Raw genomic sequence first — 115343 nt, forward strand, 5'->3', positions numbered from 1 at the left:
GAGAAGCTCGGCGTCGTCAACCTGGTCGACCTTGTTCAGGAACACAACGATTGCCGGAACGCCGACCTGGCGAGCCAGCAGGATGTGTTCGCGCGTCTGCGGCATCGGGCCGTCAGCGGCCGAGCACACCAGGATCGCGCCGTCCATCTGGGCAGCACCGGTGATCATGTTCTTGACGTAGTCGGCGTGGCCGGGGCAGTCGACGTGGGCGTAGTGGCGGGCCGGCGTCTCGTATTCAACGTGAGCCGTCGAAATCGTGATGCCACGCGCCTTTTCTTCCGGAGCCGCGTCGATCTGGTCGTACGCCTTGTACTCACCGAAGTACTTCGTGATCGCTGCCGTCAGAGACGTCTTGCCGTGGTCAACGTGGCCAATCGTGCCAATGTTGACGTGCGGCTTGTTGCGCTCAAACTTACTCTTTCCCATTTTCGGGTCTCCGTTTTGCTAGTCCCCGAAGGGATCTAATTCTTGTTATCGGTCAATTGGTATTCCGGTCACTTCTGACCGGAATACTTTGCCTGGATTTCAGTTGCGACGTTCGACGGGACCGGCGAATAGTGATCGAAGGTCATCGTGTACTGGGCGCGGCCCTGGGACATGGAGCGCAGGTTGTCGACGTATTTGAACATGTTCGCGAGCGGGACGTTCGCGTTGATGACGACGGCGATACCACGGCTTTCCTGGCCCTGGATCTGACCGCGACGGGAGTTCAGGTCGCCGATAACGTCGCCGACGTAATCTTCCGGGGTGACGACTTCGACCTTCATCATCGGCTCGAGCAGCTGAGCGCCGGCCTTCCTGGCTGCTTCACGGAAGCAGGCACGCGATGCGATTTCGAAGGCAAGAACCGAGGAGTCGACGTCGTGGAAGGCGCCGTCGATGAGGGTCGCCTTGACGCCGAGCATCGGGAAGCCTGCGAGCGGACCCGAAGACAGAACGCTTTCGATGCCCTTCTGGACGCCGGGGATATATTCCTTCGGAACGGAACCGCCGACGATCTTCGATTCGAACTTGAATTCGTCGCCGTCCGGGTTCGGTTCGAAGACGATCTTGACGCGCGCGAACTGGCCGGTACCACCGGACTGCTTCTTGTGCGTGTAGTCTTCTTCATGCGTCCGGGTGATGGTTTCGCGGTAGGCAACCTGCGGCGCGCCGACAGTTGCTTCGACCTTGAATTCACGACGCATGCGGTCGACGATGATGTCGAGATGCAGTTCGCCCATGCCGGCGATGATGGTCTGGCCTGATTCCTGGTCGGTCTTGACGCGGAAGGACGGATCTTCAGCAGCCAGGCGGTTGAGCGCGAGGCCCATCTTTTCCTGGTCGCCCTTGGTCTTCGGCTCGATGGCGATCTGGATGACCGGCTCCGGGAATTCCATGCGCTCGAGGATAACCGGCTTCAGCGGATCGCAGAGCGTGTCGCCCGTCGTGGTTTCCTTGAGGCCAGCGAGAGCAACGATGTCGCCTGCGAAGGCTTCTTCGATGTCTTCACGCGAGTTGGAGTGCATCTGCAGCATACGGCCGACGCGCTCGCGCTTGTCCTTGACCGTGTTGATGACCGACGTGCCCTTCTCGAGCTTGCCGGAGTAGATGCGGGCGAAGGTCAGCGAACCGACGAAGGGGTCGTTCATGATCTTGAAGGCGAGCATGGAAAGCGGCTCGCTGTCATCGGCATGACGCTCGATTTCGGCTTCCGTCTTGAAATCGATGCCCTTGATCGCCGGGATGTCCATCGGCGACGGCAGGTAGTCGACGACGGCGTCGAGCAGCGGCTGCACGCCCTTGTTCTTGAAGGCGGTGCCGCAGAACATCGGATGGAACTTGACGTCGATCGTGCCGCGGCGAACCAGCGCACGGATCTGATCGTTGTCGGGCAGAATGCCTTCGAGGTAAGCTTCGGTGGCGGCTTCGTCGATGTCGACGACCGTCTCGATCAGCTTTTCGCGATATTCTTCAGCCTTGGCCTTCATGTCCTCGGGGATCTCGACGACATCCCACTGGGCGCCGAGCGACTCGTCGCGCCAGATGAGTGCGTTCATCTCGACCAGGTCGATGACGCCCTTGAATTCGGTTTCTGCACCGATCGGCAGCTGCATGACGACAGCCGTTGCACCGAGACGGGTCTTGATCATCTCGACGGAGCGGTAGAAGTCCGCACCGGTCTTGTCCATCTTGTTGCAGAAGATCATCCGCGGGACATTGTACTTTTCAGCCTGACGCCAGACGGTTTCCGTCTGCGGCTCAACACCGGCGTTAGCGTCGAGCAGCGCGATGGCGCCGTCGAGAACGCGCAGCGAACGCTCGACTTCAATGGTGAAGTCGACGTGGCCGGGAGTGTCGATGATGTTGAAGCGGCGCGTTTTGCCGTCACGGCCCTTCCAGTAGGTCGTGGTGGCAGCAGAGGTGATCGTGATGCCACGCTCCTGCTCCTGCTCCATCCAGTCCATGGTGGCTGCGCCGTCGTGGACTTCGCCGATCTTGTGCGACTTGCCGGTGTAATAAAGAATACGCTCGGTGGTCGTGGTCTTGCCGGCGTCGATATGCGCCATGATACCGAAATTACGGTAGTCTTCGATCTTATATTCGCGAGCCATTGTGGACTGCCTTTCGATACCGTTCGGAATTACCAGCGATAGTGCGAGAACGCGCGGTTGGCGTCAGCCATCTTGTGCGTGTCTTCGCGCTTCTTGACGGCGGAGCCGCGGTTGTTGGACGCATCGAGCAGTTCGCCGGAAAGGCGGTCAACCATAGTCGTTTCATTGCGCTTGCGGGCAGCAGCGATCAGCCAGCGAATAGCAAGAGCCTGGCGGCGCTCCGGACGAACATCGACGGGGACCTGATAGGTCGCACCACCGACACGACGCGAGCGAACTTCAACGTGCGGGGCAATGTTCTCAAGCGCAGAGTGGAAAACCGTGAGCGGCTCCTGCTTGGCCTTGCCCTGGACTACGTCGAACGCACCGTAGACGATGTTTTCAGCAACGGACTTCTTGCCGTCGAGCATGATGGCATTCATGAACTTGGTGACGACGAGATCGCCGAACTTCGGGTCCGGATTGATCTCGCGCTTTTCTGCTTTATGACGTCTGGACATATTTTGTCTCTTCAACCGTTAAGGCGCTTCATGACGCGGAGGACCTCGCGCAGCGCCGGATTATTCAAAAACCGAATTACTTCGGACGCTTCGCGCCGTACTTGGAGCGGCGCTGCTTGCGGTTCTTGACACCCTGGGTATCGAGAACGCCGCGGATGATGTGATAACGGACACCCGGAAGGTCCTTGACGCGGCCGCCACGGATCATGACGACGGAGTGTTCCTGAAGGTTGTGACCTTCGCCGGGGATGTATCCAATGACTTCGAAGCCGTTGGTCAGGCGGATCTTTGCGACCTTACGCAGAGCCGAGTTCGGCTTCTTCGGCGTCGTCGTGTAGACGCGCGTGCAAACGCCGCGCTTCTGCGGGTTCTCCTGGAGTGCGGGAACCTTGTTACGCTTTACGTTCGCCTGGCGAGGCTTGCGGATCAGCTGGTTTACGGTAGGCATTCAACCATCCCTTACGTTTTATCTCAGTACCCTTGCGGGCTTGAACTCGCGCCGTCTCCGGCAGTGACGCGCGCTTTCCGTCAATGCGCAAAATATGGCCCGATCCGCTTCCGCAGATGGACCACAAGGAGCAGAGGACGCATAGAATATGCGTCGTGCGTGCAGCATCATGACTTCAACGTGCGTTTAGAACCTTGTTTGAGGTGAACTTCAGGGCGAGTCGCCCCGAACAGCCAAGCCTCACATGGGATCTGATGGCCGGGGTACTACTGGTTTCCACCCGTCTCGTCAAGGCCGGTTAAGAAATAAACTCGCCGTATCGCCTTGATATGCCGGCCGAACGCCCTGTTTCATCCTTCTAGACGAATTCACGGCTGTGCCCCAAGATAAAAACTTGGGCATTGCAGCAAAAGCAGTTAAGGAATCAGCAATTGCGGCGTTCGGCCCTCCCAGCAGGATTCGAGCGACCGAATCGTCAAAGAGCCGAAGGACAGGCGATGATCACGACACCTGATAACGACAATAATTTCGACGGCCCGATGATCTTCATCATCATCGGCAAGGGCTACGAGTCCGACGCCAGCGAAGGCATCGACCTGCACATCATGCTGAAGGCGCCTGACGACGACACTGCCGTACGCGAGGCCTTGAACGCCCTAGCCGAGGAAGGCTTCATCGAGGCAGATCTCGACCAGATCGGCATGCTGACCGAGGTCCCGGCCGAAGAGCCGCACGCATCTGCCTACCAGGGCGCCGTCGAAGGCGAAGTCGCGATCATCCGGTTCAACTGAAGGGAGCCGCTGGTCACGCTGTCAAGGCGGCATAAGCGGAAGCAGCCTCCCTCCCCGCCAAATAATCAGAGCAGATAAAACAAAAACCGCCCGGATCGCTCCGGGCGGTTTTTCAATTTATCGACTTCAGCCGCGGGTTATTCCGCAGCCGGAGCCTTTTCGGCCATGTCCTGCAGCATCGGCGTGGCAACGGCAGCACCCGTGCCCTTGCGGCGCTCTTCGAGGATCATCTCGTCGCGCGACGTGGCGATGCGGCGGATCTGGGTCATGGTGCCGCCGGTACCGGCCGGGATGAGGCGGCCGACGATGACGTTTTCCTTCAGACCCTGCAGACCGTCGGTCTTGCCGGCGATTGCAGCTTCCGTCAGCACCTTGGTCGTTTCCTGGAAGGACGCGGCCGAGATGAAGGACGGGGTCTGCAGCGATGCCTTGGTGATGCCGAGAAGAACCGGATCGCCGTAGGCTGGCTTCTTGCCCTGCTCGATCAGGTGATCGTTGACGTCTTCGAGCTCGATCCGGTCGACATTGTCGCCGACGATATAGGTCGAGTCGCCTGCATCGGTGATTTCCACCTTCTGCAGCATCTGACGGACAATCACCTCGATGTGCTTGTCGTTGATGACGACGCCCTGCAGGCGGTAGACTTCCTGGATCTCGTTGACGAGGTAGGAGGCCAGAGCCTCCACGCCCTTGATCGCCAGGATGTCGTGCGGAGCCGGGTTACCGTCGAGGATGTAGTCACCCTTTTCGATATAGTCGCCTTCCTGAAGGTGGAAGGGCTTGCCCTTCGGGATCAGGTATTCGACAGGCTCGACACCGTCTTCCGCCGGCTCGATGATGACGCGACGCTTGTTCTTGTAGTCGCGGCCGAGACGGATCGTACCATCGATCTCTGCGATGATGGCGTGGTCCTTCGGACGGCGGGCTTCGAACAGCTCGGCAACACGCGGCAGACCGCCGGTGATGTCCTTGGTCTTGGCGCTTTCGAGCGGCGAACGGGCGAGAACGTCACCCTGGGAGACCTTCGTGCCCGGCTCGACCGACAGGATCGCATCGACCGAGAGGAAGAAGCGGGCGTCACCACCACGGGAAAGCTTGGCGATATTGCCGCTGGCATCCTTGATGACGATCGCCGGCTTGAGGTCCGAGCCGCGCGGGGTCGAACGCCAGTCGATGACCTGACGCTTGGTGATGCCGGTCGATTCGTCGGTCGCTTCCAGAACGGAGAGACCGTCGACCAGATCTTCAAACTGAACGGTACCGGCCACTTCCGTCATCATCGGACGGGTGTAGGGGTCCCACTCCGCCAGGCGCTGGCCGCGCTTGACCTTGTCGCCTTCGTCGACATGCAGCTTCGAACCGTAGGCCACACGCTGCGACGACCGCTCGACACCACGTTCGTCCAAGATCTGGACGGTCATGTTGCGGCCCATGGCAACGAGGTTGCCATCGGAGTTGCGCAGGATGTTGCGATTCTTGATCTGCACCGTACCTTCGTACGAGGCTTCGAGGAACGACTGGTCGACCACGGTTGCCGTACCGCCAAGGTGGAAGGTACGCATGGTGAGCTGGGTGCCCGGCTCGCCGATCGACTGAGCAGCGATGACGCCGACGGCTTCGCCCATATTGACCGGCGTACCACGCGCGAGGTCGCGGCCGTAGCAGACCGAGCAGACGCCCGTCTGGATTTCGCAGGTCAGTGCCGAGCGGATGCGGATCGACTGGATGCCAGCCTTCTCGATTTCGACGACGTCGGGCTCGAGGATCATCCTGCCGGCATCGACGATGCGCTCACCCGTGACCGGATGATCGATGTCGTCGAGCGCCGTGCGGCCGAGGATACGGGCGCCGATCGAGGCAACCACCTGGCCGGCATCGACGATGGCGGTCATGGTGAGGCCTGTCTGCGTTCCGCAATCGACGTGCGTGACGATGCAATCCTGCGCGACGTCGACGAGACGGCGGGTCAGGTAGCCGGAGTTGGCGGTCTTCAGGGCGGTGTCTGCCAGACCCTTACGGGCGCCGTGGGTCGAGTTGAAGTACTCGTTGACGGTCAGGCCTTCCTTGAAGTTCGAGATGATTGGGGTCTCGATGATTTCGCCAGACGGCTTGGCCATGAGGCCACGCATGCCGCCCAGCTGGCGCATCTGGTTCGGAGAACCGCGGGCACCGGAGTGGCTCATCATGTAGATCGAGTTCATCGGCTTCTGGCGACCGGTCTTCTCGTCGAATTCGACCGCCTTGATGCGCGCCATCATCTCTTCGGCGACCTTTTCGGTCGCCTTGCCCCAGGCGTCGACAACCTTGTTGTACTTCTCGCCCTGGGTGATGAGGCCGTCATTGTACTGCTGCTCGTATTCCTTCACCAGGTTTTCGGTGTCGGCAACGATCTTGGCCTTGGCATCCGGAATGACCATGTCGTCCTTGCCGAACGAAATGCCGGCGCGGCAGGCGTGGGCGAAGCCGAGCTGCATGATGCGGTCGCAGAAAATGACCGTGTCCTTCTGGCCGCAATGGCGATAGACCGTGTCGATCATCTTCGAGATGTTCTTCTTGGTCATTTCCTGGTTGCAGATATCGAAGGGCACCTTGCCGTTCTTCGGCAACAGTTCGCCGATGAGCAGACGGCCAGGCGTCGTCTCATAGATCTTCGAGTAAGGCTTGCCATCCTCGTCGACCGACTTGAAGCGGCCGCGGATCTTGGTGTGCAGCGTCACGACCTTGCTTTCGAGGGCGTGATGCAGCTCGCCGAGATCGGAGAAGGCCATGCCTTCGCCCGGCTCGTTCTGGTTGAGGATCGACAGATAGTAGAGGCCGAGAACCATGTCCTGCGAGGGAACGATGATCGGCGCGCCGTTGGCCGGATGCAAGATGTTATTGGTCGACATCATCAGCACGCGGGCTTCGAGCTGGGCTTCGAGCGACAGCGGCACGTGAACGGCCATCTGGTCGCCGTCGAAGTCGGCGTTGAAGGCCGTGCAGACGAGCGGATGCAGCTGGATCGCCTTGCCTTCGACCAGGATAGGTTCGAAGGCCTGGATGCCCAGGCGGTGCAGCGTCGGTGCGCGGTTCAAGAGAACCGGATGCTCGCGGATGACCTCGTCGAGGATATCCCAGACCTCAGGCTTTTCCTTTTCGACCAGCTTCTTGGCCTGCTTGACGGTCGAGGAGTAACCCTTGGCGTCGAGGCGGGCATAGATGAACGGCTTGAAGAGCTCGAGCGCCATCTTCTTCGGCAGGCCGCACTGGTGCAGCTTCAGTTCCGGACCGGTGACGATGACCGAACGGCCGGAATAGTCGACGCGCTTGCCGAGCAGGTTCTGGCGGAAGCGGCCCTGCTTGCCCTTCAGCATGTCGGAGAGCGACTTCAGCGGACGCTTGTTGGCGCCGGTGATGACACGGCCGCGACGGCCGTTGTCGAACAGCGCGTCAACGGATTCCTGCAGCATGCGCTTTTCGTTGCGGATGATGATGCCAGGCGCACGAAGCTCGATCAGGCGCTTCAGACGGTTGTTACGGTTGATGACGCGGCGGTAGAGATCGTTCAGATCCGACGTCGCGAAACGGCCGCCGTCGAGCGGAACCAGCGGACGCAGATCCGGCGGGATGACCGGAACGACCTTCATGATCATCCATTCCGGACGGTTGCCCGACTCCATGAAGTTCTCGACGATCTTCAAGCGCTTCATCAGCTTCTTCTGCTTGAGATCCGACGTGGTGTCGGCAAGCTCGGCACGCAGGTCGCCAGCGATCTTTTCGAGGTTCATCGAGGCCAGCATCTCGTAGATCGCCTCGGCGCCGATCATCGCGGTGAACTGGTCTTCGCCGTATTCGTCGACAGCGAGCATGTACTCTTCTTCCGAGAGGAGCTGGTGCTCCTTCAGGGCGGTCAGGCCCGGCTCGGTGACGATGTAGTTTTCGAAGTAGAGGACGCGCTCGACATCCTTCAGCGTCATGTCGAGCAGCGTCGAAATGCGTGATGGCAGCGACTTCAGGAACCAGATGTGGGCAACGGGAGCGGCGAGCTCGATATGGCCCATGCGCTCACGGCGAACGCGCGACAGCGTGACTTCGACGCCGCACTTTTCGCAGATGATGCCCTTGTACTTCATGCGCTTGTACTTGCCGCACAGGCATTCGTAGTCCTTGATCGGCCCGAAGATGCGCGCGCAGAACAGACCGTCGCGTTCCGGCTTGAACGTACGGTAGTTGATGGTTTCCGGCTTCTTGATCTCACCGTAAGACCAGGAGAGGATCTTCTCCGGAGACGCGATCGAAATCCGAATGGAATCGAAATTCTGTGCAGGCACCTGCGGATTGAAAAGATTCATGACCTCTTGGTTCATGCCTGTCTCCTTCATGGGCTAAAGCGCCCTCAAAATGCGATGGTCGGCGGCAAATTCCCGGGAGCCGCCTCCCTCGCTTAAACGAGAATAACCGCTGGATGCGGCGAAACTTCCCTTCCGGGCCGACACGGATACGGCGCCCGGTGGGACCGGCGTGCGCCGCGTTGGCAGCGCACGCCCTATCAAGTGCTTACTCGGCCGCGTCGGGCAGCTGAGCTGCCTGCGCCTCGTCAAGCTTGGTGTTCTCGAGCTCGACGCTGAGGCCCAGCGAGCGCATTTCCTTGACGAGAACGTTGAAGCTTTCCGGAATACCGGCTTCGAACGTGTCGTCTCCGCGGACGATGGCTTCGTAGACCTTGGTGCGGCCGGCGACGTCGTCCGACTTCACCGTCAGCATTTCCTGCAGCGTGTAGGCCGCGCCGTATGCTTCGAGCGCCCAGACTTCCATTTCGCCGAAGCGCTGGCCGCCGAACTGCGCCTTGCCGCCCAGCGGCTGCTGGGTCACGAGCGAGTAAGGACCGATCGAACGAGCGTGGATCTTGTCGTCGACCAAGTGGTTGAGCTTCAGCATGTAGATGTAGCCCACGGTCACCTGACGGTCGAACTGCTCACCGGTACGGCCATCATAGAGCGTCGACTGACCGCTATCCTTGAGACCTGCCAGACGCAGCATGTCGTTGACGTCGGCTTCGTTCGCGCCGTCGAAAACAGGCGTCGCAATCGAAACGCCGCGCTTCCACTGGTCGGCGAGACGCAGAACCGAGTCGTCGTCGAACTCATGAACCTGCTCGGCCTTCGGGCCGTCTCCGACGACATCGCCGATGGTCTTGCGCAGCGGCTCAATGTTGCCATTGGCCTTGTATGCGTCGATCAGTTCGCCGATCTGGCGACCCATGCCGGCGCAAGCCCAACCCAGATGCGTTTCCAGGATCTGGCCGACGTTCATGCGCGAAGGCACGCCGAGCGGGTTCAGAACGACGTCGACGTGCGTACCGTCTTCGAGGAAAGGCATGTCCTCCACCGGCACAATGCGCGAAACGACGCCCTTGTTCCCGTGACGGCCGGCCATCTTGTCGCCCGGCTGGATCTTGCGCTTTACGGCGACGAAGACCTTGACCATCTTCATGACGCCAGGAGGCATTTCATCGCCGCGCTGGACCTTTTCGACCTTGTCCATGAAGCGCTGTTCAAGGCGCGACTTGGATTCGTCGTACTGACCGCGGAGCGCTTCGAGTTCGCTCTGGACCTTTTCGTCTTCGACCGCAAACATCCACCACTGCGAGCGGGGATATTCGGAGACGACGGCGTTCGAAAGCTCGGCTCCCTTCTTGAAGCCCTTCGGGCCGGCGATGGAGGCCTGGCCACGCAGCATCTCGATCAGACGGCCGTAGACGTTACGGTCGAGGATCGCCTGCTCGTCGTCGCGGTCCTTTGCCAGACGCTCGATTTCTTCGCGCTCGATCGCCATCGCGCGCTCGTCCTTTTCAACGCCGTGGCGGTTGAAGACGCGGACTTCGACGATGGTGCCGTAGGTGCCGGGCGGCATGCGCATGGAGGTGTCGCGCACGTCGGAGGCCTTTTCGCCGAAGATGGCGCGCAGAAGCTTTTCTTCCGGCGTCATCGGGCTTTCGCCCTTCGGTGTGATCTTGCCGACGAGGATATCGCCCGGCTGAACTTCGGCGCCGATATAGACGATGCCGGCTTCGTCGAGGTTCTTCAGCGCTTCTTCCGAAACGTTCGGAATATCGCGGGTGATTTCCTCAGGACCAAGCTTGGTGTCGCGCGCCATCACTTCGAATTCCTCGATGTGAATGGAGGTGAACACGTCGTCGGCGACGATACGCTCGGAGAGCAGGATCGAGTCTTCGTAGTTGTAGCCGTTCCAGGGCATGAACGCGACGAGCGCGTTGCGGCCGAGTGCCAGGTCGCCGAGATCGGTCGACGGGCCGTCGGCGAGGATGTCGCCGCGGTTGACCTCGTCACCGACGGTGACCAGCGGACGCTGGTTGACGCAGGTGTTCTGGTTCGAACGCTGGAACTTCTGCAGGCGGTAGATATCGACGCCGGACTTGCCGGCTTCGAGGTCTTCCGTGGCGCGGATAACGATACGCGTCGCGTCGACCTGGTCGACCACGCCGCCGCGGCGGGCGCCGATGGCAGCACCCGAGTCACGGGCGACGACCGGCTCCATGCCGGTACCGACGAACGGAGCTTCGGCACGCAGCAGCGGCACTGCCTGACGCTGCATGTTCGAGCCCATGAGCGCGCGGTTGGCGTCGTCGTTTTCCAGGAACGGGATAAGCGCGGCTGCGACCGAAACGACCTGCTTCGGCGAGACGTCCATCAGGTTCATGCTATCGCGCGGGGCGAGCATGACTTCGCCGGCATGACGGCAGACGACGAATTCGTCGACGAAGGAACCGTCAGCGTTCATCTCGGCGTTGGCCTGGGCGACGTAGTACTTCGCCTCTTCCATGGCGGAGAGGTAGAGCACGTCGCTCGTCACCTTGCCGTCGACGATGCGGCGGTACGGGCTTTCGATGAAGCCGTACTTGTTGACGCGGGCAAAGGTAGCAAGCGAGTTGATGAGACCGATGTTCGGGCCTTCCGGCGTTTCGATCGGGCAGATGCGGCCATAGTGGGTCGGATGCACGTCGCGGACTTCGAAGCCGGCGCGCTCACGGGTCAGACCGCCCGGGCCAAGAGCCGAAAGACGGCGCTTGTGGGTGATTTCCGAGAGCGGGTTGACCTGGTCCATGAACTGCGAAAGCTGCGAGGAACCGAAGAATTCACGCACGGCAGCAGCTGCCGGCTTGGCATTGATCAGATCCTGCGGCATGACCGTGTCGATCTCGATCGAGGACATGCGTTCCTTGATCGCGCGCTCCATGCGAAGCAGGCCGAGACGGTACTGGTTTTCCATCAGCTCGCCGACCGAACGGACGCGGCGGTTGCCGAGGTTGTCGATGTCGTCGATCTCGCCCTTGCCGTCGCGCAGTTCGACCAGCATCCTGACCACGGCCAGGATGTCGTCCTTGCGCAGGATGCGGACGGTGTCTTCGACGGTCAGGTCGAGGCGCATGTTCATCTTGACGCGGCCAACGGCGGAGAGGTCGTAACGCTCCGCATCGAAGAACAGCGAGTTGAACATGGCTTCGGCCGATTCCATGGTCGGCGGCTCACCCGGACGCATGACGCGGTAGATGTCGAACAGAGCGTCCTGACGGTTCTCGTTCTTGTCAGCTGTCAGCGTGTTGCGGATATAGGCGCCGACATTGATGTGATCGATGCCGAGAACCGGGATCTCGTCGAAGCCGTTCGCCAGGATGATACCAAGCGTCTTCTCGTCGATTTCGTCGCCGGCCTCGAGGTAGATTTCACCCGTCGAGTAGTTGACGATATCGCCGGCAAGGTAGTTGCCATACAGATCGTCGTCGGCGGCCTTGAGGGCCTTCAGACCCTTGTCGGACAGTGTGCGCAGCAGGCGCGGGGTCAGCTTCTTGCCGGCTTCGACGACGACTTCGCCGGTATCGGCGTCGACCATCTCGGTGATCGCCTTGGCACCCTTCAGCGTTTCCGGCTTGAAGGGAATGCGCCAGCCTTCGCCGTCGCGCTTGTAGAGCGACTTCGTGTAGAAGGTGTCGAGGATTTCCTCGCCGTCCATGCCGAGCGCCATCAGCAGCGACGTGACAGGGATCTTACGGCGGCGGTCGATACGAGCATAGACGATGTCCTTGGCGTCGAATTCGATATCGAGCCAGGAACCGCGATAGGGGATGACGCGCGCAGCAAAGAGCAGCTTGCCGGACGAATGGCTCTTGCCCTTGTCGTGGTCGAAGAAGACGCCCGGCGAACGGTGCATCTGGGAGACGATGACGCGCTCGGTGCCGTTGACGATGAACGTGCCGTTGTTGGTCATGAGCGGCATGTCGCCCATGTAAACGGACTGTTCCTTGATGTCCTTGATCGACTTCGCGCCGGTATCCTCGTCGATATCGAACACGATGAGGCGCAGCGTCACCTTCAGCGGCGCTGCATAGGTCAGGTCGCGCTGACGGCATTCGTCAACGTCAAACTTCGGCGGTTCGAACTCGTAGGACACGAATTCCAGCATGGATGCGCCGGAGAAATCGGTGATCGGGAAAACCGACTTGAAAACGGCCTGAAGACCCTCGTCGGGTCGGCCGCCCTTCGGCTCTTCAACCATCAGAAACTGGTCGTAGGACGCCTTCTGAACCTCGATGAGGTTCGGCATTTCTGCGACTTCGGGGATCTTACCAAAAAACTTGCGTACGCGCCTACGACCGTTGAACGAAAGGGTCTGAGCCATCGTCGCTCCTTCAAAATCTTGCACCCGGGCCTGCAACGGACGGGAACCGATGGCCAGTCGATCCCGTCAATCAATGAGTAGTTCAATCTCGTCCGACCCCAGAAAACGCTCAGCTCGGATTGCTGTGCTGCCCTCGGTGCGAGACCATCCTTTTGAAGAACCCATTACCCAAAAGCCGTTTCGACGCGGCTTTTGGGTAATTCGTTCAGAAAAACGGCAAATGGGAGGCAGTAGAGAACTGCCTCCCAAAAGCAGTTCAAGATTACTTGACGTCGGCCTTGGCGCCAGCGTCTTCAAGCTTCTTCTTGATGTCAGCGGCTTCAGCCTTGTTGACGCCTTCCTTGACAGCCTTCGGAGCGGCTTCAACGAGATCCTTGGCTTCCTTGAGGCCGAGACCAGTGATGGCGCGGACTTCCTTGATGACGTTGATCTTGTTGGCACCAGCTTCGACGAGGATGACGTCGAATTCGGTCTTTTCTTCTTCAACGACAGCAGCAGCAGCACCGCCGGCAGCGGCAGCAACAGCTACCGGAGCAGCAGCGGAAACGCCCCACTTTTCTTCGAGAAGCTTCGACAGTTCTGCAGCTTCCAGAACGGTCAGCGAGGAGAGGTCGTCAACGATCTTTGCGAGATCAGCCATTTTACTAGTTCCTTTTGTTCGGTTCGAACCGGTTGATTATAAACAGCGAAAAACCGCCTTACGCGGCTTCGTCCTTCTTGGCGTAGGCCGCAAACACGCGGGCAAGCTGGCTTGCCGGTGCTGCAACAACCCCAGCGATGCGGGTAGCCGGTGTCTGGATCATGCCCAGCAGCTTCGCACGCAGCTCATCGAGCGAAGGCAGGGTCGCAAGCGACTTGACTGCATCGGCGTTGAGCGTGGTTGTTCCCATGGCGCCGCCCAGAACAATGATCTTGTCATTGGTCTTGGCGAAATCCATGACGACCTTCGGAGCGGTGATCGGATCGGTGCTGTATGCAATCAGCGTCTGACCCTTGAAGAGATTGGACATCCCTTCCGCTTCCGTACCCTGAAGGGCAATCTTGGCCAGGCGGTTCTTCGCGACTTTGACGGTACCGCCAGCTGCGCGCATCTTCGAACGAAAATCGTTCATCTGCGCGACTGTGGCACCAGCATAGTGGGCCACGACAACTGAGCCCGAAGCCTTGAAGACTTCGTTCAGTTCCGTGACGAATTCGCGTTTTTCCGCTCTTTCCACTGCCTATCTCCAGTTGGCGGGACCGAAAATGGGCCCGCCGGTTGCCTTTTGCCTCCTGGGATCATGAGAGATCCCAAGCGACGCTTGAGGATCCTGTCCCCCCGCGCTCTCGCGCCAATCAAGGCTAAAGAGGCACAAGGCATCCAAGGCTCGAACCGAGTTCCTAGAAGCGAACTTCTTGCAATTCGGGTCTTACCCGTCTCATGCAGGCACAGTGATTAAGGGAAAACCACCTGCAATCTCGGACAGGATTCCGGATTTCTCCGGAATATTCCGGCCCCTTGCGAGGCCGGAAATTCAGTCGCCGGACTTAAAGCCCGGTCATAAACTTACGCAGCCGGAGCACCGGTGACCGAGCCGGGCTCGATCTTGACGCCCGGGCCCATGGTCGAGGAAATCGCCACGCGCTTGACGTAGTTGCCCTTGGCGCCAGCCGGCTTCGCCTTGATGACAGCGTCAGCAAAGGCGCGGATGTTTTCTTCCAGAGCCTTGGCGTCGAAAGAGGCCTTGCCGATACCGGCATGGACGATGCCGGCCTTCTCGACGCGGAACTCGACAGCGCCGCCCTTGGAAGCCTTGACGGCTCCGGCGACATCCATGGTGACGGTGCCGACCTTCGGGTTCGGCATCATGCCGCGGGGGCCAAGAACCTTACCGAGACGGCCGACGAGCGGCATCATGTCGGGGGTGGCGATGCAGCGATCGAATTCGATCTTGCCGCCCTGGACGATTTCGACGAGGTCTTCGGCGCCGACGATATCGGCACCGGCGGCCTTGGCTTCGTCAGCCTTGGCGCCACGAGCGAAGACGGCGACGCGAACCGTACGGCCCGTGCCGTTCGGCAGGTTGACGACGCCGCGAACCATCTGGTCCGCATGGCGCGGGTCGACGCCGAGGTTCATCGAGACTTCGATGGTTTCGTCGAACTTGGCGACAGCCCGTTCCTTGACCATGCCGATGGCCAGGGTCAGAGCGTAGAGCTTGGTGGGATCAACACCTTCGTTGATCTTCTGTGTGCGCTTACCAGCCATGATCTTAACCCACCACTTCCAGGCCCATGGCGCGGGCAGAGCCCTCGATCATCGCCATTGCACCTTCGATATCCGCTGCGTTCAGATCCTTCATCTTGGCTTCTGCGATCGACTTGATCTGAGCCTTGGTGAGGGAGCCGGCCTTGGCGCCCTTGCCGGGCGTCTTGGAACCGGACGTGATCTTCGCTTCCTTCTTCAGCCAGTAGCTGACCGGCGGCTGCTTCATCGCGAAGGTGAAGGACTTGTCCTGGTAATAGGTGATGACGACCGGAATCGGCATGCCCTTTTCCATTTCCTGCGTGGCGGCATTGAACGCCTTGCAGAATTCCATGATGTTAATGCCACGCTGACCAAGCGCCGGACCAATCGGCGGGGACGGGTTTGCCGATCCTGCCTTGACCTGAAGCTTGAGCTGGCCTGCAACTTTCTTAGCCATATCTCTCTGCCTTTCATGAACGGCCGGTCGCCCGGCCCGTGATGCCGGATCTCTCCGGCGGCTGCGGTTGCGTGGTGCGGATCCTTAGGGTCCGGCTAAGACCCCTCACCTTCCACGCGGGTGCGGACAAGGTCCGCAGGAAACAGGCCGCAAGGGCCAGCTTCCAGTTTCTGCAATCAGACCTTCTCGACCTGAGCGTATTCCAGCTCGACCGGCGTTGCGCGGCCGAAGATCGACACTTCCACTTTCAGGCGCGAACGTTCTTCGTCCACATCCTGAACCGTGCCGTTGAACGACGCGAACGGACCGTCGGAAACGCGGACCTGCTCGCCGATCTCGAAGGTAATGGAGGCCTTCGGCCGCTCGACACCTTCCTGGACCTGACCGAGAATGCGCTCGGCTTCATAATCCGGAATCGGAACGGGCTTATTGTCGGAGCCGAGGAAACCTGTGACCTTCGGCGTATTCTTGATCAGGTGGTAGGCTTCGTCCGTCAGATTGGCACGAACCATGACATAGCCCGGGAAAAACTTGCGCTCGGAATCGACCTTGCGGCCGCGACGCACTTCCACCACCTTTTCAGTCGGCACGAGGATCTTCTCGAACAGGTGCTCAAGCCCCTTCTGGCGAGCCTTGTTCTCGATGTCTTCAGCCACCTTCTTTTCAAAATTTGAATATGCGTGGACGATGTACCAACGTGCCGCCATTTTCATTTCCACCCGTATCAGTTGCCGGTATTCAGCACGAAGCTCAGAGCCCAGCCGATCAGCTGGTCAGCGGCAAAGAAAAACAGCGCGGCGAAAACCACCATCACCAGCACCATGACCGTCGAGATCATGGTCTCGCGGCGCGACGGCCATGTAACTTTGGACGTCTCGGAGCGAACCTGCTGCAGAAACGCAAACGGATTGGATTTGGATGCCATCGACTGCCCACGCAATTACGGCGCGTAAAGCTGAAACTATCAGCCCCACGCACCGCGTGTCTGTTGAACCCTAAATAAACACCGATTTCCGAATACACAAGGGGGAAACCGAAGTTTAACGAAATTACTTGCCACCAATCAATCCCCGAGCGGAAATGCCGCGAGCATGTCCGCGCTGTCCCGCATCCAGGAAAATGGCAGGGGCAGTAGGGCTCGAACCTACGACCTGCGGTTTTGGAGACCGCCGCTCTACCAACTGAGCTATACCCCTTCATACCGATCATTCAGCGCCTGAGCCAAGGCCCGCAAATCGCTGCTGAAAAGCATGGCGCTCCCTTTAAGACGACGGCACGGGATTGGCAAGCACGATTTTCGATTTTCAAAGCCATTCTCCTGATATGGGAGCGATCGGCCTTTCAATCGCGGAACCGCGGTCCGTTCAGACCTTCACATATTTCCGCCAATCGTGTTCTTCCTTAAAACCCAGCACCTCGCGGATCTTCCGGTTGGAGAGCAGACCCTCATATTCGCCGATCTCGCGGGTGAAGGGCACGTTCGGAAAGAATCGCTTCGCAAGCTCTTTCGATGGCGTATTGGCAGAGACGGTGTCGTTGGCAGCGTTGAAAACCTGGTAGCCGAGACCGTCCTTCTCGATGCAGAGATGGCAGATCTGCCCGAGATCGCGGGCGTCGATGTAGCTCCAGGCGATTCGCTTGCGCATCTCGGAATTGGCGAAAAAGGTCGGAAACTTCTCGTATTCGTCAGGCTCGATGACATTGCCGATGCGCAGCGCATAGATGTCGAAGCCCGAACGTTCGGCAAAGGCGCGCGCCGTCTTTTCGTTGACCACCTTGGAAAGGCCGTAGGAGTCCATCGGATTGACGTCATAATCCTCCTCCAGCGGGAACTGGTGGAAATCGCGATGGCCTTCGGCAAAGCAGACGCCGTAAGTCGTCTCGCTCGATGCGACGATGATCTTGCGGATGCCGAGCTTCACCGCCGCCTCGATGACATTATAGGTGCCCATCGTGTTGATGCGGAAGGTTTCGTTGTCGGGCTTGATCAGGATGCGCGGGATGGCGGCGAAATGCACGACGGCGTCGAAGGGCTGCACGCCCCTGCCCGCGTCGAGATCGGGAAAATCGCGATGCATCGAGAGCGCGTTGAAGACCTGACCGCTATCGGTGATGTCGGCGATGAGATTGGTGACGCCGGGGCTATCCAGCGGCACGAGATCGAGGTTGTGAACCTCGTAACCGGCATTGACGAGCCACGGCACCGCATGGCGACCTGCCTTGCCCGAACCGCCGGTGAATAGAATACGTCTCTTCATGGAATATCCTCCGCGTCATGAAATCGGAGGCATAGATAGACGCTTCCGCGCGAAGAGCAAGCGAGCGTCCTGCAAGGGTTCACCCCCGCGTCGCCAGAAGCCCTATCCGGGAGCACCTGGCCGATCATTTCCGATCACCGCAGAACCCTGCGATGCTCGGCAAAGGTCATCACTTGACGACACTTACCTCACCAATCTGCACGACGGCAGACTGAACAACTTCTTGCGGAATTGCAGCGATGAAAAACATCGTGAAAACATACATCGCGAATATCGTCGCAGCGAATGTGGCCTTTGGAATCATCCGGGCTCTCCTCTTTGCAAGGAGGAGTCTGGACTACAATGGTCCAATCACAAACCGGTTTCTGAACGTGAGATGAACAAAATACTGTGACAGGCCAACTTAACGATATTTTTACAACACCTGTTAAACCTACAGGAAGCCATGAAAATGAAAACCCCGCTGTTTCCAGCGGGGTCTTCATAATTGCGGATAACTCGAAAGTTACTCGACGATCGACGCGACGATACCGGCGCCGACGGTGCGGCCGCCTTCGCGGATCGCGAAGCGCAGCTTTTCTTCCATCGCGATCGGAACGATCAGCTCGACCGATACCGTGACGTTGTCGCCCGGCATGACCATCTCCGTGCCTTCCGGCAGCGTTACGATGCCGGTCACGTCGGTCGTGCGGAAGTAGAACTGCGGACGGTAGTTGGTGAAGAACGGCGTATGACGGCCGCCCTCTTCCTTCGTCAGGATGTAGGCTTCAGCCATGAACTTCTTGTGCGGCTTGACCGAACCCGGCTTGCACAGAATCTGGCCACGCTCAACGCCGTCACGGGTAACGCCGCGGATCAGCGCGCCGATGTTGTCGCCAGCCTGGCCCTGATCGAGCAGCTTGCGGAACATTTCAACGCCGGTCACCGTCGTCTTCGTCGTCGGGCGGATGCCGACGATCTCGACTTCTTCGCCAACCTTGACAATGCCACGCTCGACGCGGCCGGTCACAACCGTACCGCGGCCAGAGATCGAGAACACGTCTTCGATCGGCAGCAAGAACGGCAGGTTGATCGGACGCTCAGGCGTCGGGATGTAGGCGTCGACAGCAGCCATCAGTTCGCGGATCGCGTCTTCGCCGATCTTCTTGTCCGAATCTTCGAGAGCAGCAAGCGCCGAACCCTTGACGATCGGGATATCGTCGCCCGGGAAGTCGTAGGACGACAGCAGTTCACGAACTTCGAGCTCGACCAGTTCGAGAAGCTCGGCGTCGTCAACCTGGTCGACCTTGTTCAGGAACACAACGATTGCCGGAACGCCGACCTGGCGAGCCAGCAGGATGTGTTCGCGCGTCTGCGGCATCGGGCCGTCAGCGGCCGAGCACACCAGGATCGCGCCGTCCATCTGGGCAGCACCGGTGATCATGTTCTTGACGTAGTCGGCGTGGCCGGGGCAGTCGACGTGGGCGTAGTGGCGGGCCGGCGTCTCGTATTCAACGTGAGCCGTCGAAATCGTGATGCCACGCGCCTTTTCTTCCGGAGCCGCGTCGATCTGGTCGTACGCCTTGTACTCACCGAAGTACTTCGTGATCGCTGCCGTCAGAGACGTCTTGCCGTGGTCAACGTGGCCAATCGTGCCAATGTTGACGTGCGGCTTGTTGCGCTCAAACTTACTCTTTCCCATTTGAATGCTTCCTGTGAACGAAAATGGTGGCCCCGGCGAACCGGTTTAGTGCCGCCGTTTAAGGCTTTCAGCGACATTGCGCAAGACTTAATTGCAGACGCCAAACTTGGCCTGACAGCGCATATGGGAGACAATTCGCCGCCTGCAAGGCGATTCGCCAAAGCCCCCTCGAAAATCGCTGAAATCTTAGAGAAAATCGCATTGACCGCCGGAGACGCGCTATAGACGTTCGGCGTAGAGCGCCCTTCCCCACCAGTCGATAATCGCAATCGTCAGCTTCTTCGCCAGCGCCGGAGATATCTCGGGGACTATCACAGCAGCGGTCGAATAAAGTAGCGTAACGGAAACTGGAGCGGGTAGCGGGAATCGAACCCGCGTATTCAGCTTGGAAGGCTGCTGCTCTACCATTGAGCTATACCCGCGGGGTGGTCCGATCCGATGACGAATGGTGGAGAGAGTTGGATTTGAACCAACGTAGGCTGAGCCAACGGATTTACAGTCCGTCCCCTTTAACCACTCGGGCATCTCTCCAGTTTTCGTCCGGATCGCAAGACCAAGTTCGTCAGACTTCGAAGCGTTGCTGCCCGTCGTCTGCGCCGCGTATATGACCGGAGCATTTCAGTCTGTCAACACGATGACAACGGAAAAAACACGAAAAATTTCATTCACCACCGAAAGCCGGCATATGAAAGAAAGCCTATGCGGCAGCGAGCGCCATGGCTATAAAGCTGCATGAGCAAAGACAACAAATCCGGCGGCAAGACCGCGACAGACCCATCTGCCAAGGATACGCATTACGCCACTCTGCGGCGCGCCCACCGCGACGCCAAGCGCGAACGCGGGGAGATTCCGACACCTCAGCCGCAGAAGCGAAAGCGCGGCGGCGAAGACTGGAAGCCGCCGGCGCTTGCGCCCGACCAGGTGCATCTCTATGGCCTGCATACGGTGCGCGCAGCGCTCGACAATCCCGAGCGCAAGAAGATCAAGCTGTTCGTGACTCAGAATGCGCTGGCGCGCCTCGAAGTCGACGTCGAGGCGCTCGGCATTCCCTTCGAGATCGTTTCGCCGCAGGAGATCGACAAGGTGCTCGGCCCCGAGGCGATCCATCAGGGCGTCATGCTGGAAACACGGCCGCTTCCGGTACGCCGGCTCGAAGCACTGAAGGAAAGTCCTCTCCTGCTCGTCCTCGATCAGGTGACCGATCCGCACAATGTCGGCGCGATCATGCGCTCGGCCGTCGCCTTCAATGCCGGCGCGGTAATCACCACGCAGCGATACAGCCCGACCGAATCGGGCGTGCTCGCCAAGTCCGCCTCCGGCGCGCTGGAACTGATACCTTATATACAGGTCACCAATCTCGCCGATGCACTCGGTGAATTGCACAAGCTCGGTTTCTCCACCATCGGCCTTGATTCGGAAGGGCCGGCGCCACTCGAAGGCACCTTCTCGGGCCAGAAGGTGGCGCTCGTGCTCGGCTCCGAGGGCAAGGGACTTCGGCAGAAGACGCGGGAAACCGTCAACGCACTTGCCCGTCTCGACATGCCGGGCTCGATCAAATCGCTCAACGTCTCGAATGCGGCAGCAATCGCGCTTTATGCGGCGCGGCTTCACCTGAAGGCATAGGCTGGCCCGCAGCAAGGGCAGCCGGTCGATCCGTCCATCGGCCTGCGCGCCGTATCGCCTGCATAGGCCACTTCGACGGGATAGACGATCATCCGTGACGTACAGCGCCGCGCGTCTTTTCAGACGCGCTATCGATTCGGATTTAAGGAATTATGCAGGAGTTCGATGCGGCGCGACAAATGGAAAAGGACACGGACAACGCTCGTGCAACGCCCGACCGATGCCGGAAAAATCCACTTTTGCCTTGGAATGACGCCCTGGAGCACTATGATCGGGCGACGACCGGTTGTTGCGACCGGCTCACAAGCAAGAAGGAACGATCCCTATCATGGCCATTCGACCGCTGATTTTCGGTATCCTCTTCATCGCGGTCTTCGTCGTGATTATCATCAGCATCATTTGGGTGGACACGTCGCACCCCATCCACCAGCCCGATCCTCTCTCGCCGACGGCGCCTGGCCCCGCGACGCCGGGCCAGGTGCAATAATACTTGCAGGAACGCGGACGGAGATCATGCGTTAATCCCGGAATCGAACGAGGATTGAACGCTTATGCGCATAATGATCGCCGTCGTCGCCTTCATGATCGCCTCCGTACTCAGCATCGCGATGATGTCGCCCTCCGGCGCCGGACAGACCGGCAATGGCGACAGGATCGAGGCGAGCGTCAACGAACCCCTCACTCATTAGAACAGGATGACTTTAGGCCGGCTCGGCCTAAAATCTGAATCCTGTTCTAAAAATAAATAGTGGGAGCATGATGTCGTCCGAAAACCGATCACACTTTTCGGCATCATGCTCTAAAATAACGGCCCGGATGATCCGGGCCGTTATCGTCAGCTGCGGTAGAGCCAGAACGGCATGCCGCGATCGCGATGGCGCCAGTCGCGGCGTTCCTGCCAACGCTCGGCACGCCACCGCCGCCCGTGACGGCGATCATCGCGCCAGTCGGACCGGCGCCAATCGCGCCCATCGCGCCAGCCACGATCATCCCGGTCGCGATCACGTCGCCAGCCACGGTCGTCGTGGTCGCGATCACCTCGCCAGCCATCACGAATTTGAACGATGTCGCCCTGCGCCGTCACCGCCGGCCGCTCGGCCGGCATGGCGGCCGCCGGTGCGACGGACGCGAAAGCCGCGCCGACGGAAATGGTTGCGGCGAGAAAGAGATGTGCGAGCTTCATGGCTATTTCCTCATTGATGATGAGGCGAAGATAAGCGGGCGCGGCTGAATTGGCGGTGAAGCAGCCCTTCACGCGCGGTTCATCGAGCGATATGAACCTTCTGAAAAGTCTGCTGGTGCGATTGAGCGCAACAGCGTCGAACCCAGACTATGGACTAGCAAACGGTATCGCGCGGAAAAGAATGGTGCCCCCGGCAAGGTTCGAACTCGCGACCCCCTGATTACAAATCAGGTGGTAATCCTTATATCACAGCGCTTCTGCGGCTTCATGCGCCATTTGTGCGCCATCGACGAAAATGGACGTCGAAATCTGATCCATGATGTTACGGTGAGTATCGCTTGGAAACATGTGCCCATACCGGCTCATGGTGACGGCGAGTGAGGAATGACCGGCAAAGGTTTGAACCGTCTTGGGTTGCATACCAGCTTCGATCCATGTGCTGATCGCGAAGTGGCGGAGCGCATGCCAATTGAACGGTTTGAACTTCCTGCCTTCATCTGTAGCCTTCTTGGCGGCAGCGACAAGCAGCGGCCGGAACTCGCGTTTCAGGATATTCTTATGATCGAGGAAACCGCCCTTGGCATTTGGGAAAATCAGATCTTCTGCTTCCGAGCTCTTGGCTGCTTCTTTCCATGCTCGCAACTCGGCCAACATAGCTGAGGAGAGTGGCACGCGCCGGATGCCTGCTGTTGACTTGGTGGTGTCCTCATTTTTGTAAGCGTCGACACGACCGTCGACGGTGAGCTCGCCAGCGTTGAATGCCGCATGTTTCCAGCGAAGTGCATAGAGTTCCGAAGCGCGGACGCCGGATGAAGCCGAGAGCCGCATACGAACCCTCAAGCTTCCTGCTGCTTCGGCCAACGCTGCCGCAAGATCCGCCTTTGATGGCGGTACAACCTTCTTAGACCCCTCGCCTCGCTTGCCGGTGACGCGGATGCTTGCCGCCGGATTGATCGCCATCAGGTCATTGCCAACAGCATTTTGGAGCGCGCGCGAGAGACTCCCAAGAATGCGCCGGGTCGTCACCACGCCGACGCCGGCCGCCCGCAACCGATCGCGGAAATCGCCAATCACCTTCGCAGACGCTTGGGAAAGCTTCACAGCACCGATTCCACCGTCGAAAATAATTCTGGTCTTCTCCGCCTGCTTTGCTCGGTGCTCGTCCGTCGGGGCAACGTAATTTCGCAACTGTCCTTCTACGGTCCTATAATAATGTTCGGTCACATGTTCGCCGCGTTCTCGCCGTGCCGCGAGTAACTTTAGGTAATCCGTCACAGCATCATCTATCGTGGTTGCGGCCGCGTCGGCTCGATACGTGCCGCTGACGACCTGATGCGTCACCTCGGTGCGGCGAGCCTCGGCATCCCGCTTCTTCTCGAATTGCTCTTTATGTCGCTTGCCGCCCGCATCGGTATAGGCCAGCACCCAAGCCTCGCGCTCGACGCCCTTGCTTGTCGTCCATTTTCGTTTGGTTATCGTTGCCATTCATGACCCCCTGATCTGTGTGGCGCATGAAAACACGACGCAAATAGGTAATCAAGGTAAAAACCTTGACATTTTTGTATATTTACAACAATGTTCTGGATGTGGACAAGGCACAGTTATCCACCATCGAAATTAGCATGTTTACAAAACCTGTCAACCCCACTTGGAGGAAAAATTGCAAGCTGCGAACGATAACGTCGGAGGCGACCTGCTTATGGGAGCCAAAGCCATTGCCAAGTATCTCGGAATTACCCAGCGGCAGGCCTACCGGCTCTGCAGCGACTCCATCATTCCTAACTTCCATCTCGGCGGCACGGTAGCTGCCCGTCGATCCTCCCTCACCTCTTGGATGGCAACTGCGGAGAAATCGGCATGAAGATCACCATCAAAAGCGAAGACCATCCCAACGGCCTAGACGTCGATTGGCCGGCCGCGCCCGGCACCGGCGATTGGGTTTCATTCCACTATCTCGGCGGCACAAATCACCTTCAAGCGAAGCGGGTCGAGTACGACGTGGACGCGGATGGAAACCTGACCAAGGTCACGGTCCATCTAGAGTACTAGCACCCCACAAGGAAACCAATGATCGAGATAATAGACGTCCGCCCACCGTGGCGACCTGCCGACGTATGCGTTTTTGACGCGCAAATAGGTCCGAACTTGCGGCTCTACAATCTGGCCATGAGGCGGCTACCAAACGGCTTCTCCCGTATCCTGGCGCCGAACGCTTACGGCAAGCATTCCGCAACGTTTGCGCCGCCGCTCGCGGCTGAAATCTTGAAGGCCCTCGAGGCAGCAATGGGAGGCGCACAAGCCTATGACAATGACCTCGCCGCGGCTTGAAACCAATCTCGAAGAACTACGGGCAATGAGCCTGCGGGAAACCCCGGCCTCCGATAGCCGCGAGGCAATGATTTTCGGAATTTATGACCGCCTTTACGACCACGGACACTGCAGCGTCGACGTCGTCCTAGCCCCCGCCAACGCAACCGGGGAGCCGGATTGGGAAAACACGGGACCGGCCAACGTCTCCAGCCTACCAGCCGATGAATGGCCAGAATACGAGCAGGCCGAAAAGCGCGCCTGCGTCATCGTAAGTAACATTGATGGCTGCGATCCCGACTCGACATTCATCGTAACATTGCATCACGAGACCGGCATCCCTGGAATGTTTCAGATCCACGGACCCGAAATCGACCGCGTCGTTGCGGACAGCATCATCGGCCGAGATCTCGGCAACAGGCCGCCTCCGAAGGAACCGACCGAGCTGCAAAAGTCGATGGCGAAGCTTCGCGAGGAGCTATTCGCTCCGAAAGCCCCACCCGTCGCCGCCAACGATAACAGGCCTCCCGCGCCACAGCAGACGCCAGCCGTAGCGCCCACCTCGCTTCCCGTTGTCTGCCCCGCCGAATGGCACGGCAAGCCCGTACCGGCCCGTGAATGGTATCTGCAAGGCCTCATTCCCAGCCGTCAGGTGACGATCGTCTCGGGCGACGGCGGCGTCGGCAAATCTTTACTCGCCCTACAGATTGCTGCCGCCGGCGCGCTTGGCGTCGAGACTATGGGGATGCACCCGTCTGCTGGCCGCGTAGTCTATCTCGGCGCCGAAGACGAAGCAGAAGAATTCCACCGTCGCCTAGACGATATCGTAACGGCTCACGGGAAGTCGCTGAGCGACCTTTCAGATTTCCGGCTCGTGCCGTTGGCCGATATGGACGCACTCCTTTCCGTCCCTGACCGTCGCGGCAACATGCAGCCGACCGAACTCTACGTCGACCTCGTGAAGATGGTTAACGACTTCCTGCCTGAACTCATCATTCTCGACACGGCAGCCGACCTCTTCGGCGGTGATGAAATCAAACGCGGTCAGGTTCGGCAGTTTATCGGTATGCTGCGGAAAGTGGCCATTCCGCTTAATTGCGCGGTCGTGCTACTGACGCATCCATCCGTCTCAGGGATGCAGTCTGGCACCGGATCTTCAGGCAGCACGGCGTGGAACAACTCGGTTCGATCCAGGCTCTATATGACGCGCCCGGAAGGAAAGGATGCGGATCAAGACCTACGGTTTCTAACGACGAAGAAATCGAACTATGGTTCCACCGGCGGAGAGATGAAGTTGCGTTGGAAGGACGGTGTCTTTGTGCTCGACGATGGCAAGCCATCTCCTGGCTCTGCTTTGATGAATGTCCGCGCCGAACGCATCTTCCGCGACGTGCTGTCGGCCATTAACAGGTCTGGCGAGCGTGTCGCCAAGACCAAGGGATTGAACTATGCACCAAAGGTCATGGCCGAGCGTCCTGATGTCGAGGGGCTTTCAGTGAAGATGCTGGAGGCGGCAATGCAGCGTTTGATTGCTGCCGGCGAGCTCCGCGTTGTGATGGAAGGGCCTCCCTCGAAGCCGAGACAACGGCTCATCCTGGCGGCGGAACGCTTCGGGGCGGAGTAACAATCTTCCACGGTGAAAGATTTCCACCCTACGTTCCCCCCCCCTACCACCCCTGTTCCACCCCCCTGTTCCTTCCACCCCCTATAACCCCCATAGGGGTGGAACACCCCTGGTAGGGTGGAAGCCCTACCGGTTGTTCGCACTCCCAAATGCACGACCGCATAAGCCGCCTATGCGGTCGGCTCATCCACCAATATTTTCCGGAATTTCTCCGGAAAATAGCTGACTCTAGTGGCGGGGTCCAATTCGATGTCCACCGCAAGATGAGAATTGAAGTAGCTTGGCTCGACCAAACAGTCGAGAAAAGGGTGGGTGCAATTTGCTTCCAAGGTCACAAAGATGTGCGGGTGATCGGTTATCTCATCTCCGATTTCATCAACTTCTAATATGGAGTCAAAAGGTATTATACCCGCAACACTTATCAACGCGCGCTGGGCTTCCGGGATACCATACCAGACTTCCCAAAGAGAATTCTCTTCGGCTGTGCGCTCAATAGAACCTCTCCACGGATCACCGTGACGCATGTTCAAGTCCGAGTTAAATCCATTTGCGCAATCCCATTCATTCGTCTCGAGATTTAGGTAAGCGTAGTGCCTCCGCCACTGCAACCTTAACCCACTGTGAGTTAGCTGTGGGGCCGAATACACCCACCATCTGAAGTCTTCACGACCATGGCTGTAAGGGTATTGGTCATCATCGGCCGCCCTAATAAGAACGTCATTTTTGCCAACGAAAGCTCGCTTGAGTTTCCGCTTGATTGTCGTCCGTGCCCGAAGCCGGGCTTGCTCAGAGCGTCTGCGGATTTGAAGAGAAAGCCCGAAATAGGCGAATAGGAGATGGTCATTCCGAGGGCTGAATAACGCGTCCTCCAGTTCGGCTTCTCCCCAGAGATGGCACTCGGAGATACCTTTATCGTTGCACCACAGTCGGAACTTGTCGCGGCTCGTTTTTGAGAAATCAGTCGGCGCGCAAAGAATAATCCCGTAGATTTTCTCTCGTTCTTCTTCGGGAATGTCATTGAGATATTTGATCAGTTTGGCTGGCCCGATGCTGCGCTCACGCTTGCACTGTATCAACCAGACCCTATCTTGCGTTTCCGGTTCCTCGTCTTCAAGATCTGCCGGAAAAGGCGAGTATACCTCCCAGCCCCTTGCATCGAATCCGTCGTCCGATCCTGATCGTCCGGTGGCCTCCAACTGGCGCCAAGTTCGGAATTCGTAAAGCAACTGCCTCACGAGATCTTCAAAGCGTTTTGGTTCCAAGGCGCTAAATTGGAGCGGGTTTATGGTTCGCGTATAACCGGCCTTCGACAATTGCGATCCTCACAGCAGAATAGCGTGATTCGCATTATACTCCGCGGTCAACAAATAGAAGCTCCCAGAACGGCAAGCTGCCGCCGGAGAGCACGCTGCATCTCGCCACCGGGACCGGCCACCTCCATCCGCACTATCGCTAACTCGGGGATTCCCACGCCTACCGCAGCCTGGCCGTATGCCACGCGAATTCAGGTCGCCAAGGGTTGAGACCCACCAATGCCGTGTCAATTGGTTAGTATGAGAGGTCCATTTTTTGCGAAGTTGTCACCTGTATAGTTGAAGCCGTCGCACCACGCCGCTCCAAGTCCCCGAGGGGTGAGAGCCGCGCATTTGCTGACTGCCGCCGCCGCCATCGATAAACTGGCTTTATAGGTAGGAATAACAGGAAGTTGTTACCTGTAGAGGTGAAGGGGCCGTCCCTTTGCGGCATCCCGTGGTGTGGATAGTTGAGGCCTGACCGTATGCCATGGGAACTCAAGTCACCAAGGGTTTGAGTACGGACTGACATGGGCCGCCCTCAATAAATATGCGGCCTAATGTTTAAATTCCGACGATTTGTCACCTGTATAGATGAAGGTGACGGACCCTCACGCGCATTCAAGTCACCAGGGGTTGAGATGGATTTTTTTCCAGCCATCTGACTTTTCGTGTGCAGTTAATGCGTACCTTTATAGGAAGACCTGACTTTCTCCGATCTCGGGGAGAGTAGAGTGAAGACAATCCAGCCGCTCCTCACCGGGCGGCTTTTTATTGCCGACGCCGGATGTACGCGCGGCGATACCATCCCTTGCGCGCATGTCGCTGCGAGGTTGATCAAGCCGCTCGCCGGAGCGTCCTCTACGGCGAGCGGCTTTTGTTTTGCCCAATCGAAAATCTAACAAAGGTTAGCCAATGTCTTGGACTGCCCGCGAATATGCCGTGGCGGAAGCCGCCCGCGTGGCGGGGATCCACCGCGCTCACCTCGACGTCATCATCAATCGAACGAAACCTTTATCGCCGCTCTTTTCCGAAAAGCGAAAAGGTCGACGCTGGTTCTCCGCCAAAGACATCACCGTCTTGCGGGTGGCCTACGAGCTTGACCGCGCCGGCCGCAATTGGCCAACCGCCATAGCGCAAGCGTTCGAACACCTTGCCACGCCACCGCCCGGTGACGCGCTTCTTGTCGTCCCTGTCCTGTCGGTGTCGTCGACATCGGGACGCATGCTGTCGGGCCTGCCTGTCCTGCCTGGCAGCAGTTCGATGATCGTCCTGCCGGTCGGCAAGATCACTGACGACATCGTTGCGGCATGCGAACACATAAAGGAGACCGCCGTTGTGGCCGTTTCAGAATAAAACCCCTCCCGCCGTCGAAACCAAATCCCTGGGCGATCCGACGGCGGAACTGCTCGAACTCTTCGGTGCCATGCCCGCTGGCACGTCGATCAGCAATGCCGAGGCGCTTTCAGTTCCAGCCGTCTCTGCTGCTGTGCGCATCATCTCAGAAGCTGCGGCCAGCCTGGACTTGAAACTCAAGCGCAAGGTCGGTGACGCTGAAGAAGATGTAACGGACCATCCCGGCCTGAAGCTTCTCACAGGCCAGGCCAACGGCTGGACGAGCGGCTTTGAGATCATTCGCGATCTTGTCGCTGGTGCCCTGACCAAGGATACCGGCGCGCTTTGCTATGTCACCAAGGTGAACGGCGAGCCGCGCGAAATGATCGTCTATCGAGACGGCATCATAGGGGTAGACGAAGACGATAAGACCGGCGAACCGAAATACCGGATTGGCGGGCAGTTCGCTTCATCGAAGAACATCATGCGTGTCCGCGGCCCATTCACGCGATGCCCACTGTCCATGGCCCGCAGCGCCATCAGCACGGCCAGTGCTATGGAAGGCTATGCAAATGGCCTATGGACGAACGGCGCCCGCCCTGGCGGGGTTATCGAAACCCCTCAAAAACTAGGGTCTGATGGCGTCAAGGCGTTGCTGGCCGGCTGGAAGGCGGCGTTCAGCGGCAAGGCGAACGCTGGCAAAACCGCCGTGCTCTATGAAGGCGCCGTTTACAAGCAGATGGCGCTAACCAGCGTCGATGGCGAGTTCACGGCCAGCCGGACCTTCCAGATACTCGAGGTGGCGCGCGCATTCAGAGTCCCACCGGGCATGCTCTTTGAGCTGACCCGCAACACGTGGGGTAACTCCGAACAGCAAGCCAAGGAATTCATCCAATACACGCTGATTCCGTGGCTGCGGATCCTTGAGGCCGCCTTCAATCGCACGCTCCTGTCTGAAGAGGAGCGCGGCGAATATCGCTTTGCCTTCGACATTGACGACACCAGCCAAGCCGACCTCACGGCGCGCGCTACGGCCATCAGCACTCTTATCACGGCACGGGTTCTAAATCCGAACGAAGCCCGCGACTGGCTCGGTATGCCACCTCGTGACGGCGGCAACGAGTTCGCCAATCCGGCGATCGACACGGCGAAACCAGCCGCGAACGACAACACACCATCACCGAAAGAAGCCGCCAATGGCAAATAGTCCCGGAACGCTTATCGAACTCGACACAAAGGCCATTGCCGAGGACGGCACATTCACCGGCTACGCCAGCGTCTTCGGCGTCAAAGACCGTGGTCGGGACGTCGTCATGCCAGGCGCCTTCAAGAAGTCGCTAGCGGCCTACCCGCCCGGCAAGGTCAAGATGCTTCTCCAGCACGATACGCGCGAGCCTGTCGGCATCTGGCTGAAGTTTGAGGAAGACGCCAAGGGGCTCAAGGCCACCGGGCGCCTCATTCTTGAAACGGTCAAAGGGCGCGAAACCTACGAGCTGATGAAAGCGGGCGCTTATGACTCCCTGTCCATCGGCTTCCGGACGGTACGCGACGAACTGGACCGCAAGCAGGGTGCTCGCCTCCTGCACGAAGTCGAACTTCGCGAGGTGTCCATCGTGACGTTCGCGATGAACGAAGCGGCGACCATTTCAGCCGTCAAGCAACAGGCCGCCAGCTTTTCAGAGCTCGTCGCCGCCATCAATGACACCACCCGCAAAATCAAGGAATCAAAATGAGCGCTGCTCTTAAACTCGAAACCAAGTCCGAATCCGAAGATACGATCGTCGAAGTCAAAACGGCGCTCGAGACACTCACTACCGAGGTCAAGGCCAAAGCAGACAACGACAACAAGCTTGTCGCTCGCATTACCGAGCTTGAAACGAAGCTCGCCCGCCCGAACATCATTCGCGCAGCCAATGACAATGAGCCGTCGGCTGAGCAGAAGTCGTTCGAAGCCTATCTCCGCACTGGCGACAAAGCCGGCCCTGAAGAACTTAAGACCCTCACGGTTTCGAGCGATCCACAGGGCGGTTACCTCGCTCCCGCAGAAATGTCGACCGAATTCGTTCGCAACCTGGTCCAGTTCTCCCCGATCCGTGCCGTTGCCAGTGTCCGCTCGACGAGCTCGCCTTCCGTGATTTACCCGGCCCGTACCGGCGTCACGAACGCGAAGTGGAAGGGCGAAACCCAGTCACAGGAGGCCAGCGAACCGAGTTTCGGTCAGGCTGAAATCCCGGTCAACGAGGTCAACACCTACGTCGACATTTCGAATCAGCTGCTTGCTGACTCGGCCGGCTCCGCAGAGCAGGAAGTTCGCCTCGCGCTCGCTGAAGACTTCGGTCAGAAGGAGGCCGCTGCGTTCCTCACGGGTACCGGCTCCAACATGCCGAAGGGCCTTTTCGTCGACACGGCGATCACGTCCTATGCTGCGGCTGCCGCTGCCGCTCTTGCCGCGGATGACCTGATCAACGTTTATTATGACATGCCCGCCGCCTACCGGGCTGCCGGCACCTGGGGAATGAACAGCAAGACTCTCGCCGCTGTTCGCAAGTTGAAGGAAAGCGGTACGGGCTCGTACATCTGGCAGCCGGCCCTAACTCTAGGCCAGCCTGAAACTATTTTGGGCCGTCCGGTTATCGAACTGATCGAGGCTGACGATATCGGCGCCAACAAGTCTCCGGTTATCTTCGGCGATTTCAGCGGCTACCGCATCGTCGATCGTCTTGCCCTGTCCATCCTCGTCAATCCGTACATCAAAGCCACGGAAGGCATTACCCGCTTTCACGCTACCCGACGGGTGGGTGGCGCTGTGCTTCAGGCTGCGAAGTTCCGGAAGCTGAAGAACCCGGCGTAAAGCCCTCCGAGCTTTCCCACTATTCGGGCGGCCACTGCGCCGCCCTCCTCATTTTCTAGGAGAATAATATGCGTTCACTCGCAGCTAATATCGGCGCGCGTTCGTCGATCGATCCCGCAGTACAGTCTGCTTCCGCCAACGGCACCGGCATTGACACGCTCGGCTTTGGCAGCTTGGCGTTTCTCGTCCAGACCGGCGCGATTGTCGGTTCTGGCGCGTTCGGTGTCACACTCGAAGACTCCGACGATAACGTCACCTTCGCAGCCGTCGCTGCCGAACAGGTCAAGAGCAACGCCCCGGCCGTGCTCACCGCAAGCGGCACGTTCAAAGTCGGCTATCACGGGTTCAAACGCTATGTGCGCCCTGTGCTGACCAAGGCATCCGGAACGTCTATTGCGGCAGGTGTCGCTGCGGTCCTGGGCCGTGCGGCGAGCCGACCGGTCGCCTAACCCAATCCGGCGGGACGATGTGGGGCGCGAGCGGCGCCTGAAGATCATGGTGGCCCGCCAATCTCTTCTTCCATCATGATCACGCTAAGCGGCTGGTAACCGCGTGGCGGCGGTCGGGGTGATCCCGGCCGCCTTCATCTCAAGGAACATCAATGCCAAACGTTATTTGCCCTTGTGGCTTTAGCGTGCCCAAGGGTACGCGATGCGATTGCTCCACCAAGCGAGCAGCAGCCCGTCAGCGCGAGCTTGACGCAGCACGCGGCAGTGCGGCCAGTCGTGGTTATGATGGCAAGTGGGCCAAGGAAAGCAAAGCCTGGCTCGCTGCTCTTGGTAGCCCATTGTGCGCCTGTGGTTGCGGTCGGCCTGCTAACATGGTCGATCACATCATCGCGCCAAAGGGTGACAAGAAGCTGTTCTGGTCTCGCAGCAACTGGCAGCCATACCACGACATCTGCAACCGTCGTAAGGCGATCAAGAGTGAAGGTGGCTTTGGGCGTTAGATACTGTTCATCAGCCTCTTCAACTTGCTGATGGCATCATCGAGCTCGCGTCTTGCCTTGTCTAGATCCTCATTGCGGATCGCTCTCTCGCAATCATCGAGTTCATTGCGGAGCACGCGTCTAAGCGTCTCCCTGACTTCGTCTGCATCCATTCTCGCCTCCCAATGCTGCCGCAGCCTCGCACAACCGGGGGTCGGTCGTCAATTTCCCCCCAAACGGGTTGGACCAGCGTGGGTGGCTTCTTCGGTATAACCTCTAATTGGGAATTTCATCCTATGGCAATCGTCGACCTTGTCGCCGCAAAGGCGCACCTGCGCATCACTTTCAGCGATGACGACAACCTCATCGAGGGCAAGATCGAGGCCGCGCAGGCCCATCTGGAGTCCCTGCTCGGCTATGAAATCGAAACCGAGTTCCCGACAGTGCCAGACGACTTTAAGCAGGCTGTCCTGGCGCTCGTGGGCCATTGGTATGAGAACCGAGAGGCCACCGGTGAAAACCTTTTTGAAGCGCCCTTTTCCGTTTGGGATGTTGTCCGGGAGCGCCGCTCCTATGCGTGGGAGTGACCGATGGCCCGTGGACGAAAGGCGGCCGTAACGGCCCTCGACGGCGCGCTTTCCTCAGCCCCGCCCGCGCCCAAGTGGCTGCCTTCGCACGCGAAAGCAGAATGGCGCCGCGTTGTGCCGCAGCTTGTCGTCGATCGGAAGATTGCCGCGCACGAACTTGGCACGGTCGAAGCCTACTGCCTGGCCGTAGCGAACATGCGGACGGCCGAGGCGATCGTGTCCAAGGATGGCCCGACCTACGTCTCGCCGACCGGTGAATTGAAGCGACACCCCGCCACAACCCTTGTCAAGGAAGCCGTGGAAGCCTCTCGCAGGCTGGCCGCAGAGCTTGGTTTGACGCCAGCCAGCAGAACAAAGAACAAGGGAGGCGCCGTTGGAAGTGATGAAGACGACGCCCTTGGCGACATCTAGCTACCCATCATGGGTCTTCGACGACACTCTTATCCCGGATCCGCACGGGAAAGGTGAGCGAGCGGTAGCCTTCCTGAAGGCGCTGCGACATCCGAAATCGACGGCGCCGGGCCGGGCTTTTCAGCTAGACCGGTGGCAAGAGCGGATCATTCGCAAGGTCTACGGTGACACCAAGCCAGACGGCACGCGGCGCATCAAGACTGTTTTTGCGCTCATCCCGCGAGGTAATCGGAAGACCACGCTTGGCGCTGCGTTGGCAATGCTGCATCTCGGCCCGGAACGTATTCCCGGATCGCAGGTGGTGTCAGCCGCCGTGGACCGAGACCAGGCGCGTATTGCCCTGGAAGAAATGAAGGGCGTTATCGGCGCCCACCCGCGGCTTGAGGAAGCGTTTGCGGTTCAAGATACCAAGAACAGAATCACGCACCGGAAGAGCAGCGCCCACTACCGGGCGATGTCCGCAGATGCTGCCACGGCGCATGGACGCACGCCCGTGTTCGCGCTCGTTGACGAGCTGCATGCGTGGAAAAAACGTGACTTATGGGATGCCATCAAGACGGGCCTGGTGAAGACGCCAGGCAGTTTGCTCGTTGTCACCACAACGGCCGGCATCGGCCATGAGAACATTGCATATGAGATGTACCGCTATGCCAAGGCGGTGGCGGCTGGTCAGATCGAAGACGACGCGTTTCTTCCGATCCTCTTTGAAGCCGGTCCGGACGAAGACTGGCGCGATGAGGCGGTTTGGCACCGTGTAAACCCGGGCTTGTCTTGCATTCCGCCCTACCCCGATATCGACGGCATGCGGCAAATGGTGCGGGAAGCCGAGCACCGGCCGGCAGATAGGGAGATGTTCCGGCAGCTTCACCTTAACGTGTGGCTGGACGGTGCGGCGAATCCTGAGTGGTCGCTCGATATATGGGACGAAAACGCGGGCGAACTTGACCTTTCATCTCTTGAGGGGCGGCCAGCGTGGATTGGCGTCGACCTCGCCAAGCGCATCGACCTCGCCGCGGTCGCCATGGCGGTTCCCATGGAAGACGGACGGATTGCGCTGCATGTGCAAACCTTCTGCCCCGAAGGAGCGATCCGCCGGCGCACGGATGGCGTGCCATACGCTTTATGGAGGGATCAGGGCTGGCTCACGGCCACGCCTGGCGACACGATCGACCTCGAGATGATCGAGACGTATATTCGCGAACTCTCCGAACGCTTCCAAGTCGAGGAAGTTGCCTTTGACAGGTGGCACGCACAAGACGTGATGAAGAGCCTGGAGGAGGACGGCATGCCCGTTGCGGAGTTCCCGCAGAACATTTCGACGTTTGCCCGGCCTGTGATCGACTTCGAGGCCACCATGTTCGACCGAAAATTCGTTCATGGCGGCAATCCGATGCTCCGATGGGCGGTCGGCAACGTCGTTCTGTACGCCGATGCCAGCGGCAACCGACGGCCCGTAAAAGAGCGGTCCATCGACAAGATCGACCCGGCAGTCGCAGCAATCATCGCCTCTGGCCGGGCCATTCAGGGCGCTTCTGGGCGTAGCTCATATGAAGATGCGGACTTGACAGACCTCAGCCTGTTTGCGGTTTAGCGGTCACCGTGTATTCAGAATTCGTCGCCTTCGCTGAAGTCGAGATAGATCGTTCCGACCGGCTTTCCGACGCTGTCTTTGACTTCGTGATGGCCGTCCTCGAACTCGTTTTTTTCGATGCTATCAGCCAAAGCGCGGAGCACGTCTGCCGCCCATTTGTTCACAACGGCGGGTGAAGGCCCGGCGAAGTTCAGCTCTACGTCACACTTGAGGTATTGCGTGAGGTTATCATCCATGACCCCGCTCTCTCCGTTTGGGCAAAGGCGATGAAGATGTCCAGCCACCATTCAACCGGCAGGTCGTGGGCTTCTCAAGATTGATTTTTAACAATGAGAGCGAAGGAGGCGAACGACGAGTATTCAAGCTTGCTCTTATCGCCGAACCATTGGCAATAGACGGTGTCACCGTCAATGTCCGATTCTACTTCGGTTACGGTCATTAGTGGACCGCCCGACTTCAGCTGCACTACCCAGCCTTTTTGCATTTTTACCACGTTTTCCGACATTGGTTCGTCCTAGGTTTGATTTGTTGGTCGATGCATCACTCGCACCACGCGAAGGCAATGTCGAGATATCCCGCAGGTATTTCACAGGTTGTGCTACCGCTCCGTCGGTTTCGGGTCGTGATACTCGATCTTTATCGGGATGTCGGTCATTGCGTAGTGGACGAACTGGTCTCCTAGCGCTGTCAGCTCGTAGTATTCGCTATCATCGAAAGCTGATTTATGAACGTTGCCAGTGCTGGTGCTCCGAGGGCGCGAGGAGTTTTTTATGAAGTTGCCAGCGTAGTCGACTTCTCGATGCTGTCTGATAATACCGCCGGTGGAGAGATCGCGTATCAAAAGCTTGAATAGGTCGGCTTCCGGCGAGTCCTCCCTGACTGGTGCACGCCCTAAAGCCTGCCATATCCTGCCGCGAGTAATCCCGTTCTGGTTATAGATTTTGCCGATTACGGTTAAGTGCAATTCCGAGAAGTTTTTGATCCAGTCCATGAACAAGCGGATAACATCGTCACTGCAGACTGTTGACGACGCGGCATTAGCTAGGAGATTGCGGACGAAACTCCGCTTATCTTCGCTTTCTGCTCCCGCCCAATCACGGAAGGATTTTCTAAGTAGCGATTGAAATTCGGGAGACTGAATGCGATCCGCAATCTTTTCATCATGCAGATCAAGACGCTGCATAATCTCAAGGATTGTCTTCTCTTTTTCGCCCATCTCAGCACGCAGCATATCGATCCAGTGGCGGAAGAAATCGTTCGCGCGCTCTTGTTCGTGCTCACCCCAGGCGCCCGCCGCTGCAGAGATAAGGCCGCCAGCGAAGGGTATCATGCCGCCGGCGGCGTTCAGCGCCCCGCGGATGTACTTGCCGCCCTTGGCGCCCTCTGGGAAATCCTTATCTTCCTGGTCGCTCATGCTGATCGCTGTGAATCGTGGAACACGTAAACCAAAGATTGCACCACGCAGGCGCGATGTCGAGGCAGCAAAAACTATCCACAGGTTGCGACGCAAAGTCATAGAAGATGGTTGAACGCAGGCTAGATTTGGCTCAGTAATCGACGGCACAAGGTTGAGGAGAAGATGAGTCATGAAAATTTGCGGCGTTCAGATTAAATCTAAAGACGCCTTGTTCGCGCTGGTCGATAATGCAGGAAATATTCCCGCTCATGTTGTCTCATCTACTAAGAAACTTACCTTGGGTAATGATGAGGAAACAGCATCCCTAGAATCGTTTCTCCATTCTGCAAAGAACTTCTTTCGTGAAAACGGCGTGGAAAAGATCGTTATTAAAATTAGGCCAGGCGGTCACATGCAGGCATCACCGGTGACCTACAAAATCGAGACACTTCTTCAACTTGCCTGCCAACAAGTCGTTTTCATACACGATGCGACAGTCAGAGCCGCCCTGAAGAAAACCAACTCCATCGCCTCTCCGCAGACATGCCTCACCTATCAACGGGATGCCTATGAGGCCGCGGCGGCGCATTTGTGGTCGCTGGACAGAAAATAATGCCGATAGACTACTCCAAATTTCCGGCCGAGATTGTTCCCACAATACGCTCGCTTGAGAAGGATATTGATTTTGAGAGAGCTAGCGAAAAGGGCGCCAATGGCTACGTCCTGTTCGGCCAAAACCGTCTTTTAGAACGAAGCGTCGTTATAAAATTTTACTTCTGGGAAAATGGCGACCACATAGAACCTAAACGACTGGCACAATTGGAACACGACCATGTAGTGAAAATCTATGATGCTCAGTCAATCGATGACGATTACGCGTTTTACATGATGCGTCATTGTGATGGCGGCGACATCGACAATCATCTGTTTGCGGGAAAAATTGGACTTATCAAAGCTACCGACCTCACTACGCAGGTGGCATCGGCGGTGAGCTTTTTACACGCTGAAGGTTTTCTCCACCGGGATCTGAAGCCGGAGAACATATTTTTGGACAATGATCGCTGCGTGATCGGCGATTTCGGTTCGGTCGTTGAACAAGGTGAAACTGGATCAGCGGTATCTTTGACGAAACATTCTTTGCTTTACAGGCCCCCGGAACTCTTCGTAGCGAACACATATTACAGGGCTGGCGACGTCTACCAGTTGGGAATATTCTACTACCAAATGCTAGGCGGTTTTCTCCCCTATGGTGAACGTGACTGGCTGTCGGTCAAGGAACAGATAAAATACGACGAACTGCAAGGATATGAACAGCAACTGTTTTCCGCGAATGCCATTGAGAAGAAAATCAAAGCTGGTCGTCTGCTAGACTACGACAGCTTGCCTGCTTACGTGCCTAAAGCGCTGGTGGCGATAATTCGGAAGGCGACCAGGGTCGTGTATGCGGACAGATACGACACCGTGGCTGATTTCTGCGCTGCACTGACGAACGCGCGAGCCGCGATCCCGGATTGGACCGAAATCGATTGGCCCACGCTCCGAAGAGACAACAAGACAATCCGGCTCGTTAAGGAAAAAGCAGACTGGGTGATCGAGAAAGATTCTGGGACGGGATGGCGGCGAGATCGAAAAAATTCATTCACGTCTTTTAGGAAAGCAGTTGAGCACGCTGAAGCGATTTGACAACTTAAATAACTTGGAACATAAAGCGAACAAACGAGGAGCGCACATGAGCACGAAATTTATTGTTGTGTCATTCGGCATGATCGCTGCGGCTGTCGCCCCACAACGAACGATTCCAGCCTCAACGGATACTGGCGCGCTGCGAATCGCAGCAGCAATTGCGCCGCGCTGGGCAGGTGTAGCCGCCTACGCTGTCGAAGTTAATGACGATACTGGGCTCGCCGCAGCGCCGCGTTTGTTAAAGAGCTTTGGAAAAACCGCTGAATTGAATCCGGCCTAAAGACGGTCAAAAGCCCGCCGAGCTTGGGAGCTCGGTCGCTTGACTTCCCGTTGGGTTTCGCGCAAAAATTGCTCGCGGCTACCAACCGAAGCGGACTCACCACCCGCGCGCATTCCACCACAGTAGGAGACGAAGCATGGCAACGGTTTTAACCGGCCGACTTCGCTCGGCCTATTTGTGGAGTATTAGGCAGTGCGTGAACGGATTGAAAATCTCATTGAGCAACTAATCGAACTGCTGGACCGTCTCGACGGCGATCCAGATATTGAGGTCGATCCAGCGGAAGACGGAGTAGCCGACTTCGATGGCTTGATTGAGCAGATCGCACTTCCCGGCTTCCGCGACGTAACCGTATGAAGCGGGCCGTCATTCTCGAAATTAAAGAACTGGCCGCTGGTGCTGGCGCCATCAGTTGGGAGCTTGTCCGAGAGGGCAAGCATCTGATCATCGATTTCCGATTCCCCGACCAGATAGTCCGGCAAGTCGTTGCGGCTACTCCATCTGGCCCCTCGGCTCGTCGAAATGAGGCGGCATGGCTGAGGCGGCAGGTCAGAATTTAGGGGTTCACCGTAGGCCGGCGCGATCACCACCTGCGCCAAGATCAGCAGCGCGCCGGCCGGTTCTAATTTCGGCTCGCCCTGGCCGAACCGCGGTCAGCCGTTCTTCCGCATGATCGGCTGATCGCTTCCAATTACCACGCCACCACACGTGCGCCGTCGGCCTCACCAGCCGGCGGTTTTTCATGTCAAGATGGCGTTTCGTGTGCGGAATTCGTCGGGCCGCTTCACGTAGTCGTCAGCAGTCAGCCAAAGGGTGCCAACTAACAGCGGTGTCTTAGGACCAACTCGATCGTCGTCGGTAGGATAACGGATTGGGAAGACCCTAGTCTCGGCATGCAATTCACCCAGCGCTGAGCGATATTCCTCGAATACCTCACGCGGATTGTTGATGTTCTCGGCGTCAGGAAACATGCCGCATGCAACAGCCTCTCGGTGCGTGATGTCCGCATTGCGCCCGGCGGCCAGTCTGAGTGGCTCAACGAGATCCACCGCCCACATATCATTGATTCGGTGACCGAACGCCCTGACCTTCGATTGGCCATTGTGAATGAGGCATCCCTTCAACAGTAGTTCAAGACCGTGCCCAGCGAGGTGAAGCGCAGGGGCAAAAAGCATATGGCTGCGCCCATCGACCATTTTGTTATCCAGGACACGGGCGGCTTCGAGGAAGCATTTCGCTCTACTAATAAACTTGCCCGCGTCGCTTTCATGGAAATCCTCATTCATGCTCGTCCCCATACCATGCGCCATTCATGTTCCACGGAATCCCCGCTACTCTAAGGAAAAGCCCGGAAAACATGGTAATTCTGGTTAAATCAGTGGCGCATGAAAAACCCGCATCAAAGGGCGGGCTCTTCTTTAAGTCATTGACTTTGCAGTGAAATTTTGGTGCCCCCGCCAGGGTTCGAACCCGGGACCCCCTGATTACAAATCAGGTGCTCTACCAACTGAGCTACAAGGGCAATAATTGCCCAACTAACAGATTCTGTGATTCTGTAAAGGGAAAATCCGCGTCTGCGTGGACTGGTCGGCTGCGGCTCAAAACGCTTCGCGATAGAAAACGTCCTTGTCGCACAAGGCCTTTATCCTTTAGCTAGGGCAGCATCATAAAGGGCATTGCATGGGCCGTTCATTTCAGACGCTTTCCTTTCTCGCCTCACCAACGACGGAGGCGCTTGCCGCGCGCGAGGAGTTGATTGGTCTCTATGGTGACGTACCGGCTGACGAAGCCGACGTCATCGTCGCGCTTGGCGGCGACGGTTTCATGCTGCAAACGCTGCACAACACCATGAACTCCGGCAAGCTGGTTTACGGCATGAATCGCGGCTCGGTCGGCTTCCTGATGAACGATTATCGTACCGATCGGCTTCAGGAGCGCATCTGTGTCGCCGTCGAAAACGTCTTCCGGCCATTGCAGATGACGACGGCCAACGCCGACGGCACCAACTCGACGGCGCTCGCCATCAACGAGGTCTATCTTTTTCGCCAGTCCTACCAAGCCGCGAATCTGCGGGTCATGGTGGATGGGCGCGTGCGTCTGGAGGAACTGATCTGCGACGGGCTGATGGTCGCGACACCCGCCGGATCGACGGCTTATAATCTTTCCGCCCATGGCCCGATCCTGCCGCTCGAGGCGCCGCTGCTCGCCATGACGCCGGTCAGCGCTTTCAGGCCGCGGCGCTGGAGGGGCGCTCTGCTGCCGAACAAGGTAACCGTCGATATCGACATTCTCGAGCCGGAGAAGCGGCCGGTGAATGCGGTGGCCGACAATACCGAGGTCAAGTCGGTGCTGCATATTCGCATCGCCCAGTCGGAGCATGTCACGGCGCGCATTCTGTCTGATCCCGACCGCTCCTGGTCCGACCGTATTCTCGCCGAGCAGTTCAAGGATTGAGACGATGGCAATGCGACGGATATTGATGACCAGCCTCCTGCTTGCGGGATGGAGCGTCACAGCAGAGGCCGCGCCGGCGCAGGATGCCCTCCTGCCGGCATCGGTGATTTTCGCGACCAGCACCGGCTATTGGGAGGACGACGGCAACGCACCTGATGTCGAGCGGGCGCCGACGGGCGCCGAGAGCGTTGCCAATCCCGAGGGAGAGGCCGCGCAGCGCCGCGGCTATTACAAGCTCTTTGCCGTGCGCCAGCCGGACAGGACCTCGAAGGTCTATCTGCAGAAGATTGCCCAGACCGAGACCGGCCCGGCGATCGCCTCGACCATCGAGTTGCAGGAGTTCAGCGACCTGAAACCTTACGTGACCGATATACGCCCCGAGAATTCGAACGGCATCATCAAGCAGCCGGGGCTCTTCGCCACAGTCTATCTGAAGACCGACCCTGCGGCGGAGCCGGATGGCTGGACCGTGCTGATCGACGAATTCGGCGACATCACCGTCGAGAAGGCGACGAATTAACGGCTGGGACGTGTTCAAAGGGGCATCCAAGAGATGACACTGGGATTTCGCGACGGCGTCCTCTACGACGAGAAGAGGTCGAACTGGGACGCCGCCGGCCCCAGACCCATCCGTTGGTCCCTCTGGTATCCCGCCGCCGATGACGCGCAAAGCGACGTCCCGGAAAGAAGCTGGTTCCAGAAGGCGGCCGTCGCCCGCAATGCACCCATCCGATCGGAGGCCGAGCCCTATCCTCTCGTGCTGTTGTCGCATGGCACCGGCGGATCCGCGGCCGGACTGGAGTGGCTGGCGCGACGCCTGGTCGATCGCGGATTTGCGGCGCTCGGCGTCAGCCACCACGGCAATACCGGCATCGAGCCCTATCGCGCCGAAGGCTTTGCCTGCCTTTGGGAGCGGGCGCCTGATCTAAGCTACATGCTCGACCACCGCGACGAGTGGCTCAGCGATCTCTCTGGCCATATCGATACGAACAGCGTCTTCGCAGCCGGGTTTTCGGCCGGAGCTTATAGCGTGATGCTGCTTCTTGGGGCTGTCGCCCAGTTCTCGCAGTTCGAACCGTCCAGGATGAAACCGGGTGGCGCGCGCGGACCAAGGGAGTTTCCCGACCTTGCCGATCATATCCCGGCATTGCTGCGCACTAGCGATGTGTTTCGCGATTCGTGGGGCCGCATGTCGAAGTCCTACCGAGATGACAGAATCAAGGCCGCCCTCATCTGCGCGCCGGGCCGGTCCGTTCTCGGCTTCAGCGAGGAAAGCCTGAAAGCTGTCGATGCGCCTGCCCTTGTCCTGGTCGGCGATGCCGACACGGCGGCACCGGCCGAAGAATGTTCATCATGGCTGCATGCGCGGCTGCGGCGCAGCGCTCTTAAAATCTTCGGCGGCGGCCTTGGGCATTATGTCTTCGTGCCAGAGGGTACGGCGCTCGGCCTTGCCTTTGCGGCAGAACTTTTTACCGATCCCCCGGGCATCAAGCGCGCAGCCGTTCATGACGAGATTGCCGATCTGTCGGCAGCGCTGTTTCAAGACAGCAGCCTCATCGCGGAAAAGGTCACGAATTGAGGATGCCCTCGGAACGAAGACGTATTTGCTCCGCGCAGGTAACCCTGCATGTGAATCCTGTCGCCGCTCCTACTCTTTCACCCTGTCGCCGGCGAAGGTTTCCTTCATCGCGCGCAGGATGATGACTGCCGAGGCCGCGCCTGGATCGATGTGTCCGAGCGACCTCTCGCCGAGCCGGGCCGCCCTCCCCCGAGTTGCAACCATCGAACGGGTCGAATTCGCGCCGGTTTCGGCCGCCGCCAATATGCTGGTCCACATTTCGAGGCTACCGGCCGCCCGCGCCCGTGCAGTGACGGCGGCTTCGGTTGCGGGAATCCAGGCATCGAGCATCGTCTTGTCGCCGCGCTGGCCCTTTCCACGCTCCCTGATGCCGGCCGTCATCGCTTCGACGATCGCCGCCTGATCGGCAGTTGAAAGGTGTTCGTCCTCTTTCAGGACCTGGGCGGCCCTGCGAAATGCCGTGGCGTAAAGCGGTCCCGTGGATGCACCGACGGCATTCAGAAAGGCTGTCGCCGCCGACGTGAACACCTCTGATGGAAGCATGTGGTCGAGGTCGAGTTTCGCGAGTTCCCCGTTCACCGCCGTGAAGCCGAGCACCATGGTAATTCCATGATCGGCGTCACCGATAGCCCCGTCCAGATCCGAGAGACGGTCCTTCTCCGCTGCGATCGCAACGGAGATGCGATGAAACATCCTGCTGAGGTGGCGCGCCGCGCTTTCCGACATCATGATCCTCCCAGTTCGAGCAGGATGCGGCCCGTGTCAGCCGGGCGCATCTCTTATACCTTCAGTTCGCGACCCGCAGGAACGCGGTATCGCAAGGATGATGCAACAATTCCGTCAATTCCTGATCGAGGTGCAAGATCGATATGGATGCACCGACCATATCGAGCGAGGTGCAATAGTGTCCCACCCAATTCGCTTCTATCGCGATGCCTTTCGCACTCAGCCGCTGCTCGACACGCCGGAAGAGAATATAGAGCTCCATCAGCGGCGTTGCGCCGAAGGAATTGACCAATACTGCGACGCGGTCGCCCGATGCCGGCTTCATTTCCGCGAATATGCGATCCATCACCCGATCGGTGATTTCATCGGCGGTCATCATCTTTTCGCGAATGACGCCAGGTTCACCATGGATGCCCATGCCGATCTCGATGTGGTCGGGGCCAATTTCAAAGTTGTGGCGACGGGTCTGGGGAAGCGAGCACGGTTCCAATGCAACGCCCATCGTAAATGTCCGTGCGTTGGCCTTGCGCGTCGCCGTTTCGCAGGCGGCAAGCGACAGGCCGCGGTCGCAGGCCGCTCCGGCGACCTTGAAGATGAAGAAATTGCCGGCGACGCCGCGCCGGCCCTCCCTGTCTTCCAGCGGCGATGAGGCGATGTCGTCCGTCGTCACGACCGTGCGGACCGCGATGTTTTCCTCCGCCGCCATCTCGGCTGCCATTTCGAAATTCATGACGTCGCCGGCGTAGTTGCCGTAGACGAAAAGCACACCCTCTCCGCCGGACGCCGCCCTGGTGCATTGAAGGATCGGGCCGGGAGGCGGCGACGAGAAGATATTGCCGACAGCAACGGCATCGGCAAGACCCTTCCCGACATAGCCGAAGAACGCAGGCTCGTGTCCCGTGCCGCCGCCGATCACAAGACCGACCTTGCCGGCGCGCGGTCCTGTCCGGGCAACGAGCGCACGGCGAGAACTGTCGACCGGCTCGAGATAGGCAGCGTGCGCCTTCACTGCCCCGTCGAGCATTTCCTCGACGACCTCGTCGGGATTGTTCAGAAATTTCTTGATGTGAGTGCGAAAACCGGTCGCTGGCGGCGGCGTGCCAATTTCGACCCTCGGGCGTTGCAAAAGCTTCTGGTCGACCTCCGTCACACCGTCCGCATGCAGGATGCCACGGCCCGTCGCGGCATCGGTGATCAGCACGTTGACGTAGCCGCCGCGAAGGGCTGCCAGGATTGCCGGCACCTTGTCGAAACCGCCGGCGACAGCGATACGCAGACCGATCCTCTTCAGCATGTCGAGTGATATTCCGATCGTGCGGTCGTCAAGCGGCCCGGCGACCGGGCGGCCCTGCCCGTCGATGAAACGTCCGGCGACGATGCCTGCGGCATCCTTCGCCAGATATTGCTGCAACGATACCGACTCGAAGAATCCGCTGGTATGGATGGTCGAATTCGGGCGCATGGAGGCGATACCGAAAATCACCTTGTTGGCGCGTGAAAGCGCCCCGAACTGACTTTCGATCAATGGCTCACGCAACAGGATATTACGGACATCCGGAGCGGATACGATCGCTGGAGATGCGATATTGATCAGCCGCGCGTCCACGGCATCGGCAAAGGCCGCTGCGCAAAGTTCGGGTGTATAGGCGAATGTCGCACTGGTTCCGCCGGTTGCCTGGACCACCGTGACGTCCTGCAGGCCGCTTATCGAGGTCTGCTCACCGACCGCCATGACCGTGCGGCCCCAGACGACGGCCAGCGTATCACCGGATTTCAAAAGCCTCTGCAGCGCCTGAGCGCCTGCGCGCCCGAGACGGTCGATGAGCGGGCGGGTATTGTCGTCGCTCGGAACGACGAGACAGTCCTGCAGACCGAAATGCCGTTTCAACTCCTGAGCAATCGTCAGCGAACTCAGGCGCGACGGCTCGATGGAGATATTGACGATACCGCGGGCGCGCGCATCGGCGAGATAACTGTTCACGGTTGCCCGCGAAATCCCCATGGTATCGGCAATGTCGCCCTGCGTCATGCCGTCCTCATAATAGAGCCAGCAGGCCCAGACATAGGGATCATCGCCAAACCGCAGCGGGATGGGCTCAGACGTATCGTCGGCGCTGTTTCGCACGCTACCGTTCTTCCGCGCTGATGATGTCTTGACGGTCATCCTGTCTGGCTTCCCTGCGAGGTTCAAATCGCCCGCGAAGATGAGCGTAAAGGCTCCGGTTTTCAACATTCTCCCGCACAATGATTTCCGGCCGCCAAAGCGGCCGGAAGGTGATGCTCGGGAGGATCACGGGCTCTCACCAAAGCCCGCTGTTTTTATGCGGATGGCCGAAGCTTTGCCTCGACGCCAAGTGCGAGCGACTGGAGGATAAGCGCGCAGGAGGTGGCGCCAGCATCCAGAACGCCAAGCGAACGTTCGCCGAGCCTGCTTGCCCGGCCGATTCTGGCCACTAGGTCGCGGGTGCTGTCGCGGCCGGCCTCCGCGGCGGAAACGAGAATATTCAGCGATTCCGCAAACGACTTTCCATCGCTATTGGCCAGATCGAACGCCTCTATGGCGGGTACGAGCGTATCGAGAAGGGTCTTGTCGCCGACTTTCGCGGATCCGATCGCCTGAATACCTTCAAGACCATTGTGCAGCATTGCGCTGAACATCCCCGCATCGATCTGTACAGCCTTTTCAATCGTTTCAGCGAACTGAATGAACATGACGCCGTAGAGCGGTCCCATGGAGCCGCCGATTTCCGTCATCAGCACTGTGCCGAGCGTGTCGAGAGCTTCTGCGAGCGACATGTCTGCGCCCTTGATCCGTTCGGCTGCCATGCCAAATCCCTTGGCCATGTTAACCCCGTGATCGCCGTCGCCGATCTTGCCGTCGATCTCGCTGAGATAAGCGCGATTCTCGATGATCCGATCCGCGAGCGAGAAAACGATGTCGCCCGAGGACGCGTTGTCAAATTGCTGCATTCGCCTGTCTCCCATCAAGGCATTGCCGGGCAGTGGACATCGACGTCGAGTAGCGTCTTCAACTCATCGTCAAGCGCCATGACGGTCAGCGTCGCACCGACCATTTCCAACGAGGTGAAGTAATTTCCGATATAGGTCTTGTAGATTTTCAGTCCGCGCCCGGTAATCTCGGTTTCGATGGTGTCGTGAAGGATATAGAGCTCGTTCAAGGGCGTCGCGCCAAGGCCGGAGACGATGATGGCCACCTCGGTTCCGGATGCCAGGCCGTGATCGTCCAGAACGATCCTGGCCATTTCGCGTGCGACCTCGGCGGCAGGCTTCAGCGGCTCGACCCGGACCCCCGGCTCGCCGTGATGGCCAATGCCGACCTCCATCGTGCCCGGCGCAATCTGGAAGTTGGGATGCCCGACGGCGGGCAGCGTGCAGGGACCGAGGCCGATGCCGATGGAGCGGCAATTGTCGATCGCTCTTTGCGCTGTCGCCTGCACTTCCTCAATGCTCGCCCCCTGCTCAGCTTTGGCACCCGCGCACTTCCACATGAATATTTCGCCGGCGACGCCGCGTCGCTTCTCACGCTCATCGGGTCCGGCCGAACATACGTCGTCATTGGCGACGACGGTCGCGATCGTGATGCCTTCCTTGGCGGCGAGCTTGATCGCCATCTTCACATTCATGTTGTCACCGGCATAATTGCCGTAGAGGCAGACAACGCCGTTGCCGCCATTGGCTTCGCGCGCGGCATCGAGAAAACTCTTGGCCGTCGGCGACGAAAAGAGCTCACCCACCGCGACGGCATCCAGCATGTTGCGTCCGGTATAGCCGATAAAGGCAGGCTCATGGCCGGAACCGCCACCGGTGATGACGCCGACCTTGCCCGCGACGGGCGCATGGCGCGCAACGATGACGCGCGGATTGCCGTTGCCGAGCCTGACCATATCGGCATGCGCCTTGACGAAGCCCTTGACCGTATCCTCGACGACCTCGTCCGGATTGTTGATAAACCGCTGCATGGTTCCTCCTGTTTTCCGCGTGTCAGACAATGGTATAGCCGCCATCGACCAGAAGATCCGCGCCGTTGATCATCTCGGCGCCGCTCGATGCCAGAAACACCGCCGCCGCAGCAATCTCCTCGGGATAGGCGAAGCGTCCCGTCGGGATGCGCTTCTTCAGCTCCTCGCCGCGCGGGTTATCCCAGGCCTTTCTTCCGAGCTCGGTCAGAACCACCGTCGGCGAAATCGTATTGACGGTTATGCCGTGTTTCCCCCACTCGGCGGCGAGCGTCTTGGAAAGACCGATGACGCCGAATTTGGAGGCGCAGTAAGCCACGTGCTGATCGATCGCGACCGTGCCGGCCTGCGAGGCGATATTGATGATCCTACCGCCCTTGCCGGCCTTGAGCATGACCCGGCCTACAGCCTGAGAGACGAGGAACGTTCCCTTAAGATTGATGTCGATGGTTCTGTCCCAGGCCTCCAGGGTGAGATCCTCGGCGGGGGCGAGCATGGCGACACCGGCGCTGTTGACGACGATGTCGATATGGGCGAAGGCCGCCTGCGCCGCAGCGATGACGGCTTCCACCGATTGCGGGTTGGAAACGTCGCAGACGAAGGATTTCGCGCCATTTCCGAGGGCGTCGGCCTTGGATTTCGCGACCGTTTCATTGATGTCGATGACGCCGACGACCGCGCCCTTGGCGGCAAATGCCGATGCGATGGCATCGCCGATACCGGAGGCGCCGCCCGTTACCAGGGCGACCTTGCCGCCCAGCGAAAAATTCAGATCAATCTGTTTTGAATCGGTCATGGATCTTTTCCCGGCTTGTCTGAGAAATGGGGCGGGCGAACCCGCCCCACCAAATGGATTATTTACGTGTCGCGAGCAGCTTGTCGACGTTTTCGGCCGTCACCGGCGTCCACGGCACGTTGTAGTTCTTGTCCTTGCCGTCGTTCCACGGCATGTCCTTGTAGGTCGCCCAGATATCGGACTGCGGCTTGTAGTCGCCCTTCCTGGCGTGGAAGATGGCAAGATCGAGAGCGCCCTGAGCCTGTGCCCGTGCGTCCTGCAGGATCGACGTCATCTCGCCGGCCTTGACGGCGCGAAGAGCGTCGGTGATGCCGTCGATGCCGGCGATCGCAAAGCTCTTCTCATCGAGCCCCGCAGCCTTGATCGCCTCGATGGCGCCAAGCGCCATCTCGTCGTTCTGGCCGATCACGCCGTTGATCTGTTTCGGGTGCGCGGTCAACCAGTTCTCCATCAGCGTCTGCGCTTCGGCACGTGACCAGTTCGCCGTCTGGTCTTCGAGGACCTTCACGTCAGGGCATTCGGCGAGCGCCTTCTTATTGCCTTCCAGGCGCGAGATCTGAGCGGACTGACCGACCGGGCCTTCGAGGATGACGACATTGCCCTTGCAGCCAAGCTTGTCGAGGACGGTCTTGGCTTCCATATAGCCCGAGATGGTATCGTCGGAACCGACATAGGAGGTCAGCAGGTCGGAATTGACGCGGGTGTTCGAACCGATCACCGGAATGCCGGCATCCACCGCCGACTGTACGGCTGCTGCGCCCGCATCGACGTCGATCGGTGCAAAGATGATCGCATTGTATTTCTGCGTGACCATCGTCTTGAACTGATCCTGCTGAACCAGCGCGTCATAGCGACCGTCGAAAACAGTCAGCTCGACCTCGCCGCTCTTGACAGCAGGATGCTCCTGCATCGCTGCCGCCCAGATCTGCATGAACTCCGCATTGAGGCCGTAAGGAGCTGCCCCGATCTTGATCTTTTCCTGGGCCACGGCCGACGAGGCCAGCAAGGCAGTTGCCGAAGCAAGCGCAATCATAAGCTTTCTCATTTCAATATCCTCCACTTTAAGTTTTAGCGGCCGGCATGGCTCGCCTCTGCAACGCGCCGGCAAGGGCCGGCACGGTTTCCGATGGGGCTCAGGCCCCGTAAGTTCGCTTCTGGTCGAGCATCACGGCGCCGACGATCAGGGCACCTTTCAACACCTGCTGGTAGTAGGATTGGATCCCCATCAGATCGAGGCCGTTGTTCATGACGCCGATGATGAGCGCACCGATCAGCGTGCCCGTCACCCGGCCGACACCGCCCGACAGACTTGTGCCGCCGATGACGACCGCCGCAATCGCGTCCAGCTCATAGGCGATACCCGCCTGCGGCAAGGCCGAGCCCGTACGGGCGCTGAGCAGCATGCCGGCCAGACCGGCAAGACCGCCGGAAATGACATAGACAGTGAAGCGGATGCGGCCGATGTCGATACCGGAGGTCTTCGCCGCATGCGGATTGCCTCCGACGGCATAGATGTAGCGGCCGAAGCGCGTCCGGCTGAGGATCCACCACGAAGCCGCGAAAACGACGGCGAGAATGATGACGGGTGCAGGGATGCCGAAGACATCACCGGTGCCGATCCACCGGAAGGCCGGCGTCAGGGCGGGAACAGGGCGACCGCCGCCATAGATCAGCGTCAAGCCGCGCGCGGCCGAAAGCATGCCAAGGGTGGCGACGAAGGCCGGAACGGAAAATCGCGAGACGATCGCCCCCGATATCGCGCCGCAGGCAACGCCGACCAGGATGCCGACCGCAAGCCCGATGGCCACCGGATAGGGCGCACCGGCGATCGCCGCCGTGGCAGAGGTCGTCGAGAAGCTGGCGCTGACAATGCCGGCAAGCGCCACGACGGAACCGACCGAAAGATCGATGCCGCGGGTCAGGATCACGAAAGTCATGCCGATGGCAAGCACGCCGTTGATCGAAGTCTGCAGCAGCACATTGGAAATATTGCCGCCGGTCAGGAAGAACTCGTTCGAGAACGAAAGGACCACTACGAGAAGCAGAAAAGCGAGAAAGATACCGTATTCCTGAATCAACAGTCGCCGCCGATCCGAACTGAACCAGCCGCCGGCATTGCTATCGTCGCTCTCTGACACTCTTGCTTGCTCCTCTGGCGCCGTAAGGATGACCTGATCCTGATCAGGTCGATAGGTGGACGAGTGATTGGGCATCCGTTTCCTCCCGGCTGTAAATTCCCGCGCTCCTGCCGGCGCGCATCACCATGATACGGTCCGACATGCCCAGAACTTCGTCGATTTCCGATGAGATCATCACGACCGTTCCGCCAGCCGTGGCAAAATCACAGATGATGCGGTAGATTTCGCGCTTGGCGCCGACATCGACGCCACGTGTCGGCTCATCAAGGAGCAGCACCTTCGGATTGCGCAGAAACCATTTTCCGAGCACCACTTTCTGCTGATTGCCGCCTGACAGTCCCGAGACCGGCATGGTGTCCCGGGCGGCCTTGATCTGAAATTGCGCCTGTATCCGGCGGCTGGCCTCGGCCTCGCGGCGGCGGCTCATGGCAAAGGAAGGGCTCATCTCCGGTAAGCTTGCCATGCAGATGTTGGCACGAACGGAGTCAGAGAGATTGAGGCCCGTGAGCTTGCGATCCTCCGTCACCAGCGCCAGGCCACTTGCCATCGCATCCGCCGGCTTCGACACCGAGATGCGGGCACCGTCGACGATGATCCTGCCGTCGGAAGATTTTTCGAGGCCAAAAAGGCAATTGAAGATCTCGGTTCGCCCCGAGCCCATCAGCCCGTAGATGCCGAAGATCTCGCCCTTGCGGGCGGAGAAGGAAATGTCCTCGATCTTGTTCGGGCAACTCAGCGCCGTAACCTCGAGGCCGGTTTCGGATGTCGGCGTGTTGGTCTTGACATATTCCTCGGCCAGTTCCCGGCCAACGATCATCCGGATGAGATCCGGACGGCTGATCTGCTTGAGATCTCCGCTGCCGACATAGGCGCCGTCGCGAAACACGGTATAGGAATCGGCGATCTGGAAGATTTCCGAAAGCCGGTGCGAGACATAGACGATGCCGCGTCCCTGCGCCTTCAGGCGCCGGATGGCCGCGAAGAGCTGCTGAGCCTCTTTCTCACCGATTGCCGAGGTTGGCTCATCCATGAAGATGACCTCAGCATCGTGGCTTAGCGCCTTGGCGATCTCGACGAGCTGCATCTGCGCAACGGAGAGGTTCATCATGTATTGGGTGGCGCGGATATCGAATTCGAGATCGTCGAGAAGCCCTTGGGCGGAGCGGTTCATCGTCCGGAAATCGATACCGCCGAAACGTGTCGAGGGCTCGCGGCCGAGATAGATGTTTTCCGCCACCGTCATGTGCGGAACCGGGCTCAGCTCCTGCTCGATGATGGCAATGCCGGAGGCGAGCGCGTCGGCGGGACCGGCAAAGTCCACGTCCTTGCCACGACGGCGGATCGAGCCAGCATCGCGATTATGGATACCCATGAGGATCTTGAGAAAGGTCGACTTGCCTGCGCCGTTACCGCCGCAAAGTGCGTGGACCGAGCCGGCGCGAAGTTCGAAGCGGCCGTCGCGCAATGCCGCGACACCACCAAAGGACTTCTTCAGCCCTTCCACATCCAGCAAAAGCTCCACCCTCTTCTCCTCCACACATGCACCGGCAACCGATTGGCGGGAGCCGATCGACATCGGTGATCTCCAGCCCCGATATCGACAATGACATTATTCGACATCGACTCGACAAATGTCAAGTCAGTGTCGAACATATAAATGCGAGGGCGGCTCAGCGGACCTTCCGCCGAAAACGTCAAGGCGATCGATCGTCTCGATGAGGTGAAATGATAAGTTCTTACGCCGAACCAGAGCTATGATCGCCTCGACGATCGAGCCGCTGAAGCGGGCAGGACTGCAGCCTTCCAAAACAAAAAAAGCCCCGTCTCCGGGGCTTTGTTATTTCAATCCATCGTCAATCCGATCAGTCGACATCCTCGACAACCGCGTCGGCGGCGCCGCTGATGCGGTGAGCGAGTGCTGCTTCCATGAACTCGTTCAGGTCGCCGTCGAGAACGTCGTCCGGCGCGCTGCTGGCGACGCCGGTGCGCAGGTCTTTGACCATCTGGTAGGGCTGCAACACGTAGGAGCGGATCTGGTGACCCCAGCCGATCTCCGTCTTGGAAGCGGCTTCGGCACTGGCGGCGTCCTCACGCTTCTTCAATTCGGCTTCATACATGCGGGCACGCAGCATGTCCCAGGCCTTGGCGCGGTTCTTGTGCTGCGAGCGCTCCTGCTGGCACTGTACGACGATACCGGTCGGGATATGCGTGATGCGTACGGCCGAGTCGGTGGTGTTGACGTGCTGGCCGCCGGCGCCCGACGAACGGTAGGTATCGATACGGCAGTCGCTTTCGTTGATCTCGATCTGGATCGAGTCGTCGACAACCGGATAGACCCAGATCGACGAGAAGGAGGTGTGGCGACGCGCATTGCTGTCGTAGGGCGAGATGCGCACCAGGCGGTGCACGCCCGATTCCGTCTTCAGCCAGCCATAGGCATTGTGGCCCTTGACGAGCAGGGTCGCGGACTTGATGCCCGCCTCTTCGCCGTCATGGACTTCGAGAAGCTCGACCTTGAAGCGCTGGCGTTCGGCCCAGCGGGTGTACATGCGCAAAAGCATGTTCGCCCAGTCCTGGCTTTCGGTGCCGCCGGCGCCGGAATGGACTTCGAGATAGGTGTCGTTGCCGTCAGCTTCGCCGGAGAGCATGGCTTCCACCTGGCGGCGCGCGGCCTCGGCCTTCAAGGCCTTCAGCGTATCCTCGGCTTCCTTGACGACGCTCTGGTCGCCCTCTTCCTCGCCAAGCTCGATCAGCTCGATATTGTCGTTCAGCTGCTGCTCAAGCTGCTTGACGCCGTTGATGCCGTCATCGAGCTGCTGGCGCTCGCGCATCAGCTTCTGCGCTTCGGAAGCGTCGTTCCAGAGGTTCGGATCCTCTGCCTTGTTGTTCAACCAGTCCAGCCGTCTTATCGCCTGGTCCCAGTCAAAGATGCCTCCTCAGCAGGGTGATAGCCTGCTTGGTTTCATCGACCACGTTTTCGATTTCCGCTCGCATTTTCCTGCTTCTCTGTCTCGGTCTTCTTCAGGTGCTGGTGACATAGAGACGCCCGCCGCGGATGTAAAGGGCCGCGGCGGGCGTGCAAAATTCAGGCCTCGGTCAGAACAGGCCGGGCGTGCCGGTCTGGACGGCCTGGTTCGCCTGCGGCGAGGTCTTCAGGATTTCCTCCGGCGCCATGGTGCTGTCCATGCCGATCACGGAGAAGCTGTCGGCCGGGCCGGTGCCGGGCTTGAAGGCCTCGATGATGGTGTTCGGATCGCCTTCGCCAGCCGCCATGCCGGTCTTGCGGTCGATCGAAATCAGGTTCATGCCTGATGGAATGACGAATTTCGATTCCGGCGTGTCCTTGACGGCAGCCTGCATGAATTCGTTGAAGATCGGGGCGGAGAGACCGCCGCCGGTGCCGCCGCGGCCGAGCGGGCCCGGCGTATCGAAGCCCATATAGAGGCCGGCGACCAGATCCGGGGTGAAGCCAACGAACCAGGCATCCTTCTCGTCATTGGTGGTGCCGGTCTTTCCGGCGACGTCGCGACCGCCGAGATCGATCTTGCCGGCAGCGGTGCCGCGCTGGATGACGCCCTGCATCATCGAGGTGATCTGGTACGCGGTCATCGGATCGAGAACGGTTTCGCGATTGTCGACGACATTCGGCTCTTCCTGGTTCTGCCAGTCACCGGCATTGCAGCCCTCGCAGAGACGCTCCTCATGCTTGAAGATCGTCTTGCCGTAGCGATCCTGGATGCGGTCGATCAATGTCGGCTTGATCTGCTTGCCGCCATTGGCGATGACCGAATAGGCCGAGACCATGCGCAGCACCGTCGTGTCGCCAGCGCCGAGCGACATGGAGAGAACCGGCATCATGTGATCGTAAATGCCGAAGCGCTCGGCATATTCCGCGACGATGTTCATGCCGAGGTCGTTGGCGAGGCGCACCGTCATCAGGTTGCGCGAATGCTCGATGCCCGAACGCAATGTCGACGGGCCGCCGGATTCGCCGCCGTAGTTTTCCGGCCTCCAGACTTGGCCGCCCGAGACGATTTCGATCGGCGCGTCCATGATGACCGAAGCCGGCGTATAACCATTGTCCATCGCCGCCGCGTAGACGAAAGGCTTGAACGAGGAGCCCGGCTGGCGCATCGCCTGGGTGGCGCGGTTGAATTCGGACTGGGCGTAGGAGAAGCCGCCGACCATGGCGAGCACGCGGCCGGTCTTCGGATCCATGGCGACCAGGCCACCTTGCACCTTCGGCGGCTGCTGCAGGCGATAAGAGGTCGACGCGTCGTCACCGAGCTTTGCGACATAGACAACGTCACCGGGGGACACGGCGCCGACCGGCGATTTCGTGGTCTTGCGGGCGCCGTCGGCCGAACGGAAGGCCCACTGCATGTTCTTGGCGTCGATCGTGCCGCGTTGACGGTCGGCCGCAACCTTGCCGCTGCCATCCTTGGCCGGCTGCAGGCCGATGTCGACGGTGCTGTCTGACACGGCGAGTACCACGGCAAGCCGCCATTCCGGCACATCGGACAGTGCGGGAATATCGGCAAGCGCCTTGCCCCAATCACCGCTCGCATCGATCTGCTTGATCGGGCCGTGGAAACCGCGGCGCTCGTCGTAAGTGACCAGACCGTCCTGCAGCGCCTTGCGGGCAGCGATCTGCATCTGCGGATCGAGCGACGTGCGCACCGAAAGGCCGCCCTCATAGAGGACCTTTTCGCCGTACTGGTCGATCAGCTGGCGGCGCACGGCTTCGGCGAAATAATCCGAAGCAAAGAGCGAGGGGCCGGTGGTGCGGGCGGTGACGCCGAGCGGCTGCTTCTTGGCTTCCTCGCCGTCAGGCTGGCTGACATAGCCGTTCTCGACCATCCGGTCGATCACCCAGTTGCGACGCTCGAGCGCAGCTTCCGGATGGCGGAAGGGATGGTAATTGGCGGGCCCCTTCGGCAGCGAGGCGAGATAGGCGGCCTCGGCGACGGTCAGTTCTGTTACGGATTTGTTGAAATAGGTGAGAGCGGCGCCGGCGATGCCGTAGGAATTCATGCCGAAGAAGATCTCGTTCAGATAGAGCTCGAGGATCTTGTCCTTGCTGTAGGCCTGCTCGATGCGGAAGGAGAGGATCGCTTCCTTGATCTTGCGGTCGATCGTCTGGTCCGAGCTCAAAAGGAAGTTCTTGGCCACCTGCTGGGTGATGGTCGAGGCGCCGACCGGGCGGCGGCCGGAACCGAAATTCTGCAGGTTGACGAGGATTGCGCGGCCGAGACCGGTGAGATCAACACCCGGATGATTGTAGAAATTCTTGTCTTCGGCCGACAGGAACGCGGCCTTGACGCGGTCTGGGACGGCCTGGATCGGCAGGAAGAGACGCTTTTCCTTGGCGTATTCGGCCATCAAAGCGCCGTTGCCGGCATGGACGCGGGTGGTCACCGGCGGCGCATAGCTGTTCAGAACGGCATAGTCCGGGAGATCCTTCGCGACGTTGGCGAGATAGATGGCAACACCCGCCGCCGCGACCAGAAACAGGACGCAGGCCATTCCGAAGAAATATCCAAAAAGTCTAACCATATTTCAGCTACCGGTCTTTTCGATCTTCAATCGGCGCAGCCGCAACGATTGCACAGATCAAGGCAATTTGCACGTTGCGCGGCTTACTCTATGAGCGCTACCGCCACAAGCCGATTCCGCGCCTCAGGCTGCGAAACATAAGCCGGAGTAACGGCGCGAATGTGAGCAAAATAGGGCTTCCTGCGCCGCATTCACCGCTGCGGCCGCGTTTCATTAGAACTGTCACATCCAAGCAACGCCCGTCGCCGCCGCCAATCTGAGGTATCTTGCTCAGAATTTGATTCATGCGGCGCACTTAAATATTTGTTTTTATGAATCTTTGTTTTTATGCGGCCGCCGTGCCGCAGCCGCTACAGATTTTTGGGCGGCCGTCAGCCGCCATTCGCCATGACGGCGGCGCGGTATCGCTTGACTGCGTCGGTCAAGAGACCGGCGATCTTGCCGCGCCAAGCCTCGTCGAGCAGCAGTTTCTCGTCCTCGGCATTCGAGAGGAACCCGATCTCGAGAAGGATCGACGGCACGTCGGGCGCCTGCAGCACGCGGAAGCCGGCATGGCGGTGCGGATTGTTGATAGTGCCGACCTGATCCTTGAAAGAATTCAGCACACTCTCGGCCAGCGAGATAGAGAAGGCCTGGGTCTCGCGCCGCGTCAGATCGAGCAGGATGTCGGCAACCTCGGGCGGCTCGGCAACCGTCTCCTTGCCGGCGATCTGGTCGGAGAGGTTTTCGCGTTCGGCAAGGTCGGCGGCGAGCTTGTCGGATGCCTTGTCGGAGATCGTGTAGACGGTGGCGCCGCGGATATCCTTCTGCTTCAGCGTATCGGCATGCAGCGAAATGAAGAGGCCAGCATGGTTCTGGCGGGCGATCAGCACGCGCTGCGAAAGCGACAGGAACTCGTCGTCCTCGCGCGTCAGGAAAGCCTTGATGCCCGGTTCCTTGTTCAAGCGGTCGGTCAAAGCCTTGGCGAAGGCAAGCGTCACCTGCTTTTCCTCGGTCTTGGTGTCGACGCCGATCGCGCCGGTGTCGATGCCGCCATGGCCGGCGTCGACGGCGATGACGAAATCGCCGGGAGCAGCCTTTTGCGGTGCCGGAATGGCGCTCGTCGTCTGCGCTGCCTCGGTCCGATCGCTCCAGGATTGCGTCTTCACCAGTTCGGCAAAGGCCTTCTTGTCGATCATCTCCGCATCGAGCACCAAGCGATGGCCGTTGCCCGTCTCATCGGCCTGCACCTTGGCAAGCGCCAGCTTCACCGGCCCTGCCGTCGTCAGCACGATGCGGGCGCTCTCTTCGTCCATCTTGCCGTAGCGGATATCCTTGAACAGGCCGCGGGCGGCGAGATCTTTCGCCGGAAAACCGAAGGCTGTCGCCGGCAAGTCAACAACGATGCGTTCGGGATTGGCGATATAGTGGACTGAGAAACGCGGCTCGCGATCGAAATCGATGACGATGCGGGTCCTTGCGTCGTCGCCGACGATGCGCGCACCGTAGGCAAGCAGCGGATCCCTGGCTTCGACAGAGCTGGCAGCGGCCGGCAGCAGACTAGCAGCCAAAAGCGCCGCCAGAACCCGCCTTGCGAATGTCGATCGCCGCGCTGCGGATTTCGCCGCGATCCGAGCCCTCTTAAACAATAAACCGCCACACCCTATCTGTATTGCAATGGACCCGACGCGGCTGCGGCCAACGTCCTGTGACGAAACACCCGCTGCAGCCTGCCGAATCGCGATCACTTTATCCCCAGTTTGTATGCGTTGCGAAATCCATCAATATTATGGCACATTTGGCTTTTCCCTTGCTATTGTGACACAGAAAACATACAACGAATTTCAGGGTAAAGTGTTGACGGGATAGAGTCGCCGCAAAGGCTGCCAGCCAGATCAGGACCTGGCGCCACACCGGTCATCGTCCGCCGTCTCATGCGCTTAATCCCTAGAACTGGATCCTGATTTTCCGGCTTATTGTCGGAATTCATTGGTGGATCAGCCACCACGCTCTCAGGGAGCAAACTCATCGGACCCGAACGGGTCTTCGTATTTGTCGATCACGCTTGGTTGTTGATGGTTTCGCAGCAGGTTTTATCTGAAGTGTACAGGCCCCGGACCGAAATGGTTCCGGCTGCGGTCTGGCTGCTGCCCTCCCCCTCGCATCAGGCGCGACTTTCATTATCCGGCGCGGCCACAGTGGACCGCATTCTTTCTGTTTCAACAGCAGTCGGGAATGCGCTCTCGCGGCCACGCCGAGGAGCACAGCTTACATGGCAGACAAAATGCTTATCGATGCGTCTCACGAGGAAGAGACGCGCGTCGTTGTCGTTCGCGGGAACCGCATAGAGGAATTTGACTTCGAGTCCCAGCACAAGAAGCAGATCCGCGGCAACATCTATCTTGCAAAGGTAACGAGGGTCGAACCCTCGCTGCAGGCCGCCTTCGTCGATTACGGCGGCAACCGGCACGGCTTCCTGGCCTTCGCCGAAATCCATCCCGACTATTATCAGATACCGCTTGCCGACCGTCAGGCACTGCTTCGGGCCGAAGCCGAGGAGCATCGCCGCGACGAAGACGTCGAGCATGTCGAAACCGCGCCGATGGTCGATCTTTCCAAGCAGGATCAGCCGGATGTCGGCATCGTGCCGGCAGAGACCCCGGAAACGGCTGCCGTAACGGAAGAGACCGCAGCGGTAGAGGCCGCGGCATCACCCGAGGCCACCGAGGAAGCGCCGGCCAAGAAGGCCAGGCCGCGCCGCAGCCGCAAGAAGGTCGTAGAACCGGTTGCCGAGACGACCGCGACCGAGGACGCTGTTCCCACAGACGTCGAAGCCGAAGGCGCTTCGAGCGTCGACAATGAGGATGACGGTTCGACCGGCGGCGCGATGGCCGCGATGGTGGAAACTGACTCGATCTCCGAGGACGTCGATACCAGCAAGCGTCGCCACGATGACGACGACGACGATGACGATCACGGTGAAGAGGAAGTCATCGAATCCGTCGGCGCCGAAGACGCGATGGAAGAAGTGCCGGACCGCGTGCAGCGCAAGCCGCGCAAGCAGTACCGCATTCAGGAAGTCATCAAGCGCCGCCAGATCCTGCTCGTGCAGGTCGCCAAGGAAGAGCGCGGCAACAAGGGTGCAGCCCTTACCACCTATCTCTCGCTCGCCGGCCGCTATTCCGTGCTGATGCCGAACACGGCGCGCGGCGGCGGCATTTCCCGCAAGATCACCAATCCTGCCGACCGCAAGCGCCTGAAGGAAATTGCGCGCCTGCTCGAGGTGCCGCAGGGCATGGGCGTCATCCTTCGCACCGCCGGTGCCAACCGCACCAAGGTCGAGGTCAAGCGCGACTTCGAATATCTGATGCGCCTCTGGGAGAATGTGCGCACGCTGACGCTGGCGTCCACCGCTCCCTGCCTCGTCTATGAGGAAGGCTCGCTGATCAAGCGTTCGATCCGCGACCTCTACAACAAGGATATCAGCGAAGTCATCGTTTCCGGCGAAGAAGGCTATCGTGAAGCGAAAGACTTCATGAAGATGCTGATGCCGAGCCATGCCAAGGTGGTTCAGCCCTACCGCGACATCCATCCGATCTTTTCGCGTTCCGGCATCGAGGCTCAGCTCGACCGCATGCTGCAGCCGCAGGTGACGCTGAAATCTGGCGGCTACTTGATCATGAACCAGACCGAAGCGCTGGTCTCGATCGACGTCAACTCCGGCCGCTCGACCCGCGAACATTCGATCGAGGACACCGCGCTGCAGACGAACCTCGAGGCTGCAGACGAAGTCGCCCGCCAGCTTCGCCTTCGCGACCTTGCCGGCCTGATCGTCATCGACTTCATCGACATGGAAGAGAAGCGCAACAACCGCGCCGTCGAGAAGAAGCTGAAGGAATGCCTGAAGAACGACCGCGCCCGCATCCAGGTCGGCCGGATCTCGCATTTCGGCCTGCTCGAAATGTCGCGCCAGCGCATCCGCGCTTCAGTTCTCGAATCGACCACGCAGGTGTGCTCGCATTGCGGCGGCAGCGGCCATGTGCGTTCGCAGTCCTCCGTCGCGCTGCATGTCCTGCGCGGCATCGAGGAATATCTGCTCAAGAACACCACGCACAACATCACCGTGCGCACCACGCCTGACATCGCGCTCTACCTGCTCAACCACAAGCGCCAGACGATCGTCGATTATGAGAGCCGCTTCGGCGTCGCGATCATGATCGATGCGGACGGCTCGGTCGGCGCGCAACATTTCGCGATCGATCGCGGCGAGCCGGTGGAAAACCCGGTCAAGATTGAAACCCTCTTCAACTTCGCAGCCATTCCCGAGGATGACGACGACGATATCGTCATCGAAGTGGATGAGGAGGAAGACGAGGAACTCGAGGAAAAGCCGGCCGTTTCCGAGCGGCCCGTTGCGGCCCGCGCGGAAAGCGAAGCCGACGGAAATCGCAAGCGCAAGCGCCGCAGGCGCCGCCGCGGCCGCAACGGCAATGCCGAACAGCCGGTATCGGCAGGCGAAGCCGGCGACGAGGATGAGGACGGCGACGACGAGGGCGGCGAAGGTGATGAAAACACCGAAGCCACGCCCGAGACACGCGCTGAAAGCGAGGAATCGCAGCGCCGCAAGCGCCGCCGTCGCGGCAAGCGTGGCGGCCGTCGCAATCGCGCCGAGGATGGTTCCGAACTGACGGCTGGCGAAGCCGGTGAAGACAATGGTGGCGACGAGGACGAAGGCGACGACGTTTCGAACGACGGCGCTCCGGGCGAAGCCGTAGCGGTCGAAGCGATTGCCGAACAGGCCGACGAAGGCCAGGCCGCGATGGCAGCCGTGGAGAGCGCGCCTGTCATAACCGAAGAGGTGAAGCCCGCCCGTGCCCGCGGCCGCCGCAAACCGGCTGCAGCGCCGGTCGAGGAACCGGTTGCAGCGCCGGTCGAGGAACCGGTTGCAGAGACGGCCCCTGCGGTCGAGCCCGAACCGGAATTGGTGGAAGCCTCCGCCGATCTCGAAACGGCCGTTCAGGAAGAAGCAAAGCCGGTTCGCGCCAACCGCGAATCCAACATCTCCTCCTCCGAGCCGACGGTGAAATCCACCCGCGTCGAGAATGGCGAAGGCGATGACGGCAAGCCCAAGAAAGCCGGCTGGTGGCAGCGCCGTGGCTTCTTCTGAACGCTGATTTTCGGACGTAAACACTGAAATCCGGCCGCGGCGACGTGGCCGGATTTTCGTTTATGACGAGGGCTCGTGGCCGAGCTTGAATAACGTGGCGCAGATGTGTATATTTTGCGATATTCATACACATGAGGCGCGATCGTGCGGACAAATATAGATATCGATGATGCCTTGCTCGACGCGGCAATGACCGCCACCGGACTGGCGACAAAAAAGGCCACCGTCGAACAAGCGTTGCAAAATCTTGTCGAGAGGCACCGCCGTGGCAATGCCATCGCAAACCTTGCAGGAATAGGTTGGGAAGGCGACCTGGACGTGATACGTCGCGACCGGCCCGACGATAAACGGTGATCGTCGTCGACAGTTCGGTCTGGATTGCGCATCTGCGTGGGATAGAAAGCGCCGCCAGATGGCGGCTGCAGAACATCGAGGATCCGCTGGATATTGTTGTCGGGGACCTGATCCTTTTGGAAGTGCTTCAGGGCGCGCGCAATGAACGCCATGCAACGGTGGTCGAAGAAAGCCTACGCCAGTTCACAGTCCGCCCGATGCTTGGCGACAGCCTCGCCGTCAAGGCGGCTCGTAACTATCGCCTGCTGCGAGAACGCGGCATCACGGTGCGCAAGACCATCGATGTGATCATCGGCACCTTCTGCATTGAGGAAGGCTATGCGCTCTTGCACGATGATCGCGACTTCGATCCGATGACCGAGCATCTCGGCCTCAGGATCGCCTGACTTCAGAGAGCCCGATCGGACAGATCGGTTGCTCCCCATGGAAAGTGAGGAACAGGTGCTCTCGCCATCCTACCATCCCGACAGATGAGCGGCATCAACGGCCGCCATCGAGGGTAACGAGACGGCGCAAAGCGCTTCTATATCGCTTGGTTCCACTCAGCGAAGCGCGATCATCATCCCTCGGCGGCGATCAGGCGGCCGGGGGATAGAGCAGGTCGACGATATAGCTGGCGTCGAAGCGGGAATCGAGCATGCCGTAGGTGGAGCGCCAGCCGCCGGCAAGACGCGTCTCGATGAAGGCATCGGCAATGCGCCCTGCCCCCAGGCGATAGAGCTCAGCGGCACCGGCGGCGAGCGCCAGCTGCTCGACGAGCAGGCGCGCGGCGCCCTCATCCTGTTCGCACAGCGCGATTGCGGCGCGCAGCACGTCGATGGTCTTCTTGCCGGCAGGGCCGAGATCGCGGGCAAGGCCGGCGAAGACCGTTTCGAACAGATCCTTGCCGCGGTTGAGCACGCGCAGCACGTCGAGCGCCATGACGTTGCCGGAGCCCTCCCAGATGGCGTTGACGGGAGCCTCGCGGTAATGGCGGGCGATCGGGCGCTCTTCGATGTAGCCGTTGCCGCCGATGCATTCCATCGCCTCGTAGATCAGTGCAGGCGCGATCTTGCAGCACCAGTATTTGGCGACCGGCGTCATGACGCGGGCATAGGCCGCCTCCTCGGCATTGCCGCGCGCCTTGTCGAAGGCGTCGGCAAGACGGAAGGACAGTGCCGTCGCGGCGGCGACATCGAGCGCCATGTCGGCGAGCACGCGCGTCATGATCGGCTGGTTGACGAGCATCTTGCCGAAGACGCTGCGGCCGCGGGTGTGGTGCACGGCTTCGGCGAGCGAGGCGCGCATCATGCCTGACGAGGCCAGCGCGCAGTCGAGCCGGGTCAGCGTCACCATGTCGAGGATGGTGCGGATGCCGGCATCCGGACCACCGAGCAGGAAACCGAACGTGTCTGTAAATTCCACCTCGGAAGAGGCGTTGGAGCGGTTGCCGACCTTGTCCTTCAGCCGTTGGAACTGCAGCCCGTTGGCGGAACCATCCTCCAGAAGGCGGGGCACGAGAAAGCAGCCCATCCCCTCCTTCGTCTGCGCCAACATGATGAAGGCATCGCTCATCGGCGCCGACATGAACCACTTGTGCCCGGACAGCCGGTAGATGCCCTCGCTGACCTTTTCGGCAGCGCTCCTGTTGGCGCGCACATCCGTGCCGCCCTGCTTTTCCGTCATGCCCATGCCGATGGTCACGGCGGATTTCTGCATGGCGGGCTTGTTCGACGAATCATATTTGCGCGAGAGGATTTTCGGCGCCCAGTCCTTCTGGACCGCGGGCGAAGCCGAGAGCGCCGCAACGGAGGCGCTCGTCATCGTCAGCGGGCAAAGATGGCCGGATTCCAGCTGCGACGTCAGATAAAACCGCGCGGCGCGAACCTTGTGGGCCTCGTCCTTGGCGTCGGTATCGGCCTGGGGATCCCAGACGGAGGAATGCAGGCCGACCGACATGGAACGGCGCATCAATGCATGCCAAGCAGGATGGAATTCGACGACGTCGAGGCGTTCACCGCGCGGACCGTGGGTGCGCAGCTGCGGCGCGCCCTGGTTTGCCATGCGCGCCATCTCCTGCGCCTCCGGCGAGGTGACGTAGCGGCCCATGTTTTCCAGGTCTTCGCGGATGCCGCGCGGCAGGGCCGCCGTCAGGTCGACGATCAGCGGATCGGACCGATAGGCGTTGATGCCGGACCACAGGCTCGGCTGGTTGAGTTCTGCGAGTTTGTCGTCAGTCCGGTTGGCGGAGGTCATAATTCGCTTCTAGTGTAAGAGCCCGGCAAAGGGAAACCGGAAGTTATGATTCGGTTCATTCTGCTCTATCGGAATTCGGGCGAAAATGCATGGGGACATAAGCCTTTGCCCACAGCACATGCTTGCCCCGGCGGGCAGCACTCTTTATAGACCCGCCAGAGACAGCAAGAGGCAGGGTCATGGTCTTTTTCCCCCACCGCCACCTCATCGGCATCAAGGGCCTCACCGAGCAGGATATCACCTATCTTCTCGACAAGGCGGACGAGGCCGTCAAGATCAGCCGCCAGAGAGAGAAGAAAACGTCGACGCTGCGCGGGCTGACGCAGATCAACCTCTTCTTCGAGGCATCAACCCGCACGCAGGCCTCCTTCGAGCTTGCCGGCAAGCGGCTCGGCGCCGACGTCATGAACATGTCGGTCGGCAACTCCTCTGTGAAGAAAGGCGAAACGCTGATCGATACGGCAATGACGCTGAATGCGATGCGCCCCGACGTGCTGGTGATCCGCCATTCGAGCGCCGGTGCGGCCGCCCTTCTTGCCCAGAAGGTCTCCTGCTCGGTCGTCAATGCCGGCGACGGGCAGCACGAACATCCGACCCAGGCACTGCTCGACGCGCTGACGATCCGCCGCGCCAAGGGCAAGCTGTCGCGCATCATCGTGGCGATCTGCGGCGACGTGCTGCATTCGCGGGTGGCGCGCTCCAATATCCTGCTGCTCAACGCCATGGGCGCCCGCGTGCGTGTCGTTGCGCCCGCGACTCTCCTGCCTGCGGGCATCGCCGAGATGGGCGTCGAGGTCTTCCATTCGATGAAGGAAGGGCTGAAGGACGCCGACGTGGTGATGATGCTGCGGCTGCAGCGCGAGCGCATGTCCGGCGCCTTCGTGCCTTCAGTGCGCGAATACTATCACTTCTACGGGCTCGACGCCGAAACGCTGAAGGCGGCCAAGGAGGATGCGCTGGTCATGCATCCCGGCCCGATGAACCGCGGCGTCGAAATCGCTTCGGAAGTGGCGGACGGGCCGCAGAGCGTGATCGCCGAACAGGTGGAGATGGGGGTCGCGGTGCGCATGGCCGTCATGGAGACGCTGCTCGTCTCGCAGAACCAGGGTCCCCGAAGCGATGGAATGATGGCATGAGCAACCCGATCGTCCTCAAGAACGTCCGCATCATCGACCCGTCGCGCAATCTCGACGAGGTCGGGACGATCATTGCCAAAAACGGCGTGATTCTCGCCGCGGGCCACAAGGCGCAAAACCAGGGTGCACCGGAAGGCGCCGTCATCCGCGATTGCACGGGCCTTGTCGCGACGCCCGGCCTTGTCGATGCGCGCGTCCATGTCGGCGAACCCGGCGGCGAGCACCGTGAGACGATCGCCTCGGCGAGCCGGGCGGCGGCGGCCGGCGGCGTCACCTCGATCATCATGATGCCGGACACCGATCCCATCATCGATGACATCGCGCTCGTCGAATTCGTCAAGAAGACGGCGCGGGATACGGCCGACGTCAACGTCTATCCAGCAGCCGCCATCACCAAGGGCCTTGCCGGCGAGGAGATGACGGAGATCGGCCTGTTGATGCAGGCGGGCGCCGTTGCCTTCACCGATGCCCATTCCAGCGTCCACGACACGCAGGTGCTGCGCCGGATCATGACCTATGCGCGCGAATTCGGCGCCGTCGTCTCCTGCGAGACGCGCGACAAATATCTCGGCGCCAACGGCGTCATGCATGAGGGGCTTTTTGCCAGCTGGCTCGGGCTCTCCGGCATTCCAAAGGAAGCCGAGCTCATCCCGCTCGAACGCGATCTCAGGATCGCGCATCTGACGCGCGGCCGTTATCACGCCGCGATGATCTCGGTGCCGGAATCGGTCGAGGCGATCGAGCGTGCCCGCAGCCGCGGCGCCAAGGTGACCTGCGGCATCTCGATCAACAATCTGGCGCTCAACGAAAACGACATCGGCGAATACCGCACCTTCTTCAAGCTCTATCCGCCGCTGCGCCCGGAAGACGACCGGGTGGCGATGGCCGACGCCGTTGCGAGCGGTGCGATCGATATAATCGTCTCCTCGCACGACCCGCAGGATGTCGATACGAAGCGCCTGCCCTTCGGCGAGGCAGAGGATGGCGCGATCGGCCTCGAAACCATGCTGGCGGCAGCGCTCAGACTTCATCATGGCGGCCAGGTGAGCCTAATGCGCCTGATCGACGCTATGTCGACCCGCCCCGCTCAGATTTTCGGCCTGAATGCCGGCACGCTGAAGCCCGGCGCTGCGGCCGATATCGCGCTGATCGATCTCGATGAGCCTTGGCTTGTCGCCAAAGACATGCTTCTCTCCCGCTCGAAGAATACGCCGTTCGAGGATGCGCGCTTCAGTGGGCGGGCGGTCGCGACATACGTCTCGGGAAAGCTTGTCCACGCAATTTAGAACCGACACGATCGCCGTCCATCCCGCAACGGGAGAAGGCTGACTCGAGGATAGGCCACGGAGAGGCTGAGGGGACATATGTTATCCAATCTCATGTCATGGCAGATCACGCTGCCGATCGCGCTTGCCGCCGCCGTTATCGGTTATCTCTTCGGCTCGATCCCGTTCGGCCTGATCCTCACGCGCGCCGCCGGCCTCGGCGACGTGCGCAGCATCGGCTCCGGCAATATCGGCGCGACCAATGTACTGAGAACAGGAAACCGGACGCTCGCCGCGGCGACGCTGCTGCTCGATGCGCTGAAGGCATCGGCCGCGGCCTGGGTCGTCGGCTATTTCCTCGGTGAGGAAGCCGCGATCATCGCCGGCTTCTTCGCCTTTATCGGCCATCTTTTCCCGGTCTGGATCGGCTTCAAGGGCGGCAAAGGTGTCGCCACCTATATCGGCACCCTGCTCGGCGTCGCGCCGATCATGGTCGTGCTCTTCGCCGCCGTCTGGCTGGCGGTCGCCTTCACCACCCGCTACTCCTCACTGTCGGCGCTGGTTGCCATGCTTGTCATTCCAGTTGCCCTGTGGATATTGGGCAACGAAAAAGTTGCGGCAGTGATGGCAATCATGACCCTCATCTCCTACTGGAAGCACAAGGCAAATATTTCTCGCCTGATGGGCGGGACGGAAAGCAAGATCGGGGCGAAGGGATAATGGATGCGCTGAACGCCGAACCAAAAGGCGTCGTGCTGACCGAGCGGCAAAGAATTGCCTGGCTGCGCCTCATCCGTTCCGACAATATCGGCCCCGCCACCTTTCGTGACCTCATCAATCATTTCGGTTCGGCCGAGGCAGCACTTGCCGCACTGCCGGAGCTTTCGGCGCGTGGCGGCGCCACACGGGCAATCCGCATCGCCAGCGAGGCCGAGGCGCATCGGGAACTGGAGGCGGCGCGTCGCTTCGGGGCCCGCTTCGTCGGCATCGGTGAGCCGGACTATCCGCAAGCGCTGAAGCAGATCGACGGCGCGCCGCCGCTTCTGGCCGTCAAGGGCACACTTGCCGCTGCCAAACGACCGGCCGTCGGCATCGTCGGCTCGCGCAATGCCTCGATCGCAGGCGCGAAATTCGCAGCGATGGTGGCGCGTGACTGCGGCCGGGCGGGTTACACCGTGGTCTCCGGCCTGGCACGCGGCATCGACACCGCCGCCCACCGGGCAAGCCTCGACACAGGCACGATCGCAGCACTCGCCGGCGGCCTCGACCAACCCTACCCGCCGGAGAATATCGGCCTGCTCGAAGAGATAACCGGCGGCAATGGCCTGGCGGTGAGCGAGATGCCCTTCGGCTGGGAACCCCGCGCCCGCGACTTCCCACGCCGAAACCGGCTGATCGCCGGCATCGGGCTCGGCCTCGTCGTCATTGAAGCGGCGACGCGTTCGGGCTCGCTGATCACGGCGCGGCTTGCCGGCGAGTTCGGCCGCCTGGTGTTTGCCGTGCCTGGCTCGCCACTCGATCCGCGCTGCCATGGCACCAACGGCCTGCTGAAGGACGGCGCTTCGATCGTCACCGCACCCGCCGATGTCATCGAGGCCCTGGCGCCGCTTGCGCAATTCGAGCTGTTCCCGTCATCGATGGCGGAGGAACTGGCACCTGACGGCAAGGCAATGTCGGTGCCACCAGGTGATTCCGATCGAAACCGCATCATCGATGCGCTCGGGCCGACGCCGGTCGAGATCGACGACGTCATCCGCCATACCGGCCTGTCGGCATCCGCGGTCTATCTCATCCTTCTGGAGCTTGATATCGCCGGCAGGCTGCACCGGCATCAGGGCGGCCTCGTCTCGCTTTCAGATTGAACCTGAGTACGACATCGGGTGGCGGCTTTCGAATTGCCGAACGCTGAGTCGAAAACCTTCGACAGCATATCTAAAATTGTATTTTACCGACAATCTCCCTTTGGCTGCAGCGAACACAAGAGGTAAAATTGTAGCAAACCCCTTGACCGCGGCGATTTCCCTGTCCATGTCGGAGGGCCGATATCCATGTTGCGGTGTGTGTCGCGCTGGCTTCAACGCTGGCGTCGTTTCCTTTTTAGAGAATCATCATGAATGTTGTAGTGGTGGAATCGCCTGCCAAGGCCAAGACGATCAATAAGTATCTGGGTCCGGGATACAAAGTGCTCGCCTCCTTCGGCCATGTGCGCGATCTGCCTGCCAAGGACGGCTCAGTTCTTCCTGATCAGGACTTCGAAATGCTTTGGGAGGTCGACAGCGCCTCCGCCAAGCGCATGAAGGACATTGCCGACGCGTTGAAATCCTCGGACGGCCTCATTCTCGCGACCGACCCGGATCGCGAAGGCGAAGCGATTTCCTGGCATGTTCTCGACATGCTGAACAAGAAGCGCGCGCTCACCGGCAAGTCGGTCAAGCGCGTCGTCTTCAACGCGATCACCAAAAAGGCAGTGCTCGACGCGATGGCTGCGCCACGCGATCTCGATGTGCCTCTGGTCGACGCTTATCTCGCTCGGCGCGCACTCGACTACCTCGTCGGCTTCAACCTTTCACCGGTTCTCTGGCGCAAGCTGCCCGGCGCGCGTTCGGCCGGCCGCGTCCAGTCGGTGGCACTGCGCCTCGTTTGCGACCGCGAATCCGAGATCGAGCGCTTCATCTCGGAAGAATACTGGAACATCTCGGCGCTGCTGAAGACGCCGCGCGGCGACGAGTTCGAGGCGAGGCTGGTTTCGGCGAACGGCAAACGGCTGCAGCCGCGCGCAATCGGCAACGGCGAAGATGCCGGCCGGCTGAAGGCATTGCTCGAAGGTGCGAGCTACGTCGTCGACTCAGTCGAGGCGAAGCCGGTCAAGCGTAATCCCGGACCGCCCTTCACGACCTCGACGCTGCAACAGGCCGCCTCCTCCAACCTCGGCTTCTCGGCCTCGCGCACCATGCAGGTTGCCCAGAAGCTCTATGAGGGCGTCGATATCGGCGGCGAGACGGTCGGTCTCATCACCTATATGCGAACCGACGGCGTGCAAATGGCGCCCGAGGCGATCGACGCGGCGCGCAGCGCCATCGTCGACCAGTTCGGCGAGCGCTATATGCCGGAAAAGCCGCGCTTCTACTCGACCAAGGCGAAGAACGCCCAGGAGGCGCACGAGGCGATCCGACCGACTGATTTCTATCGTTCGCCCGACCGTGTGCGCAAATTCCTCGATGCCGACCAGATCCGGCTCTACGAGCTGATCTGGAAACGCGGCATCGCCAGCCAAATGGCGTCGGCCGAGATCGAGCGCACGACGGCTGAAATCACCGCCGACAACAAGGGCGAGAAGGCCGGTCTGCGCGCCGTCGGTTCGGTCATCCGCTTCGATGGTTTCATCGCCGCCTATACCGACCAGAAGGAAGATGGCGAGCAGAGCGACGACGGCGACGAGGATGGCCGCCTGCCGGAGATCAATGCGCGCGAGGCGCTCGCCAAGCAGAAGATCAATTCGACGCAGCATTTCACCGAACCGCCGCCGCGCTATTCGGAAGCCTCGCTGATCAAGAAGATGGAAGAGCTCGGCATCGGCCGCCCCTCCACCTATGCCGCGACGCTCGCGACACTGCGCGACCGCGACTATGTGACGATCGACAAGCGCAAGCTGATCCCGCAGGCCAAGGGCCGGCTGGTGACCGCTTTCCTCGAGAGCTTCTTCACCAAATATGTCGAATACGACTTCACCGCCGATCTCGAAGAGAAGCTTGACCGGATTTCCGCCGGCGAGCTGAACTGGAAGCAGGTGCTGCGCGATTTCTGGAAGGATTTCTTCGCCCAGATCGAGGACACCAAGGAACTGCGCGTCACCAACGTGCTCGATTCGCTGAACGAGGCGCTGGCACCCCTCGTCTTCCCGAAACGGGAGGACGGTAGCGATCCGCGCATCTGTCAGGTCTGCGGCACCGGCAACCTGTCGCTGAAGCTCGGCAAATACGGCGCCTTCGTCGGCTGCTCGAACTATCCGGACTGCAACTACACCCGCCAGCTCTCTTCCGAAAACGGCGGAGAAGCGGACGGTGCGGCACTCAACGAGCCGAAGAACCTCGGCACCGATCCGACGACAGGCGAGGAGCTGACGCTGCGTTCCGGCCGCTTCGGCCCCTATATCCAGCGCGGCGACGGCAAGGAAGCCAAGCGCGCTTCGCTGCCGAAGGGCTGGAAGCCCGAGGACATCGATTATGAAAAGGCGATGGCGCTGATCTCGCTGCCGCGCGATATCGGCAAACATCCCGAATCGGGCAAGATGATCTCGTCCGGCATCGGCCGCTATGGGCCGTTCCTCCTGCATGACGGCTCCTATGCCAATCTGGAAACCGTCGAGGATGTTTTCTCGGTCGGCCTCAACCGCGCCGTGACTGTTATCGCCGAAAAGGCGAAACAGGCCCCGGGCCGGGGTGCGCGCGGCACGCCGGCAGCGCTGAAGACGCTCGGCGATCATCCTGATGGCGGCGCCATCACCGTTCGCGACGGCAAGTACGGCCCTTATGTCAATTGGGGCAAGGTCAACGCTACACTGCCGAAGGGCAAGGATCCCCAGGCGATCACCGTCGAGGAGGCGCTTGCGCTGATCGCCGAGAAGGCCGGCAAGGCCCCTGCGGGCAAGGCGGCCAAGGCGAAAGCCAAGCCGAAGGCGGCCGCCGCCGAAGCCAAGAGCACCAAGACGGCTGTCAAGCCGAAGACAACGAAGGCGAAAGCGCCCGCGAAATCGAAAAAGGGCTGACGTGAGCAGAATACCGCGCGAGAGAACGAACCCTGCGGGCAAGCGCCCGGGCAAGACCGGCCGCGCCGGCAAGGATGCTCCCGCCGTCGAGCCGCTGAACATCGTCCACGGCGCGCTGCCTTCGCGCGAGGTGATCCTGCGCTTCATCGCCGATCATCCGCAGAAAGCGTCCAAGCGTGAACTCGCCAAGGCTTTCGGCCTGAAGGGCGACAACCGCGTTGAGCTCAAGCACATGCTGCAGGAGCTCGAGCAGGAAGGCATGCTGCAGAAGAACCGCAAGTCGCTGATCCGGCCCGGTGCGCTGCCGCCTGTCACCGTCCTCGATATCACCACGCGCGACAAGGACGGCGATCTGATCGGCCGGCCGGCGGAATGGCCGGAGGACCAGGGCGTGGCACCCGCCGTCGCCATCCGCCAGCAATCGCCGGCAGGCCGCCAGGGCAAGGGCAAGGCGCCCGTCGCCGGGCTCGGCGACCGCATCCTGGCGAAGATCTTCCCGGCTGTCGATCGCGGCGGGCCGGCCTATACGGCGCGGATCATCAAGGTGATCGACAGGCGCCGCGGCGCCTCGATGGGCGTTTTCCGCACTGCACCCGGCGGCGGCGGCCGACTGCTGCCGATCGAACGGCGCGGCGAGGAGATGGTGATCGATCCCGACTTCACCGGCGGCGCCACGGACGGCGACCTGGTCGAAGTCGAAATCGCCCGTCTCGGCCGTTTCGGCCTGCCGCGCGCCAAGGTGCTTTCCGTCGTCGGTTCCGTCGGTTCGGAAAAGGCGATCTCGATGATCGCGATCCATGCGCACGGCATCCCGCATGTCTTCCCGCCGGCCGTTATCGCCGAGGCGGAGGCCGCAAAGCCCGCCAGCATGTCGCATCGCGAGGATTGGCGCGACGTGCCGCTGATCACCATCGACCCGGCCGACGCCAAGGACCATGACGACGCCGTCTATGCCGAGCTCGACCCCTCGCCCGACAATCCCGGCGGCGTCCTCGTCACCGTCGCGATCGCCGACGTCTCCTGGTATGTCCGACCCAATTCGCCGCTCGACCGCGAGGCGCTGAAGCGCGGCAACTCGGTCTATTTCCCTGATCGTGTCGTGCCGATGCTGCCGGAGCGCATCTCAAACGATCTCTGCTCGCTGAAAGAAGGCGTCGACCGCCCGGCGCTCGCCGTGCGCATGAGCTTTTCCGGGGAAGGCCGCAAGATCGGCCATACTTTCCATCGCATCATGATGAAGAGTGCCGCCAAGCTCTCCTACCAGCAGGCGCAAGCGGCGATCGACGGGAAACCGGACGATCAGACCGGACCGATGCTCGAGCCGATCCTGAAGCCGCTCTGGCACGCCTATGAGGTGATGAAGCGCGGACGCGACCGGCGCCAACCGCTGGAACTCGATATGCCGGAGCGCAAGATCCTGCTGAAGCCCGATGGCACGGTCGACCGGGTCGTCGTGCCGCCACGGCTCGATGCGCATAAGCTGATCGAAGAGATGATGATCCAGGCGAACGTCTGCGCCGCCGAGACTTTGGAAAAGAAGCGTCAGCCGCTGATCTACCGCATCCATGACGGCCCGACGCTTGCCAAGCAGGAAATCCTGCGCGAGTTCCTGGCCACGCTCGGCATCTCGCTTGCCAAGGGCGGCAACATGCGCGCCAACAACTTTAACGGCATTCTGGCGAAGGCGGACGGCACGCCGCATCAGACCATGGTGAGCGAGATGGTGCTGCGTTCGCAGAGCCAGGCGATCTACGGCCCGGAGAATATCGGCCATTTCGGCCTCAACCTGATGAAATACGCCCACTTCACCTCGCCGATCCGCCGTTATGCCGACCTCATCGTGCATCGCGCCCTCGTCGGCTCGCTCGGCTTCGGCGAAGGCGGCATCACGCCCGAAGAAGAGGCGGCGCTCGACGATATCGCCGCCGAAATCTCGACCTTCGAGCGCCGGGCCATGGCAGCCGAGCGCGAAACCGTCGACCGGCTGATCGCGCACCACCTCAGCGGCCGTGTCGGCGAGGAATTTGCCGGGCGGGTTTCGGGCGTGACGAAATCGGGGCTTTTTATCGCCCTGCCGGACTATGGCGCCGACGGTTTCGTCCCTATATCTACGCTCGGCAGCGATTATTTCATCTATGACGAGGCGCATCAGGCACTCTCAGGTGAACGAACAGGACTCGGCTATCGCCTGGGTGACAGTGTCACCGTCAAACTTGTCGAAGCGATCCCGCTTGCCGGTGCACTGCGTTTCGAGATGATCAGCGAGGGCCGCGAGATGCCGGCGGCGGTGCGTTCCTTCCACAAGGCGGGGCGCCGCGACAGGGGCCAGGTTCGCAAGAAGCCTGGAACGAGGCCGCCGCGCGGGCGGCACTAAAGCGTCGCAATCGTTCAGATTGCGCCCCCGCTGTAGGTCCTTGTTTTCGTGTCGTTATCGCGAAGCCGCTGCACAGTTTCGCGCGACATGTTTTAGATCCGAAGAGGAACATGCGATGAGCACACCGACCGATCCGGCCGTCCGCTACAGCGATACGCCCGAGATCGAGCGTCCGCTTGGGCGCTCCATCATGCGCGGGCTGATGAACCGCTGCCCGGCCTGCGGCAACGGCAAGCTCTTTCGCGCCTTCCTGAAGCCGGTCGATCATTGCGCCGCTTGCGGCGAGGCGATGCATCACCAACGCGCCGACGACCTGCCGCCCTATATCGTCATCCTCGTCCTCGGCCACGTCGTGGTCGGCGGCTATATGCTGACCGACCTGACTTTCGTGCTACCGGTCTGGGTGCATCTCGCCATCTGGGCGCCGATCACCGTCATCACCGCGCTTGCCTCGATCCAGCCGATCAAGGGCGGGGTCATCGGCCTGCAATGGGCGCTGCGCATGCACGGCTTCGGTGGCGAGAGTGACGGTCCGGACGATTATGACATCCCCGGCCGGCCGAATTAGCGCCTTCACCTTCCAGACATATTTAACGTGTAGTGCCAGCCCTCCACCGACCACCACCCAAATGCGGGAGCCGACGATCCTCAAGACCTGACATGGTAAGCATTTCTTGCCCGAACGGGCTTTACATTCCGCAGATGGTCACTCACATCGGAAATACTGCGAAGCGGCATCCGTCACCTGGATTTGGCACGTCCGTGTCTATCTATCTGACGGGATCGGTCGATTCGTTCGCGCACCTCTCTAAGGATGGATAAATGTCTCAGCCGAGAACCGGCACACCGGGCGATGTCGAAGAAATCCATTGGCCTTCTCTGGTGGCAGCCATCTCGTCCATCTCAGCCGTTGGCATAGCAATCGGCCTCGGTCTGCCCCTCCTCAGCATCATCCTCGAAAAACGCGGTATCTCGTCCACCCTGATCGGGCTCAACACGGCGATGGCCGGGGTCGCGGCGATGGCCGCCGCACCGATCACCACCAAGCTCGCCCATAAATACGGCGTTGCGCCGACGATGATCTGGGCTGTGCTGATTTCGGCGCTGAGCGCGCTCGGTTTCTATTACGCCCAGGATTTCTGGATGTGGTTTCCGCTGCGTTTCGCCTTCCACGGCGCGACGACGACGCTGTTCATCCTCTCCGAATTCTGGATCAACGCCGCTTCGCCGCCTTCCAAGCGCGGCTTCGTACTCGGCATCTATGCGACGGTGCTTTCCCTTGGCTTCGCGGCCGGACCGCTGCTGTTTTCGATCCTCGGCAGCGACGGTATCTTCCCCTTCCTGATCGGCGCCGGCGCCATCCTGCTTGCCGCCATCCCGATCTACATCGCCCGCGACGAAAGCCCGGTGCTCGAGGAAAAACCGGAGCTGCATTTCATGCGCTACGTTTTCCTGGTGCCGACTGCGACGGCGGCGGTCTTCATCTTCGGCGCGGTCGAAGCCGGTGGGCTGTCGCTTTTTCCGATCTTTGCCGTGCGCGCCCATTTCACCGAATCGCAGGCAGCACTTCTGCTCACCATGATGGGCGTCGGCAACGTCATCTTTCAGATCCCGCTCGGCCTGCTTTCCGACCGCATCGCCGACAAGCGGCCGCTTCTGGCCGGCATGGCGCTGATGGGCTTCATCGGCTCGATGATGTTGCCGCTGTTGCTCGACAACTGGCTGCTGATGGCCGGGCTCCTGCTTTTCTGGGGCGGCTGCGTCTCAGGCCTCTATACGGTCGGCCTCAGCCATCTCGGCTCGCGGCTGACGGGCTCCGATCTTGCTGCGGCCAATGCTGCCTTTGTCTTCTGTTATGCGATGGGAACCGTGGCCGGGCCGCAGGCGATCGGCGCAGCGATCGATGTCGCTGGAAATAACGGTTTTGCCTGGGCGATTGCGGCTTTCTTCGGTCTTTACGCCCTACTTTCCGGCATCAGACTGATGTTCATTCGAAAACGGGCTTGACTTTTCGGGCGGGATTCGTAGTTTCGCGCCAGGATTTGCCGTGGAGCCCATCCGGCTTCCACGGCTTTCATTTTCTTAGAGGCAGGACGACCATGGCCAAGGCTACAACAATCAAGATCAAGCTGCTGTCGACGGCTGACACCGGTTTCTTCTACGTCACCACGAAGAACAGCCGCACGATGACGGACAAGATGACGAAGACGAAGTACGACCCGGTTGCGAAGAAGCATGTCGAGTTCAAGGAAACCAAGATCAAGTAATCACTTGGCCTGACGGATTTCAAAAAAGCGCGCGCCTTCGGGTTGCGCGTTTTTTATTGCCCGGATTAATCGTCTTTAAAAAATGATAGCGCAAACAGACAAAACGCCGCCCTTCCATCTTCGGGAAGTGGCGGCGTTTTCGTGAAAGGGGGTCGGCCAGCATGCAAAACGGCACGAGGAACCGCTATAACTTGCCTACTAGCCGACCGACCCCACGACCCAGGAGATGCGGCGGACCTGAGCATCATGGGGTATCGACAACTCCTCAACGGGAGCGCTTCTCTTATGAGCGATAATTTGCGCAAAAATGAAAGAAAATCAACAAATTCTTAATGATGAATTTTCTCATCTTGATTCTATGGTTAAAAGTCCAGATTTGGGACATACAAAGATTTGTCGCCTCTGCTTTGGATCGAAGCGTAGCGCCTGCTCTTTCCAAGAAATTCGACAATATACCTTAATAACTTACGCCACCCTTCCCCTTACGTGAGGTGACGCCGCCGCAATCTATTTGACCCCGTCGGCGATAGGCATTTTTTATAGTCTTCATTTCATATTGAGCTACGGCCTGCCGCTATCAAGACTATCGCGCGGCAACACATCCGCGGCAACGCGGCGAGTCCAATTTTGGGCTATTGGGCTGCAATTTTTTCGCCCCGCAGTGCACAGGCGGAGATTAAAAATCGGTAACAATTCGCTTACCGCAGTGGAAAACCCGCAAATGGCGCCTAATGGCGGAAAATGATTCGTCACGCGGCCGCGGCGACCACGCGGTTGCGGCCGGTATTCTTTGCCTCGTAAAGGGCCAGATCCGCCTGTTTCATCAGTTGGTCCGGGGTCAGCACCGACGTAATGCGCGAGGCGATGCCGAAGGAAGCAGTGACGTTCAGTGCTTCCCCGGCGTGTTTCAGCATGAAGGGAGCGTTTTCGATCGCCGCACGAAGGCGCTCGGCGACGGCGGCGGCAATTTCCGGCGAGGTGTCGGGCATCACGACGACGAATTCTTCACCACCGTAGCGGCAGGCGAGATCGGCGCCGCGGATGGTCGAACGGACGCGATTTGAAAATTCCCGCAGCACTTCGTCGCCGCCATCATGGCCGTAGGTGTCGTTCACGTGCTTGAAGCGGTCGATATCGGTGATCAGCACCGAAAGCGGCCGGCCCCGCGCCATCGAACGGTTGAAGAGCACGTTCAGGTGGTTGTCGAGATAGCGCCGGTTATAAAGGCCGGTCAGCGCATCGGTCACGGCAAGCTCGATCGTCTGCTTGACGCTGGCGCGCAGCCGGTCGTTGTAACGCTTACGGCGGATCTGCGTCAGGCTGCGGGCAACCAGTTCGTTGGGATCGACCGGGCGGATGATGTAGTCGTTGACGCCGAGATCCAGCGCGCGCACGACCATTTCGTCAGCGCCCTGCTCGGTGATAATCAGGATCGGCAGAAAGCGGGTGCGCTCCAGCGAACGCAGCTGCGAGCAGAGGCGAAGCGGATCGTAATCGTCGAAGTTGGCGTTAACGATGACGAGATCGAACGCGCTTTCGGCCGCCTCGAAGAGGGCGGCCTGCGGATCGGAAAGGGCAAGCACGTCGGCGACGGGCTTCAGCGCCTTGATGATGCGCTCCTGCGAATTGGCGCGGCCGTCAACGAGCAACACTTGTGCGGTTTCGTCGGCGCGGCCCTCGCCTGCCCGTGTGAGGTCGTCAATGCCCATCGTATGGGCGGTGTCGGCGCGGATGCGCAGCTCATCGCTCAACGTCTTCAGCCGCAGCAGGCTCTTCACCCGGGAGATCAGTTGCAGATCGTTGACCGGCTTGGTGAGAAAATCGTCAGCGCCGGCCTTCAGGCCGCGCACCCGATCGGTCGGCTGGTCGAGCGCGGTGACCATGACGACTGGAATATGGGCGGTCTTCTGGCTGGCCTTCAGCCGCTCGCAGACCTCGAAACCGTCTATGCCGGGCATCATGATGTCGAGCAGGATGAGATCGACCTGGTTGCGCTCGCAGATCGCCAGTGCCGTGTAGCCGTCGGCTGCGGTCATCACGTCGAAATACTCCGCAAGCAGCCGCGCTTCGAGCAGCTTCACGTTGGCCGGAATATCGTCAACCACCAGTATTCGCGCAGTCATCAGCGTCTTTCCGATGCGTCAGGCATCGCCCAGATAGGTCTTGATCGTCTCGATGAATTTCGGAACCGAGATCGGCTTGGAAACATAGGCCTCGCAGCCGCCCTGGCGGATCCGCTCCTCGTCGCCCTTCATCGCGAAAGCCGTAACGGCGATGACGGGAATCACGTGCAACTCGTCGTCTTCCTTCAGCCATTTCGTGACTTCGAGGCCGGAGACTTCGGGAAGCTGAATATCCATCAGGATGAGGTCGGGGCGATGCTTGCGCGCCAGATCGAGCGCCTCCATACCGTTTCTGGTCTGGATCGTCGTATAACCGGACGCCTCGATGAGGTCGCGAAAGAGCTTCATGTTGAGCTCGTTATCTTCTACAATCATCACCTGTTTGGGCATGACAAGCTGTCCCTACGTCCGTTCGCGCAGCGGTTCGTCCCATGAGAAAGGCACATGCGGACAAATAGCTCGTGAAACCGATAGCGCACGCTACCGGTATTTGGTTGAAGAAAAGGTAACTTACCCAGCGAAATGCAAAGCAACTTCAAGACTTCGAAACAACAGGCCGCCGACCCGCACGAGACAGCGATCGCCGTGCTCGGCTGGCTTGCCGACGATCCCGACATGTTCGGCCGCTTTCTTTCCCTGACGGGTGTAGCGCCCGGCCAGGTGCGCAACGCCGTCAACGATCCCGGATTCCTCGCCGGCCTGATGGATTTCCTGATGAACCACGAACCGACGGCGATGGCCTTCTGCGCGGCGAGCGGGATCAGCCCGGAGACGGTGACCGCCGCCTGGCGGCATTTCTCGTCACCGGGCCTCGATTCCGGAGAATACTGACCGTGACCTCCGGGGAATTCGACATCTCGCATATCCGCCTCGGCGAACGGCCGTTGATCGTCTGCGACGTCGACGACGTCGTGCTGCAGTTCATCGGTCCCTTCCAGCTTTTCCTTCAGAGCCAGGGCCACGCGTTTCTGCCGCGATCGTTCCGGCTTCACGGCAACATCGTCTCGCAAGCGGACGGCGTGGAGATCGAGGATCAAGAGGTCAGCCGGCTGATCGAGGAATTCTTCGAGGCCCAAGAGCTGTGGCAGACGCCGCTCGACCGCGTGGTCGAAACGCTCGACCGACTTTCGGAAGAGGCCGATGTGCTTTTCCTGACAGCCATGCAGCCGCGGTTCCAGGACCAGCGCCGACGCCTGCTGGACAGGATGGGCCTCGTCTTTCCGCTGCTTGCCACCGAACAACCCAAGGGGCCGATCGTTCACGCATTGCATGCCAGCCGCTCCCTTCCCGTCGTCTTCATTGATGATATGGCGCGCAATCTGCATTCCGTTAGGGATCACGTCGCCGATTGCCTGCTGATTCACCTGATGCCGAACTCGCCCGTCCATCGTTTCGCACCGGCGGTTGCCGACGAGATCACCCGCGCCACCGACTGGACGCATGCGGCCGAGCTGATCGAGGCGCATTTTCTTTCCGGCACCTTCACGCACGCAGTTCCAGCCGCATGAGCGGCCGGCCGTCCTTGCGCCGTGCTATCGTCTCGAAACCGGCGGCATCGAAGATCGCCGTCGAGCCGATGCAGAGCGTCACGGATTTCGACTGCTTCACATGATCGATCGGACAGGCTTCGAGCAGCCGCGCTCCCTGGCGCCGCGCATGGTCGATCGCGCCGGCGAGCAGACGGTGGCTCATTCCCTTGCCGCGCAGTTTGGGCAGCAGGAAGAAGCAACTGACGGCCCAGATGGATGGATCATGCGCATCGCTCTCCTCCAGCGGCCGCGAGACGGTGCGCGGCGAATTGAACTGCGACACGTCGTGGCGCGGCCCGACCTGCACCCAGGCGACCGGCGCGCCGTCGGCATAACAGAGGATGCCAGGCGGCGGACCCGCCTTGATCCGCTCCCGCATATGCGCCTTGCGCTCGTTGGCCGCCATCTTGGTCCTCACCGCATGTGGCAGGCGCAACGCGACGCACCAGCAGTTATAGAAGCCACCCTGTGGCCCGAACACGATTTCGAAGTCATCCCAGCGTTCTGGCGTTACCGGCTCGAAACGAAGATCGTTATCCAAAGGCAAAGCTTCCACCCTATCTTGTGACTCGGAAGCTTAAGGCGTAACCTCACAATGTTCAATCTTTGTTCCCATGATGACGCCCACGCCTGACAAGACACCCGGCTTCTGTCGCGACTGCCTTGCCGAGCAGAAGGGCGAGGCGCGCCGTTGCGTTTCCTGCGGCAGCCCGCGCCTCGTGCGCCATCGCGAACTCTACGCGCTGACGCTCGCCCATATCGACTGCGACGCCTTCTACGCAGCCGTCGAGAAACGCGACAATCCCGAGCTTGCCGACAAGCCTGTCATTATCGGCGGCGGCAAACGCGGCGTCGTCTCCACCGCCTGCTATATCGCCCGTATCCATGGCGTGCGGTCGGCCATGCCGATGTTCAAGGCGCTGGAGGCATGCCCTCAAGCGATCGTCATCCGCCCCGACATGGAGAAATATGTCCGGGTCGGACGGCAGGTGCGCGCCATGATGCAGGATCTGACGCCGCTGGTGCAGCCGCTGTCGATCGACGAGGCCTTCCTGGAGCTCGGCGGCACCGAGAGGCTGCATCACGATCCGCCGGCGCGCACGCTCGCCAAATTCGCCCGTCGCATCGAAAGGGAGATCGGCATCACCGTTTCGGTCGGGCTTTCCTATTGCAAATTTCTCGCCAAGGTCGCCTCCGATCTGCAGAAGCCGCGCGGCTTTTCGGTCATCGGCCGCGAGGAAGCGGTCGAATTCCTGGCACCGCGTCCCGTCACCACGATCTGGGGCGTCGGCAAGGCCTTTGCGGCGACGCTGGAGGCGGACGGTATCCGCACCATCAGCCAGTTGCAGCAGATGGAAGAAAACGACCTGATGCGCCGCTACGGCAGCATCGGCCAGCGGCTCGCACGGCTGTCGCGCGGCATCGACGACCGCGAAGTGCATCTCAATGATGCGGCCAAAAGCGTTTCGTCCGAGACGACCTTCTTCGACGACATCTCGCGTTACGACGATCTGGTGCCGATCCTGCGCAACCTCTCCGAAAAGGTCTCCTGGCGGCTGAAGAAAAACGGCATTGCCGGCCAGACCGTCGTCCTGAAGATGAAGACCGCCGATTTCAAATCGCGCACCCGCAACCGCAAGCTCGAAGACCCGACCCAGCTTGCCGACAGGATCTTCCGCACCGGGCTCGAGCTTCTCGAAAAGGAAACGGACGGCACGAAATTCCGCTTGCTTGGCATCGGCGTCACCGATCTCGGCGATGCCGGTCGCGCCGATCCGCCCGATCTCATCGACCAGCAATCAGGGCGGCGAGCGGCTGCCGAAGCGGCGATGGACAAGCTGCGCGACAAGTTCGGCAAGAAGACGGTCGAGACCGGCTACACCTTCGGCAGCAAGCGCGATCACTAAGGCGTGAAACCTGCGGGTGATCCAGCCTATAAAATCTTCGTTAAACTTCGTCCCATAATGTGCCGGGCAAGTATTGCGTATGGTTGGGTATCATGTTCTCGCGTCTCGTCTTCGGCCTCGGCTTGCTGTCGGCCACCGCACTCGTGCACCCCGCTCTTGCCGCGGATGCGCGCACACTGCAGATCATCGTCTCGAAGGACAAGCAGTCGCTTGCGGTCTATGATGGCACCGAGGTCGTCGCGACCTCGAAGGTCTCGACCGGCAAGGACGGCCACACGACGCCGAGCGGCATCTTTTCTGTGCTGGAAAAGCAGAAATACCACGAATCCAATCTCTATTCCAACGCCCCGATGCCGTTCATGCAAAGGCTGACATGGTCAGGCATCGCGCTCCATGAATCGAATTCGGTGCCGCGTTATCCGGCCTCGCATGGCTGCGTGCGTATGCCCGGCGCCTTCGCAAAAATGCTCTATGGGATGACCGACCGCGGTGTCCCCGTCATTATCAGCGACGGTGAACTGGCGCCGCAGCCGATCGAGCATCCGACGCTTTTCCATCCGGATGCACCGGCGATGCCGCTGCTTTCGGATGTCGAACTGCGGCCCTCCATGCCCGACAGCCCCGAGAAGCCTGTGCAGGTGGCGATGAACGACACGGCCGCGATGCCGATGCCGGCAGCGCTGCCGATTGCAGCGCCCGAACCCGAGCCGCCATCTGAGCCGATCAGCATGCTCGTTACGCGCCGGACGCTTCGCGAGACGGTGATCGACATCCAGACCCTCCTCAACCAGCTCGGCTTTTCCGCCGGCAATCCGGACGGCTTCCTCGGTCCGTCGACCGTGCAGGCGATCAAGGCTTTCAGGACATTGCGGCCGGCGGAATTCGCCGCCGACAGGAGCCTGGTCTCCGACACACTCCTCAGGGAAGTCTATGCCGCGGCCGGCAAGGGCGAGCCGCCGAACGGCGTCATCATGGTGCGGCAGGCCTTCAAGCCCCTCTTCGAAGCGCCGGTGACGATCGCCGATCCGGGACTGGCGCTTGGCACGCATTTCCTCACGTTGCATGCCGTCGATGCAAAGGCCGGCACAGCGGACTGGCTCGGTATCACGCTCGAGAACAATCTCTCCCGCGAGACGATGAAGCGGCTTGGCATCACCAATCAGGAAAGCTCGATCATCACAGGCAAGCCGATCGCCCGTTCGCTCAGCCGGATTACCATCCCCGATGAGACCCGCCGCAAGATCGACGCCCTCATCGCGCCGGGCTCGACGCTGACGATCTCCGATACCGGCCTCGGCCGGGAGACCGGCGAAGGCACGGATTTCATCACAATCACCCGCGGGTGATCAGACAAGCTCGACGTCGACGACGCCCGGGGCGGCGCGAAGGGCGGCGGCAATCTCCGGCGTGATGCGGTATTTCTCCGACAGCGCCACTTCCACTTCGCGTTTGCCATCCTCCTTGATGACGATGAAGGAAACCAGGCCATCGCCCTTGGCGTTCAAATGGCCGGCAACCATTCTCAGCGGTCCTGAATCGCGGACATAGACGCGCAGCGCCTTCTGCATCTGCAGCGACTTTTCCTCCAGCGACTGGATCGTCTGGATGCGCAGCCCGATGCCCTCCGGCCGCTCCTCGCCCGTCGCGGTCAGCACGAAAGATTTTCCCGATTCGAGCACATCGCGATACTGGTTCAGCATTTCCGAAAACAGCACTGCTTCGAACTGGCCTGAAGAATCCGAAAAGACGATGATGCCCATCTTGTTGCCGGTGCGGGTCTTGCGCTCCTGCTTCGAGATGACGGTGCCGGCAAGGCGCGCATTGGCCGCGCCCTGTTTGATGGCGGCGGAAAACTCGGCAAAGGTTTGCACCCGCATCTTCTGCAGGATGTGGTTGTAGGAATCGAGCGGGTGGGCTGTCAGATAAAAGCCCAGCACTTGGAATTCCTTGAGCAGCCGCTCGGAGGGGAGCCAGGGCGAGAACGGCGGCAGGGAGATCTTCTCAGGCCCCGACGTCAGCGTGCTGCCGAAAATGTCTGACTGGCCGCTCAGCTTGTTCTCTTGGGCGCGCTGGGCATAACCGAGAACACGGTCGAGGCCGGCTGCCAGCTGGGCGCGGTCCATGTCGAAACAATCGAAGGCACCGGCATAGATCAGGCTTTCGAGCACGCGACGATTGACCTGACGCGGATCGATGCGCAGGCAGAAATCCTCGACACTGGCAAAGGGCTTGTCGCCACGCACCTCGACGATATGGTCGACGGCGGATTCGCCAACGCCCTTGAGTGCGGCGAGCGCGTAATAGATGCGGTTGTCGCCGGTCTCGAAAGGGCGGAAGGAGGTCTGCACCGAGGGTGCGATCACCTCGATGCCGAGGCGCTTGGCATCCTGGCGGAAATCATTGACCTTTTCGGTGTTGGACATGTCGAGCGTCATCGAGGCAGCGAGGAATTCGACCGGATAATGCGCCTTCATGTAGGCCGTCTGGTAAGAGACGATGGCATAGGCGGCGGCATGCGACTTGTTGAAGCCGTAATTGGCGAACTTCGCCAGCAGTTCGAAGATATTGTCGGCCTGCGGCTTCGATACGCCATTCTTGACGGCGCCAACGACGAAGCGTTCGCGCTGCTGGTCCATCTCAGCCTTGATCTTCTTACCCATGGCGCGACGCAGAAGGTCGGCTTCCCCCAGCGAATAGCCTGATAGTACCTGGGCGATCTGCATCACCTGTTCCTGATAGACGATGACGCCCTGGGTTTCCTTGAGCAGGTGGTCGATCATCGGATGGATCGATTCCAGCTCTTCGTCGCCGTGCTTGCGGGCATTGTAGGTCGGGATGTTCTCCATCGGGCCGGGACGATAGAGCGCCACCAGCGCGATGATGTCCTCGATGCAGTCCGGCTTCATGCCGATCAGCGCCTTGCGCATGCCGGCACTTTCCACCTGGAACACGCCGACCGTCTCGCCGCGCGACAGCATCTCGTAGGTCTTCTTGTCGTCGAGAGGAATGGCTGCGAGATCGACCTTGATACCGAGCTTGGCGACGAAATCGACCGCGACCTTCAGCACGGTCAGCGTCTTCAGGCCGAGGAAGTCGAATTTGACCAAGCCCGCCTGCTCGACCCATTTCATGTTGAACTGGGTGACCGGCATATCGGAGCGCGGATCGCGATACATCGGCACCAGCTTGGAAAGCGGCCGGTCGCCGATGACGATACCGGCGGCATGGGTCGAGGCGTGGCGGTAAAGCCCCTCGATCTTCTGGGCGATATCGAGCAGCCGCGCGACAACCGGTTCCTTTGCCGCCTCCTCCTGCAGCTTCGGCTCCTCCTCGATCGCCTTGGACAGCGGCGTCGGATTGGCGGGATTGTTCGGCACGAGTTTGCAAATCTTGTCGACCTGGCCATAGGGCATCTCAAGCACACGGCCGACGTCGCGAAGGGCGGCGCGTGCCTGCAGCGAACCGAAAGTGATGATCTGCGCCACCTGCTCGCGACCATACTTGGCCTGGACATAGCGGATCACCTCTTCGCGGCGGTCCTGGCAGAAGTCGATGTCGAAGTCCGGCATCGAGACGCGTTCCGGATTGAGGAAGCGCTCGAAGAGCAGCGAAAAACGCAAGGGATCGACATCGGTGATCGTCAAGGCATAGGCGACCAGCGAACCGGCGCCCGAACCACGGCCGGGACCGACCGGAATGTCATGCTGCTTGGCCCATTTGATGAAGTCGGCAACGATCAGGAAGTAGCCGGGGAAACGCATGCGCTCGATGACGCTGAGCTCGAAATCAAGCCGTTCGCGATAATCCTTTTCCTCGTAACCCGGCGACATGCCGAGCGTTGCAAGCCGCATGTCCAGCCCTTCGACCGCCTGGCGGCGCAGCTCGCTCGCCTCGGCGCGTTCGGCCTCCTCGGCATCATCGGTCGCACCGGTGAAGCGTGGCAGGATCGGCTTTCGCGTCTTCAGCACGAAGGAGCAGCGCGTGGCGATCTCGATCGTATTTTCCAGCGCTTCCGGCAGGTCGGCGAAGAGCTTGACCATCTCGGCCCGGCTCTTCAGATAGTGATCCGGCGTCAGGCGAAAGCGGCTGTCATCGGAGACGATGGCGTTGTGCGCGACCGCCATCAGCGCATCATGGGCGTCGTAATCGTCGCGTGTCGGAAAGAAAGCCTCATTGGTCGCAACCAGCGGTAGGTCGTGGGCATAGGCGAGCCCGATAATCTTCTGTTCGTGCCGCTTGTCGTAGGTGCCGTGCCGCTGCAGCTCGACATAAAGCCTGTCGCCGAAGAGACGCTTCAGCGTGAGCAGCCGGACTTCCGCCTGAGCGGGATGGCCTTCCTTGATCGCCACGTCGACCGGCCCGGTCAAGGCGCCGCTCAATGCGATCAGCCCTTCCGTGCCCGCCTCCTCCAGCCAGGAGGCGCTGATATGAACGGCCTGGTTGCTCTCGCCGCCGAGATAGGCCCGACTGACGAGATCGACCAGCCTTTCATAACCGGCATCCGTCGCGGCGAGAAGAACGATCGACGGCAGCTTGACCAGTGCCTGCTGGCCGCCGCGCTTCTCCGTTTCCAACCCATCTTCCATGTCGATCGAGACCTGGCAGCCGATGATCGGCTGCAGGCCGTCTTCCATCGCCTTCTGCGAGAATTCGAGGGCGACGAACAGATTGTTGGTGTCGGTAATCGCAATCGCCGGCTGACTGTCGCCGGTCGCCTTGTAGAGGATCTTCTTCAGTGGCAGGGCGCCCTCGAGAAGCGAATAGGCGGAATGGACCCTCAGGTGGATGAAGCCTGGCGTGCCGCCGGTCGCCTCACCCGTTGAACCCTTTGCCGTATCCGCCATGATATGCCTTTCCAATCACCCGAATGAATCGGACGCATTGTCGGCATAGAGGGCGATGATGTCCAGAAGAAGTCCCGCGTCCGGACCGCATGATTACCATACGGTCCCCTGAAAACTTTAGAGCGCCATGACGATGAGCGAGAAGCTTGCAACGAACATTGCGATGGAGGTGAATGCTGCGATATCACGGATCATGTCAGTCATCGGGCTCTCCTTTACTCGTTATGTTTTCAATTTGTTCCATGTATGTTCCGTTGTCAACAGGAATCTTTTCCTCCTTTCTTGTGTTTGAAAATCCCAGGAAATAGGCGACGAATCGGCTAAAGGGCCGGCGCTCGATGTGATCGGCAGCAGCCTTGCCCTTTCCCGATCCGCCGCAGATTGGTCATGGTACTCAGGCGGCAGACCTCCTCAGGGCGACTCTTTATTTCCGGCATATGTTCTTTTTTTGTTCTTTACATGCCGCGGCATATTTGCCAGCATCGGGCCGAGAGGAGAATGACATGGTCGATATTGCGATGCTGAACGAATTCGTCGTGGAGGCGAAGGCTGCGACCTATGTCGGCGGCGGCGTGGCGCGCGTGCCCTGCCGGCCGGGTGCCCACGATATCGGTTTCGAACGCGGCGACTGGCGCTATCTCGACAGCTATTTCGGCGGGACCGATTTCGCCGGACAGGAAGTGGTGTGGCTTGCCGACGAGCCCGTCTGGGCGATGAATTATTTCGGCTGCATCATTGCGCCTGAGCTTATCGACGGCGCAGCAGCGGGAACGGTGATCAAGACGGCACTTTCTGCGATGTATCGCGAGGGCCGGTTTCTTGGCGGGATGGAATTCGACCATCCGTTCGGCCGCTATATCGACAGCAGCGAAGGCGGCTGCGAGCGGTTCAGCGGCCACGAATGCATCATGGTCGATGGCCAGAAGGCCTATGTGCTCGACTATCGCGGCGGGCTGGTCATCCCCTGATCGTGGCCCGCTGCACCTTCCCCGCTCGCGGGGCGAAGGGACATGCCGCACCGGCTTTCTCTAACCTCGACGCTGCGTTTGGCACGTTCCCTCGCCCCGCTTTTACGGGGGTCCGAAGGACAGGGCGAGACGAGTGGCTCGACCCCGGTAGGTTAGGGTGAGGAGCAGCCATCGGCGTTAACCGGACAGCCATGGACCGCGGTCTCAGAAATCGACGATCTTGCCATCGGAGATCGTCACGCGCCGATCCATGCGGCGGGCGAGCTCGTGATTATGGGTGGCGATGAGGGCAGCAAGGCCGGATTGGCGCACCAGCGCTTCCAGCGCGTCGAAGACGTAGCTTGCCGTTTCGGGGTCGAGATTGCCGGTCGGCTCGTCGGCAAGAAGCAGGGTCGGCGCATTGGCGACGGCGCGAGCAATCGCAACGCGCTGCTGCTCGCCGCCGGAAAGCTCGCCGGGGCGATGCGAGCCACGGTGGCCGATGCGCATATAATCGAGAAGCTGGCCGGCCCGCTCTCCGGCTTCCTTCCAGGAAAGCCCGGCGATCAGCTGCGGCATCATGATATTTTCGAGCGCCGAGAATTCCGGCAGCAGGTGGTGGAACTGATAGACGAAGCCGATTTCGCTGCGGCGGATGGCGGTGCGTTTCTCGTCGCTCAGACCGTCACAGGCATGGCCGTTGATGTTGACTTCACCGCCGTCCGGATGCTCCAGCAGGCCTGCGACATGCAGCAGTGTCGACTTGCCGGTGCCGGAAGGAGCGACGAGAGCGACAATCTCCCCCTTCGATATGGAAAAATCCGCGCCCTTCAGGATCGAGAGCAGCGTACCGCCCTGCCCGTAATGGCGCTCGACGCCGGTAAGCTGGAGAACGACGTTGCGTTTCATGAAGGCGGCATTCCTTATTCGTAGCGCAGGGCCTGCACCGGATCGAGCCTGGAGGCACGCCAGGCCGGGAAGATGGTCGCGATGAAGGAGAGCGTCAGCGCCATGACGACGATCGAGATCGTTTCACTCAGATCCATCTCGGCCGGCAGCTGGCTGAGGAAATAGACTTGCGGATTGAACAGTACGGTGCCTGAAATCCACGAGAAGAACTGGCGGACGGATTCGATGTTGACGCAGACGAGAACGCCGAGCAGAACGCCGGCAATGGTGCCGACGATGCCGATCGCCGCCCCGGTCATGAAGAAGATGCGCATGATCGCGCCGGCGCTGGCGCCCATGGTGCGCAGGATGGCGATATCGCTGCCCTTGTCCTTCACCAGCATGATGAGGCCGGAGATGATGTTCAGCGCCGCGACAAGCACGATCAGAGTCAGGATCATGAACATGACGTTGCGCTCGACCTGAAGCGCCGAGAAGAAGGTCTGGTTGCGCTGGCGCCAGTCGGTGATGGCGATCTGGCGGCCGGCCGCTTCCTCCACCTTGGGCCTTAGATCGTCGATATCGTCGGGGTTGTCGACGAAGAGCTCGATCGACTGCACCAGTCCCTCGGCATTGAAATAGAGCTGCGCTTCCTCGAGCGGCATGAAGATGATCGAGGAGTCATATTCCGACATGCCGATCTCGAAGAGACCGGAAATCTTGTAGGATTTGATGCGAGGGCTGACACCCATCGGCGTAATGTCGCCATCCGGTGACGTCAGCGTAATGAGATCGCCAACGCGCAGACCGAGTTGGTCGGCCATGCGGGTGCCGATCAGCACGCCGTCGCCGGAGGCATACCCCACCATATCGCCGGATTTGATGTTGTCGGAGACCGTTTTGAGCTTGATCAGATCCTCGGCGCGGGCGCCGCGCACCAGAGCGCCGGTGCTGCCGCCGGCCTGGGCTGAGGCGAGCACCTGCCCTTCCACGAGCGGTAGCGCCATCTTGACGCCAGGTACGGCGGCGAGCTTGCTGCTGAGGACCGGATAATCGGTGAAGGGGCCGTCGACCGGCTGAACGATCATGTGGCCGTTGATGCCGAGGATGCGCGAGACGAGCTCGGTGCGGAAGCCGTTCATGACGGCCATGACGATGATCAGCGTCGCAACGCCGAGCATGATGCCGACAAAGGAGAAGCCGGCGATGACCGATATGAAGGCTTCCTTGCGGCGGGCGCGCAGATAACGCCACGCCACGAGGCGTTCAAAGGTGGAAAATGGCTTGCCAGCCGGACCCAAGCCGGATTTCGAACTCCGGTCCACTGCTGCTTCTGCCATTTCGCCTCCGTTTCCTTAAGCCACGAACCGATTAATCGCCGCTTCGATGGTCATCGTTTCGCGGGCGCCGGTCTTGCGGTCCTTCACTTCCACTTCGCCGTTTGCGACCGCGCGCGGGCCGGCGATGATCTGGACGGGTACACCGATCAGGTCGGCGGTCGCGAATTTCGTGCCGGCCCGGTCGTCGGTATCGTCATAGAGCACATCCTTGCCGGCCTTGCTAAGCGCGGCATAGATCAACTCGCAGGTATCGTCACAGGCCTGATCGCCCGCCTTCATGTTGATCACAACGATATCGAAGGGTGCGACCGATGCCGGCCAGATGATTCCGTTATCATCATGCGATGCTTCGATGATGGCGGGAACAAGGCGTGTCGGGCCGATACCGTAGGAACCCATATGAACGAAGTGTTCCTTGCCATCAGGTCCCTGCACTTTTGCGCCCATCGGCTCGGAATATTTCGTGCCGAAATAGAAGATGTGGCCGACCTCGATGCCGCGCGCCGACAGGCGGTCGCCTTCGGGAACGGCGTTGAAAGCCGCCTCGTCGTGCATTTCCGAGGTTGCCGCATAGAGCGAGGTCCATTTGTCGAAGATCGCCTGTAGGCCCTCGACGCTGTCGAAATCGGTGTGTTCGCCAGGAATATCGAAATCGACGAAATCCTTGTGGCAGAAGACTTCGGATTCGCCGGTATCGGCGAGGATGATGAATTCATGGCTGAGCTTGCCGCCGATCGGGCCGGTGTCGGCGCGCATCGGGATGGCGCGCAGGCCGAGCCGGTCGAAGGTTCTGAGATAGGCGGCGAACATCTTGTTATAGGAATGCTCCGCCCCCTCGCGCGTCAGATCGAAGGAATAGGCATCCTTCATCATGAATTCACGCGAGCGCATGGTGCCGAAGCGCGGACGGATCTCATCACGGAACTTCAGCTGGATATGATAGAGATTGAGCGGCAGATCCTTGTAGGACTTGACGGAGGAGCGGAAAATATCCGTCACCATCTCTTCGTTGGTGGGGCCGTAGAGCATCGGCCGATCCTGACGGTCCTTGATGCGCAGCATCTCCTTGCCGTAGGCGTCGTAGCGGCCGCTTTCCTGCCAGAGTTCGGCCGATTGCAGGGTCGGCATCGACAGCTCGATGGCACCGGCGCGGTTCTGCTCGTCGCGGATAATGGCGTTGACTTTGTCGAGCACACGCTTGCCGAGCGGCAACCAGGAATAAATGCCCTGCGACTGCTGGCGGATCATGCCGGCGCGCAGCATCAGCCGGTGGGAGACGATTTCCGCCTCCTTGGGGTTTTCCTTAAGGATGGGCATGAAATAGCGGGACAGACGCATGGCGGATTCCGGAGCAGTTGAGATCCCGCAGCAGGCGGAATCGAAAGACCATTGTTAATGTCGGGAGCGTTCATAGCCGCTTCGCGGCAGGAAGGAAACCCGCAACGGATGCCGGCAACCTCCCGGAAGCGCATGTTCGCACCCGCAAAATGAAAGGGCATGAAAAAGCGCGTGTTTATAAGGACTTGAACGAAAATCTTGTCAACAGAAAAATTTTGCTAGAGTGTAGCAAAAATGCAAAAAAAGCTGATGACAAAGCCCAATGTTTGAGCTAGTTTTAGCTCACAAAACAGGCAGGAAGTTAAATTCTTGCCGAATTCGCGGTCAAGTCTTGGGAGGATCAGATCTTAGGCGCGCTCGTCGCAGCCCCGGCAACGGTTACAGATCACGCGATACTTAAAACAAGGCTTTTAGCCTTGTTTTTTTTTGGCTTTTCGGCCTCCATCCCATCCAAAAACCCGGCCGACTTCCGTTAGGGGATGGCCTTCATTCCGTTACGAGAGCTCTTTGCCCCAACAGTATGACGCTGGTATGACGAAATTCGCTTTCAATAGGTTTACATCTGCTCAAAGTTTGAGCAAAAGCCATCCCTAATAGAAACTGGGGCCAAGTTGCGGCAGGGCGTCGAAGCCCCAGCCGAAATAGGTGTCGCAGACATACCAGAGGCCGTAGACCAGGGCTGAAATCAGCGTCGTCAGCGAAAACACGAAAGCGGCCCGAAACCGGGTGGGCGCGCTTGGAACAGTGCCGAGCACGACGTCGTTGTCGTCCGCCTGGGTGCGCAGGCCGATCGGCAGGACGGCAAAAAGCGTCATCCACCAGATGATGAAATAGACGGCAAATCCCTGAAGAAAGATCTGGAGCATATGGTTCCCGTTGGTGTCGCGCTGCTGCATTCCTTAAATCGGAATCGATTTAAGGAATGCAGCAATTTAAATTGTTACAGCGTCCTTTGCGCGTCTTAGAAGACACGCGGCGCTGTAATATCGCGTCCTTATACGGTGGAATGGCGACCAACTCAAAGAGGACGAAAGGTTTAGCCGTCTTCGGGTCACTCTGCCGCAGCAGGACTATCACTCTGCCGCAGGGCTCAGGCCTGTTCGAGTTCGATCAGCGTGCCGAAGAAATCCTTGGGATGCAGAAAGAGCACCGGCTTGCCATGTGCGCCGATCTTCGGCTGGCCATCGCCGAGCACTCTTGCGCCCGCCTCTACCAGCCGGTCTCGGGCGAGAAGGATATTGTCCACCTCATAGCAGATGTGGTGCATGCCACCGGACGGGTTCTTTTCGAGGAAGGCTGCGATCGGCGAAGTATCGCCGAGCGGTTGCAGCAATTCGACCTTGGTGTTCGGCAATTCGACGAAGACGACGGTGACGCCGTGTTCCGGCAGAGCCTGCGGCTGCGATACGGCAGCGCCCAGCGTATCGCGATAGGCCGCCGTCGCCGCGGCCAGATCGGGCACGGCGATGGCGATATGGTTGACCCGGCCGAGCATGGTCAGACCTTGGTGACGAAGGCGGTGACAACGGGCTTCTTGCCCCAGGCTTGGTTCGCAGCCGAGCGAATGGCCCGGCGCACGGCCTCCTGCAGCATGTCGATATCCTTGCGGCGGGCGCGCGGAATGCTCTCGATGGCGCTGATCGCGGCGTCGAAGAGCGTGTCTTCCATCTCATCGCCCTCGTCGTCATAGACCGGCAGGCCGATCGAAACGAGATCGGGATCGCCGACGATGTCATAGCGGGCGTCGAGCAAGACGTTGACTGCGACATGGCCGACATAGGAGAGCTTCTTGCGCTCGCCGATACCCATCTCGTCGAAATCGCCGATCAGCGAGCCGTCCTTATAGATGCGGCCATGCGGCGCCTCGCCGATCACCTCTACGGGACCCGGCGCCAGCCGCAGGATATCGCCGTTGCGCACCCGCGGCACCAGTGCGATGCCGGATTGCTCGGCAAGTTCCTTATGCGCCGTCAGATGTGTTGCCTCGCCATGCACCGGCACGACGATCTTCGGCCGTGTCCACTCATACATCCGCTGCAACTCGTTGCGGCGCGGATGGCCGGAAACGTGGACCAATGCCTCGGTATCCGTGATGATGTGCACACCCTGCTCGACGAGGCCGTTCTTGATGTCCTGGATCGCCTTCTCGTTGCCGGGAATGGCGCGCGAGGAAAAGACGACGATATCGCCTGCCGTAAACGCCACATTGCGCATCTCATCGCGCGAGAGTTTGGCAAGGGCTGCCCGCGCCTCGCCCTGGCTGCCGGTCAGGATGACGACGACCTTGTCGCGCGGGATATAGCCGTATTCGTCCTCGGAGATGAAGGGCTTCACACCTTCCATCAGGCCGATGTCCTGGGCAACGTTCACGACGCGCTTCAGCGAACTGCCGAGCAGCAGCACTTCGCGGCCTGCCGCCTCTGCAGCCTCGGCAACAGTACGGATGCGCCCGACATTCGACGAGAAGGTGGTGATCGCCACCCGGCCCTCGGCATTCTCGATGATCTTACGCAGGCTTTCGGACACATCCTTCTCGGAGGGCGAAACACCGTCGCGCAGCGCATTGGTGGAATCGCACATCAGCGCCAGCACGCCCTCGTCGCCGAGTTGGCGGAAACGTGTCTCGTCGGTCAGGGGCCCGAGCGAAGGCTCGTGGTCGATCTTCCAGTCGCCTGTATGGATGACATTGCCGACCGGCGTGCGGATCATCAGCGACATCGGCTCGGGGATCGAATGGTTGACGGCGACACCTTCGATGCTGAACGGGCCGACATTGATCGTATCGCCGGCCTTGAACGGCGTCACCGGCACTTCGCCGATCGTCGCCTTCTCGAAATTGCGCTTGGCTTCGAGCAGACCTGCGGTAAAACCAGAGGCATAGACCGGCACGTTGAGGCCGGGCCAGAGATCGGCGAGCGCACCATAATGGTCTTCATGCGCATGGGTGATGATGATCGCCTTGAGGTTCTTTCGTTCGCTGGCGAGGAAGCGGATATCCGGCAGTACGAGGTCGACGCCCGGCAGGTCAGGCCCGGGAAAAGTGACGCCACAATCGACCATGATCCACTGGCGATGCTCGGGCGGGCCGTAGCCGTAGAGAGCGAGATTCATGCCAATCTCACCGACACCGCCCAGAGGCAGGAATACCAGTTCGTCCTGTTTCGCCATAATTTTCGTTTTTTCCGCTATCCAAAAAACACATCACCGGCAGCAATGGGCATTATCCTGCCAGCGCCGGTATCGAGCATCAACAAGCCATTATCATCAATTCCGGCGAATTGTCCGGAAATCGATCGGTCCGGCAAATTGACCGTAATCTTTTCGCCGATGCCGCAGGCGATGGCGCGCCAGAGCGTCGTGATCTCGCCGACGCCACGGCCCTGGTCCCATATTTCAAGCACTTCCGCCGTGGCGGCGAAGAGATGCGCGAAAAGTTCCTCCGGCGACGCCGCACTTCCCTGCTGACGCAGGCAGGTAACGGGGTAGAGCGGATTGTCGGGCATTATCGAGATATTGATGCCGATGCCGACGATCAGCGCGTAACGGCCGTCCGGCAGCCCCTCGCCTTCGACGAGAATGCCGCAGGTCTTCTTTCGGCCGATGAGGATATCGTTCGGCCATTTGACCTCGAGCGGTTCGGCGCCCAGTGGCAACATCCTGCGGATCGCCTGGTGCACGGCAACGGCGATTGCCAGCGGCAGCGAGCCCAGCCGCTCCATCGGCGCCGGGTCGATCAGGAGAAGGGAAGCGTAGAGATTGCCGCGCTCGGAAACCCAGAGCCTGCCGCGGCGGCCGCGACCGCCCGTCTGCCTCTCGGCGGTCACCCAGAGATTACCGCCATCGCCCGCCCGAGCCCGGGCGAGGCATTCGCTGTTGGTGGACGATGTTTCCGACAGAGCCTCGTGCCTGAAATCGCCGAGCGATATCCGGCGCCGTCCGTCGGAAGCCATCAAAAGAGCGTCGCAGCAGCTAGCTCTGCCGCACCGCCGATCGGGCCGCCGATGAGGACATAGGCGGTGACGAAGAGACCGGAGAGACCGAAGACCAGACGCAGAGAACCGGAGACACGGGCGAATTCGCCGGTCGCCTCATCGAACCACATCAGCTTGATGACACGCAGATAATAGTAAGCGCCGACGACCGAGGCGAGAACGCCGATGATGGCGAGCGCATAGAGCTTGGCCTCGATGGCGGCAACGAAGACGAAGTACTTCGCGAAGAAGCCGGCGAGCGGCGGGATGCCGGCGAGCGAGAACATCAGCGCCGTCAGCACCACGGCCATGAACGGGTTGGTTGTGGAGAGGCCGGCGAGATCGTCGACATTCTCGACGACGGTGCCGTCCTTGCGGCGCATCGACATGATGATCGCAAAGGTGCCGAGCGTCATGACCATGTAGATGACCATATAAAGCATGACGCCGGTGACGCCGGTCTGGTTGCCGGCGGCAAGGCCGACCAGCGCATAACCCATGTGGCCGATAGAGGAATAGGCCATCAGTCGCTTGATGTTCTTCTGGCCGATCGCGGCAAACGAACCGAGCAGCATCGAGGCGATCGAGATGAAGACGACGACCTGCTGCCAGTCCGCCAGAACCGGCTGGAAGGCGGTAATGACGATGCGGGTCATCATCGCCATGGCAGCAACCTTGGGTGCTGCGGCAAGGAAGGCGGTCACCGGCGTCGGCGCGCCCTCGTAAACATCCGGCGTCCACATATGGAAGGGAACAGCGGAGATCTTGAAGGCGATGCCGGCGAGGATGAAGACCAGGCCGAAGATCAAGCCGAGCGAACGCGCACCCTCAACGGACAGCGCCTGGGCGATTTCGGAGAAGTGGGTGTGGCCGGTGAAGCCGTAGACCAGCGACATGCCGTAGAGCAGCATGCCGGAGGAAAGCGCGCCGAGGACGAAATATTTCAGGCCGGCTTCGGTCGACTTCAGGCTGTCGCGGTTGATCGCGGCGACGACATAGAGCGCCAGCGACTGCAGTTCCAGCGCCAGATAGAGCGAGATCAGGTCATTGGCCGAAATCATCAGCAGGATGCCGAGGGTCGCAAGTACCAGGAGAACCGGGAACTCGAACTTGTCGAGCTGATTTTCGCGGGCGTGGCCAATCGACATGAACATGGCGACCAGCGAACCAATGAGCGCCACCAGCTTCATGAAGCGCGAGAAGCCGTCGGCCATGTAGACGCCGCCATAGGCAAGGCCTTCTGCGGGCACGAAGAGCAGCCACAGGCCGGAGGCCAGGAGCAGGACGATGGCCAAGCCGGTGACGACAAGGCCCGACCGCTCGCCTGAGAAGACGCCGACCATCAACAGGACAAGGGCGCCGACCGCGAGGATGAGCTCCGGCGCGGAAAGATGCAGACTGAGGAGAATTGTTTCAGCGGTCATGTCCAATAAGTCCCGTCATCATTTCATAGACAGCGCAACATTCTGCGCTGCGTGCACGGCGGCCGTGTAGTTGTTGACCAGCAGATCCACCGAGGCGGCCGTCGCATCGAAGACCGGAGCCGGATAAACGCCGAAGAAGATGGTCAGCGCGACTAGCGGGTAGAGGATCAGCTGTTCGCGCGGCGAAAGATCGAGCAGCGCCTTCAGCTTCTCCTTCTCCAGCGCACCGAAGATCACCCGGCGATAAAGCCAGAGCGCGTAGGCGGCCGAGAGGATGACGCCGGTGGCGGCAAAGAGCGCCACCCAGGTGTTGACCCGGAAGACACCGATCAGCGTCAGGAATTCGCCGACGAAGCCGGACGTGCCGGGAAGCCCGACATTGGCCATAGTGAAGACCATCATCGCCACGGCATATTTCGGCATGTTGTTGACGAGGCCGCCATAGGCGTTGATCTCGCGGGTGTGGGTGCGGTCGTAGACGACGCCGACGCAGAGGAAGAGCGCGCCGGAGACGATGCCGTGCGAGAGCATCTGGAAGATCGAGCCTTGGACGCCCTGCATATTGGCGGCAAAGATGCCCATGGTCACGTAGCCCATGTGGGCCACGGAGGAATAGGCGATCAGCTTCTTGATATCGTCCTGCATCATCGCCACCAGAGAAGTGTAGATGATGGCGATGACGGACATGGCAAAGACGAGCGGCGCGAAATAATCGGACGCGACCGGGAACATGCCGAGCGAGAAGCGGATGAGACCGTAGCCGCCGAGCTTCAGCAGTACGCCGGCCAGGATCACCGAGCCAGCCGTCGGCGCCTGAACGTGGGCATCGGGAAGCCAGGTATGGACCGGCCACATCGGCATCTTCACCGCAAAGGAGGCGAAGAAGGCAAGCCATAACCAGGTCTGCAGCGCCGGCGGGAACTTGTAGGCGAGCAGCGCGGTGATGTCGGTCGTGCCGGCCTGCCAGTACATCGCCATGATGGCGAGCAACATCAGCACCGAGCCGAGTAGCGTATAGAGGAAGAACTTGTAGCTCGCATAGACGCGGTCCTTGCCGCCCCAGACGCCGATGATCAGGAACATCGGAATAAGGCCCGCCTCGAAGAAGACGTAGAAGAGCACGATATCGAGCGAGACGAAGACGCCGATCATCATCGTTTCGAGGATGAGGAAGGCGATCATGTATTCCTTCAGGCGCTTCTCGATCGAGAGCCAGCTCGCCAGCACGCAGAAGGGCATAAGGAAAGTCGACAGGATGACGAACAGCATCGAGATGCCGTCGATGCCGACGTGGTAGCCGATGCCGGTGCCGAGCCAGTTATGCTTCTCGACCATCTGGAAGCCGGGATTGGCATTGTCGAAGCCGATCCAGATGAAGAGCGAGACGACGAAGGTGAAGACGGTGGTGATCAGCGAGATCCACAGCACGTTCTTCCGGCCGGTTTCGCTCTCGCCGTTCATCAATAGCAGGAGCACCACGCCGACGAGCGGCAGAAAGGTGACCGTTGAAAGAATAGGCCAATCGGTCATCAGAAGGAACTCCCGAGCATCATCCAGGTAACGAGCGCCGCAACGCCGATCAGCATGGCGAAGGCGTAGTGATAGAGGTAACCGGTCTGCAGGCGCACCACCCGATCGGTGACTGCGACGACGCGGGCAGCGACACCGTTCGGGCCGTAGGTGTCGATGACGCCGACATCACCCTTCTTCCACAGGAAGCGCCCGAGCGCCTTGGCGGAGCGGACGAAGAGGAAGTCATAGAGCTCGTCGAAATACCACTTGTTCAACAGGAACTGGTAGAGCACGCGATGCTGCTGCGCGAGGATGCGCGGCGTCTGCGGCGAGCGGATATACATGTACCAGGCGGTGACGAAACCGAGCACCATGGCGATGAAGGGGCTCAAGGCCACGAGCGCCGGCACATGGTGGAACTCTTTAACCAGTTCGTTCTCAGCGCCGGTAAAGAGCGCACCCTTCCAGAACTCGGCATATTCCTCGCCGTAGAACCTGCCTTCGAAGAAGTACCCGGCGAAAACTGCTCCAATTGCGAGGAGATAGAGCGGTACCAGCATGACCTGCGGCGACTCGTGGACGTGGTGCATCACCTCGTGCGAGGCGCGCGGCTTTCCATAGAAGGTCATGAAGATCAAGCGCCAGGAATAGAAGCTGGTGAACAGAGCCGCAATGACCAGCAGCGTGAAGGCAAAGCCGGAGACCGCCGAATGCGAAGCATAGGTCGCCTCGATGATCACGTCCTTGGAGTAGAAGCCGGCAAGACCGACCGGTGTGAAAGGAATGCCGACGCCGGTGATTGCCAGCGTACCGACAATCATCATACGGAACGTCCACTTAATATGCGGCCGCAGGCCGCCCATGTAGCGCATGTCCTGCTCGCCATCGACGGCATGGATGACCGAGCCGGCGCAAAGGAAGAGCAGCGCCTTGAAGAAGGCATGGGTGAAGAGATGGAAGATCGCCGCGCCATAGGCCCCTACCCCGAGCGCCACGAACATGTAGCCGAGCTGCGAGCAGGTGGAATAGGCGATGACGCGCTTGATGTCGTTCTGCACGAGGCCGACGGTTGCCGCGAAGAAGGCGGTGATGGCGCCGATCACGGTGACGACAACCAGCGCATCCGGCGACAGTTCGAAGAGCGGCGACATGCGGGCGACGAGGAAGACGCCGGCGGTGACCATGGTGGCGGCATGGATCAGGGCCGAGACCGGGGTCGGGCCTTCCATGGCGTCAGGCAGCCAGGTGTGCAGCAGGAACTGCGCCGACTTGCCCATCGCGCCCATGAAGAGCAGCAGGCAGATGCCGGTCAGCGCATGCGCCTTGTCGAGCTGCATGCCGAAGAGATTGAGGAACACCTCGCCCGCTTCGCCGCCGCCTTCATGCGGAGCGAAGTTCGAGGCATTGGCGAAGATCGTGTCGAGGTTGATCGAACCGAACAGCACGAAGACGCCGGCAATGCCGAGCACGAAACCGAAGTCGCCGACGCGGTTGACGATGAAGGCCTTCATCGCCGCAGCGGTCGCCGACGGCTTCTTGAACCAGAAGCCGATCAGCAGATAGGAGGCGAGACCGACGCCTTCCCAGCCGAAGAACATCTGGGCAAGGTTGTCAGCGGTCACCAGCATCAGCATGGCGAAGGTGAAGAGCGAGAGATAGGCGAAGAAGCGCGGGCGATGCGGATCGGTATGCATGTAGCCGATCGAATAGACATGCACCAGCGTCGAGACCGTGTTGACGACGATCAGCATGACTGACGTCAGCGTATCCACGCGCAGCGACCAGGAGACGTCGATGCCGCCGGACTGGATCCAGCGCAGCACCTCGACCTTGATCGGACCGCCTTCGGCATGGCCCATGCCGACGGTGAAGAAGACGACCCAGGACAGGATGGCGGCGATGATCATCAGGCCGCTGGTGACATATTCCGAAGCCTTAGCGCCGATGGCGCGGCCGAAAAGGCCGGCGACGATCGCACCGATCAAGGGAAGAAAGACGATAGCCTTATAGAGGAACATGAGCCACTCAGCCCTTCATCATATTGACGTCTTCGACCGCGATCGAGCCGCGGTTGCGGTAGAAGACAACGAGAATTGCAAGACCGATCGCCGCTTCGGCAGCCGCGACCGTCAGGATGAACAGCGCGAAGACCTGGCCGACGATGTCGTTCAGGAAGGAGGAGAAGGCGACCATGTTGATGTTGACGGCGAGCAGGATCAGTTCGATCGACATCAGGATGACGATGACGTTCTTCCGGTTCAGGAAGATGCCGAAGACGCCAAGCGTGAAGAGGATGGCGCTGACCGTCAGGTAGTGGGAAAGTCCGATGACCATGTTCTTTGTTCCTTGACCTGCCTTTAGACGCCCTGCCCGGGCTTGACCGAAACCACCTCGACGGCGGTGGCGGGCGTGCGGGCAACCTGCCTGGGAATATTCTGCCGCTTGATGTTGGTGCGGTGTCTCAACGTCAGCACGATCGCGCCGATCATGGCGACCAGAAGCACCAGACCGGCGATCTGGAAGAAATAGACGTAGTTGGTGTAGAGCACGTCGCCGAGGGCGGCCGTATTGGTGCGCTCGCTCAGCGCCGGGATCGGCATGGCGACTGATTTGGCGATCTCAGGCGAGATGACGCTGCCGCCGATGACGACGATCAGTTCGGCTGCGAGGATCACCCCGATCAGCCCGCCGATCGGGGCATATTCGAGAACGCCGGCCCTCAGTTCGGTGAAATCGATATCGAGCATCATCACCACGAAGAGGAAGAGCACGGCGACGGCGCCGACATAGACGACAAGCAGGATCATCGCCAGGAATTCGGCACCGAGCAGCAGGAAGAGGCCGGCCGCATTGAAGAACACCAGGATCAAGAAGAGAACCGAGTGAACCGGGTTCTTCGCCCAGATGACCATGAACGCCGACGCCACCGCGACAAAGGCGAAAAGATAGAAAAATAGAGCCTGCAGACCCATGTTGGTGCCTTTTTCATCTTCCCCCGGGCAGCCGGGAGTTTCCCTGCCCGATGGAGCTCTCCCTGGCGTTAACCGGAAAAGCTCCTGTGCATATTGACCGCGACAGGAGCAACTGCGCTCCACCGCGGCATTTCAAAATCTCAATCAGCGGTACGGCGAGTCGATCGCGATGTTGCGGGCGATTTCGCGCTCCCACCGGTCTCCGTTATCCAGAAGCCGTGCCTTGTCGAAGTAGAGCTCTTCGCGGGTTTCCGTCGCAAATTCGAAATTCGGGCCTTCGACGATCGCGTCGACCGGGCAGGCTTCCTGGCAGAAGCCGCAATAGATGCACTTCACCATGTCGATGTCGTAGCGCACCGTACGGCGCGTGCCGTCATTGCGGCGCGGACCGGCCTCGATGGTGATCGCCTGGGCAGGACAGATCGCCTCGCAGAGCTTGCAGGCGATGCAACGTTCCTCGCCGTTCGGATAACGGCGCAACGCATGCTCGCCGCGGAAACGCGGGGAGACCGGACCCTTTTCGAATGGATAGTTGATCGTCGCCTTCTGGCGGAAGAAATAGCGCATCGATAGAAAGAACGCGCCGACGAACTCCTTGAGAAACAGCGAGCTGATGGAGCCGGACAAGCTTGCCATCTTCAACCTCCAATTTTGCCGAAAACGAGAGCGGGCACCATCATGCCCAACCCATCAGTTTCAGCACGAATGCAACGATGACGACCATGGCGAGCGACAGCGGCAGGAAGACCTTCCAGCCGAGGCGCATGAGCTGGTCGTAGCGGTAGCGCGGAACGAAGGCTTTTACCATCGCGAACATGAAGAACACGAAGCAGGCCTTCAGCGTGAACCAGATGATGCCTGGGACCCAGTTGAGGATCCAGATATCGACCGGGGGCAGCCAGCCGCCGAGGAAGAGGATCGTCGTCAGCGCGCACATCAGGCAGACGGCCGCATATTCGCCGAGCATGAACATCATGTATGGCGAGGAGCCGTATTCGACCATGAAGCCGGCGACGAGTTCCGATTCGGCTTCCGGAAGGTCGAAGGGCGGGCGGTTCGTTTCGGCGAGCGCCGAAATGAAGAAGATGATGAACATCGGGAACAGCGACAGCCAGTGCCAGTCGAGGAACGACGCCGGCAGGCCGAGCATGGTGCCGAGGCCGGTATGCTGCGCATTGACGATATCGGTCAGGTTCAGCGAACCCACACAGAGAAGCACGGTGACGATGACGAAGCCGATCGAGACTTCATAGGACACCATCTGCGCCGCCGAGCGCAGCGCGCCGAGGAACGGATACTTCGAGTTCGAAGCCCAGCCGCCCATGATGATGCCGTAAACCTCGAGCGAGGAGATGGCGAAAATATAGAGGATGCCGACATTGATGTTGGCGATCACCCATCCGTCGGCCAGCGGTACCACCGCCCAGGTCGACAGCGCCAGAAGCACCGTCACCAGCGGGGCAAGCAGGAACACCGCCTTGTTGGCGCCGGCCGGAATGATCGGCTCCTTGAAGACGAACTTCAGAAGGTCGGCGAAGGACTGGAACAGGCCGAAGGGACCGACGACGTTCGGGCCGCGGCGCAGCTGCACGGCCGCCCAGATCTTGCGGTCGGCGAGCAGCACGTAGGCGATGAAAACGAGCAGGCAGACGAGAAGCAGCAGCGACTGACCGATCATGATGATCGCCGGCCAGACATAGGTCGAAAAGAAAGAATCCATAGTCCCCTGCCCTTACTCTGCCGCGACTTTGAAGTTGTTGCGGGCCAATGCCGAGCACTCCGCCATGACAGCCGAGGCACGCGCTATCGGGTTCGTCAAATAGAAGTCTTTCACCGGCGACGCAAACCCGGATTTGTTCATCTTGCCGGCTTTTTTCGCAACTGCGGCAATTTGGGCGCTATCGGTTTCAGCGATCTCGTCGATGGCAGCGAAATGCGGGAAAGCGGCATAGAGCCGGACACGCAATTCGCTGAGCGAATCGAAGGGAAGCTTCTTGCCAAGCACGTCGGAAAGGGCACGGATGATCGCCCAGTCCTCGCGGGCATCACCCGGCGCAAAGCCTGCGCGGTTGCCCATCTGGACGCGGCCTTCGGTGTTGACCCAGGTGCCGGACTTTTCGGTATAGGCTGCCGCCGGCAGGATGACGTCGGCATGGTGCGCGCCGTTATCGCCATGCGAGCCGACATAGACCGTGAGCTTGGCCTTCTTGGCGGTGAAGTCGAGTTCGTCTGCGCCGAGCAGGAAGAGCACGTCCATCGCCGTCAGCATCTCGGCGGCATTGACGCCCTTGGCGCCCGGCACGAAACCGAGGTCGAGTCCGCCGACACGCGAGGCAGCGGTATGGAGGACGGCAAAGCCGTTCCAGCCTTCAGCGACCGCGCCGACCGAGCCGGCAAGCTTGGCAGCGCTGGCGAGAACGCCGGCGCCGTCGGTGCGCGACAGCGCGCCCTGGCCGATGATGATCATCGGCTTGGCGGCATTCTTCAGCACGTCGGCGAAGGCGTGGGTGCCGTCGACCAGATCCTTCAGCGTGTCGGGACCGCCGCCGAGGTAATCATAGCTGTAGCGCAGCTCGCCCGGCTCGCCGATCACGCCGATCGGGAACTTGCCGCGGCGCCAGCGCTTGCGTATGCGGGCGTTGAGGATGGCTGCCTCGAAGCGCGGATTGGCGCCGATGATCAACAGCGCGTCGGCCTGGTCGATGCCCGATATGGTCGGATTGAACAGGTAGCTTGCACGGCCGAGCGACGGATCGAGTGCCGCCCCATCCTGGCGACAGTCGAGATTGACCGACCCCAGCGACTTCACCAGTTCGGAGAGCGCATACATTTCCTCGACGGAAGCGAGGTCGCCAGCGATCGCGCCGATCTTGTCGCCCGAGGTGGCGCCGACGGCGGCCTTGATGGCGCCGAAGGCTTCGGCCCAGGTGGCCGGCTGCAGGCGGCCGTCGCGGCGGACGTAGGGCCGGTCGAGGCGCTGGGTCTTAAGGCCGTCCCAGATGAAGCGGCTCTTGTCGGAGATCCACTCTTCATTGATCGCCTCGTTGACACGCGGCAGGATGCGCATGACTTCGCGGCCGCGGGTATCGACGCGGATCGCCGAACCGACGGCATCCATGACGTCGATCGATTCGGTCTTGTTCAGCTCCCAGGGGCGCGCGGTGAAGGCGAAAGGCTTCGAGGTCAGCGCGCCGACCGGGCAAAGGTCGACGACGTTGCCCTGCAGCTCGGAGGTCATCGCCTGTTCGAGATAGGTGGTGATCTCGGCATCCTCACCACGGCCAATCAGGCCGAGTTCGGAAATGCCGGCGACCTCGGTCGTGAAGCGGACGCAGCGCGTGCAGTGGATGCAGCGGTTCATCACCGTCTTGACGAGCGGGCCGATATACTTGTCCTCGACGGCGCGCTTGTCTTCCTGATAGCGCGAGGTGTCGATGCCGAAGGCCATCGCCTGGTCCTGCAGGTCGCATTCGCCGCCCTGGTCGCAGATCGGGCAATCGAGCGGATGGTTGATCAGCAAGAATTCCATCACACCTTCGCGGGCCTTCTTGACCATCGGGGTGTTGGTGAAGACCTCGGGCAGTTCGCCGTTCGGGCCGCCGCGGATATCGCGCACGCTCATGGCGCAGGAAGCCTGTGGCTTCGGCGGGCCGCCCTTCACCTCGACAAGGCACATGCGGCAATTGCCGGCAACCGACAGGCGCTCATGGAAGCAGAAGCGCGGAACCTCGGCACCGGCATCCTCGCACGCCTGCAATAGCGTGAAATGATCCGGAACTTCGATCTCGTTGCCGTCAATCCTCAGTTTTGCCATCGTCGCTCAGTCCTGTTTCCCGTTTGCCTGATGACGGCAAACAAACCTATTTTTGCAGCACTCTCATTGCCAAGCCGGATCTTTCGTCCTGCCGACATCTGATGTCGCCCAAATTCTCTATCGCGCGTTCCAGACCCGGAACCCGCACCGGCATCTTCAGGCCCCCGCCCGTCCGCCGACCTGCCCATCTTTCCGGCCGATCGACACGGCCGGACAGTTCATTTCTTTCTGCGGCCCCGCCCTGCCAGAACGTTTGCCTGACCGGTCCAGTCGTCACGGCCGATGCGGCCATTGAAGCCGAGTTCAGCGTCGAACCGGGCGATTTCCTCGTCGGTCCAGGCAGCGATGTCGGCGAAGCTGCGAATGCCCTTGGCGTTCAGCACCTGCTCCAGCTTCGGGCCGATGCCGGCGATCAGCTTGAGGTCGTCGGTCTTCCCCCGCGCAACCGGTTTTGCCTTCACGGCCGGCTTTGGCTGGCTGGCCTTCGCTTGGCTGGCTGGCTTGGCTTGGCCGGCCGGCGGCGGCTCGCTGACCGGCTTGACGACAGTCAGTGTCGGCTTTGCCTTCTTCTCGGCCGGCGGCTTGGTGAAAGCCTTGACCTCCGAGCGAATATTCTCCGGCCGGATATCGACATCGGGCTTCAGTTCGTCCGGAGGCGTGTCATCGAGGGCGGCCGCGACCTTGCCGGTGGTTTCCAGGGCGCTCTGCCAGGCACCGAAGAAAGCGCCGGCCATCTGGGTCGAGAAACCAAAGCCGATCGCCGTTGCGGCGGCAAAGGCTGCCGCGGGCTGCGCCATCAGCGGATGCACCGGCATCGCCCGTGCATTTTCCAGCATCTCGGCGGCTAGACGGCCGAAACCGGCCGCGAAATCGGCGACTTCTTCCTTCTTCCCACTCTTGGATGCGTTGTCCGCCATGATTATTCAGCCGCCTCCAGAACCGCACCGTGATCAAGCGCGCTCGCGGTATACTGGTCGATGCGCTTTTCGATCTCGGGACGGAAGTTACGGATCAGACCCTGCACCGGCCACGCGGCGGCGTCGCCGAGCGCACAGATGGTATGGCCTTCGATCTGCTTCGTTACCTGGAACAGCATGTCGATTTCGCGCTTCTGGGCATTGCCCTTGGCCATGCGTTCCATGACGCGCCACATCCAGCCCGTGCCTTCGCGGCAGGGCGTGCACTGGCCGCAGCTCTCATGCTTGAAGAAGGCGGAGATGCGGGCAATCGCCTTGATGACGTCGGTGGACTTGTCCATGACGATCGCGGCGGCCGTACCGAAGGAAGAGCCGACGCCGCGCAGGCCGTCGAAATCCATCGGGCAATCGATGATGTCCTTGGCCGGAACGATCGGGCAAGATGCTCCGCCTGGAATGACGGCAAGCAGGTTGTCCCAGCCACCGCGGATGCCGCCGGCATGGCGGTCGACCAGTTCGCGGAAGGTGATGCCCATTTCCTCTTCGACCGTGCACGGCTTGTTGACGTGGCCGGAGAGCATGAACAGCTTGGTGCCCACATTGTTCGGACGGCCGATGGCCGAGAACCAGCCGGCGCCGCGGCGCAGGATCGTCGGCGCGACAGCGATCGATTCGACGTTGTTGACCGTCGTCGGGCAGCCGTAAAGGCCCATATTGGCCGGGAACGGCGGCTTCAGGCGCGGCTGGCCCTTCTTGCCTTCGAGGCTTTCGAGCAGGGCAGTTTCCTCGCCGCAGATATAGGCACCGGCGCCGTGATGGACGAAGATGTCCATGTCCCAGCCGAGCTTGTTGTTCTTGCCGAGCAGGCCAAAATCATAGCATTCGTCGATCGCCGCCTGCAGCGCTTCGCGCTCGCGGATATATTCGCCGCGCACATAGATGTAGGCCGCATTGGCGCCCATCGCGAAGCTCGCGATGACACAGCCTTCGATCAGCGTATGCGGATCGTGGCGCATGATGTCGCGGTCTTTGCAGGTGCCGGGTTCCGATTCGTCGGCGTTGACGACGAGGTAATGCGGCCGCCCGTCGCTTTCCTTCGGCATGAAGGACCATTTGAGGCCGGTCGGGAAACCGGCGCCGCCGCGACCGCGAAGGCCAGACGCCTTCATCTCATTGATGATCCAGTCGCGGCCCTTTTCGAGGATCTGCTTGGTGCCGTCCCAGTGGCCGCGGCTCATCGCGCCCTTCAGGGATTTGTCCTTGAGGCCGTAGATGTTGGTAAAGATGCGGTCTTTATCTTGTAACATGCTTCACCTCTTACCGCGGCTTCTTGCCGAAGACCTTGATATATTCCGCTTCCCCGCCCTTGGCGAGCGCCTTGGCCTGCTTGACCCAGTCATCGCGCTCGATGCGGCCGCGGAAATTCAAATAGCCATCGACCCAATCGCGTTCGGCCTTCTTCCAGCCTGCGACCTGCGCGAAGGTGAAGATGCCGATTTCGTTCAACGTCGCCTCGATCTTCGGGCCGACACCCGAGATCATCTTCAGATCATCAGGTGCGGCAGGCTTTTCGATGCCGGCCGGCCGATTCTTGTCGGTCAGAGCAGGCTTTGCCGCCGGGGCGGCTTCAGCCTTGACGGCCGCTTTCGGCGCCGGTTCGGCAGCCGCAGTGCCTGATATCGGCTGCTGCTCGGCTGCCTTTGCGTTTTTCGCAGCCGCCTTCGGCGCCGTCGCCGGCGTCTTCAGGGCAGCATTGGTCTCGGCATCGGTGCTCTTCGGGCGGGCGGCCTCGGAGGGCGGAACCGGGGCGGCGTCGACTGGAGCCGATACGGTTTCGGCATCGGCCTTCTTGGCGCGGGTCCTTGCCTTCGGCTCTTCCGTCGTCAGCGAGGTCAGGCCGCCTTCGGGCGCCGAAAACACCCGGTCGATCTGGGTGCCGGGCTTGATGCTGGCGCCATTGCCGGCGGCAAAGACGTCGATGATCTCTTCGAGACGCGCGGGCGTCAGGTCTTCATAGGTGTCCTTGCCGATCATCACCATCGGGGCGTTGACGCAGGCCCCGAGACATTCGACCTCTTCCCAGGACAGAGTGCCTTCGGCATTGCGCTCGAAGGCATGGGCATGGATCTTGCTCTTGCAGACCGACATCAGCGCTTCCGAGCCGCGCAGCATGCAAGGCGTCGTGCCGCAGACCTGCACATGGGCGCGGGTGCCGACAGGATGCAGCTGAAACTGCGTATAGAAGGTCGCGACCTCGAGCACGCGGATATAGGCCATATCCAGCATGTCGGCGATCTTTTCGATCGCCGCGCGCGTGACCCAGCCGTCCTGCTCCTGCGCCCGCATCAACAGCGGAATGACCGCCGATTGCTGGCGGCCGGCGGGGTATTTCTGGATCGTCTTGTCCGCCCAGACCGCATTCTCATCGCTGAAGGCGAATGCGGCAGGCTGAAATTGATCTTCGGCTAATCGACGAACGGACATTCTTTCTCACGCCTTGTCAGTTTAGGGTTCCACACCGCGAAGCGGTCAAAGACTGCATTTCGCAGGCATAGGCCGACTGGTCTTTTTGCATAAACACTACGAATTTGCTGCCGTTCGGAATGGCAGCCTTGATCTGATAGCCCTTGGACAAAAGCTCACCCATGGACGATTGCTGCGCCGGCGGCGTCTCTTCCTTATGGCCGAGCGGCGTGCCGAGGCTATCGGACTCCTGAGCCGAAACCCCGGATGCCGAAAGAAGAATAACGACGGCCAGCGGCAGAAGCTGCATCAGCGATCCACCTCGCCGAAGACGATGTCGAGCGAGCCGAGGACGGCCGCGACGTCGGCAAGCTGGTGGCCGCGGCACATGAAGTCCATCGCCTGCAGATGGGCATAACCGGGGGCGCGGATCTTGCAGCGATAGGGCTTGTTGGTGCCGTCGGAGACGAGATAGACGCCGAATTCGCCCTTCGGCGCCTCGACAGCGGCGTAAACCTCGCCGGCCGGCACATGGTAGCCTTCGGTATAGAGCTTGAAGTGGTGGATCAGCGCTTCCATCGAGCGCTTCATCTCGCCGCGCTTCGGCGGCACGACCTTGCCGTCGATCGACGAGAAAGGACCGGTCCTGGCATCCGAGAGCAGGCGGTTGACGCATTGCTTCATGATGCGGACCGATTCGCGCATCTCGATCATACGGATCAGATAGCGGTCGTAGTTGTCGCCATTCTTGCCGATCGGGATGTCGAATTCGAGATCGGAATAACATTCATAGGGCTGGGCGCGACGCAGATCCCAGGCCGCACCCGAACCGCGCACCATGACGCCGGAGAAGCCCCAGGCCCAGCATTCCTCCAGCGAGACGACGCCGATATCGACGTTGCGCTGCTTGAAGATGCGGTTGCCGGTCAACAGGTTGTCGATGTCATCGAGCGCCTTCAGGAACGGGTCGCACCAGGCGCCGATATCCTGCACGAGCTGTTCGGGCAGATCCTGGTGGACGCCGCCCGGACGGATATAAGCGGCATGCATGCGTGAGCCGCTGGCGCGCTCGTAGAACACCATCAGCTTTTCACGCTCTTCGAAGCCCCAGAGCGGCGGCGTCAGCGCGCCGACGTCCATGGCCTGCGTCGTGACGTTCAGAAGGTGCGACAGGATGCGGCCGATTTCAGAATAGAGAACGCGGATCAGCTGACCGCGAATCGGGATCTCGATGCCGAGCAGCTTTTCGACGGCCATCGCATAGGCATGTTCCTGGTTCATCGGCGCGACGTAGTCGAGGCGATCGAAATAGGGCACGGCCTGAAGATAGGTCTTGGTCTCGATCAGCTTCTCGGTGCCGCGATGCAAAAGGCCGATATGCGGATCGACACGCTCCACAATTTCGCCGTCAAGCTCCAGGACAAGACGAAGAACGCCGTGCGCCGCCGGATGCTGCGGTCCGAAATTGATATTGAAGTTGCGGACGTTATGTTCTGTCATGGCGATGGGCTCGCGTTCTCAGATAACCAGTGAATGGCGGGCTAAGCCCACCAGCCGCCTTGAATTTATTGCTTCGCTTTTTCGTCGCCGGGCAGCACATACTCCGTGCCTTCCCAGGGCGACATAAAATCGAAGTTGCGGAATTCCTGCTTCAGCTCGACCGGCTCGTAGACGACGCGCTTTGCCGCGTCGTCGTAGCGAACCTCGACGAAGCCGGTGGTCGGGAAATCCTTGCGTAGCGGATGACCTTCGAAGCCGTAGTCGGTCAGGATACGGCGCAGGTCCGGATGGCCGGTGAAGAGCACGCCATACATGTCCCAGGTCTCACGCTCGAACCAGTCGGCACCCGGATAGACGGGGCAGGCCGACGGAACCGGCGTATCCTCGTCGGTCGCGACCTTGACGCGGATGCGCAGGTTCTTCTTCGGCGACAGCAGGTGGTAGACGACGTCGAAACGCAGCTCGCGCTGCGGCCAGTCGACCCCGCAAATATCGATCAGGTTGACGAAGCCGCATTTGGCGTCGTCGCGCAGGAAGGTCAGAAGCGCAACCAGGTTTTCACCCGTCGTCGTCAGCGTCAGCTCGCCATACTTCATCTGCGATGCGGCGATCAAGTTGCCGCGCGCTTCGCCAAGGTAGGACGCAAGCTCAGTCAGGGCTTCACTCATATGCCTTGTCCTTAACCCTTAGCGTTCGATCGTGCCGGTACGCCGGATCTTCTTCTGCAGCAGAAGCACGCCATAAAGCAGCGCTTCGGCCGTGGGGGGACAGCCCGGCACGTAGATGTCGATCGGCACGATGCGGTCGCAACCGCGCACCACCGAATAGGAATAGTGATAATAGCCGCCGCCATTGGCGCAGGAGCCCATCGAGATGACATAACGCGGCTCGGGCATCTGGTCGTAGACCTTGCGCAGAGCGGGCGCCATCTTGTTGGTCAGAGTGCCGGCGACGATCATCACGTCGGACTGGCGCGGCGAAGCGCGCGGCGCAAAACCGAAGCGCTCGACGTCGTAACGCGGCATCGACAACTGCATCATTTCGACGGCGCAGCAGGCAAGACCGAAGGTCATCCACATCAGCGAGCCGGTGCGGGCCCAGTTGATCAACTCGTCGGTCGAGGTAACGAGGAAACCCTTATCAGCAAGCTCGTTGTTGATCTCACCGAAAAATGGGTCGTTGCTGCCGATCGGCTTGCCGGTCGAGGGATCGATGATCCCCTTCGGCTGCTGGGCGACGAGCGGCTGATTGCTCACAGGGGCTACTCCCATTCCAGGGCTCCCTTCTTCCATTCGTAGATAAAGCCGATGGTCAGCACGAGAAGGAAGACCATCATGGACCAGAAGCCGAACCAGCCGATGGCGCCGAAAGACACGGCCCAGGGAAAGAGGAAGGCGACCTCGAGGTCGAAGATGATGAAGAGAATCGACACGAGATAGAAGCGGATGTCGAACTTCATGCGGGCGTCGTCGAAAGCGTTGAAGCCGCATTCGTAAGCCGAGAGCTTTTCCGAATCAGGCGCTTTGAAAGCCACGGCGAACGGCGCAATGAGCAGCGCCAGGCCGATAACGAGCGCAATAGCAATGAAGATAGCGATCGGAATATAAGAACTGAGCAGTTCAGTCATCATGTTCATCCCTGCTTGCCGGAGACGCCAGGGGGCGCATTTGGGCAAATGCCCGGCAAGCGAACGTGCGTTGCAACAAGCCGTGGTTAGCGCAGCCGAAGCCCCGGCGCAAGACTTTTACAGAGGCAATTCGACGCGTGTCGCGCGGACATTATCAAGCAGATGCAACGATGTCGCGACAAATCCGTGCAAGCCGTTTGAACCTGCATGCCAGACCATCGGAAACTGCATGGCTTTCGGAAGAAATGGCGCGAGTGACGGGGCTCGAACCCGCGACCTCCGGCGTGACAGGCCGGCACTCTAACCGACTGAGCTACACCCGCGCATTGATCGGCCATTTTGCGGCCGCGAGGATAAAGAGAACCGGACAAACGACAAATCGCATTTGCGTTTTACAAGACTTGAAATGGCGCGAGTGACGGGGCTCGAACCCGCGACCTCCGGCGTGACAGGCCGGCACTCTAACCAACTGAGCTACACCCGCAATTCATTTCAAGCAGTCCGGATGCCTTCGCACCCTCTCCAAAACGGCTGCCCGTTTCGATGAGCGGCTAACTACGGGGTTCGCCTTTTAGTGTCAAGCAGGTTTGGAGACAAAACCATGACAGTTCGTGAATTGTTTCGGCGACTTGGGCCCCGGACGAACAAAAGCCGGCACTTCCGTATTCCGCAGCGATGCTCAGGCGCAGACGCAGCGCCTTCGAAACGGAGATGCTCGCCACCCTCCCCTCACTTTTCCACAGCCGAGCCGAAGCTAAGCGGCATCGCAAGACACGGGACCACCACCAAAAAAATCAAAAAATCTTCACAAACACTCTTGCGGTTTTGCCGCGATCCGCATAGATCACGGCCACCAACGCGGCAGGCCGATCCGGCTTCGTTTGCGATGGGCGATTAGCTCAGTTGGTAGAGCGCCTCGTTTACACCGAGGATGTCGGCGGTTCGAGTCCGTCATCGCCCACCATTACCAAACTTTCCCGCAACTTGTTCATCAGAGTTAGGCTCCCGAATTAGCTCGCTAATCCGGTCACGATCTGCGCAAGGTGTTTTGTCAGGAGACACCTCATGAAAACCGTTGCCATCATCTCTGCGCTGCTTCTCGCCAGCGTGGCTGCGCCGCCGTGCATTGCCAGAGAGCCGGCGCAAGAGGTGTTCCTGTCTACCGGGGATCAGGCTATTACAACCTCGGGAGAAACCCCGGCGCGTCAAGCCAGAACATATCTCCTGAGAATGCAGGCAGATCGGCCGATTGTCTTTTCGGTCGATGCCGACAATTCAGCCTGCAGCCTGGAAATCATGAAAACCAGCCAGCGCGGCGTCTTAAGCACAATCAGCCGATTCCCCGCATCTTTCAGAGACAGCGGTCAAAGTGGCGATGAATATACGTTTTCTTTTTTCCAAAACCGCGTTTCATTTATGAGCGGCGCCCGATGCGCCTTCTCATTTTCTCTCACTCAAATGTGACTGTGTGATGGGGGTAATGGTCACGCCTTGCCGTTTTGGAGGACGCCCATCGTCTGCCATTTCATGGTGATTACATCCACGCCGTAAACTCACCGCTGCCTATCGGTTCGTTACGACTCTTCGTATCCGGTGAACCGGCTGGCCGATGCCCCGCGCGGCGGCACACCACGATCCGAGTTGTGGGCAGGTCTGCGTTCTCCAGGTGGCATTCGGCGAAACGTTCCGGCGCAGCAAGGCGTTGCGCCCGGCGGCTTCAGCTGCGCGCCGTCCGAAAGCCAGCGCTCCATAAAACGGACTACTCCCAATCGCCGCGCCACCTCCTATTGGGCGAATGGATAGGGGCCGGAAAAAGTGGGAATATTCGTCGCGCGGAAAGTCTCCGCGCTTGAAGGTTCATCACGCCTGGAGGTGTCCCATGAGGACCCTGCGCTCCGCATTGATGCTGTGCATCGCGATTGCCCTTGGCACGCCAAGTGCCACATACATCGCCCTGCCCGGATATGCATTCAAGACGAATCCGCAATGCCAGCGCCACGAACCAAAGACGAAATTCGACAAGAGGTGCGACTGGCCGAGAGTGGGCTTCAAGGACTTTACGCCCCCGCTTGTGACCGTGCTTGGGATCTGAGGAACTTTGAACGGCGCCGGATGCGCTTTCTCATTTTCTCCGACTGAGATGTGAGAGCGTGATCGGGGTAATGAGCATCCCGCTGTCTGGTGGGTGCTCATCGCCCACCCTTCATCCCTTCGCCAGTTCTTTATCCACAGCGGAAACCAGCCGCGAATCGTCCGCCGTCACATCGGGCGCGAATCGGGCGGCGACTTTGCCGTCGCGGCCGATCAGGAATTTTTCGAAGTTCCAGAGGATATCGTCCTCATCGCCGCCTGTCATGCCATGGGATTTCAGGCGTTCGCGCATCGGGCCGTCACCCGTCGTCGCGACACCCGACTTGGTCAGTTGCCGGTAAAGCGGGTGTTGGGCCTCGCCCTTGACCGAGATCTTCGAGAAGATCGGGAAGGTGACGTCGTAGGTGCTGGTGCAGAAATCGAGGATTTCGGCGTCGGTGCCGGGCTCCTGGCCCTTGAAGTCGTTGGCGGGAAAGGCGGCGATGACGAAGCCGCGCTCGCGCTTTTCCCCGTAGAGCTTTTCCAGCCCCCCATATTGGACGGTGAGCCCACATTTCGAGGCGACATTGACGACCAGGAGCACCCTGCCCTTGTATTCGTTGAGCGTGGTCTCACGACCATCCACAGTCTTGACCGGGATATCCAGCACATTGCCCGTCACGGGAACCTCCAATTCGTAAGGATATGTTTCGCCAAGCTTAGCGATATCGCCGCTGTTGTCATCAGCGTCGGGATCAACCTGGCTTCCACAGGACACCGGTGCGGCTTCCGGCCGCACCGGGCCTCAGCACCTCAGGCGGGAGACGTTTCCTTCACGTCGTCGAGCAGGAAGTGCACGACGAGATAATCCGTCTTGTAATGGCGGCCGCTGTCCGACTCGGAATCGACGCTGCCGCCGTCCTTCGGGTGCCAGGCGTGGTAATGGGGATTGGTGGTGATCAGCGTGATGGCCTTGCCATCTCTTTCGCCAAGCCGGAAGCGCATCTCGGCGAGCGGCCAGATCCGCTCGTAATCCTGCATGGTGATTCGCGCCTTCAGCGCCTTGCGCTGCAGCGGCGCTTCGCCGGCCTCGGCTGGTGTTTCCAACATCACCTCCTCAGCTCCGCTGATGATGGCGTTGAATTCTTCAGGCCACATGCGTCTCATGAAATCGCTCCTCCCGAGGCTTTTTCGTCAGTTCACAGATGGAACTTAGCGGTTTGTTCGAAAGAAGCAAATTCCTGTCATGCGGTTGTCATCGGTGCCGGCTGCTCCTACCTTCCCGTCAAACCGCATCAGGGCCGTCAGTCGCCCGCAATCCCGAGATCAGAGATGAAGACACGTGAAGAAAGGCAGGCGCTCCGGGCGAGCATGCCGCGCACCCCGCTCAGCGCCCACCACATGGAAAATGCCCGTCTGCTGCCGGATCGCGGCGAGCTGCTCTATCGGATTCCGAACGGCGGCATCGGCGTCGAGGTGGGAGCAGCCTTCGGCGAATATACGGCCGAGATCCTGGAAAAGAATCGCCCGGCAGAGCTCTACCTCATCGATCCCTGGTCGATGGATCGCTACAGCTCCGGGCTCGACTCGATCCACACGAATTTCGCGGCCGAGATCGAGGCAGGCCGGCTGCACCTGATGCAAGGCACATCACTCGAAAAGCTTGCCGAATTCGAAGACGATTTCCTCGACTGGGCCTATATCGATACCGATCATTCCTTCGAGCTCACCTGGCAGGAACTGCTGCTCTGCGAAAAGAAGGTGAAGCGGACGGGGCGCATTGCCGGGCATGATTTCTGCACCGGCAATACGGTCAAGCCGATCGTCTATGGCGTCGTCGAGGCGGTCACCAAGTTCTGCAAGGATTACGGCTGGCAATTCGAGTTCCTGACGGTCGAATCGCACGCGCATTTTTCCTATTGCCTGAAGCGGCTCTGATCAGTCTAAAGCGCGGCGCGATCTTTCAGATTCGCTTCACGCGCTTTAGGTCTTTGGTATTGCGCATGTCTTCACCGCAAAACCGCTGCACACTTTTGCGTGACATGCTTTACGCTTGGCCGGAATATTGCTCGTCGCTGACCTTCTCCAGCCAGTCGACGTGATTGCCGTCCAGCGCCTCATGAATGGCGATGTGCGTCATCGCCGTATCCGGGGCAGCACCATGCCAATGTTTTTCGCCCGGCGCGAACCAGACGGTATCGCCGGCACGGATCTCGCGGATGTCCCCACCCCAATTCTGGGCGAGGCCCTTGCCTGATGTCACGATCAGCGTCTGGCCGAGCGGATGCGTATGCCAGGCCGTGCGGGCGCCGGGTTCGAAGGTGACGGAGACCGCCCTCGCCCGTGCCGGCGCCGGCGTTTCCATCAGCGGATCCTGGCGAACGGCGCCGGTGAAATAGTCGGCCGGTGGCTTCGTTGACGGGCGAGAGCCGACGGGTTTGATCTCCATGATCTTTCCTTTTCCATCCATGCGGTTGAAGCCTTGTAGCAGAACGATATTTCATCGGGGCGACCAATCAAAGCCGGATCGACAATTGCCGCAAAGTCACCCGGCTGATAGTGCCAGTGTCTTTCATCAGCGCGTCGCATCTTGCTTGAATCATGCGACGCGCTTTGGCTCTTTGTTTTTATGCATGCCGTTGTCCCCGCACACGTCCGGGCGACAT

At 60.2% G+C, this 115343-nt stretch carries 107 protein-coding genes and 7 tRNA genes (1 of these 114 cut by a window edge); 43 read left to right on the plus strand and 71 right to left on the minus strand.

Features of this window, described 5'->3' with window-relative positions; translation table 11 throughout:
• From tuf (FFM53_RS03920) to rpsL, 4 genes are all read right to left on the minus strand, one after another.
• Positions 1-426, minus strand: partial view of an elongation factor Tu gene (tuf, locus tag FFM53_RS03920; RefSeq protein WP_020049533.1) — the start only. The gene continues 750 nt to the left of window position 1, outside the view; 426 of the gene's 1176 nt are visible here — the first part of the coding sequence; it begins with the start codon at positions 424-426; its stop codon lies beyond the left edge, outside the window.
• Positions 427-494: 68 nt separating this feature from the next.
• Positions 495-2594, minus strand: coding sequence for an elongation factor G (fusA, locus tag FFM53_RS03925; RefSeq protein WP_017993648.1), 2100 nt, complete (start codon positions 2592-2594; stop codon positions 495-497).
• Positions 2595-2623: 29 nt separating this feature from the next.
• Positions 2624-3094, minus strand: a complete 471-nt coding sequence (gene rpsG / locus FFM53_RS03930; protein ID WP_011651422.1) for a 30S ribosomal protein S7 — start codon at positions 3092-3094, stop codon at positions 2624-2626.
• Positions 3095-3170: 76 nt separating this feature from the next.
• Positions 3171-3542: a 30S ribosomal protein S12 gene (gene rpsL / locus FFM53_RS03935; protein WP_003547537.1), complete on the minus strand. Its 372-nt coding sequence runs from the start codon at positions 3540-3542 to the stop codon at positions 3171-3173.
• Positions 3543-4039: 497 nt separating this feature from the next.
• Between rpsL and FFM53_RS03940 the strand changes: the two genes are divergently transcribed.
• Complete coding sequence (locus FFM53_RS03940; protein ID WP_003547528.1) at positions 4040-4333, plus strand: hypothetical protein; 294 nt, start codon at positions 4040-4042, stop codon at positions 4331-4333.
• 137 nt (positions 4334-4470) lie between these two features.
• Here the strand turns inward: FFM53_RS03940 and rpoC are convergent, their stop codons facing one another.
• From rpoC to FFM53_RS04005, 14 genes are all read right to left on the minus strand, one after another.
• Positions 4471-8679, minus strand: coding sequence for a DNA-directed RNA polymerase subunit beta' (rpoC, locus tag FFM53_RS03945; RefSeq protein ID WP_026158635.1), 4209 nt, complete (start codon positions 8677-8679; stop codon positions 4471-4473).
• Positions 8680-8869: 190 nt separating this feature from the next.
• Positions 8870-13009: a DNA-directed RNA polymerase subunit beta gene (gene rpoB / locus FFM53_RS03950; RefSeq protein WP_012757017.1), complete on the minus strand. Its 4140-nt coding sequence runs from the start codon at positions 13007-13009 to the stop codon at positions 8870-8872.
• 262 nt (positions 13010-13271) lie between these two features.
• Positions 13272-13649: a 50S ribosomal protein L7/L12 gene (gene rplL, locus FFM53_RS03955; RefSeq protein WP_003547523.1), complete on the minus strand. Its 378-nt coding sequence runs from the start codon at positions 13647-13649 to the stop codon at positions 13272-13274.
• A 58-nt stretch (positions 13650-13707) separates the two neighbouring features.
• Complete coding sequence (rplJ, locus tag FFM53_RS03960) at positions 13708-14226, minus strand: 50S ribosomal protein L10 (RefSeq protein ID WP_003547522.1); 519 nt, start codon at positions 14224-14226, stop codon at positions 13708-13710.
• A 329-nt stretch (positions 14227-14555) separates the two neighbouring features.
• Positions 14556-15257: a 50S ribosomal protein L1 gene (gene rplA, locus FFM53_RS03965; RefSeq protein ID WP_003547520.1), complete on the minus strand. Its 702-nt coding sequence runs from the start codon at positions 15255-15257 to the stop codon at positions 14556-14558.
• Between the two features lie 4 nt (positions 15258-15261).
• Positions 15262-15693 carry a 50S ribosomal protein L11 gene (rplK, locus tag FFM53_RS03970; protein WP_003547518.1) on the minus strand — a complete coding sequence of 144 codons (432 nt, stop codon included), beginning with the start codon at positions 15691-15693 and terminating at the stop codon, positions 15262-15264.
• Positions 15694-15869: 176 nt separating this feature from the next.
• On the minus strand, positions 15870-16400 hold the full coding sequence (nusG, locus tag FFM53_RS03975) for a transcription termination/antitermination protein NusG (protein ID WP_003547516.1): 531 nt from the start codon (positions 16398-16400) through the stop codon (positions 15870-15872).
• Between the two features lie 17 nt (positions 16401-16417).
• Entirely contained in the window at positions 16418-16618 is a 201-nt protein-coding gene (gene secE / locus FFM53_RS03980) for a preprotein translocase subunit SecE (RefSeq protein WP_003547514.1), read from the minus strand.
• 195 nt (positions 16619-16813) lie between these two features.
• A tRNA-Trp gene (locus FFM53_RS03985) sits at positions 16814-16889 on the minus strand.
• A 168-nt stretch (positions 16890-17057) separates the two neighbouring features.
• The gene (locus FFM53_RS03990) at positions 17058-17951 is read right to left on the minus strand and encodes an NAD-dependent epimerase/dehydratase family protein (protein WP_138387512.1); all 894 of its coding nucleotides are present in this window, start codon (positions 17949-17951) and stop codon (positions 17058-17060) included.
• Between the two features lie 169 nt (positions 17952-18120).
• Entirely contained in the window at positions 18121-18255 is a 135-nt protein-coding gene (locus FFM53_RS36815) for a hypothetical protein (RefSeq protein WP_003547509.1), read from the minus strand.
• A gap of 201 nt (positions 18256-18456) precedes the next feature.
• Positions 18457-19632, minus strand: coding sequence for an elongation factor Tu (tuf, locus tag FFM53_RS03995; protein WP_020049533.1), 1176 nt, complete (start codon positions 19630-19632; stop codon positions 18457-18459).
• Positions 19633-19980: 348 nt separating this feature from the next.
• Positions 19981-20054, minus strand: a tRNA-Gly gene (locus FFM53_RS04000).
• Positions 20055-20078: 24 nt separating this feature from the next.
• Positions 20079-20163 (minus strand) — tRNA-Tyr (locus FFM53_RS04005).
• Positions 20164-20364: 201 nt separating this feature from the next.
• Between FFM53_RS04005 and rlmB the strand changes: the two genes are divergently transcribed.
• From rlmB to FFM53_RS04020, 3 genes are all read left to right on the plus strand, one after another.
• Complete coding sequence (gene rlmB, locus FFM53_RS04010) at positions 20365-21255, plus strand: 23S rRNA (guanosine(2251)-2'-O)-methyltransferase RlmB (protein ID WP_138387514.1); 891 nt, start codon at positions 20365-20367, stop codon at positions 21253-21255.
• 328 nt (positions 21256-21583) lie between these two features.
• Complete coding sequence (locus FFM53_RS04015; RefSeq protein ID WP_003558513.1) at positions 21584-21742, plus strand: hypothetical protein; 159 nt, start codon at positions 21584-21586, stop codon at positions 21740-21742.
• Positions 21743-21806: 64 nt separating this feature from the next.
• Positions 21807-21944: a hypothetical protein gene (locus FFM53_RS04020; RefSeq protein ID WP_171599488.1), complete on the plus strand. Its 138-nt coding sequence runs from the start codon at positions 21807-21809 to the stop codon at positions 21942-21944.
• 146 nt (positions 21945-22090) lie between these two features.
• On the opposite strand, the gene FFM53_RS04025 is transcribed toward FFM53_RS04020, so the two are convergent.
• Positions 22091-22510 carry a hypothetical protein gene (locus FFM53_RS04025; RefSeq protein WP_171599487.1) on the minus strand — a complete coding sequence of 140 codons (420 nt, stop codon included), beginning with the start codon at positions 22508-22510 and terminating at the stop codon, positions 22091-22093.
• 174 nt (positions 22511-22684) lie between these two features.
• Complete coding sequence (locus FFM53_RS04030; RefSeq protein WP_138387515.1) at positions 22685-23923, minus strand: tyrosine-type recombinase/integrase; 1239 nt, start codon at positions 23921-23923, stop codon at positions 22685-22687.
• 175 nt (positions 23924-24098) lie between these two features.
• Here FFM53_RS04030 and FFM53_RS04035 point away from each other — a divergent pair, with 175 nt between their 5' ends.
• From FFM53_RS04035 to FFM53_RS04045, 3 genes are all read left to right on the plus strand, one after another.
• Positions 24099-24299, plus strand: coding sequence for a helix-turn-helix domain-containing protein (locus tag FFM53_RS04035; RefSeq protein ID WP_246413082.1), 201 nt, complete (start codon positions 24099-24101; stop codon positions 24297-24299).
• The gene (locus FFM53_RS04040) at positions 24296-24487 is read left to right on the plus strand and encodes a hypothetical protein (RefSeq protein WP_138387516.1); all 192 of its coding nucleotides are present in this window, start codon (positions 24296-24298) and stop codon (positions 24485-24487) included. Before FFM53_RS04035 ends, FFM53_RS04040 begins: the two co-directional genes overlap by 4 nt.
• A 304-nt stretch (positions 24488-24791) precedes the next feature.
• The gene (locus FFM53_RS04045; protein ID WP_173883538.1) at positions 24792-26369 is read left to right on the plus strand and encodes an AAA family ATPase; all 1578 of its coding nucleotides are present in this window, start codon (positions 24792-24794) and stop codon (positions 26367-26369) included.
• A 170-nt stretch (positions 26370-26539) separates the two neighbouring features.
• Here FFM53_RS04045 and FFM53_RS04050 read toward each other — a convergent pair whose 3' ends face one another.
• Positions 26540-27682 carry a PDDEXK family nuclease gene (locus FFM53_RS04050; protein WP_138387518.1) on the minus strand — a complete coding sequence of 381 codons (1143 nt, stop codon included), beginning with the start codon at positions 27680-27682 and terminating at the stop codon, positions 26540-26542.
• A gap of 894 nt (positions 27683-28576) precedes the next feature.
• Between FFM53_RS04050 and FFM53_RS04055 the strand changes: the two genes are divergently transcribed.
• The 5 genes from FFM53_RS04055 (at position 28577) to FFM53_RS04075 (ending at position 32296) form a co-directional block, all read left to right on the plus strand.
• A complete protein-coding gene (locus tag FFM53_RS04055) occupies positions 28577-29017 on the plus strand; it encodes a hypothetical protein (protein ID WP_138387519.1) in 441 nt (146 codons plus the stop codon).
• Positions 28998-30203 carry a phage portal protein gene (locus tag FFM53_RS04060; protein WP_246413084.1) on the plus strand — a complete coding sequence of 402 codons (1206 nt, stop codon included), beginning with the start codon at positions 28998-29000 and terminating at the stop codon, positions 30201-30203. The genes FFM53_RS04055 and FFM53_RS04060 overlap by 20 nt, the downstream gene beginning before the upstream one ends.
• A complete protein-coding gene (locus FFM53_RS04065; protein WP_138387520.1) occupies positions 30193-30729 on the plus strand; it encodes an HK97 family phage prohead protease in 537 nt (178 codons plus the stop codon). The genes FFM53_RS04060 and FFM53_RS04065 overlap by 11 nt, the downstream gene beginning before the upstream one ends.
• Complete coding sequence (locus tag FFM53_RS04070) at positions 30726-31847, plus strand: phage major capsid protein (RefSeq protein ID WP_138387521.1); 1122 nt, start codon at positions 30726-30728, stop codon at positions 31845-31847. The genes FFM53_RS04065 and FFM53_RS04070 overlap by 4 nt, the downstream gene beginning before the upstream one ends.
• A 68-nt stretch (positions 31848-31915) precedes the next feature.
• Complete coding sequence (locus FFM53_RS04075; protein WP_138387522.1) at positions 31916-32296, plus strand: hypothetical protein; 381 nt, start codon at positions 31916-31918, stop codon at positions 32294-32296.
• A gap of 496 nt (positions 32297-32792) precedes the next feature.
• Here the strand turns inward: FFM53_RS04075 and FFM53_RS04080 are convergent, their stop codons facing one another.
• A complete protein-coding gene (locus tag FFM53_RS04080; RefSeq protein WP_173883539.1) occupies positions 32793-32948 on the minus strand; it encodes a hypothetical protein in 156 nt (51 codons plus the stop codon).
• Positions 32949-33071: 123 nt separating this feature from the next.
• Between FFM53_RS04080 and FFM53_RS04085 the strand changes: the two genes are divergently transcribed.
• Genes FFM53_RS04085 through FFM53_RS04095 form a run of 3 tightly spaced genes read left to right on the plus strand, consistent with a single transcriptional unit; the run spans position 33072 to position 35364 of the window.
• Positions 33072-33362 carry a head-tail connector protein gene (locus FFM53_RS04085; protein ID WP_138387523.1) on the plus strand — a complete coding sequence of 97 codons (291 nt, stop codon included), beginning with the start codon at positions 33072-33074 and terminating at the stop codon, positions 33360-33362.
• A gap of 3 nt (positions 33363-33365) precedes the next feature.
• Positions 33366-33773, plus strand: coding sequence for a phage terminase small subunit P27 family (locus tag FFM53_RS04090; RefSeq protein ID WP_138387524.1), 408 nt, complete (start codon positions 33366-33368; stop codon positions 33771-33773).
• Positions 33745-35364, plus strand: coding sequence for a terminase large subunit (locus FFM53_RS04095; RefSeq protein WP_173883641.1), 1620 nt, complete (start codon positions 33745-33747; stop codon positions 35362-35364). Before FFM53_RS04090 ends, FFM53_RS04095 begins: the two co-directional genes overlap by 29 nt.
• Positions 35365-35378: 14 nt before the next feature.
• Here FFM53_RS04095 and FFM53_RS04100 read toward each other — a convergent pair whose 3' ends face one another.
• The 3 genes from FFM53_RS04100 to FFM53_RS04110 form a co-directional block, all read right to left on the minus strand.
• Entirely contained in the window at positions 35379-35600 is a 222-nt protein-coding gene (locus tag FFM53_RS04100) for a hypothetical protein (protein ID WP_138387525.1), read from the minus strand.
• Between the two features lie 74 nt (positions 35601-35674).
• Positions 35675-35869, minus strand: a complete 195-nt coding sequence (locus FFM53_RS04105) for a DUF2158 domain-containing protein (RefSeq protein ID WP_210273017.1) — start codon at positions 35867-35869, stop codon at positions 35675-35677.
• 93 nt (positions 35870-35962) lie between these two features.
• Positions 35963-36952, minus strand: coding sequence for a hypothetical protein (locus tag FFM53_RS04110; RefSeq protein WP_138387526.1), 990 nt, complete (start codon positions 36950-36952; stop codon positions 35963-35965).
• Between FFM53_RS04110 and FFM53_RS04115 the strand changes: the two genes are divergently transcribed.
• The 4 genes from FFM53_RS04115 to FFM53_RS04130 all read left to right on the plus strand — a co-directional run bounded on the left by FFM53_RS04115 (position 36951) and on the right by FFM53_RS04130 (position 39080).
• Entirely contained in the window at positions 36951-37373 is a 423-nt protein-coding gene (locus FFM53_RS04115; protein ID WP_138387527.1) for a DUF3010 family protein, read from the plus strand. The genes FFM53_RS04110 and FFM53_RS04115 overlap by 2 nt on opposite strands.
• Entirely contained in the window at positions 37373-38443 is a 1071-nt protein-coding gene (locus FFM53_RS04120) for a serine/threonine protein kinase (protein WP_138387528.1), read from the plus strand. The genes FFM53_RS04115 and FFM53_RS04120 overlap by 1 nt, the downstream gene beginning before the upstream one ends.
• A complete protein-coding gene (locus tag FFM53_RS04125; protein WP_138387529.1) occupies positions 38421-38723 on the plus strand; it encodes a hypothetical protein in 303 nt (100 codons plus the stop codon). The genes FFM53_RS04120 and FFM53_RS04125 overlap by 23 nt, the downstream gene beginning before the upstream one ends.
• A 192-nt stretch (positions 38724-38915) precedes the next feature.
• The gene (locus FFM53_RS04130; RefSeq protein ID WP_173883540.1) at positions 38916-39080 is read left to right on the plus strand and encodes a hypothetical protein; all 165 of its coding nucleotides are present in this window, start codon (positions 38916-38918) and stop codon (positions 39078-39080) included.
• A 383-nt stretch (positions 39081-39463) separates the two neighbouring features.
• On the opposite strand, the gene FFM53_RS04135 is transcribed toward FFM53_RS04130, so the two are convergent.
• Positions 39464-40009, minus strand: coding sequence for a hypothetical protein (locus FFM53_RS04135; RefSeq protein WP_138387530.1), 546 nt, complete (start codon positions 40007-40009; stop codon positions 39464-39466).
• Between the two features lie 160 nt (positions 40010-40169).
• Positions 40170-40245 (minus strand) — tRNA-Thr (locus tag FFM53_RS04140).
• Positions 40246-40403: 158 nt separating this feature from the next.
• Here FFM53_RS04140 and FFM53_RS04145 point away from each other — a divergent pair.
• From FFM53_RS04145 to FFM53_RS04155, 3 genes are read left to right on the plus strand one after another with little or no spacing between them, the layout of a single operon-like run.
• The gene (locus tag FFM53_RS04145) at positions 40404-41177 is read left to right on the plus strand and encodes an NAD kinase (RefSeq protein WP_017993642.1); all 774 of its coding nucleotides are present in this window, start codon (positions 40404-40406) and stop codon (positions 41175-41177) included.
• 4 nt (positions 41178-41181) lie between these two features.
• Complete coding sequence (locus FFM53_RS04150) at positions 41182-41697, plus strand: hypothetical protein (protein ID WP_138328221.1); 516 nt, start codon at positions 41182-41184, stop codon at positions 41695-41697.
• 33 nt (positions 41698-41730) lie between these two features.
• Positions 41731-42756, plus strand: a complete 1026-nt coding sequence (locus FFM53_RS04155; protein ID WP_138328222.1) for an alpha/beta hydrolase family protein — start codon at positions 41731-41733, stop codon at positions 42754-42756.
• Between the two features lie 69 nt (positions 42757-42825).
• Here the strand turns inward: FFM53_RS04155 and dhaL (FFM53_RS04160) are convergent, their stop codons facing one another.
• The 11 genes from dhaL (FFM53_RS04160) to FFM53_RS04210 all read right to left on the minus strand — a co-directional run bounded on the left by dhaL (FFM53_RS04160) (position 42826) and on the right by FFM53_RS04210 (position 57577).
• Positions 42826-43482 carry a dihydroxyacetone kinase subunit DhaL gene (gene dhaL, locus FFM53_RS04160; RefSeq protein WP_138387531.1) on the minus strand — a complete coding sequence of 219 codons (657 nt, stop codon included), beginning with the start codon at positions 43480-43482 and terminating at the stop codon, positions 42826-42828.
• A gap of 61 nt (positions 43483-43543) precedes the next feature.
• On the minus strand, positions 43544-45646 hold the full coding sequence (locus tag FFM53_RS04165) for a bifunctional sugar-binding transcriptional regulator/dihydroxyacetone kinase subunit DhaK (protein WP_138387532.1): 2103 nt from the start codon (positions 45644-45646) through the stop codon (positions 43544-43546).
• A 155-nt stretch (positions 45647-45801) separates the two neighbouring features.
• Positions 45802-46452 carry a dihydroxyacetone kinase subunit DhaL gene (gene dhaL / locus FFM53_RS04170; RefSeq protein ID WP_138387533.1) on the minus strand — a complete coding sequence of 217 codons (651 nt, stop codon included), beginning with the start codon at positions 46450-46452 and terminating at the stop codon, positions 45802-45804.
• Positions 46453-46466: 14 nt separating this feature from the next.
• Entirely contained in the window at positions 46467-47462 is a 996-nt protein-coding gene (locus FFM53_RS04175; protein WP_138387534.1) for a dihydroxyacetone kinase subunit DhaK, read from the minus strand.
• A 22-nt stretch (positions 47463-47484) separates the two neighbouring features.
• A complete protein-coding gene (locus tag FFM53_RS04180; RefSeq protein WP_011651407.1) occupies positions 47485-48255 on the minus strand; it encodes an SDR family oxidoreductase in 771 nt (256 codons plus the stop codon).
• A 58-nt stretch (positions 48256-48313) separates the two neighbouring features.
• Complete coding sequence (locus FFM53_RS04185) at positions 48314-49300, minus strand: substrate-binding domain-containing protein (RefSeq protein WP_138328227.1); 987 nt, start codon at positions 49298-49300, stop codon at positions 48314-48316.
• 88 nt (positions 49301-49388) lie between these two features.
• A complete protein-coding gene (locus tag FFM53_RS04190) occupies positions 49389-50393 on the minus strand; it encodes an ABC transporter permease (protein WP_011651405.1) in 1005 nt (334 codons plus the stop codon).
• Between the two features lie 43 nt (positions 50394-50436).
• Positions 50437-51915 carry a sugar ABC transporter ATP-binding protein gene (locus FFM53_RS04195; RefSeq protein ID WP_138388013.1) on the minus strand — a complete coding sequence of 493 codons (1479 nt, stop codon included), beginning with the start codon at positions 51913-51915 and terminating at the stop codon, positions 50437-50439.
• A 340-nt stretch (positions 51916-52255) separates the two neighbouring features.
• Positions 52256-53387, minus strand: a protein-coding gene (gene prfB / locus FFM53_RS04200) for a peptide chain release factor 2 (RefSeq protein WP_012756997.1) whose coding sequence is annotated in 2 segments (ribosomal slippage) — positions 52256-53317 and positions 53319-53387 — 1131 coding nt in all. Because the reading frame shifts where the segments join, the coding sequence is not laid out codon by codon here.
• Between the two features lie 102 nt (positions 53388-53489).
• Positions 53490-55949 (minus strand): penicillin-binding protein 1A, encoded by a 2460-nt coding sequence (locus FFM53_RS04205; RefSeq protein WP_138387535.1) that lies wholly within the window; start codon positions 55947-55949, stop codon positions 53490-53492.
• Between the two features lie 371 nt (positions 55950-56320).
• Positions 56321-57577, minus strand: a complete 1257-nt coding sequence (locus FFM53_RS04210) for an N-acetylmuramoyl-L-alanine amidase (RefSeq protein WP_011651401.1) — start codon at positions 57575-57577, stop codon at positions 56321-56323.
• A 623-nt stretch (positions 57578-58200) separates the two neighbouring features.
• Between FFM53_RS04210 and FFM53_RS04215 the strand changes: the two genes are divergently transcribed.
• The 3 genes from FFM53_RS04215 (at position 58201) to vapC (ending at position 61835) form a co-directional block, all read left to right on the plus strand.
• On the plus strand, positions 58201-61095 hold the full coding sequence (locus FFM53_RS04215; RefSeq protein WP_138387536.1) for an Rne/Rng family ribonuclease: 2895 nt from the start codon (positions 58201-58203) through the stop codon (positions 61093-61095).
• Between the two features lie 144 nt (positions 61096-61239).
• Positions 61240-61449: a type II toxin-antitoxin system VapB family antitoxin gene (locus FFM53_RS04220; RefSeq protein ID WP_003547469.1), complete on the plus strand. Its 210-nt coding sequence runs from the start codon at positions 61240-61242 to the stop codon at positions 61447-61449.
• Positions 61446-61835 carry a type II toxin-antitoxin system VapC family toxin gene (gene vapC, locus FFM53_RS04225; RefSeq protein WP_138387537.1) on the plus strand — a complete coding sequence of 130 codons (390 nt, stop codon included), beginning with the start codon at positions 61446-61448 and terminating at the stop codon, positions 61833-61835. Before FFM53_RS04220 ends, vapC begins: the two co-directional genes overlap by 4 nt.
• 190 nt (positions 61836-62025) lie before the next feature.
• Here vapC and FFM53_RS04230 read toward each other — a convergent pair whose 3' ends face one another.
• On the minus strand, positions 62026-63684 hold the full coding sequence (locus FFM53_RS04230) for an acyl-CoA dehydrogenase family protein (RefSeq protein WP_129418772.1): 1659 nt from the start codon (positions 63682-63684) through the stop codon (positions 62026-62028).
• Between the two features lie 179 nt (positions 63685-63863).
• On the opposite strand from FFM53_RS04230, the gene FFM53_RS04235 reads away from it, so the two are divergent.
• The 9 genes from FFM53_RS04235 to rpmG all read left to right on the plus strand — a co-directional run bounded on the left by FFM53_RS04235 (position 63864) and on the right by rpmG (position 75491).
• The gene (locus tag FFM53_RS04235) at positions 63864-64820 is read left to right on the plus strand and encodes an aspartate carbamoyltransferase catalytic subunit (RefSeq protein WP_007626148.1); all 957 of its coding nucleotides are present in this window, start codon (positions 63864-63866) and stop codon (positions 64818-64820) included.
• Positions 64817-66106 carry a dihydroorotase gene (locus tag FFM53_RS04240; protein ID WP_138387538.1) on the plus strand — a complete coding sequence of 430 codons (1290 nt, stop codon included), beginning with the start codon at positions 64817-64819 and terminating at the stop codon, positions 66104-66106. The genes FFM53_RS04235 and FFM53_RS04240 overlap by 4 nt, the downstream gene beginning before the upstream one ends.
• 78 nt (positions 66107-66184) lie before the next feature.
• Positions 66185-66805, plus strand: a complete 621-nt coding sequence (gene plsY, locus FFM53_RS04245; RefSeq protein WP_072638785.1) for a glycerol-3-phosphate 1-O-acyltransferase PlsY — start codon at positions 66185-66187, stop codon at positions 66803-66805.
• Positions 66805-67947: a DNA-processing protein DprA gene (gene dprA / locus FFM53_RS04250; RefSeq protein ID WP_138387539.1), complete on the plus strand. Its 1143-nt coding sequence runs from the start codon at positions 66805-66807 to the stop codon at positions 67945-67947. Before plsY ends, dprA begins: the two co-directional genes overlap by 1 nt.
• Before the next feature lie 248 nt (positions 67948-68195).
• Complete coding sequence (topA, locus tag FFM53_RS04255) at positions 68196-70850, plus strand: type I DNA topoisomerase (protein WP_138387540.1); 2655 nt, start codon at positions 68196-68198, stop codon at positions 70848-70850.
• Between the two features lies 1 nt (position 70851).
• Positions 70852-73224 (plus strand): ribonuclease R, encoded by a 2373-nt coding sequence (rnr, locus tag FFM53_RS04260; protein WP_138387541.1) that lies wholly within the window; start codon positions 70852-70854, stop codon positions 73222-73224.
• A 115-nt stretch (positions 73225-73339) separates the two neighbouring features.
• Positions 73340-73792 (plus strand): DUF983 domain-containing protein, encoded by a 453-nt coding sequence (locus tag FFM53_RS04265; protein WP_138387542.1) that lies wholly within the window; start codon positions 73340-73342, stop codon positions 73790-73792.
• 254 nt (positions 73793-74046) lie between these two features.
• Complete coding sequence (locus tag FFM53_RS04270) at positions 74047-75231, plus strand: MFS transporter (protein WP_029872828.1); 1185 nt, start codon at positions 74047-74049, stop codon at positions 75229-75231.
• A gap of 92 nt (positions 75232-75323) precedes the next feature.
• The gene (gene rpmG, locus FFM53_RS04275) at positions 75324-75491 is read left to right on the plus strand and encodes a 50S ribosomal protein L33 (protein ID WP_003547442.1); all 168 of its coding nucleotides are present in this window, start codon (positions 75324-75326) and stop codon (positions 75489-75491) included.
• Positions 75492-76240: 749 nt separating this feature from the next.
• On the opposite strand, the gene FFM53_RS04280 is transcribed toward rpmG, so the two are convergent.
• Positions 76241-77614, minus strand: a complete 1374-nt coding sequence (locus tag FFM53_RS04280) for a PleD family two-component system response regulator (protein ID WP_138328236.1) — start codon at positions 77612-77614, stop codon at positions 76241-76243.
• An 18-nt stretch (positions 77615-77632) separates the two neighbouring features.
• Positions 77633-78004: a response regulator gene (locus tag FFM53_RS04285; protein WP_003547430.1), complete on the minus strand. Its 372-nt coding sequence runs from the start codon at positions 78002-78004 to the stop codon at positions 77633-77635.
• 132 nt (positions 78005-78136) lie between these two features.
• Here FFM53_RS04285 and FFM53_RS04290 point away from each other — a divergent pair, with 132 nt between their 5' ends.
• Both FFM53_RS04290 and FFM53_RS04295 read left to right on the plus strand, forming a co-directional pair.
• The gene (locus FFM53_RS04290; protein WP_138387543.1) at positions 78137-78445 is read left to right on the plus strand and encodes a DUF3572 domain-containing protein; all 309 of its coding nucleotides are present in this window, start codon (positions 78137-78139) and stop codon (positions 78443-78445) included.
• A 2-nt stretch (positions 78446-78447) separates the two neighbouring features.
• Positions 78448-79122 carry a hypothetical protein gene (locus FFM53_RS04295; RefSeq protein ID WP_138328238.1) on the plus strand — a complete coding sequence of 225 codons (675 nt, stop codon included), beginning with the start codon at positions 78448-78450 and terminating at the stop codon, positions 79120-79122.
• Here the strand turns inward: FFM53_RS04295 and FFM53_RS04300 are convergent.
• Positions 79097-79684, minus strand: coding sequence for a GNAT family N-acetyltransferase (locus tag FFM53_RS04300; protein ID WP_138328239.1), 588 nt, complete (start codon positions 79682-79684; stop codon positions 79097-79099). The genes FFM53_RS04295 and FFM53_RS04300 overlap by 26 nt on opposite strands.
• 76 nt (positions 79685-79760) lie before the next feature.
• Between FFM53_RS04300 and FFM53_RS04305 the strand changes: the two genes are divergently transcribed.
• Positions 79761-81050: a DNA polymerase IV gene (locus FFM53_RS04305; RefSeq protein ID WP_138388014.1), complete on the plus strand. Its 1290-nt coding sequence runs from the start codon at positions 79761-79763 to the stop codon at positions 81048-81050.
• A gap of 92 nt (positions 81051-81142) precedes the next feature.
• Complete coding sequence (locus FFM53_RS04310) at positions 81143-82396, plus strand: L,D-transpeptidase family protein (protein ID WP_138387544.1); 1254 nt, start codon at positions 81143-81145, stop codon at positions 82394-82396.
• Here the strand turns inward: FFM53_RS04310 and dnaE are convergent, their stop codons facing one another.
• Positions 82397-85894, minus strand: a complete 3498-nt coding sequence (gene dnaE, locus FFM53_RS04315) for a DNA polymerase III subunit alpha (protein WP_138387545.1) — start codon at positions 85892-85894, stop codon at positions 82397-82399. It lies immediately after the preceding gene.
• Between the two features lie 503 nt (positions 85895-86397).
• Between dnaE and FFM53_RS04320 the strand changes: the two genes are divergently transcribed.
• The gene (locus FFM53_RS04320; RefSeq protein ID WP_138328242.1) at positions 86398-86862 is read left to right on the plus strand and encodes a DUF5680 domain-containing protein; all 465 of its coding nucleotides are present in this window, start codon (positions 86398-86400) and stop codon (positions 86860-86862) included.
• Positions 86863-87066: 204 nt separating this feature from the next.
• On the opposite strand, the gene FFM53_RS04325 is transcribed toward FFM53_RS04320, so the two are convergent.
• From FFM53_RS04325 to FFM53_RS04445, 25 genes are all read right to left on the minus strand, one after another.
• Positions 87067-87750, minus strand: coding sequence for an ABC transporter ATP-binding protein (locus FFM53_RS04325; RefSeq protein ID WP_025394108.1), 684 nt, complete (start codon positions 87748-87750; stop codon positions 87067-87069).
• A 14-nt stretch (positions 87751-87764) separates the two neighbouring features.
• The gene (locus FFM53_RS04330; protein WP_138387546.1) at positions 87765-89069 is read right to left on the minus strand and encodes a lipoprotein-releasing ABC transporter permease subunit; all 1305 of its coding nucleotides are present in this window, start codon (positions 89067-89069) and stop codon (positions 87765-87767) included.
• Positions 89070-89084: 15 nt separating this feature from the next.
• Positions 89085-90407, minus strand: coding sequence for a proline--tRNA ligase (gene proS, locus FFM53_RS04335; protein ID WP_064649067.1), 1323 nt, complete (start codon positions 90405-90407; stop codon positions 89085-89087).
• Between the two features lie 590 nt (positions 90408-90997).
• Positions 90998-91273 carry a DUF1467 family protein gene (locus FFM53_RS04340; protein WP_003547401.1) on the minus strand — a complete coding sequence of 92 codons (276 nt, stop codon included), beginning with the start codon at positions 91271-91273 and terminating at the stop codon, positions 90998-91000.
• 224 nt (positions 91274-91497) lie between these two features.
• Positions 91498-91902, minus strand: a complete 405-nt coding sequence (gene mce, locus FFM53_RS04345; protein ID WP_138387547.1) for a methylmalonyl-CoA epimerase — start codon at positions 91900-91902, stop codon at positions 91498-91500.
• A 2-nt stretch (positions 91903-91904) separates the two neighbouring features.
• Positions 91905-93575, minus strand: a complete 1671-nt coding sequence (locus FFM53_RS04350) for a ribonuclease J (RefSeq protein WP_138387548.1) — start codon at positions 93573-93575, stop codon at positions 91905-91907.
• Between the two features lie 17 nt (positions 93576-93592).
• The gene (locus FFM53_RS04355) at positions 93593-94357 is read right to left on the minus strand and encodes a biotin--[acetyl-CoA-carboxylase] ligase (protein WP_138387549.1); all 765 of its coding nucleotides are present in this window, start codon (positions 94355-94357) and stop codon (positions 93593-93595) included.
• A complete protein-coding gene (gene nuoN, locus FFM53_RS04360) occupies positions 94357-95802 on the minus strand; it encodes an NADH-quinone oxidoreductase subunit NuoN (protein ID WP_138387550.1) in 1446 nt (481 codons plus the stop codon). Before nuoN ends, FFM53_RS04355 begins: the two co-directional genes overlap by 1 nt.
• 18 nt (positions 95803-95820) lie before the next feature.
• On the minus strand, positions 95821-97332 hold the full coding sequence (locus FFM53_RS04365; RefSeq protein WP_130694340.1) for an NADH-quinone oxidoreductase subunit M: 1512 nt from the start codon (positions 97330-97332) through the stop codon (positions 95821-95823).
• Positions 97332-99332, minus strand: coding sequence for an NADH-quinone oxidoreductase subunit L (gene nuoL, locus FFM53_RS04370; protein ID WP_138387551.1), 2001 nt, complete (start codon positions 99330-99332; stop codon positions 97332-97334). Before nuoL ends, FFM53_RS04365 begins: the two co-directional genes overlap by 1 nt.
• A gap of 7 nt (positions 99333-99339) precedes the next feature.
• A complete protein-coding gene (gene nuoK / locus FFM53_RS04375; RefSeq protein ID WP_003547388.1) occupies positions 99340-99648 on the minus strand; it encodes an NADH-quinone oxidoreductase subunit NuoK in 309 nt (102 codons plus the stop codon).
• Between the two features lie 23 nt (positions 99649-99671).
• On the minus strand, positions 99672-100286 hold the full coding sequence (locus tag FFM53_RS04380) for an NADH-quinone oxidoreductase subunit J (RefSeq protein WP_003547387.1): 615 nt from the start codon (positions 100284-100286) through the stop codon (positions 99672-99674).
• Between the two features lie 144 nt (positions 100287-100430).
• The gene (gene nuoI, locus FFM53_RS04385) at positions 100431-100922 is read right to left on the minus strand and encodes an NADH-quinone oxidoreductase subunit NuoI (protein WP_003547385.1); all 492 of its coding nucleotides are present in this window, start codon (positions 100920-100922) and stop codon (positions 100431-100433) included.
• A gap of 40 nt (positions 100923-100962) precedes the next feature.
• Positions 100963-102006 (minus strand): NADH-quinone oxidoreductase subunit NuoH, encoded by a 1044-nt coding sequence (gene nuoH / locus FFM53_RS04390; protein WP_003547383.1) that lies wholly within the window; start codon positions 102004-102006, stop codon positions 100963-100965.
• A 12-nt stretch (positions 102007-102018) separates the two neighbouring features.
• A complete protein-coding gene (gene nuoG, locus FFM53_RS04395) occupies positions 102019-104100 on the minus strand; it encodes an NADH-quinone oxidoreductase subunit NuoG (RefSeq protein WP_138387552.1) in 2082 nt (693 codons plus the stop codon).
• 218 nt (positions 104101-104318) lie between these two features.
• Positions 104319-105017, minus strand: a complete 699-nt coding sequence (locus tag FFM53_RS04400; protein ID WP_138387553.1) for an NADH-quinone oxidoreductase subunit E — start codon at positions 105015-105017, stop codon at positions 104319-104321.
• Between the two features lie 2 nt (positions 105018-105019).
• A complete protein-coding gene (gene nuoF / locus FFM53_RS04405; RefSeq protein WP_138328252.1) occupies positions 105020-106324 on the minus strand; it encodes an NADH-quinone oxidoreductase subunit NuoF in 1305 nt (434 codons plus the stop codon).
• Positions 106325-106334: 10 nt separating this feature from the next.
• Complete coding sequence (locus FFM53_RS04410) at positions 106335-107501, minus strand: NADH-quinone oxidoreductase subunit E (RefSeq protein WP_138328253.1); 1167 nt, start codon at positions 107499-107501, stop codon at positions 106335-106337.
• A 16-nt stretch (positions 107502-107517) separates the two neighbouring features.
• Positions 107518-107790 (minus strand): hypothetical protein, encoded by a 273-nt coding sequence (locus tag FFM53_RS04415; protein WP_012756961.1) that lies wholly within the window; start codon positions 107788-107790, stop codon positions 107518-107520.
• Positions 107790-108980 (minus strand): NADH-quinone oxidoreductase subunit D, encoded by a 1191-nt coding sequence (locus FFM53_RS04420; RefSeq protein WP_012756960.1) that lies wholly within the window; start codon positions 108978-108980, stop codon positions 107790-107792. Before FFM53_RS04420 ends, FFM53_RS04415 begins: the two co-directional genes overlap by 1 nt.
• Positions 108981-109045: 65 nt before the next feature.
• Positions 109046-109648: an NADH-quinone oxidoreductase subunit C gene (locus tag FFM53_RS04425; RefSeq protein ID WP_003558447.1), complete on the minus strand. Its 603-nt coding sequence runs from the start codon at positions 109646-109648 to the stop codon at positions 109046-109048.
• 18 nt (positions 109649-109666) lie between these two features.
• The gene (locus tag FFM53_RS04430) at positions 109667-110251 is read right to left on the minus strand and encodes a NuoB/complex I 20 kDa subunit family protein (RefSeq protein WP_003547368.1); all 585 of its coding nucleotides are present in this window, start codon (positions 110249-110251) and stop codon (positions 109667-109669) included.
• Positions 110242-110607 (minus strand): NADH-quinone oxidoreductase subunit A, encoded by a 366-nt coding sequence (locus FFM53_RS04435; protein ID WP_010055493.1) that lies wholly within the window; start codon positions 110605-110607, stop codon positions 110242-110244. The genes FFM53_RS04430 and FFM53_RS04435 overlap by 10 nt, the downstream gene beginning before the upstream one ends.
• Positions 110608-110853: 246 nt before the next feature.
• Positions 110854-110930, minus strand: a tRNA-Asp gene (locus FFM53_RS04440).
• Positions 110931-111014: 84 nt separating this feature from the next.
• Positions 111015-111091 (minus strand) — tRNA-Asp (locus FFM53_RS04445).
• A 404-nt stretch (positions 111092-111495) separates the two neighbouring features.
• Here FFM53_RS04445 and FFM53_RS04450 point away from each other — a divergent pair.
• The 3 genes from FFM53_RS04450 to FFM53_RS04460 all read left to right on the plus strand — a co-directional run bounded on the left by FFM53_RS04450 (position 111496) and on the right by FFM53_RS04460 (position 112699).
• Positions 111496-111571: transfer RNA gene (locus FFM53_RS04450), tRNA-Val, on the plus strand.
• A gap of 101 nt (positions 111572-111672) precedes the next feature.
• A complete protein-coding gene (locus FFM53_RS04455; RefSeq protein WP_138328254.1) occupies positions 111673-112071 on the plus strand; it encodes a hypothetical protein in 399 nt (132 codons plus the stop codon).
• 415 nt (positions 112072-112486) lie between these two features.
• Positions 112487-112699 carry a hypothetical protein gene (locus FFM53_RS04460; RefSeq protein ID WP_138387554.1) on the plus strand — a complete coding sequence of 71 codons (213 nt, stop codon included), beginning with the start codon at positions 112487-112489 and terminating at the stop codon, positions 112697-112699.
• 111 nt (positions 112700-112810) lie between these two features.
• Here the strand turns inward: FFM53_RS04460 and FFM53_RS04465 are convergent, their stop codons facing one another.
• On the minus strand, positions 112811-113359 hold the full coding sequence (locus FFM53_RS04465; protein WP_033180678.1) for a glutathione peroxidase: 549 nt from the start codon (positions 113357-113359) through the stop codon (positions 112811-112813).
• Positions 113360-113490: 131 nt separating this feature from the next.
• A complete protein-coding gene (locus FFM53_RS04470) occupies positions 113491-113844 on the minus strand; it encodes a hypothetical protein (RefSeq protein ID WP_138328257.1) in 354 nt (117 codons plus the stop codon).
• Positions 113845-114009: 165 nt separating this feature from the next.
• Between FFM53_RS04470 and FFM53_RS04475 the strand changes: the two genes are divergently transcribed.
• A complete protein-coding gene (locus FFM53_RS04475) occupies positions 114010-114615 on the plus strand; it encodes a class I SAM-dependent methyltransferase (protein ID WP_138328258.1) in 606 nt (201 codons plus the stop codon).
• 109 nt (positions 114616-114724) lie between these two features.
• Here the strand turns inward: FFM53_RS04475 and FFM53_RS04480 are convergent, their stop codons facing one another.
• Complete coding sequence (locus tag FFM53_RS04480; RefSeq protein ID WP_246413087.1) at positions 114725-115126, minus strand: (R)-mandelonitrile lyase; 402 nt, start codon at positions 115124-115126, stop codon at positions 114725-114727.
• Positions 115127-115343 lie beyond the last annotated feature (217 nt).

This window comes from Rhizobium indicum (assembly GCF_005862305.2).
Classification (GTDB): domain Bacteria; phylum Pseudomonadota; class Alphaproteobacteria; order Rhizobiales; family Rhizobiaceae; genus Rhizobium; species Rhizobium indicum.

Coding starts and splice junctions, on each gene's coding strand:
- fusA (WP_017993648.1), bottom strand. CDS start 2,594: ATGGCTCGCGAATATAAGATCGAAGACTACCGTAATTTCGGTATCATG.
- rpsG (WP_011651422.1), bottom strand. CDS start 3,094: ATGTCCAGACGTCATAAAGCAGAAAAGCGCGAGATCAATCCGGACCCG.
- rpsL (WP_003547537.1), bottom strand. CDS start 3,542: ATGCCTACCGTAAACCAGCTGATCCGCAAGCCTCGCCAGGCGAACGTA.
- FFM53_RS03940 (WP_003547528.1), top strand. CDS start 4,040: ATGATCACGACACCTGATAACGACAATAATTTCGACGGCCCGATGATC.
- rpoC (WP_026158635.1), bottom strand. CDS start 8,679: ATGAACCAAGAGGTCATGAATCTTTTCAATCCGCAGGTGCCTGCACAG.
- rpoB (WP_012757017.1), bottom strand. CDS start 13,009: ATGGCTCAGACCCTTTCGTTCAACGGTCGTAGGCGCGTACGCAAGTTT.
- rplL (WP_003547523.1), bottom strand. CDS start 13,649: ATGGCTGATCTCGCAAAGATCGTTGACGACCTCTCCTCGCTGACCGTT.
- rplA (WP_003547520.1), bottom strand. CDS start 15,257: ATGGCTGGTAAGCGCACACAGAAGATCAACGAAGGTGTTGATCCCACC.
- rplK (WP_003547518.1), bottom strand. CDS start 15,693: ATGGCTAAGAAAGTTGCAGGCCAGCTCAAGCTTCAGGTCAAGGCAGGA.
- nusG (WP_003547516.1), bottom strand. CDS start 16,400: ATGGCGGCACGTTGGTACATCGTCCACGCATATTCAAATTTTGAAAAG.
- secE (WP_003547514.1), bottom strand. CDS start 16,618: ATGGCATCCAAATCCAATCCGTTTGCGTTTCTGCAGCAGGTTCGCTCC.
- FFM53_RS03990 (WP_138387512.1), bottom strand. CDS start 17,951: ATGAAGAGACGTATTCTATTCACCGGCGGTTCGGGCAAGGCAGGTCGC.
- FFM53_RS36815 (WP_003547509.1), bottom strand. CDS start 18,255: ATGATTCCAAAGGCCACATTCGCTGCGACGATATTCGCGATGTATGTT.
- tuf (WP_020049533.1), bottom strand. CDS start 19,632: ATGGGAAAGAGTAAGTTTGAGCGCAACAAGCCGCACGTCAACATTGGC.
- rlmB (WP_138387514.1), top strand. CDS start 20,365: ATGAGCAAAGACAACAAATCCGGCGGCAAGACCGCGACAGACCCATCT.
- FFM53_RS04015 (WP_003558513.1), top strand. CDS start 21,584: ATGGCCATTCGACCGCTGATTTTCGGTATCCTCTTCATCGCGGTCTTC.
- FFM53_RS04020 (WP_171599488.1), top strand. CDS start 21,807: ATGCGCATAATGATCGCCGTCGTCGCCTTCATGATCGCCTCCGTACTC.
- FFM53_RS04030 (WP_138387515.1), bottom strand. CDS start 23,923: ATGGCAACGATAACCAAACGAAAATGGACGACAAGCAAGGGCGTCGAG.
- FFM53_RS04040 (WP_138387516.1), top strand. CDS start 24,296: ATGAAGATCACCATCAAAAGCGAAGACCATCCCAACGGCCTAGACGTC.
- FFM53_RS04045 (WP_173883538.1), top strand. CDS start 24,792: ATGAGCCTGCGGGAAACCCCGGCCTCCGATAGCCGCGAGGCAATGATT.
- FFM53_RS04055 (WP_138387519.1), top strand. CDS start 28,577: ATGTCTTGGACTGCCCGCGAATATGCCGTGGCGGAAGCCGCCCGCGTG.
- FFM53_RS04065 (WP_138387520.1), top strand. CDS start 30,193: ATGGCAAATAGTCCCGGAACGCTTATCGAACTCGACACAAAGGCCATT.
- FFM53_RS04070 (WP_138387521.1), top strand. CDS start 30,726: ATGAGCGCTGCTCTTAAACTCGAAACCAAGTCCGAATCCGAAGATACG.
- FFM53_RS04075 (WP_138387522.1), top strand. CDS start 31,916: ATGCGTTCACTCGCAGCTAATATCGGCGCGCGTTCGTCGATCGATCCC.
- FFM53_RS04080 (WP_173883539.1), bottom strand. CDS start 32,948: ATGGATGCAGACGAAGTCAGGGAGACGCTTAGACGCGTGCTCCGCAAT.
- FFM53_RS04085 (WP_138387523.1), top strand. CDS start 33,072: ATGGCAATCGTCGACCTTGTCGCCGCAAAGGCGCACCTGCGCATCACT.
- FFM53_RS04090 (WP_138387524.1), top strand. CDS start 33,366: ATGGCCCGTGGACGAAAGGCGGCCGTAACGGCCCTCGACGGCGCGCTT.
- FFM53_RS04095 (WP_173883641.1), top strand. CDS start 33,745: ATGAAGACGACGCCCTTGGCGACATCTAGCTACCCATCATGGGTCTTC.
- FFM53_RS04100 (WP_138387525.1), bottom strand. CDS start 35,600: ATGGATGATAACCTCACGCAATACCTCAAGTGTGACGTAGAGCTGAAC.
- FFM53_RS04105 (WP_210273017.1), bottom strand. CDS start 35,869: ATGTCGGAAAACGTGGTAAAAATGCAAAAAGGCTGGGTAGTGCAGCTG.
- FFM53_RS04115 (WP_138387527.1), top strand. CDS start 36,951: ATGAAAATTTGCGGCGTTCAGATTAAATCTAAAGACGCCTTGTTCGCG.
- FFM53_RS04110 (WP_138387526.1), bottom strand. CDS start 36,952: ATGACTCATCTTCTCCTCAACCTTGTGCCGTCGATTACTGAGCCAAAT.
- FFM53_RS04120 (WP_138387528.1), top strand. CDS start 37,373: ATGCCGATAGACTACTCCAAATTTCCGGCCGAGATTGTTCCCACAATA.
- FFM53_RS04135 (WP_138387530.1), bottom strand. CDS start 40,009: ATGAATGAGGATTTCCATGAAAGCGACGCGGGCAAGTTTATTAGTAGA.
- FFM53_RS04145 (WP_017993642.1), top strand. CDS start 40,404: ATGGGCCGTTCATTTCAGACGCTTTCCTTTCTCGCCTCACCAACGACG.
- FFM53_RS04150 (WP_138328221.1), top strand. CDS start 41,182: ATGGCAATGCGACGGATATTGATGACCAGCCTCCTGCTTGCGGGATGG.
- FFM53_RS04155 (WP_138328222.1), top strand. CDS start 41,731: ATGACACTGGGATTTCGCGACGGCGTCCTCTACGACGAGAAGAGGTCG.
- dhaL (WP_138387531.1), bottom strand. CDS start 43,482: ATGTCGGAAAGCGCGGCGCGCCACCTCAGCAGGATGTTTCATCGCATC.
- FFM53_RS04165 (WP_138387532.1), bottom strand. CDS start 45,646: ATGACCGTCAAGACATCATCAGCGCGGAAGAACGGTAGCGTGCGAAAC.
- dhaL (WP_138387533.1), bottom strand. CDS start 46,452: ATGCAGCAATTTGACAACGCGTCCTCGGGCGACATCGTTTTCTCGCTC.
- FFM53_RS04175 (WP_138387534.1), bottom strand. CDS start 47,462: ATGCAGCGGTTTATCAACAATCCGGACGAGGTCGTCGAGGATACGGTC.
- FFM53_RS04180 (WP_011651407.1), bottom strand. CDS start 48,255: ATGACCGATTCAAAACAGATTGATCTGAATTTTTCGCTGGGCGGCAAG.
- FFM53_RS04185 (WP_138328227.1), bottom strand. CDS start 49,300: ATGAGAAAGCTTATGATTGCGCTTGCTTCGGCAACTGCCTTGCTGGCC.
- FFM53_RS04205 (WP_138387535.1), bottom strand. CDS start 55,949: ATGGTTAGACTTTTTGGATATTTCTTCGGAATGGCCTGCGTCCTGTTT.
- FFM53_RS04215 (WP_138387536.1), top strand. CDS start 58,201: ATGGCAGACAAAATGCTTATCGATGCGTCTCACGAGGAAGAGACGCGC.
- FFM53_RS04230 (WP_129418772.1), bottom strand. CDS start 63,684: ATGACCTCCGCCAACCGGACTGACGACAAACTCGCAGAACTCAACCAG.
- FFM53_RS04235 (WP_007626148.1), top strand. CDS start 63,864: ATGGTCTTTTTCCCCCACCGCCACCTCATCGGCATCAAGGGCCTCACC.
- FFM53_RS04240 (WP_138387538.1), top strand. CDS start 64,817: ATGAGCAACCCGATCGTCCTCAAGAACGTCCGCATCATCGACCCGTCG.
- plsY (WP_072638785.1), top strand. CDS start 66,185: ATGTTATCCAATCTCATGTCATGGCAGATCACGCTGCCGATCGCGCTT.
- dprA (WP_138387539.1), top strand. CDS start 66,805: ATGGATGCGCTGAACGCCGAACCAAAAGGCGTCGTGCTGACCGAGCGG.
- topA (WP_138387540.1), top strand. CDS start 68,196: ATGAATGTTGTAGTGGTGGAATCGCCTGCCAAGGCCAAGACGATCAAT.
- FFM53_RS04265 (WP_138387542.1), top strand. CDS start 73,340: ATGAGCACACCGACCGATCCGGCCGTCCGCTACAGCGATACGCCCGAG.
- FFM53_RS04270 (WP_029872828.1), top strand. CDS start 74,047: ATGTCTCAGCCGAGAACCGGCACACCGGGCGATGTCGAAGAAATCCAT.
- rpmG (WP_003547442.1), top strand. CDS start 75,324: ATGGCCAAGGCTACAACAATCAAGATCAAGCTGCTGTCGACGGCTGAC.
- FFM53_RS04280 (WP_138328236.1), bottom strand. CDS start 77,614: ATGACTGCGCGAATACTGGTGGTTGACGATATTCCGGCCAACGTGAAG.
- FFM53_RS04285 (WP_003547430.1), bottom strand. CDS start 78,004: ATGCCCAAACAGGTGATGATTGTAGAAGATAACGAGCTCAACATGAAG.
- FFM53_RS04290 (WP_138387543.1), top strand. CDS start 78,137: ATGCAAAGCAACTTCAAGACTTCGAAACAACAGGCCGCCGACCCGCAC.
- FFM53_RS04305 (WP_138388014.1), top strand. CDS start 79,761: ATGACGCCCACGCCTGACAAGACACCCGGCTTCTGTCGCGACTGCCTT.
- FFM53_RS04310 (WP_138387544.1), top strand. CDS start 81,143: ATGTTCTCGCGTCTCGTCTTCGGCCTCGGCTTGCTGTCGGCCACCGCA.
- dnaE (WP_138387545.1), bottom strand. CDS start 85,894: ATGGCGGATACGGCAAAGGGTTCAACGGGTGAGGCGACCGGCGGCACG.
- FFM53_RS04320 (WP_138328242.1), top strand. CDS start 86,398: ATGGTCGATATTGCGATGCTGAACGAATTCGTCGTGGAGGCGAAGGCT.
- FFM53_RS04325 (WP_025394108.1), bottom strand. CDS start 87,750: ATGAAACGCAACGTCGTTCTCCAGCTTACCGGCGTCGAGCGCCATTAC.
- FFM53_RS04330 (WP_138387546.1), bottom strand. CDS start 89,069: ATGGCAGAAGCAGCAGTGGACCGGAGTTCGAAATCCGGCTTGGGTCCG.
- proS (WP_064649067.1), bottom strand. CDS start 90,407: ATGCGTCTGTCCCGCTATTTCATGCCCATCCTTAAGGAAAACCCCAAG.
- FFM53_RS04340 (WP_003547401.1), bottom strand. CDS start 91,273: ATGCTCCAGATCTTTCTTCAGGGATTTGCCGTCTATTTCATCATCTGG.
- mce (WP_138387547.1), bottom strand. CDS start 91,902: ATGCTCGGCCGGGTCAACCATATCGCCATCGCCGTGCCCGATCTGGCC.
- FFM53_RS04350 (WP_138387548.1), bottom strand. CDS start 93,575: ATGGCGAAACAGGACGAACTGGTATTCCTGCCTCTGGGCGGTGTCGGT.
- FFM53_RS04355 (WP_138387549.1), bottom strand. CDS start 94,357: ATGGCTTCCGACGGACGGCGCCGGATATCGCTCGGCGATTTCAGGCAC.
- nuoN (WP_138387550.1), bottom strand. CDS start 95,802: ATGACCGCTGAAACAATTCTCCTCAGTCTGCATCTTTCCGCGCCGGAG.
- FFM53_RS04365 (WP_130694340.1), bottom strand. CDS start 97,332: ATGACCGATTGGCCTATTCTTTCAACGGTCACCTTTCTGCCGCTCGTC.
- nuoL (WP_138387551.1), bottom strand. CDS start 99,332: ATGTTCCTCTATAAGGCTATCGTCTTTCTTCCCTTGATCGGTGCGATC.
- nuoK (WP_003547388.1), bottom strand. CDS start 99,648: ATGGTCATCGGACTTTCCCACTACCTGACGGTCAGCGCCATCCTCTTC.
- FFM53_RS04380 (WP_003547387.1), bottom strand. CDS start 100,286: ATGGGTCTGCAGGCTCTATTTTTCTATCTTTTCGCCTTTGTCGCGGTG.
- nuoI (WP_003547385.1), bottom strand. CDS start 100,922: ATGGCAAGCTTGTCCGGCTCCATCAGCTCGCTGTTTCTCAAGGAGTTC.
- nuoH (WP_003547383.1), bottom strand. CDS start 102,006: ATGGATTCTTTCTTTTCGACCTATGTCTGGCCGGCGATCATCATGATC.
- nuoG (WP_138387552.1), bottom strand. CDS start 104,100: ATGGCAAAACTGAGGATTGACGGCAACGAGATCGAAGTTCCGGATCAT.
- FFM53_RS04400 (WP_138387553.1), bottom strand. CDS start 105,017: ATGGCGGACAACGCATCCAAGAGTGGGAAGAAGGAAGAAGTCGCCGAT.
- nuoF (WP_138328252.1), bottom strand. CDS start 106,324: ATGTTACAAGATAAAGACCGCATCTTTACCAACATCTACGGCCTCAAG.
- FFM53_RS04410 (WP_138328253.1), bottom strand. CDS start 107,501: ATGTCCGTTCGTCGATTAGCCGAAGATCAATTTCAGCCTGCCGCATTC.
- FFM53_RS04415 (WP_012756961.1), bottom strand. CDS start 107,790: ATGCAGCTTCTGCCGCTGGCCGTCGTTATTCTTCTTTCGGCATCCGGG.
- FFM53_RS04420 (WP_012756960.1), bottom strand. CDS start 108,980: ATGACAGAACATAACGTCCGCAACTTCAATATCAATTTCGGACCGCAG.
- FFM53_RS04425 (WP_003558447.1), bottom strand. CDS start 109,648: ATGAGTGAAGCCCTGACTGAGCTTGCGTCCTACCTTGGCGAAGCGCGC.
- FFM53_RS04430 (WP_003547368.1), bottom strand. CDS start 110,251: ATGGGAGTAGCCCCTGTGAGCAATCAGCCGCTCGTCGCCCAGCAGCCG.
- FFM53_RS04435 (WP_010055493.1), bottom strand. CDS start 110,607: ATGACTGAACTGCTCAGTTCTTATATTCCGATCGCTATCTTCATTGCT.
- FFM53_RS04455 (WP_138328254.1), top strand. CDS start 111,673: ATGAAAACCGTTGCCATCATCTCTGCGCTGCTTCTCGCCAGCGTGGCT.
- FFM53_RS04460 (WP_138387554.1), top strand. CDS start 112,487: ATGAGGACCCTGCGCTCCGCATTGATGCTGTGCATCGCGATTGCCCTT.
- FFM53_RS04470 (WP_138328257.1), bottom strand. CDS start 113,844: ATGAGACGCATGTGGCCTGAAGAATTCAACGCCATCATCAGCGGAGCT.
- FFM53_RS04475 (WP_138328258.1), top strand. CDS start 114,010: ATGAAGACACGTGAAGAAAGGCAGGCGCTCCGGGCGAGCATGCCGCGC.
- FFM53_RS04480 (WP_246413087.1), bottom strand. CDS start 115,126: ATGGAGATCAAACCCGTCGGCTCTCGCCCGTCAACGAAGCCACCGGCC.